Genomic DNA, 113,475 nt, shown 5'->3' with positions numbered 1-113,475 from the left:
CTTTCCATGCCATCACCAGGTGCATGACGTGGGGGTCGGCCTTGCTCATCTCGATCGAGAACACCCCATCTGCTTGGTGAATGAGCGATGCAGGCGCAATCGGCGTGAAAGGCATCGGGTGGAGTGACATGGCGTCATTCCTATACGTCCGTGTTGTTGTCTGAGTCAACGGGGATACTTGCGTGGGGCAGTGGGAGCGAGTCATGAGGCTGCGGTGTCTAGCCCGAGCTCCCACCTCAGCCTGACGTTCGCCGACAGCGTGACAGTCTTAATGGATGCGTGTGGTCTGCCAGTAAGCGCGCGGACGGCGTTCGATGCGCGGCTGCGGCAGTTGCAGCGCCATGGCGTACCTGTGAGGGACGACGCCACGAGCCGGATACGCTATGGCATCGCCGAACTCGCCGCGTTTGCGACGGCGACGAAGTTGATGGACGCGTTCATGGTCCCGGCCCTGGCGGCACGATACGTGGTCGAGCGCTGGCCCGAACTAGCGCCGTGCATGCTGGCTGGAGCGAAAAATGCGCTACCGGCGGGCTATCTGGCCCGACGGTCTATCCCCTCCGAGAGCTTTGCAGTGTTCGGATCGAACGCGCTTGCCCAGATGGGCAAGCGACATCGTCATGACGAACGCTATGTCGAACCACTCGGAACGGTGCGCGTGATCGACGAGAGGCGAGCCGCGGCTACGGCCGCTGCCGCAGGGGGCGCAGGGCTGGTGCTCGATAGCGCGATGTACATGCCAACGATCGTTCGCCAGTGGGCCGAGCGATTGTCAGCAACGGAAACCGAAGTGAGCGCAGAGCTCGATCGGCTCAGGTTCGTCGAGGAGTAGCGCGGGAGCGCGACAACCTTGTTTGCCAGACGAGGTCAATTGCAGCCCCCCGTTTTCGCACCATCTTACCTGCCGGCCCGCGTCGCAGCCGCCTCGATCCAGGCACTGATTCTGTTCCGACCGTCATCCGTCGCAAAATCGTGAGCCGAGCAATGCACTGACAGCGCCACGACGTGATTGTCCGGCGGCGCGGCAAACCACAGATCGGTTTCCGGCACAGCCGCGCTGTGATCGGCGTAACGAACCCACTTGCCGCCGCTCCACTCGGCAAAGAAAATGCCGTTTGCGGTCCGGTATAGCCCCATAGCTGTGAGCGGATCTGGCCCTTTCGCACACGTCCCATTGTTCATGTCGCGGACGCCATGAATATGCACGGTCAGCAGGCCATTTCCCTTCAACACACTTCGCGCGATTTCGTAGCGCACCCAGCGCCGGCTCCAAGTCTCCGTGCCCGCGAGCACACAGGTGACGGACGTGTTTTCAAGGCCCTTCCTGAGGAAGGTCTTCAGCGCCTGTTCGCCTTCGCGCTTCGACTTCTCGAACACGCTCGCGTCGAAGAAACCGCGGCTCTCCTCGTCCGCCGGTCTCACGACCCAGCTGTTACGAACATTCCATGCCCGCCTGCAGTCGGGCTGATAATGAAAGGAGAAGAAGGTCCGCCGCACGGTCAACGTATGCCTGTCCCTTTGACGTCATGATCGTCGCGCCCAAACATAACGACTCCCTTCACTTACGCGCCTTGATCGCGGCATCGACCCAGTCGTCGATATTGTCCTTGATATGATCATAGACATATTTGCTCGTCGAGTACGGCGTGTCGTGCACGACACCCACGATGGGGCCTCCGTCGACGGTCAGGCCGGCGAACGGATCACCACCGATCTTCGCCTGATTGCCCGCCGCATCTTTCAGCCCGTGAATGCGAATGCCCACGACGCCCTTACCATCTTTCCAAGCCTTCTTGATTTCGTATTTGACCCAGGGGCGCCCGGCGGTCTTCTCGCCAACCAGCACGACAAGACACTGCTTGTCCTTCATATGCTTCTCGATCCAGTCCTCGATCGCCTTGTCGCCCTTTTTTTCGATCTCCTCCCACTCGTTCGCGGCGAGCAGCGGCTGTTCCTCGATCGCGCCCATATTGCGCACCTGAGATACGCGCCAATTATCCGGCTTGTAGTGGAAACTCAGAAAGCATTTCTTGGCCATGTCTTCGATCCTATCGCCTTGTTGATGGTTGCTAACCTGTGGGTGCGCACGCGTTCAAAGCGGACGCGCTAGGAACGCCAATGTCGTTTTACGCCGCACCCGGTCGTCATCGCTGACCCGCCTTCAGCGTGCCAACCAACTCGACGATCGGCTTCACCAACGACTGCAAGTAATCGGTCGGCTCGGCCAGCTTCTTGATGGCAGCCGCACCCGCGTCACCGAGCAGCGCAACCACATCGTCGGGCGCGGCAAGTGTTTCGGCGGCGAGCGTTTCCGCCATCGAGCCCGTCGCTCCGACCGGGATCGTTACCGATCCTAACTCCTGCGCGATCTTGAACTCGGCACGCATCCCGTCGGCGGTCACCACCGACCCGCCGACATCCTTGTTGCCGAACAGGAAGATCGACACGCCAGACTGACCGATGATGCTGCGCCGATAAGCGTCCCACATCGCTTGCCGCTCGGCTTCAGGGATCGCCTGCGGAAAGGGCCGCGCCACGATCAAGTCTTCAATGTGCCCGAGCCTACGGCGGATGACCTCCTCGACCGCTCCGGTAAACAGGGCGTTGCCGACGCCCAAACCTAGCCCGGTCGCGATCCGTAGGCCTGCGGTCGCCAAAGCGGCGCCAAGCGATCGCATGAACTGTGTGACCTCCTCCTCACCCCAAGGTGAGAAATCGGCCGCGCTGGCGGATACGAATACCGTGCGGCGTCGGTATCGGCGTACGAGTTCTTCGAGGATCTCGGTGACCTCGTCATATTCGTCGACCAGGACAGCCTTGATATTTAGCGTTCGAGATCCTTGAGCACGAGTTCCTGGCGCACGCGAGCATGGGCGAAGGTCGCATCGTCATCGTCAGGCCCCCGCTTGCAGTTGCGGAAGATGGCGTAGTGGCGACGCTGATCCTGGCGGAATGTCAGCCTGATCCGCGATAGCACCTGTTCGAGGTTGGGATCGGTGAAGCTGAAGCCGAGGAACAAGAACGTTTTCGACACAAGATCACCGGCCAGCGCATTGATGAATGCGCCGCGCGTTGTCGAATAGCCTTCGTAGTCATCACGCGTTGCCACGGCCTGATTGGGGTGCTCGACATCGCCGTGCATCTTGTAGACGATGGCGTCGCGACGCGGGGCCGTGATGGCAAGCTGCGGCACCGTATATTTCACGTCGACGATCTTGCCGGCATCTCGAAGCGCTGTTTCGATCAGCTTGTCGTAATTCGTCGTCCACCACGTCGTGACCGGCAGTTGCGCGAGCAACCGATGATTGGCAGTCGGCGGCGCATCGCTCGAAAACGCTTCCACAACCGCCCGGTGCAACCGCGCGCGATTCATGCCGTTGGCGTTTACATGGAACTGCGCGATGGCCACCATGTCGGTTTCGCGCGCGATGTCGAGGTCGATCTCATTGGCAAGCGGGCGCAGCAGATCGCGCCAATCCACGAAACCGGCAGGTACAGACAGGCCGGCACCGGCAAAGATTCCGGCATCGCCGGTTTCAAGATCGCGGAAATAGTCGTCGATGAAGCGTATGACGTGCGGTTTCACAGATGTCCCCTTTCCGTCCGCAATAATGGCGCGACGTCATCGTTACCAGAATGACCGACGCCAATCCGGTTCAATATTAAACGCTTATCACGCTCCCGTGAGCCAAGCTCGGAGCGGTACCGCCTCATTGCGCTTTTCGTCCAGGACCATCCAGAGGTAGTCGGCCTTGCCTTCCATCTTGCCCCAGGCAATCCGACGATAGAGACCAAGATATTCCCAGTTCGCCCAGCCATCGCTCGAGTCCGAAGCCGGGAACAGCGCGATACGCTCTAGCCCTTTCTCGCCGTCCGCGATGCCCAGTTCCCATGGCACCCACTTACTCTCCTTGCTGTTGGGGCTGGCCAACAACACGAAGCGCTGCGTCTGCGCGATTCGTCGCTTGAGCAAGTTCGCAGTCTTCTCGCTTGTATAGGGCGGCATCGCCGGATCGATCTCGTCGACATAGACCGTGGCCCCATGGTTCTCGAGCACCTTAGTAGCGCCGATGACCAGATCCTCATCCTTGCTCGAATGCGACAAGAAGGTCGATCCGGCGAGACTACGCGATGCCATCGACTTTCGGAGGCTCGCTTGCTCGGAAATCGGCATGTTCGCCGCAAAACCGCGCAACTCTTCTCTGGTTACATACCTTGCCATCAAACATCCTTGTCCCTGGCTTGCTCGCCATCATAAGGCGCAAGATCGCCGAAATAGCATTTCAACATCGGGGTGCGTGCCTTCATTCTCCAAGCATTCTTCGCAGATTCGCGCGGATCATCCTGGCCATCTCGACTGGTGGAACATTCAAGAGCTCCGCCAACCCGAAAACCGCGTCGATGACGTTCACTGGCGCCGATGGGCGCTCGCCTTTCTTCGTGAAAGGGCCGTCGGTCTCAGTAAGCAACCGGTCGACCGGCAATGCCGCCACCAATGCCCGCCGTTTCTCGTCGGTCATCATCGCGGCGTTGACCGAGAAATAACATCCGAGCTCGGTCGCCCGGCGCGCCTCGGCCACCGTGCCGGTGAACCAGTGCAGGACCGGTGTGCCGGCCCCGCGCGGAAGATGCTCCTCGATCATGTCCAGCACCTGCCTCGCCGCCCGAACGCTATGGATGGTGAGAATCTTGTTCCCCGCGGCGGCGCACGCCAGCAGCACCCGCTCGAACACGCGCTGCTGAGCGTCGAAGGTTTTGTAGAAGCGCGGTCCCGCGTCCAGGCCGACCTCGCCGACATAACGAGTGGATGGTAGCAGCGCTTCCCACAACGCGATCTCCGATGCTCGCTCGCCGACCAACTGGGGGTGAAGTCCGAGCGCCGCGCGCACGTACTTGGTCTTCGACGTGACGGCGTGGTTGCGAGACCAAGCCTTCGGCGTCGTCGTCACAGTCAGCGTATAGACGCCCTCGCGTTCGCACGCGGCGACCGCCGCTTCGAAGTCGGGGTAGAGGTCGAGATGGCAATGGAAATCGACGAGGGCGGTGTCAGGCATGCCGCTTGTTAGCGCGGACCCGCCGTGACGCCAGCCAGCAATCGGCCGACCTCGGCCAACCCGCGGCCGTAGACGCCGGCGAGTGCGTCCACATTCGCCGCCACATCGCGCAAGCTACCGGACTTATGAATCAGGAGCGACGCGAGTTCCGGCCGCTTGGCGAGACGATCGATCGCGATCTGGAACGAGCGGACCTGTTGGCCTTCGGCCTGGCCGGTGTCGAGCTTGCGCGCGTTCAAGTCCAGCAAGCTGTAGGTGGTCTTGTCGCGGCCAAATAGCGACGCGCGGCGGATCAAGCAGGGCAGGCAATATCCGCAATGACCTTGCGGTAGACCCTGCCAGCGCGCCTTGGCCGGCGACGAGCAGGACAGCGAAGCGGCCGAGATCGAATCGAGCAGCGCCTGGTTGGCGCATCCGCCAACCATCTCGCCCTTGGTTTTGTCCCAATATGGATTGTGGAGTTTACCTGGCACGCCGATCGCGCCGAGCAATTCGTTCCACCGCGCGATGTGGAACGGATGCGTGGTGCGCGTGCTGAGCGCGCCGAGCCGGAGTGGATCGAGCGGCACGTTCAGCGCGATCAGGCCATTCTCGGGCACCTGCAGCGTGAACGGTTTGCCGAGCGCGGTGCCGGCACAGACGCCGAGCGCGAAGAACAGGAACGACCTCCCTCGCGTGGTGTGTTCGGCGGCGACACCGTCGACCAGGTTGCCGTCGAAGCTCATCCACACCCGAAGCCGTTCGAAGGGGTTGGCATTGTAAGCCTGTTTCAGCGCCTTGTAGCAATCGTCCTGCGACTTGCTCACCGCGCCTTCGGCGGCGTGGCTGACGAGCAGCGGCGTCTTGCTGTCTTCGAGGCGGTCGATCGCCCCGATGAGGCTGTCCAGACCGCCGGAGAACAGGCTGATGCCATCATAAGGGCTGTCGAGCAAAGCCGGTGGGAGCGGCAGCGCGATGTCTTGGAATGGTTTTGGCCGCGCCCTGAACCCAATCGTCCACCTGTCGCCGGTCAGGAAGTCGAGCGCGCGACGGACGATCTCGGCGGCGGCCGTCCAGCGCGCGGGGTCGCTGACGGGCACGACGAGCCTGATCTCGCGTGTCCAGCCGTCCTGGGATTCGGACGCACGCGACAGGCGGGTGTCGGCGGCGTGGACGTGGGCGGCCAGCACCATGAAATCGATGCCGATATCGCTCGGTACCAAACCGAGAGCCCGCAGATCGTTCAACGCGTGGCCGATCCCGTAACGGATCGTCTTGCCGGCCGCGAGTTGTAGGCTCGTTACGACCTCGTCCCTGGCTGACGGAACTCGCTGCCGATCTTCATCCCCGAACCGCCCTATGATCACATGCCGGTTCATCGTTCCGCCTCCGCCTCGCCGAGCGCTTCGAGAACCTCGAATGCGGATTGGTAGACGCCGCCGACGAAGTCGTTGACGCGATCCGGCGTCAGCGTACCGATGTCCGTTCCGATTGTCGCCAATGCGTCGCTCACGCCGCGCAGGATGAAGTCGTGCAGCTGCGCCTGCACCCGCTCGGCTGCCGCCGCGCTCGTCGGCAGAGTCACCATCTTCGTGCCGATGTCGTTGCAGATCCGGGCCTCGATCGTATGCGCGGCGTAGAGCTCGAACACCGTCTGCGTCTGCGCCGGCGTCAGCGTGTCGAGATCGTGGATACCGGCCGAGGCCAGTTCGGCGACGGTTTCGATGAACGCCTCGCGCGCGATGCCCTCGTCGATCGATCCGCCTTCCGGGCAGATATAGTCGGCGAGATCCGCGAAGACGCGCTCGATCGGCTGCCCGGCTAACGCGCCGAGATCGAGCGAGCGGAGCGCCTGCACGAGCCCGCCGCGGCGGACGTCGCCGAGGAAACCCGCGAGCCTGGCCGCCGACGCGCGGGACGATCCCATCTTGCGCGCGGCGTTTCCCGCTCCGCCCGAACTTCGCGAGACGTATTGCGATACCGCCCTGCCGAGGCTGCGTCGGTCCGACCCGCCGGAGCCGGTGAAGGACGAGAAGTTCCGGCGCGCGTCACTGAACCGTCGAGCGCCGCCCGGCGCCGCGGTCGGGGCCGGCCGAGCCGCCGGGGCGGCCGGGGTCTGAACCGGCGCCGGTGCCGGCGCGGTCGGAGCGGCTGGTGTGGACGCCGGCGTGGCCGGCGCGGCGCCGCCACCATCGACCCAGCTCGGGACGAGAGGCGTGCCCCCGCCGGCGCCGCCGAATGCGCTCGACGTTCCCATCAGCCGCCCCTCCGCGTGGGTGTGCGCAGCGCCGCCGTCGCCGTCGTCTTGAGACCGGACTTACCGTCCAACTGCGACCAAACCTTCACCAACGCGTCGAACCGCGTCTTCGCCTCGGTCGAGACGATCACGCCGGTCCAGCCCTGCGCCGGCCAGGGTCCGCAGCGCGCGGCGGGAAGCGCCTCCAGCATATCGACCAAGTTTCCTTGCAGGGTAGGATGCGCCCTGACCAGCACGCCCACGCCGTCGATCCCGGCCGGCGCGGTATCGAACGCATCGCTACCCATGATCCGCGACCGTAGTGCTTCGAAGACCTGCCCGGCCTCTGCGGGCGCGAGTTGTTTCAACTCGGGCTCGAGACCCTGGACGAGGATTTTCGGCCCCAACAGCTTGTCGACGACGGCAGTCAATCGGCCTAGCGCGGAGGTCGCGCCGAAATAGTCCTTCCGATCCTTGGCGACGAACAAGTAAGGCCGGAGATCGACGCCAGCTAGGCCGGGAGTCAGCTTCGCCCAATCTCGGATCGCCTCCGAGCCGCGCCATTCGATCACCTGCTCGCTGTCGGCCTTCGGCTTGTCGCGGGATGCCGGCTTGGGATCGACGACCCTGATCTTCGGACCGGCCTCGGCCACGGCGGACGGCGGCTCTTCCGGCGTCTTTTCCAGGGCCGCCAGATCCTCGCACTTGCCGTCGGGATCGCGGGCGGCGGCGCTTGCGATCTGGTCGAAGAACCGCGGGATGAAACGCTCGGCGAGCATCAGCTTGGCGAGCACCGGCAGCCCGATGTCCTTGCCGAACCCGCGCGTTCCCGCGATGTGCTGGCGCAGCAGCAGCGCGTTGAGGAACCGCTTGATCTGCCGTGGATTACCCTGCGTCCCGCTCGCCAGCAGCGGCCCGATCTGGTCGCTCAGCGTGATCGCGTTCTGCGCTGCACCGGCTTTATCGCCCAGCGCCTTCTTGACCGTCTCTGCATCCAGGCCCGCATTGGTCCACGGACGACGCAGCAGGTCGCGCGCCGCGTTGATCAGTTCCGTGAAACCTTCATCGTCCTCCCCGAGCTCGGTGCCGACCAACAGCAGGGTGACGTAGATGCGCGTTTCGGCCTCGCCCAAGGCCGGGATGCGGAACGGCACCTGGATGAGCTTCTCGAGGTAATTGCGCGCGTAATCGCGCGGCCCTGTCGTGTCCGGCAGATCGGGGAAGTGCTTGCGAACCGAATATTCGATCATCGCCTCGTCGGCCGCGACGACGAACGCGGTGTTGTCAGTGAACACGAACAGACGGATCGCCTCGAGCGTCTCGATGGCCGTGTCCGGCAGGCAGCGGTCCAGATCGTCGATCAGGACGACGAGCTGGTCGATCCCCGCCTTCTCCAGCAGGTCATCGAACGCCTTGCGGAATTCCTCGATTTCCTCGGGCACGTGTTTCGACTTCGCGGGCTTGAGCAGGCCTTCGACGCTGTCGATGACACCGTCGTAATTCTCCTTCGTCGCGAGTTTCATCGGGTCGCTCGCGAAGCCCTTCAAGGTAGAGACGATCGTGCCGATCTGATCGGGTGTCGGCAACCCTGTGACAGCGGTGACGGCGAGGCCGCCCGCGTGGCGCGCGACCTTCAACCAGTCGATCCGTTTGAAGACCTCCTTGACCGTCTCGCCGGCCTTGGCGAGCAGCGATCGGCTCTCGACGAGCGCGGTCACGATGCCCTCGATCAACGCGATCTTCGCGTCCTCGAACCCCTGGAACCGCCAGCCGTTGAACTTGATGCAGAGCGCGCGATCGTGGCTCACCATCCCGGCCTCGATCATTTCCAGGATGCTCGATTTGCCGGCGCCCCAGTCGCCGTGCACGCCGATCGTCACCGGACGACCGGGTCTCTCCCTCAGCAGGGCGATGATCGATTGAGCGATCGCCTCGTTGTTGAGGAGATCGATCTTGGTCTCGCTATCAGCTAGAAACATCCGCCCCCGTATCGTCGCTTTGCCTCCGACGTCTTCGCGCCAAACTAACCTGTTTACACCATGTTACATAGACGCGGCTTGGCGAGATTGCACCATCAGCGCCAAATCGGATGTATTCCGCGTGTCGAACGACGAAGATCGCGCGCATCATCTCTCAACGAACCGGCCGGTTACATCGTCGCCGAGATCGGGACGCGGCATCCTCGCGAGATGATCGTTGGAATCCACTCTTGCCCGGCAGATCGTTGCCTCAGGCCGACCTGCCCGCGTGCGTGGGAATTCGGCAAGGTCGCGCGACCGTCCGAAAGGATCTTTTTTGAGCCGGCCGTGGAAAAGGCGCTGGAGGGAGACGGTCAAGCGAACATTATCGGCGAAGACAGGCCGACGATCGTTTTCTTGAGTGGAAGGTTTTCAGATTTAGGGCGGGGGGCGCATTAAATGAATTCGCCTTCGTCGAATTCGGGCGCCTCCCGCAGTCCCGTCCTACCCCCGCCCCCGTATGAGTTCTTCCTCGTCCTGCCCGACGGCAGTTGCACCCCTGCAACGCCGAAATCGGTCAGGATCGTGCTGAAACAAGCGCGCGACGAAGCGCGCAAGCAGGCCCGGATCAGGCGACATGAGAAGGCGGTGGAGGTCCAGATGGCGATCGAGGATCGCGCCGCGGCGCGGCGGTTGATGCAGGAACTTGCCGAGCTTGATCGCGATCTCATCCGCTATGCCGCCCGATTCAAGGTACGGGTGCGGCCTGACAAGCCGAGCACGCATACGTCGCCGGTCGAGAAACGTGTCACGGCAACGCCGGTGAAGGAACAATCGCGGCGACCGGTTTCTATCACCACAGCGTCGTCGTGGGTCATCGACGACCACGGCATGCGCGGCATCATCTGGCAGCAGAGCTATCTCGGGCGCAAGTCGCCGGGCTTCTACCGCGGCGCCGCGCGCGACAACTGGGAATATGACGTGCGCGACGAGGCGGTGTTGCTCGACGCGAGCGGCGAGCCGATCATCATCACCAACATGGGCGATGACTGGGTGGAGGTCGGTGCCGGCTGGCAGGCGCTGGAGGATGCCAGCGTCCGGAAAAACGCCAAGATCCAGATCCGTGCGATCGCTCCGTTCGACGCCGATATGAGCATCGAGGAGATGGCCTTCGCGGTCCGGCATTTCTGCGAGACGGTCCTTGAGCCGCTCGGGCTGCCGTATTCCGCGGTCCTGCACAAACCGTCACCCGATGGCGACCAGCGCAATTTTCATCCGCACATCAGCTTCTCGCTACGGCCGATGCGGCGCGTCGCTATCTACGAATGGGAGATCGCCGACGAGGTTCGGGGCGAGCTCGACGGCAAGGACGGCGTGCAGCTGCTCAGACATCTTTGGGCGCACTCGATGACGGCAGCGGCCGAGCAGGCGCGCAGCAATCGCGCCTACACGGGTCTGGGCTACGGCGCGCGTGGCCTCAATCTCGAGGCAGGTGAACATCTCGGCGAAGCTCGGGCAGCTATGCTCAAGCGCGGCGAGTATGTCTGGGCGCACGAGCGCAACCGTATCAAGAGCGTGCGCAACGCCGCGCGCCGCGCGGTCCGCGATGCCGAAAAGAAGATCGAGGCATTGACCAAGGTCCGCGATGCCGCGCTGGCCGCAGTGGCGCGCTCGGCCAAGCGCAGCGTGCCAGCGCGAAGGTTGCTTGCGGCGCGACCGGTCCCTCTTAACGTCGAGAGACTCCTCGCACCTGCCGTGCCGCGCGACAGTTATCGCACGTCGCAGCGGCTGATCCTTGCAAACGTCGATGTTCGCGACAGGGCGGCTAACCGGATGGGGGTAAACGCGTCTGCGCTCTCAGCATCGGCCAAGCTGGTCGCCATCGCTGACCACCAAGCACGGGGGCACCTGGCTCCGTCTCGACTATCACCTCCGCCTGCGCCACTCTCGACGACACGCTCGCTCGATCCGGTCGTGGCGGCCACATCGAACTCGGAGCTTATTGCCGCCAAGCGCCTGTATGTCCCGTCCAGTCGTGTGGGGGCTGACGAGCCAATCCGACGTCTTGCGACACCTTCCGGCAGGGGGTCGCTGTCGCCAAAGGCGCTCGCCACGGCGGCGGACAACGTGCGTGTCGCAGAAACCCAAGTCCGCCTGGCGGTTTCGACGAGCATCCCGGTTGCACCGCGCCTCGCTCATTCGCAGACCCCCGGCTACCATGCGTTGCCTTCGCCAATGTCGCGCCTCACCGCATCAATACCGCTGGTCGTTTCCCAGGCTATCGCCGCGGTGCCGCAACTGGAGCGAGTCGGCGGCGCCATCATCACACCTGCCCGTCGGTCGCAAGCAGCGAAGGAAGACAAAGAATGGCCTCGCCTCGAACGTGCGCCGACCACGGCCGCGGCCGATCCATTCGGCGACCAGCTTGCGCGAATGCTCGACGCGCTGGCGGCCGCACACCGAGCGCGCGAGCGCGCCGCGGCGGATAAGGCGCGCGAGCGAAAGCGATTGCACAGGACCATCCTGCCGGCGGATCAAGCATGCGAAGGCATCCGCCCGACTGGCGGTCTCGCCAAGTCGCCTGCAAGTGCCCGGGGCGGTCGTCACGAGCGTCGCATCTTACCTCTGTCGATGACCGGCTGGTCCACGCGGAGAGCGCTTGAAACCCGGAGCTGGTACGAGGCCAACCCACGTTCCGTGCCATCCGAGCCGCGCGACGCGCCGCTCAACCCGGTTGATCGTCAGCGGCTCGACCGGATCCAGTCGCTCGATCTCTATGTCGCCGATTATGGCGGTGGCGTGCCGCTCGAGATCGACGGCGCCAAGGCCCATGCCTTGGGTCTGACCGACGGCTGGCTCGCCCGACCGGATATCCAGCGCGAGCTGGGCGGCATTCGCGGCTCACAGCAGCGAGCAATCGCGGCGCTGGCGGAGACGGCGATGAAGCGGCCGCTGGATTTCTCGCGTACTGGGTCGCGCTTCTGGCCAAGCGACCTTGAGACGGATTTGCTCAAACGTCTCGATCGTTGGGCCATGGACGACGGATTCAGACGCGACGTGTCCGTGATCGAGCAGCAGGTGCAGGCGTCACACGACGCCAATCGCCGGTCGCGGCCGACGCGGGACGCGGCGCGTCAAGACCGTCGCACCGAGTATTCCGAACCTGTCCCCGACGGGTTCGGTGGTCTGCGCGACACGCCGGCGCCGCTATTCAACGGCGAGTTGCCGGATGTGCGGATCGTCGCCTTCGATCGAGCGAGCGGCAAACCGACCGCCCAATTGCTCATGCTGCTGGACCTGGCCGCGCATCACCCGCGCGCGATCGAACTCGCCGCGGACGGCCGTTTGATGGCGAACGCCGGCGCTCCGGCGCTGATGGCACCGCTGCTGCACGGCTGGCGCGGTAACAACCGGGTCGCCGACCTGGTGACCGAGACGGTGAAACTCAGCCGCGAGCAGGGCAGGCCTACCTGGCCCGAGCCGATCGCCTCGTCGGTTCGAGACCACATCGCTCTTCGATCGCCGGCCAGCCGGGCGCCGATCGACTGGAGCACGGGACCGACGCGCTAAACAGGAGAAACGAATGATCCGGACCGGCTGCACCCGACCCCGCGGACCGGCCAGTTTGTGGCCGGCGCGGGAAAAGCGGCCCCGCAGGCGGGGTGGGCGGACGCGGCCAGGCCGCTCCGCAGAAGCAGAGGAGACAGGAACAGCAGAAGTGATCGGAAGGGAAGAGAGGAAAATGGAGACGCGGGTTCCCGCGCTCCTCGCTCTCGAACCTTTCGATTCGTGCGCACGCAGGTGCGCACGTCCTTCGGCAAAGGACTTTGCATGCGATCTTTCTACCCCAAACGTCCGAGCGACGATCATGCCACCGAGCATGTCGTCGCGTTCGACATCGAGACCGTCGTCGATGTCGAACCGGAGGACGGCAGCTTCCCACCGTGGCCACGGCACAAACCCGTGGCCGCATCATTCCTCCGTGCGGACTGGGCCAGCGGCGGGCATCACAGCTTCGCGCTGGAAACGCTGGTCTGCCGAGCGGGAGAAGAAGAGGACTTCTATGCAGCGGTCGATCGGCTGCTGCCCGATGGCGTGACCAGCGTCACATACAATGGCCGCGGGTTCGACCTTCCGGTCCTACAGATCGGTGCGCTCGCGGCGCAGCAGTTCGAACTCGCGGGGCTAGCGGCACACACGCATGCGCCGCGCTACGGCGCGCGGCACTGCGATCTCGCCGACCAGTTCAGCGGCTACGGCGGCACCCGCCGCGTGCCGCTGGCCGAACTGTGCGAGCGGCTTGGTATTCCGGTGAAGACTTCGGTCCACGGCTCGGACGTCGCGAGCCTGTGGCGTGCGGGCGACATCGATACGATCGTCCGCTATGTCGAGGAGGACGTGCTGGCCACCTACGTTCTGTGGCTGCACTGGGCGGCAGGGCGAGCAAGCGACGAACGCCTCATCGCTCGACCGCTCGCCGATCTCGCGACCTGGATCGAGACCACGCCGCATCTGGCTCACCTGATGCCGTTCGCTGTCTGCCGACCGTCGCTTTGGGCACGTCCGCGCGCGATTCATCTCGCCGTCAGCCACGCGCTCGCGGCAGCTGAGCGGCGCGTGCAAATCGCGGCCGACGAACGCGCTTTCGCTTGCGACCGTCCGATCTTCTGATCCGCTGACACGGCCGCCGCGCGGCCCACTCCAGACAACCTGGCGCGCTGTCGTCGCCGACTCCGGTCGGCGGCGCATTTCCGCGCGTCCATCGAAGGACCTGATCCATGACCAACGACATCTGCCGCTTCGTTACCCTTGCGGTCGCGAGCGTCACCGTTCCGGCCAGCCGCGCCGGCACCTGCCCGGCCGGCACGCACCTCGCCGCCATCGGGATGCTGATCGCCGAGCGTGGCCCCGACCACGAATGGCATTTTACGATCGAGACCGGCGCGATCGGCGCCGGCGACAGCGAGGATGTGCTGCTGCGCTGGGCGGCGACGGCGATGCCCGATACCGGCATCGTGATCGGCTGGCAGCTTGCCGATGCGGTCATCGCCCCGCTCCTCGACGCGGGGGCAAGCGGCGATCCCGAGCTCGGTCGCGTCTTCCTCGATCGGCTGACGAAGCTGACGACCGCGCTCAGCGTCGAACTCGCGGCACCGTATGGCGGCGCCGGAGCACCGCCGCTGGCGGAGATCCTTGGCGCTCGCGACATCGAGTGTGCCGCGATCGGCGATGCCGATGTCGAGAGTGCATGGGCGTTCGGCAACACGGCGTGGTTGCGCGACTACGTCAGCGCGCAGGTCATCGCCGCCTGGAAGCTGTGGCTCGCCGACGGCAACGGCACGACAGAGGCTGCAAGCGCGGCATTCGCGACGTGGCTGGCGAACCGTAGTTGATTTCCAAACCAAAGCACCGCCGGCCGATCCCGCCGACAGCAATGTTCAAGTTCTTAGGAGAAACCACCATGATCCACGAAGCAATCAAGCTGCCAAAGGCGACGCCGCTCGCCGCATTCGATGCGGTCGAGCCGCTCGGCATGGATATCACGCCGATCATTCATCCGTCGAATGGCGTCCATGCCGACGCCAGCCGTACATTCTGGTCCGCGACCGCGAACGCGCTCTACATCGTTCGCCGCAACGGCGAGGACATTTTTGGAGCTACACCCGATTTCGCCGGCAAGCTGGCGTCATGTCCCGACTTGGTCGAGCACGGAAGGCGGGGGCCGATCGGTTGCGAGGCGGACGCGCTCGCGGGGCTCCAGCTATGGCGGGCCGCCGATGCGGCTGCGGCCCGCGATCGTCCGACGGCACCGGTCGCGTTCCACGCGGTGGGATGGCTGCCGACCAACGTCCGCCGCGAAGTCTGGAACGAGACCGTGCTCGAATGGCTCGATCGGGCGATCGTCGCGAACGGCATGATCGCCGACTATGCGATCCACGCGCTTGCCGACGAGCGGGGCGGGTGGGTCAAGAAACCGCATGTGCACGCGGTCCTGACCGGTCGATTTTGGAAAGGATCGAGGATCGGGCAGCCGCAACCGGCTTGGCTGCAGAGCGTAAAGCAGCGCACGGTCGTGGAAGACTGTTGGATCCGGCTTACGATGTCGGGATAGTTGAACGGAGATCGGTGCGGGGCGACCACCTGCCAGCGGAAAACGTAACAATTCCAATGTGTCGCCCAATGGAAGTTATCAACTGGGCCTCAATTCTCTTTTCTTTAAACTTTCAAGAGGCCGGTCAGTAACAATCCACCGATCTCCCTAGCATTTTCCTCATGCAAGGCCCGATCGATGTTTTGTATGCCGAATACTGATCCAAGAATAAAACGTGAGCAATACAGCGCTTCCACGGCACCGAGGACAGCGAAATAGGTCAGCATTTTATCGACCGGTCGGAAAATTCCGGCTGCAACGCCTTCATCGATGATGGCGCTTTGCGCATCGACGAGCGGGCGGATCAGGCGGTTGGCAATTTCGCGGACCCGCTCCGGCGGGGTGTCGCGGGTCATCGCATTGAGCAGGCGGCTATAGTAAGGCGTGTGCAAGAAAGCTGTCGCCATCCCGGTCAAATGCCGCTTGAACTTTTCGTCCGGCGAGCAAGCCGTTCGAGCCAGCGCGTCTCCGCGCGACAGCGCCCATTGTACGTCACGCTCCAAGAGGGCGAGGAGCAGCCCTTCCTTGTTCCCGAAATGATAGCCGATCAGACCGGGGGGCAGCTTGGCCCGGCGCCCGATGTCGGCAAACGATACGTCCAGCGTGTCCCGCTCCCGCATCAGCGCGGCAGTCGCTTCCAGCAGCATCCGCGCGGCCTGCGGGTCGGCGTCTTTGGGTCGCCCGCGCCTCGAGCGGCTGGAACGGTCGGGAGCGTCGAGGTCTAGCGCGGCTTCAGTCATGCGCGCGGTTGTGGCGTGGCTGTCTAAGCCATGTCTAGAGGCGCAACACATTATTTGGCCGATTGACCAATAAATACTTGCAGATCGCATCAGAGAGGATAGGCTGGACGACAAAGAAAGTCGCTTGGGGAGGACATGGTATGCTGTGTCGTGTGATGATCGCTGGCGTTCTGCTGGCCGGCGTTTCCACCGCGACGATCGCGCGAGCGCAAACGGCGCCGCCCGGGCAAGTACCTTCGACAGCGAACGATTAGCCGGCCAGCGGGGAAGTCGTCGTCACCGCGCAGAAGCGTACCGAACGGTTGCAGGACGTGCCGGTGTCGGTGACCGTGCTGAGCAATTCGGCGCTGTCGGCTGCCAAGATTGAGACCGGCACGGAAATCGCCCGCCAGACGCCGAACCTGCGCGTGTCCAACCTGGGCGATGAGTCGCAACCCAAATTCTCGTTGCGCGGGATTTCGACGCCGGAATTCAACCTCAACGCGATCTCGCCGACCGGCGTGTTCGCTGACGAAGTCTACATCGGCGCATCGTACCTCGGTGGCGCGCAGCTGTACCGACGCTGAGCGGACCGAAACCATTGCCGCAGATGATGAGCATCAGGACAAACAGTCCCGCCATCCGGCCCCGCAGGGCGGGCGGCGAAACCAGCTGAACCATTGCCGCCGCGTAGCCATTGAACGAGAAGGCGAAAAAATGGGTCAGGGTGATCAGCGCGAGGAACACGTAGGGACTGGACACCAGGAACGCGGCGATCCCGCAGGGCGCGCCGATGATCAGGCAGGTCATGAACACACGCAGATGCGCGTCCTTGACCCCCCGCGCGAACAGGCGGTCCACCAGCCGCAGGTCGCGTGGCTACAGAGCGCCAAGCAACGCGGCATTGCCGCCGAATGCCGGGCTTGGCTTACGACGTCCGGCGGATAATCGCGATAAGCAGCGCTTTGATCCGACCCCGGCGCGACGGTTGGGGCACAGGGATGCGGGGGATCGACGCGATAATTCCAGAACTGATTTACCTTATCATACGCAATCTTCATCTTGCGGTGCGTGGGCTAGCTATACCTTACTGAGGCAGTCGCTCACAGGTCTTACAGCACATCGTTAATTTGCGCTGTCGCCTTCATTACCGACAATGCGGCCTTCGGAACCGCCTCGTCTGTGAGACGCTCGGAAGGAACGATTAAGGCCAAAGCACCTAAAGGGGGGGCATTTTCATTGCCGATAGGGCATGCGATGCTATTAATGCCACGAGTCCATCCGCTTCGGCTGAAAGCGAATCCTCGGTCGCGGATTGCGGCAAATTCGTCGAGCAGCGCCATCAAATCCAGATCGTGTGCCTCCGGTACATTTTTTATTATCCGTTCGAGCAATATCCTACGATCAGGGTGATATGCAAGAACGACTTTCCCAGCAGCGGTGAACGAAGCCGGCACACGCCATCCTTCCCGCAAGGATCCGCGTAGCGGATTTATCGTCAGCACCCGCTCGATATATACGACCCTCAGGCATAGGGCTGAGACGAAGCCGGTAGAGGCGCTGTACGACCGTCTCGCGCGCGCATGCCGGAAGGCGCAAAGCTGATGTCGTCCTACGATATTTCTTACAGCGCAGTTGCCACTCAGCGACTACGGGCTCGAACCAGCCAATTTGCCGCCAAGCCGGCCCCGGCAAACGCGAACATGGCCGTTGCCACTTGCGGGCTTCTCTCGGACATTATGGCGCCGGAAACGAGCAGACCCGCGACCAGGACGTCCGACACGGGGCGCCGCCGGCTGCTAGCCGAGCTTGGGAGATCCATCGATACCTGGACTGGTATCGCTCCAGACCGGGCTATCTTCTCAACCAGGTCCAGCAATTCGGGAGAAGCGGCTGCCAATCGTCCGAGACCTGCCGCAAGCCTGCGCCCGCTTCTGCCGAGTTCGGCCGGGCTCAACCTTTCACGAGCGAGTTCGCGAGCGATCGGCATCGCTCTGGCGGCAATGTCGAACTGAGGATCGAGACTGCGCACGAAGCCTTCCGCCGTGAGCAGGGTGCGGAGGAGGAGCGCCAGGTCTGGCGGCAAAGCAAGCCGGTATTGCCGCAACAGGGCGAAGACCCGGCTGAAAATGTCGGACAAGTCGATCTGTTCAAGCACCGCACCCCGGAACTGACCGATCAGGGCCTCTAGCTCACGCTCCAACGCGCCCGCATCGACGGAATAATCCCCGGACCAGCGCAGGAGAAGGCGTGCCACGGCTCGCGGATCGTCACCGGCAATCGCCAGGACCAAGGCGACGAGTTCCGATCGGCGAGCGGGTGTCAGCGTGCCGATTGCGCCGAAATCGATGAATGCGATCAGGTCGTCCTTCAGCACGAAAACGTTGCCGGGATGGGGGTCGGCATGAAACCGGCCGTTGAAGATAATCATCCGCAGCACCGCGTCGGCGTACTGGCGCGCCACCGCCGATGCCTGATCTTGCTCCATTTCATTGACAAGGCTCCGCACTGAGCCACCCTGCAGCCGTTCCTGCACATTCACGCGGCGACCGACATGACTCCAGAAGAACCGGGGCGTCCGCACACCCAACGCGCCAAGAAACGATCCCATGTCTTCGCACGCCGCCGCTTCCGCACTCAAGTCCAACTCCTGCGACAGACTTTCGGCGAAGAAGCGCAGCAAGTCGTCGATCTTAAGGCGACCCAGTTCGGGCGAGCTCCGTTCGGCCAATCGAGCGAGGCGGCGCAGCAGCCGTAGATCTGCGTCAATTCGGGCGGCGATCCCAGGGCGTCGGATCTTGACGACCACCTCGGTGCCGTCCGGCAGCGTCGCCGCATGAACCTGCGCGATGGACGCCGCAGCCAACGGTTCGCGGTCGAAACGCGCAAAAACGTCGTCGATTGGTGAACCGAGCGCCACGACCAGCTCCGGCTCGATCTGATCGAACGGCAGCGGCGCCGCCTGGTCCTGCAGGGTTGAAAGGGCCGCGACCCATTCCGGGCCGAGCAGATCTCCCCGCGTTGCCAGCAGCTGACCGAGCTTCACTGCGACCGGCCCCAGATCGCGGAGCAAGGCGACTACGCGCGTGGGCGCGTCGGGCGCCACGGGCGCGCCGACACGACCGGGTTCCAGTCCTATCCGAACGGCCAGGCCAACGAGCCCATGGCGAGCGAAGATGCGGGCGAGTTCGGCCAGCCTCGCCCGCTCGCCTAGCGGGATATCGTCGATCACGCGGCTCACCCGCCACTCGCCTCGCGAGCCCCCGGAGGCAGGCAGCCGCCGACGAACAGCCCGATCCCCCGGCGGATGCGGTCTCGTGCGCTGGCGTCGTAGCCGGCAGGTGCGAGTCCGAGCGCCGACCGGCGCATGGGTGCGACGACCACCAGATTGACGAACTGCTCGGCCGCGAACACCGGATCGGCCAGTGCGAGTTCTCCCTTTGCAGTGGCGTGCGCGAGGATGCTACCTACCCACTGGACGGCCCGTTGGAAGCCGAATTCGTGGATGTTGGCCGCAAGCGCCGGAAACCGGACTGCTTGGGCAGTCACGACACGCTCCATCGACACGATCCGCGGCGTCAACAGCCACTCCAGCAGAACGTCTGCGATTGACTGCAGCCGAGCGACCACGTCGAGACTGCTGTCGACGGCGGGCTCCAGCGCCCTTAGCTGCGTGTCGATCTCATCCAGGATGACGGCTTCGAACACCCGCGCCTTGCTGCCGAACCTCGCGTAGAGCGTACGCTTCGAGATGCGCGCGCGCGCGGCGATCATGTCGGCGCTTGCCTCGTCGAAGCCGTGTTCGAAGAAGACGTCCCGGGCGCATTTCAGAATATGACCTGTGAGCCGGACCGCATCGGCGGCGGTCGGCCTTCCGGTTCGCCGCGCGCGCGCCAACCCTATCCTCTCCGCCTGGCCCGCCAACCTCGCCTCCTCTAACTACCATAGCGCCAGGTCTATCGTTGACGATAGAAGAGTCGCACGATACGCTATTAATCGGAAATCCGCATCCGCCGAGGCGGTCACAAGCTGAAGATCCCAAGATCTACGCGCTGACGATAGTTGGCCGTGCTCAAAGCCGCTCAGAGGGGAATTATGAATCCACTGGTGTTTGGCGTGGTGGCCGGAATGGTCTTCGGAGCGATCGACGTGGCCCTCATGCTGCCCTTGGCATTCGCCGACAAGCGGGCCGCGCTAACCGGGGCCTTCGTAAGCAGATTTGCGATCGGCTTCCTCATCCCGTTGGTCAAGATGCCGCTGCCGACCTGGGCGGTCGGGGCAATCGTCGGAACCCTCGTAAGTCTGCCGGACGCCGTGATTACCAAGGCTTTCGTGCCCGTGCTTGGCACCGGCCTGATCGGCGGCTTGCTCATCGGTTGGGCTGCTGGACGCTGGGCCGGGTGATCGGACCGACGCGGGGACGATAATCGGGTAGGCGGGGTGACCCGAGCCTGACACCACCGCGATCGATGTCCTCCGCCTTCTCCCGCAGATTCCGCGCCGTCGAGCGGAACGAGCGAATGCGGTCGGTGATGGCGCGACGCCGATCATCGAACGCCCGGATCTTCGGCCGTGTCGCAGCAACATTGTCGCCGAACTTCTCAATGCCGCGCCGGGCGCCAACCAACCGGTCGTTCACCCCCGCGACCCCCTTCTCCCGCCCGGACGCAAGTCGTTTTCGCAAGCGCTCCGCGCCCAGACCGACACCAGCAGCCGCTTCGCCAAAACGCGCGACGCGTCCGTCCACGCCTGTCAGGCGATCAGTTACGCGCGCGGCTCGCCTCGGCCAATCGGCGGAACTGTCCGCGAGCGCCGCCAATCGGCGGCTCAGCCGTTCCTGCCCCTTCGGGTCGAGATTGCGCGACACGTCGTCCACCGTCCGGCTGATCTTGGCGACGAGTGCCATCGGGTCGCCGCCCGATCCGAGCAAACCTCCTTTCTTAGAGGGGATTTCAGGTAAGTCCTGGCCAGCGGCCTGGACGATCGGCGGGGCGCCCTTCGTTGCGCCGTCGAGAGTCACGGTCGCGTCGCCGCTGAAAAACGAGCGCGAGATCGACGCCCTGACGCCTTGCAGGACCGGAATGTTCCGGTCGAGGCGGACCGTCACGAGCACCATTGACGGCTCCCGCGCGTCTAGGCGGATCGACGTCACCGACCCGGCGGGCACTCCGGAATAGGTTACGGAGGATCCCTTCTTTATGCCAGCGACGCTCTGGTCGAACCGGATCAGGTAATCTCGTCCGTCGGGATTGCGGGCAGAGACGATCCAGAGCGTGAAGACCACCAGCGTGAACAGTAATACGCCCACCACGGCAAACACGAGCAGTCGGTTCGAGCTAGTCTCCATGGACTGGTTCGAACTACCGTGCGGATACAAATATGTAAACCGATTAGTTGCGTTTTCGATGGCTGATGTTGACCGAGTGTTCGTTCCGATGGAATGTGTCTGCTTCGCACTGGCAGGAGAATGCATTGGTCCCCGAAAACGCAATGCCCGCCATCCCCTGGAGCAAAGAGCTCGGCCTGGAGACCCTTTCCCTCGGTGACGGCCTCTGCTCGATGCGGCTCTCGTGCCGCCCGGACCTCACGGACGGCGGCGGCGCGATCGCCGCTGGCGTCGTTGCGAGCCTGATCGATCATGCCTGCGGTGGAGCGATCATGTCGCGATCACAAGGCCTGTCGATCTCCACCCTGAATCTGAAGATCGACCACGTGAGAGCTCCGTTCGCGACCTGCGCCGTGACGGCCTGGGCCCATTGCTACAAAGTGTCGGAGACGATGGCGTTCGTCCGGGCCGAGGCGTGGGACCGTGGGCCCGCAGACATTTTCGCCGCGGCGCAGGGGGTTTTCGCAATGAACAGGCCGGTTGCGAGATGACGCTGGACCCGCACAGCGCCGCCTGCATGACGACGTCGGGCTTCTCGGCCAAGCTCGGCGCGATGATCGACGTTGCCGAAGCGGGTGCGGCGTGGACACTATCCCCAACGCCAGAACTGATCGGCAACCCAATCGTCCCGGCGCTCCACGGCGGTGCCGTCACAGCCTTCCTTGAGCTCGCGAGCGGGATCGAGCTCGCTCGACGCCTCGAACGTGACGACCTTCCACGCCTGATTAGCGCGAACGTCCAATTTCTCGCGTCGATGCGCCTGGAGCGACTGATCGCCTTTCCGCGAGTTGTCAGGGTCGGGCGTCGCGTGGCGGTGGTCCATATCCAGGCCTCGCAGGGCCACCCCGCGACCGTCGTCTGCGCCGCACAGTTCGAATTCTTTGTCGCGCCGACATGACAGAGGACGGCGCCGCACACCGCCGCGCGGCACTTCAGAAGGTGTATGTTAATCCGGCTGCCGCGGCGAGCTGGTTCGCGTCGCCGATGTCGGATACGATCGGACTGCGCTTAAATCGGCCGAGCATCCTGCCATAGAGAACACCGACGCCAACGCCGAGGCCGCGTCGCAGATCGCCCGTGATGCTCTGGATCGCGAAGGCGGTCAGGTCATAGCGCTTCCAGCCCCCGTCGCCGACGGAGTAAGGCCGCAGTCCGCTGGCCACCGCTGCTGAGGGAGTGACCCCGAAGTAGGTCTGGCCATACCCCTTGCCGACATAGTCGGCGGACGCCCCGACATATACGAGCGTCCGGCGTGAAAGCGGTGTCGTGTAATTGACCTGCGGCGTAACGACGTAACTGTCATAGACACCAGAGAGATCATGCACATAGGCGACGCGCATCGTGAGTGTGTCGTACTCGCTGGTGACGACCCCGGTCCGGCTGACTCCGACGTAGCCGCCGGCTTCCCAGGCAGTTCCGATCTTGCCCAGCGCGCGGACCTGTGGATTGGCGACCCTGTTGGTACGATCGAGCCGCACCGCACCGATCACGCCAACTTCGAGATTGGTTCCCGGACCCGAGCCGCTGGAAACGAGATTGACGTAGAGCTGCGTTCCACGCGTGAAAAAGTCGTGGCCATCGAGGCGACCGACGATGACGGCTCCAGGCGTGACGCTGTTCCGATCCGCGCCCTCATAGTCGGGCAGCGTGGCTGCGCCTACGCCGATCGTGACCCGCGAGCGGTCGTCGTCTCCACGCTCGGCGGACTGCGCTGCCGCAGGTGTCTGCGCGAGGATGCACACGGTGCATGTCGCGTGAGCGACCGCGCGGTGGAGCGTTGCGAAAATACTTTCCGGCGGCATTGGCTAACTCCGAAAGATTGTGGGCTGGCGTCCTGCCGCCCGAACGGCTATGATACGGTTCGGTTTACATATCTCAAGAGCGATTAGTGGCTAATCCCGATGACATCGAAGCTGACGACCACGCGACCGACCGGAAAGACGGTGCGATAAGAGGCGAAGACGGTGGTGTCGGCGAACCCGCCGTGGAGAAGCCCGGCCTCCTGAAGCAGCAGCCGCTGATCCGATATATTCTCATTGCGGCGCTCATCGCGGGCGTTGTCGTGGCGGCGCTCTGGTATGCGGACTACCGCGAACGCGGCCAGTATCGCCAGTCGACGAACAACGCCTATGTGCGCGCCGACTTCGTTACCGTGGCTCCGAAACTCGGCGGCTACATCGAGCGGGTATTGGTCAGTGACAACCAGCCAGTGAGGCGAGGGCAGCTGCTCGCCGTGCTCGACTCGCGGGACTACCGCGCCAGCGTCGACCAGGCGCGGGCGCAGGTCGCCGCCGCCGATGCGGGCATCCGCACCGCCCGCAGCGCGCTGGATGAGCAGCGTGCCGCCATGGCGCAGTCGGACGCCCAGGTTACTGCCGCCAAGGTCGCCGTTGATGCCGCGGAGACAGAGGTCAGGCGCTACGAGCCGCTCGCCCGCTCCGGCGCGGAATCACGCGAGCGCTTGGCGGGTCTGGTGCTTGAGCGCGACCGGGCACTTGCGAACCTTCGCGCCCAGCGCGCGGCGTTGGTGGCTGCGAAACGGGCGCTTGACACGCAGGGCGCGCGGATTGGTCAAGCGGTCGCCCAACGCGAGACCGCGAGGGCACAGCTAGACCGCGCCTCGACCGACCTCGGCGCGGTGGAGATTCGCAGCAGCATCGACGGGGTTGTCGCCGACAAGTCGGTCCGAGTCGGCCAGTTCGTGCAACCGGCGACCAAGCTCATGTCGATCGTTCCCGAGAACCAGCTCTACGTCGAGGCGAATTTCAAGGAGACTCAAGTCGCGTTAATGCGAGTTGGCCAGCCTGTCACCATCAAGGTCGACGCGCTGGACGGTGCCGAACTGCGCGGCCGGATCGAGAGCTTTGCGCCCGGAACCGGCGCTCAGTTCTCCGTGCTGCCGCCAGAGAACGCGACCGGGAACTTCACGAAGATCGTGCAGCGCGTTCCCGTTCGCATTGGCATCGAGGCTGGACCAGAAGCGCGCAAGGTGCTGCGTCCCGGCCTATCAGTCGAAGTAACCGTAGACACCATCAGTGCGAAGGGCAGCCGCAAGCGCATCGAGGAGGAGGGGGAACGAATGAGGCGCGTCGGGGCGCAGGTCAGCCGACAATGACGCGCGAACGCGCGAGCGCGCGCGACTGGCTCGCGGTCGCAGCGGGCACGATCGGATCGTTCATGGCGCTGCTGGACATCTCGATCGTGAACGCGGCATTGCCGACAATTCAGGGCGAGATCGGCGCCAGCGGCACAGAAGGCACATGGGTGGCGACCTCCTATCTTGTCGCCGAGATCGTAATGATCCCGCTCAGTCCTTTCCTCGTTCGCCTGCTTGGCCTTAGGAACTTCCTCCTCGCGGCTGCTGTGTCGTTCACCGGCTTCTCGATCGTCTGCGGTCTGTCGATATCCCTGCCAATGATGATCGCCGGGCGCGTCGGCCAGGGGTTCACAGGCGGCGCCCTGATCCCCACCGCCATGACCATTATCGCCACCCGGTTGCCGCCATCGCAACAGCCGATCGGCACTGCCGCGTTCGGCGGGACTGCGATCCTCGGTCCGGTGCTGGGGCCAATCATCGGCGGCTGGCTTACCGACAATTACAGCTGGCATTACGCCTTCTTCCTGAATGTGCCCGTCTGCGCCGGCCTCGCGATCCTGCTCCTGTTCGGACTCGGCCACGAGCGGATGAGGCTCGACCAGCTGTGGAACGCTGATTGGCTCGGCATCGCCGGCCTAGCAATCGGCCTCGGCTCGCTCACTGTTATGCTCGAGGAGGGCCAGCGTGAGATGTGGTTCGAATCAGCCATGATCGTCAAGCTGGCCGTTGCTACTGCCTTTGGGTTCGCGCTGATCGCATTCGGTCAAGTAAGGGCTAGTCAGCCCGTTCTGAAACTGACGCTGATCTTCAGCCGCGCCTTTGGCAGTGTGTTCGTACTCAGCCTCGTCATTGGAGTGGTACTCTATGGCGTCACATTCCTTATTCCGCAGTTCTTAGCGGTGATGGCCGGCTATAGCGCTCTACAATCTGGCGAAGTTGTATTCTTCCTGGGGGTGCCCGCTCTCCTCCTGATGCCGTTTCTGCCATTGGCGTTCAAATATCTTGACGTCAGGCTCGCCGTAATCGTTGGCATGGTTCTGATCGCCATAAGCTGCGTCATGGATTGGAGCATGACTGCGGACACGTCTGGAGGCGATATGATCGCCTCCCAATTAGTCCGCGGGTTCGGTCAGATTTTTGCTATGATGTTTCTGAATCAGGCGGCGATCAGCGCTGTGTCCAAGGAAGATGCCGGCGACGCTTCGGCACTGTTCAACGCCGGCCGCAATCTCGGCGGTTCTATTGGACTTGCGCTGATGGCGACGCTGCAGGACCGGCAAACATTTCTCCACTTCAACCGCCTCGCGGAAACGATGTCGACGAACGCCGTCACGACGCAGGAGTGGTTCGCCCGCGCGATGGCGAGCTCGGGCGGCGAAGCCGGGGCATATCGGCAGCTGGCCGGCCAGATGCTTCGGCAGGCAACGGTGATGGCCTACAATGACCTCTACTTCGTGCTGGGTGTCGCAATCGCCATCACCACACCACTGGCGCTCTTCCTCCGGCCGATTCCTTCCGGCACCCAGATGGCGATGCACTGATGACCCGTTACCTGATCCTAGCTTCCCTCGCACTCACAGGCTGCACTGTCGGTCCCGATTATGCAGGTCCCAGACCCGTCGCGAGCGCCGAGCGTCCAGACGCGACATTTCGCCGCGCCGACCCTCTGCTGACCTCACCGCAGCCTCCCTTGGCCAAGTGGTGGGAGGCGATGTCCGACCCGCTGCTCACCACGCTGATCGAACGCGGCCTGGCTGCGAGCCCCGACGTCGCTGCCGCCGAGTCGCGCGTCCGAAAAGCACGCGCCGCCGTTCGGGAACAGCGCGCCAACCGGCTTCCCTCCGTCTCGGCGACGGGAACCGCCATCGTCGCCGACCTGCCGCCTGGATCGCTAGCACTTCCAACTCAAGGACAGCAGGATGACCGCATCAAAGCGGAATTCTACAACGTCGGACTAGACGCGTCCTGGGAGATAGACTTTTTCGGCGGCCGTCGCCGGGCCGCCCAGAGCGCGGCCGCGCAGGCAGACGCGGCCGAGGCGCAGCTCGCCGACGCCCAAGTGCGGCTTTCCGCCGAGATCGCCAGCAATTACGTGACACTCCGTGAACTGCAGCAACGGCTTGGCCTCGCCCGTCAATCCGCAGCGCTGCAGGCCAGCGCTCTTACACTGCTGGAGCAGCGTGAGAGCCGAGGTGCCTCGTCGGTCGACGACGTCGTCCGCTTGCGAACGGAACTGAACCGGACGCAGGGAAGCCTGCTGCCGCTCGAAGGTCAGATCGCGGTGACGCTGGACCAGTTGGCACTACTCACCGGCGACGAGCCTGGCGCGCATGATGCGGCGCTCGCTGCGCCTAGCGCAATCCCGACGATCCCCGCCAGCGTCACGATCGGCGACCCGGCGGCTATGCTGCGTCGTCGACCGGATGTCCGTGCCGCCGAAAGGCAGCTCGCCGCAGCCACAGCGCAAATCGGCGTCGACGTCGCCCGTCAGTTTCCATCGGTCAGTATCATGGGGATCATCGGGCTCGGCGGGCCCAACATTGGCGATGTGGTTGATACGGACAGCGTCTCCACGTTGCTCCTGCCGCGCATCAACTGGAGCTTCCTCGACTTCGGCCGTAACCGGGCGCGGGTCGATCAATCGCGGGCTGGGCGCGATGAAGCGGAATCTCAATACCGCAAGGCGGTCCTGGCCGCGCTGTCCGATGCCGAGACGAGCCTTTCTCGGTTCGGCAATCTGCGCGCAAATCTGCTATCGGCATATCGCAACGTCGAGGGCGCGCGGCGATCGGCACGGTTTGCAGCAGAACGATACGACCGCGGCGTCGTACCGATGACCTCCTCGATAGAAGCGCAACGCGCGGCTGTCGCGGCTGAGGGGACGCGCATAGAGGCCCAAGGGCAATTTGTGCGATCCTATGTGGCCCTTCAAAAAGCTCTGGGCCTCGGTTGGCGCGACCAGTAGGGTATGCGGGTGCGCATTCTGGGCTTGGGGCAAATCGCAATGGCCACCTAGCAATCCAACACTAGACGCTGACTTCTCGAGCCCGAGCAACATACGTACATTACATTATTCTTATTCCGTTCAGTAGAGCTCAATATCAGGTCGCGATGATCTGGAATTCCCTCAATTACCTTGGTTTTACACGAGCCGCATATACCTTCAGAGCAAGCAAATGGAATGTCGATGCCTGCTGAGGTAAGGGCGTTAAGTATCGTCTGGCCCGCTTTCACATGAACTGTAAGGTTGCTACGTGAGCATAATACATCGAAGTTGCCGTCTGTTGCTGCATCAACGTTGCCTTTAAAATACTCGTAATGTACTCTGCTGTCCGCGATCCCCTTGGCCGATACCTCCGACCGAAATGAATCAAGCATTGGCTCAGGGCCGCAGCAATATACGTGCTGCTCCGGCTGCAGCTCGGTTATGATTTTCGCGATATTCAACAGGACACCGCCGGGTTCTTCGTTGAAGTTCAACTCTACTTGGCCAACGCCGGCGGCCTCTAGCTGGGAAAGATCATTCAACAACGCCGCGCGGTGACGGGTACGCGCACTATATATTAGCCGCCATGGCCGCCTCAACTCGTTCAACGACGCAATCATCGGGACGAACGGCGTTATGCCTATGCCTCCGGCGATAAACAACGAACTGGGGGCATCAACATTCAACTTAAAATTATTCACCTGCGAGCTGGCTTGAACGACATCACCAACTCGCACTTTATCATGCATGTAAATTGAACCGCCACTACCTCCCCGGTCACGTGCCACCGTAAGTCTGTACAAGCCCCTATGATCTGGCATATTCGATAGTGAGTAACTCCGCAGTCTGCCATCTGGAAGAATCAGCTCGACATGCGCGCCAGGATCTACATCTGGTAGAGGTGCCGAAGCATTATTCCTTAAGTAGAATGATTTTACATCTTCCGCCTCTTGGCGGATGTCATCCACAACCAGCGAAAATACGTCACGCATTGTCACCGTACGGCACATCCTTTCGTCTCGATAGCCTAGTGCTACCCTGATTCGAGGTTATCTCTGTCAGCGCATGACTAAATGCGGCCGCGAATAAAGCACAAACGTCCGCAAGTAGATAACGCCAACCGACATCTTCAAAATTTGTGGGCGATCTGAAGGGCTATCACACGTCCGCGGATGACCGATCCTGCATAGGCTCCGCCAGACCCACTGATGCCTGTTGCAAAGGTCACGTATTTCGCGTCGGTCAGGTTCGTTCCAATCGCGCTGATCTCCAATCCATCGAAGAGGCGTAAGCCGAAGCTGGCATTGAGCGTCTGATGCGCTTTCATCACAGGTGCAATTGCTTGAGTGATCAAAGACTGCAATATTGCTTTGCTCGCGAAATCGAACTTTATCGAACCGAAGATATCCACCTTTTCAGAAGCCTTGCGATCATAAGTTAGTTCGACCTGTCCAGACCATTTTGGATTTCGCGTAAGCGGTTGCCCCTTTAGAGCCACCGAGCCATCTGCGGGGAAATTTTTCAAATAAGTACCGTCCGCGTAAACAAGACTGCCGTTTACGCGTAAACCCGTAACAATGCGCTTCGAACCGGAAATCTCGAAGCCGCGCGATCTGATATCCGCGTTGCCTATCAGCGCACGTGAAACGCCTCCGATGGTAGCAGTGTAGTTATTCTGGAAGTCCTTGACCTCAGTATTGAATAGCGCTGCAGCGAAGAAACCTCCATTGAACGACAGCTTCATGCCCACTTCCGTGGAAAGAGCTGTTTCAGGCGCATATGGAGCTAAACTTGGAAGCGCCGCTCCATCCTGATAGCCTCCGCTTTTGCTACCTCGCGAATAAGTCGCGTATAACAATAAATCATTGCTGGGCTTGTAGCGAACTCCAAAACTATAATCGACGTTATTCGTTTCCAGCCTCTGCAGTTCGGTCAACGGAAGAGACGGTAAGGATACTAACCCTAATACTCCGGTTGACTGCCTCGCCATGGTTCCGGACTTACGCTCATTAGTGTAGCGCACGCCCACATCGACCGTCAGCTGTGTAAGTATGTCGTAGCTGCCAGACGCGAACGCTGAGATTGCCTTCGTATTTTGCGTTAACTGCGTATTAGCAATACCGGTAATCGGAAAGCCAGCGGTATTACTATTAGAGCCGCCAGAAATAGGATTGTTGCCCCAATTATTCCAATAATAGAAAGCACCAGCTAAATAGCTAAACCTACCGCCAGACGGCGAGTTTAACCGAATTTCTTGTGTAAACGATTTTGTGTATTCATTCTCCTGAACACCAAAGAGGTTCGCCGCTGTCTGATCGAGGTCTGTATACCGAGGGTTCCTCCAAGCATGATAGCCTGACTGGAGAGTCAGCTTGAAGTCAGCAATATCGAATGTCGCAAGCAGATTAATTCTATTCGTGTGCTGCTTCTCGAATTCCTCGGGGCCAGCTGTTGTTCCCCCGAGGGCAGCCGAACCGGAATTACTAATGCGATCTGGTATTGTGTTCAGAATTTGTCCGAATGTAGCAGCCCAGCGAGAAACAGTCCCGCTAGGATCCTGCAGTAGCTCCCATTGAAAGCCTTTTTGATCGCGATCGTCGTGCTGGTATCTCAATAGTATGTCTACGCCATCGCTTGGCTGCCAGGCAATGGCCAGCCGCCCAGAAATGTCACGGAGCCTTGGTTCATTTTGGCGACGAAATAGATTGTACACCATCCCTTCTTCGTTATTTGCGAGAAAGGAAGCCCTCACCTGAACGCTGGAGCCAAGCGGAATATTGACGAACCCTTCAAGTCGATTGCCATTTATCTCAAAGCTATGCGTGTATTTTAGGGTGCTCGCGAAGTCCTTCGTTGGCCTATTTGTGACGATACTAATCGCGCCGACGCTAGTATTCTTGCCAAGAAGTGTCGATTGAGTTCCTTTTATAAGCTCGACTTGTTGAATATCATATACAGGAGAAGTGTAGTCGCGGAGATGACTGAAGTATATTCCGTCCACAAAATATGCGACTGAAGGCTCGGCGCTTGGTACAGACGAATTCGTCCCTAAGCCACGAAAAGTCGTCGCCGGCAGGCTGCCATTGCCATTGGTTTGTACTAATCCGGGAACGATGCCAGTCAGTTCATTTGCCTTAGAGATGTTACTAGAATTCAGATTGTCGGAAGTTAGTACGGTGATCGAAGCGGGCGCCCGCAGGACGGTTTCGCCTTGCTTTCGCGCCGTCACAACGATGTCCGCTTGGGAATCGTCTGGTTGCGCTTGAGGCAGCGGCGGGGCGTCCTGTGCGAATGCGGAGTTGCCTAGCGTTGCCGTCGAGCAAGTAGCTAGAAGAACCGTAGTTAGCAGAGCACCTTTCATCGTTCCTCTCCCCTTATTGATATTCCTGTTGTTAACGCTTCGTTTGGAGCGAGTGATAACCAAGATCTTTTCTCGCTTGTGCGAGTGTCAGGCCTTGACTCACCTTCTGCCTTATCATCGCCTCTACTTTTTCTATTTCCTCAGCGACTTGAACAATTTTTTCGACTTTTTTCGCGGGAATTACGACCACGCCGTCGGAATCTCCGACGATCCAATCGCCAGGACTGACCCTGACACCGGCAATCTGGACGGCGACATTGTAGGCGTCCGCAGTGACACGATCTTTGCCTGTTCGCATTGTGTTGGCGCGCGCGAACACAGGATAGCCCAGCTCGACGCAACGATCAGAATCGCGACACACACCGTCGATAACGGTTCCAGCGATTCCGCGCTCACTCGCAACCCAGGTGAGAATGTCGCCCCAAACCGTCGCTCCCATATTTCCATCATTATCGATTACGACCACATCGCCCGCTGCGACGTCGTCGATGTAATCACCGACGGAGCCGCCGCTGGTGCCAACTGGGAGCATCCGTATCGTGAATGCCCTGCCGGCAAACCGCATGGATCTAGCGACGGGAAGGATGCCGATAGCTTGGCCCGCAATACCGAACCGATCCAGTGCGTCGGACAAGGCGGTCGTCCCCGCATCACGCAATCTCTCGGCAATATTCTGCATGTCTATTTCAATCCCTTTTGAGCATGTCTTCGTAATTAGCTCCCAATACGTCGCCGATCGGTTCTCCCTGCTCGATCGACCGAGCCATCAATTGCTCCCGCTTGTAGATCGCCTCAGCTTCCGCGAGGATCGACGTGACGTTGTCGCGAGCTAGAAAGACGACACCGCTGCCATCAGCGAGCACGTAATCACCCGGACTAACGGCGATCCCGGCGAAGGTAATCGGCACGGAGAAGCCGTGCTCCGCAACTCGTCCGCGTGCTGTTATGGGAACCACAGCGCGAGCATAGATCGCCAAGCCAAGCGAGCGCGCCTCATCGACATCCCGAAAAGCGCCATCGATCAGGACGCCTGCGACGCCTTTAGCTAGGGCACCTCGCGACAGCAGCCCGCCCCACCCCGATACGTCAATACGGCCCCGATGCTCGACGACGATGATGTCGCCATCTTCCGCCGACATTATGGCGCCGGCACCAAGGTGCCGCTTGGGCAGATTTGCGAGCGGGGCGCCGAGCTTTACCGTTACGACCGGCCCAGCGATCGCTGATTGAACGGTCATGGGGCCGACACCGAAGATCGCTCCCGGCAGACCAAGCTTGTCGAGAGCATCAGATACACTCGGCGTATCAAGCGCCAAAAGTCGCGCGACGACTGCTTTCACGACCGTTAGTCCTCGACGTAAGCAGTGGCGCTGCACTGCACTTGCATCGGCTCAGGCAGGTGGTCATAGACCAGAGTATGTCGTGCAGGCCGCGAGTGGGCGTCAGGAAAAGCTTTGAGCCATTCCTCGCTGAGCGCCGCTCGTGTCGCGGGACTTCGGAGATAAATGGTCATGTGAACCACGGCGGCAAATGTTGCCCCACCCGCCGCGAGAATGCGCGCGAGGTTGTCGAACATTCGCCCAATCTGCCGTGCTGCGTCCCCGTGATCTCCGTTGTCTAAGTCAAGTCCGTGAACTCCACCGGTCATGATCATCGGGCCAACACGCGATGCCGCCGGAATAGGCAGTCCGCCGTGGCCAAAGCCCTCGACGTCGATGCTTTGCCTCACCATGTCATTTCTTCCAGGTAGCAAATGCAAGGCCGATCCCCGTTCCGGCTGGAGTGCGGCGAACTGGCGTGTAAGTTGCTGAGCGCAGGGGGAGGTGGGCGACGGCGCCTGCGGTTACCACCCAGTTGAGGATTTCCGAAGATCCTTGGAGTAGTGCTTCTCGGGGCAAAGCGCGCAGCGCCGCTCCGGTCGGATCCTTGAGCCCTTCCACCACGGAACGGTCCAGCTCTTCCTCAACAACAAAATGACTCAGGCCTCCGGACGCTATTATGGCAACGCGGAGGTCGAGCTTGCTCGCCTCGATCGCCTCGCGGAGCATGACGCCAATGTCGAAACAGCGATTGGCCGACAAAACGTTGGGCGGAAAATAGGTATTGAGCATAACAGGAATGATCGGGATTTTCTTTCCGCCGAACAGGCGCTGGACGGGAAAGCCGAATGCATGGCCAAAGCCAGCTTCATTGGTGTCCGGAACATCCTTACAGATCGCGAGGTCTGCACCACGGTCCATCATTCCCTTGATGATGTCGAGCGCCAATTCGGGGTGGCCAGCAAATTCGTGCCGCGCATCCATCGCGTAACCCTTGGCCATCGACTTCATCCAAGGCGGCAAGTCATCAGGCATTGCATGCATAATTACTTTCTGACCCCAAAAAATGGCCAGCGCAGGCATGTTACCCGGTGAGTACAGCTCGTCCTGATCGTCACCGACGATCACAACGACATCGGGCTGCGCCTCTGCAATCGCTTCACCAAGCTTGTCGAGCTCGGCCTGGCTAACCTGTGCGAGCTCCGAAAATTTCTCGGAGGTTGCAACAGCCGTGTACGGCTCACCCCTTTCTTGGACGAGTTGATCGTAAGATAGCATTCTGCCGTCTGCCAGGGTGAGGCTCCCGTTACGCCTATCGGCCTCGGCGCGCGCGTGCCAATCTCCGCCAGCAATCGTTAAGAGTGGGCTGTGAGATGTTCCTATTCCTAGTACGACCTTCGCCATTGCGGTGCTCCCGTTGTTCGTTGAACCACGTTTGCAGGTGAACCCTGCCGATAAATTGCTCTCGATAGAGCTACTCAAGCCGATATATTTCGAGCGTGCTTGCTCCTCCTCGAAGCTCGTCCATGATTAGGGCTTCCGTTAGGTCTCGCTCCTCAGATTTCGCGATCAAGTTGGCAGCGGTGGCCGCGTCGAAGCAGGCTACCCCGTCAGCATCACCGACTATTAAATCGCCTCGTTTGACGACCGTTTCGCCCATTCTGACAGGCTCGCCGACGGCACCAGCGCCGGTGGGATCTTTCTCGGTTCCTCGGATGGCCACACCGCTCGAGAACGTCGGCAAGCCTAGGGAAATCAACTGCTGTGTGTCGCGAACACCCCCCGAAATCACGATGCCTGCTAACCTTCGAGCAACGGCCATCGTCGCCATTATCTCTCCCCAATAGCCGAAGTCCGTGCCTCCACCGGCTTCGATCACCAAAACGTCCCAGGGCTCGGCAACTGCGAGAGCGCGGTGGATCCAAAGATTGTCGCCGAGCGGACACCGCACCGGCAGCGCAACACCAGCTAGGCGCATCGCGCGATCGATCGGGCGAATACTGGCTGGAAGCGCACCCCTCCGCCCCGACGCCTCATGCATCGTTGCCGACGAGAGCTTGCTCGCTCGCTCAATCAGTGCAGCGTCGATCATCGACTAACTCCGGCCGCTATGATCTCAGTGGTCGAGTTGCCCGAACGCCGGGCATACGTGCTTTGGATTTGTATTGAAGATCAAGACTTTCTGGTGCTCGCTTAGAAAGTCGAAGGCGCCAATGACGGGAACTAGGTCGTCGCCGGGCCTTCCCGTTTCTGGTCGAACAGATGCACCAGACCCGGGCGCTTCGGTGCCGAAACAAATTCGTTCAGGCGTTCGTTGCTTGATCGCTGCCTCGAGAAAGTTAAGTTCTGGCGCGTTAGTATCAAAAAATAAGTTCTTAGACAGATCTTTCTGGGCAAGATGATAGTCGGTCTTGATAAATCTATCGAGGGCACCGCCGCAGTGACAGATCAGAACTTTGAGCTCAGGAAATCGCTCAAATACATCACCATGACTGAATAACTGGGTAGCTAGATATTGCTCCCAAACGAATCCGATCTGATAGTTATGTGGAATAATGTCCAGCCGATGATCAAGACAGTTTGTTCCATGGACAATAATTGGCAGACCAAGTTCTTGGCACTTTTTGTACACGGGATGCCAGTATGGCTTGTCCATTCCAGGAGACCGGCGATCGCCGGTTGGGTCGGGGCTAAGGTAGACCGCCTTGAAACCTAGTTCGTGGACGCATCTTTCCAGTTCGGGAAGGCAATGGGCCAGATCGTCCGCGTCTGCATTTTGCGGTAATTGCGCGGCGCCAATAAATCTATCCGGCGCGAGGGACACCTGTTTCGCGATCGCGTTATTTACGTAGCGAGTCCATTGCGGTAGCAAGTGGCTGCTCATCCAGCCGAGCATCAGAAACGGTCGTGGACCGATGAGTTGTGCGTCTATTCTATATTCGTCTAGTAACGCTACATGCCGGCCAACCGACTCGGACCATGCCTCTTCGGTAAGATTCAGCCGTGGGTCCACCGCTTTGCGCGGGTCAATGCTCAATGGCGTATTCGAGGCCAACATCATCGCCAGCGCAGGTGTCCCGTGCATCGGCGCCGAAACATGGCCGTGTATATCGAACACTTTTACTTCACCGTACATTGCAATGTTCCTCTTTGAATAACTACTCGCGCCAGGTTCCCACGTCGGGAAGGCCTGCAGCCGCGGCGAGCAAAATGTTTGAGCACGCTCTGAGCGTTTCGCGTCCGAACGCACCGTCATGCATTGGGTGCTGACCATCGCGGACTGCCGCGCATAGTTCGTCGAGCACTTCGCTCCTACCGCCGCCAGCGCGCGGCGGATCGAGCTTGACGAACTCTGGACCTCCATCGCCATACACCATGGCACCGCCAGGAACGGGGCGGATATCGCCTCGCTCGCACGTGACTATCGCCATGCCAAAATGAGGATGATCGCTTCGATCACCTCGGAAGCCAAGTTGCTTCCAGAGAGACCCACCGTAGGAATATACTTTTCCGCGCATCGCAGCTTCGTCCGCGGGATCGGCGACAGATCGTAGTTGCGCTCGCGTCTTTCCGTGGCGCGGCTCTTTGGTCTGGCCTCCTTCGCCAATCCAGCCGTGTAGCTCATCGCTGTCGAAATGGTCGTAGCCGCTGTAAACTAGCGTGGCATAGATACCCCCTTCTAACTCAAGAAGGGACATCATGGCGCCCTCAGTTGGGCGCCCCGGATCGAACTGCCCGGTTACAGCAGAGACGCCCGTAACCCTTACACCACCGGCAACCGTGCGAACAAAATCGATCTGGTGTGGGATTTGATTAAAAATAATGCCACCGCCTAGACTGGTGTCCAATTCTTCTGGTCGGCGGAAGCGGTATACAAAATCCGTATAGTTGAAGGTGAGGATCATGCGCAGACGACCCAACCGGCCACTTGCCACGATTTCGCTGACTAGCTTCGTGGTCGAGTCGAAACCGTGTGAATGCCCAACCACCAATACCGTACCCGCCGCCTCGGCCGCTGCAATCATTGCGTCACAATCTGGAAGCGTCAGAGCCATTGGCTTTTCGACGATAACGTGCTTGCCATAACTCGCCGCCAATTTGACGTTCTCGCAATGGAACTGATGGGGCGTCGCAATGTAGACGGCGTCGATATCGCTTCTTGCAAACAGCTCTTCTGCAGACTCCGTAACTGGACACGAGAAATCTCGGGCAAAACTTTCTCTCAGATCGGCGCTAAGGTCACACGCACCGGCAAGTACAGTCGCTGGGTGCGCCAGGATCACGGGAATCATGATCGTACCGGCCATTCCAAGGCCAACCACCCCGATCCTCACGGGATCTTTTTTTTCTGCCGTCGTCATAAGCGCTCCCAAGTGCCGGAAATAAGACGAGCGGTTAGGGCGCGGGGCAAGTTGCCTTGTCCTCCGCCAGGTGTCCTACTAACTTACGTTCTCGAACCGTTTTGCTGGCCCAGCCGCCTTCGTCTGTTCGCCATGCTCGACCATCAGTTCGTCGAAATCTCCGATTTTCGAAATGATACTTACAGCCCGGACTCCAAGATTATTTCCGCCGAGAGATGGTTCGACCGGCTCGATGCCCTTTTCTAGATCGGTAGCCATTTTGATAAGACGCCGGCGCGCAACCATGATCGGATAATCCGATCGGACAAGCATCTCCCGCGTCGTGTCTACAACTCCCGGGTCCGCCTCATTTGCCCACGGCATAGACTCTATCAGGCCGCGATCCTGCTCATTAATTCCCCAGATCCCTGTATAGGTTTTGGTCTTTTGTATCTGCCGGTCAATTAGATAGTCGTTGCCCTTGTTTGCTACTGTATCGTAGGCGTCGATCATTCGACCTCCGGAAATCTCCACAGGTCGATACTCCGTCCTCGGCGGAAACGCTGCTCCGCTTTCCACAAACGCCCGCTCCTGAGGAGCGAACGGGCGATCTGCGCGGTACATGTATCCGAAAGCCATCGTCGTGTTGTCGTCAATCGGCACCCATCCGCGACCGTTGCCGACGAATTCTTCCAAGCCCCCGGGGATCGCACTCCACATAGGCAGCATCCACTGTGTGATGCGCCAGTAGTATTGGTCAGGAATATTTCGGCGCGAGCCGTAGACGTATCCATAGTCGGTTTCGTGCAACGTGATTTCCGGTGCGCCGTCCGTAGCATACTGTAGTGCGCTCGCGGGCCCGGTAGCGTCTGGGTCGGGCTTCGAACTGTGAAGGAAGGAAATGTGGGACGTATCGATCTCGCCTTCCATTGCCAAATGAAAGTTCGAATGGTGAATCCAGCTCGAGATCATAACCTGATCCGCCGGCACGTTCATCCATTCAAATCCGGGCACCGGAGGCTGCTTGTCAGCCGGCCCCATATATACCCAGACAAGCCCGTTCTTCTCGAAAGTCGGATAGCTCTTGATCCGAGCTTTCTCCTTGAGATCATCATAATTGTCGGGCGGCTGAATATTGGGAATGTCGACGCATTCACCTTTCCGATTCCATTTCCATCCGTGGTAGACGCAGCGTAGGCCGCATTCTTCATTTCGGCCGAAATAAAGTGGTGCCAGTCTATGACGGCAAAAAGCGTCGATGATGCCGACCTCCCCATCAGAATCACGAAAAGCCACCAGATCTTCGCATAAAATTCTCAATCGGACTGGCGTCCCGTCTGATTCTGGCAATTGCTTGGAAAGAACAGCCGGCAACCAGAAGCGCCTAAAGAGGTTTCCCATTGGCGTTCCGGGTCCAACCCGACTGAAAACTTTGTTGGGATTATCGACCATAACCATTCCCCAGTCACCTATTCTGACGAGAGTGTTCAAGATAAGACTTGCAAAAAGTAATGGCGCTACCCTTGGTATTTACCGCTATCTGCAAGTGTCCATAACACGCTTACGTTAAGCACGACTCCCGAGCCGTGTGGTATGTTGTTTTAGCGGCCGGCGGGTGGGGACTGTCAATCGACCCTGCCGGCAAGAAGCGAATATCACAGATGTGATTTTCCGCCGGAGGACAAATCAGATGTGGTTTGTCGCTGCCGCATGGATAAAATTCAGGTGCGTATATGGTGCGACGCGGAGAGTCTGATGGTCAAAATTGCACGTTCGAACATCGCCGTGTCGGATCTTTCCGCATCGGCAAATCAATGGCACTTTTTGATGGCGCTGCTCACTGCCATTTATGCGCTCGCGTTTGTTGATCGCCAAGTCGTTAATATTTTGGCTGAGAGGATCAAGGTTGATCTTGACCTGACAGACTGGCAGATCGGCGCACTCGCCGGTCCAGCATTCGCATTGTTTTATGTTCTAGCAGGCGTTCCTCTGGCAAGGCTCGCTGAACACAGGAACCGGGTTTACTTGTTGTCGGGTATACTCACGATATGGAGTGGATTTACCGCGCTGTCTGGTTTGGCGTTCAGTTTTGTCCACCTGTTGGTTGCGCGCATTCTTGTCGGTGCTAGCGAAGCAGGCTGTGTCCCGTGCGCACATTCGCTAATCTCCGACATGACGCCGCGGTCTAAGCGCGCTACGGCCCTCGCGGTGTTCTCTATGGGGCTGCCGCTCGGCTCGTTGATTGGTCTGGCTGCTGGTGGCTTTATTGCCGACCATTTCAGCTGGCGCGCAGCATTCTTCATTGTGGGCGCACCGGGCCTGATATTCGCAGCGCTTCTTTACGCTACTGTCGCAGACCCACGGGCAGATAACGCCCGAGGGCTGGCCAGAATCGATCGGCTGCCGCCGATCGACGATTTGGGGTCTAGTCAGCCGCCCACCGATGACTTGCGCGTGCCGCCGTTTCGTAACGCGATGAGATGCTTGCTCCAGACTCGAAGTTTTATCTGGATGACGGTGGCTGCTTCTTCCCTTTCCCTGGCAGGCTATGGACAAGCAACATTTTATGCGTCCTTTTTCCTGCGCAACCATGCAGAAGAGATAAGCAGCTTTGCTACGGCCACTCACTTGGGTGGCTCACTAGCCTTTCTCGGGCTCACGCTAGGTCTTGCTATTGGAATCACGGGCATGATCGGCACAGCGCTCGGGGGCCGCCTTGGCGACAAATGCGCAGCGGCCAGCTTCAAAGGCTATTTGCGAATACCGGTGGTGGCGACGGCGGTGGGCACGCCGCTAACCATTGCCGCGTTGTTGGTGCACGATGCTGCGCTTGCACTCATGCTACTTGCATCAGCTTCGCTTTTGAAAAGCATGTGGTACGGGCCCGTCTTTGCGACGATACAAGGTTTGGTGGGTTCGCGGTCACGCGCCACCGCGGTATCTGTCTTCCTGACCATAATGAATGGAATCGGAATGGGACTAGGGCCGCTCGCGTTAGGCGCTCTCAGCGACGCCCTCGGAGCTCACATGGGCAACGACGCAGGTCTACGGTGGGCGATGGTAATTACAACATTGCCCGTATTCTTCTCGGCGTTTTGTTTCTGGCGAGCGGAACGTTTGCTTCCCGACAAATCGATCAGCTAGTGCACGGATCATAGCTCCTGATGCTTCGACGGAGTGATCAGCGCGACGATCTGCAAATTGAAGGCGACCTACGGTGGCATGGCCCTGTCCTCGCCGTCGTCGATGACTTTACGTGCAAAAACCTCGCGCTGGTGGTCGACAAGTCGAAATCGGGTGCCGGCGTCGCACGGGAGTTGGACGCGATCATCGCGGTGCGCGGCAGGCCGACGATGATGGTAAGCGATAACGGGACCGAGTTGATGAGCCTGGCGATCCTGCGTTGGGCGCAGGACCGGCAGATCGAGTGGCATTACATCGCGCCGGGCAAGCCGCAACAGAACGGCTAAGTCGAGAGCTTCGATGGCCGCTTGCGTGACGATTCCTGAACGAGATGCTGTTTGCCTCGTTGAGCAATGCCCGCCCGATGCTGAGCAGCTGGCGCGACGGCTACAACCATATGCGACAGCAAAGCGGGATAGAGGGGCTGACTCCCGCCAACGCTGCCAGGTGGCTTGTGCAATCCCGCCCGCAAGGGCACCATGACAACCTCGGACTCCAGCTACTGCTGGAGGAGAAATGGGGAGCACGTCTCGTCGCACCCCCCTACCCAATATAAAAGTATGGAAAGCTTAAATGCCTTTGAAAGCTGGCAGCGACATGCTCCCGATGAATCCGGACCTCAATTTCCACGACACAATGATGAAATCAGCTTAGTTAACAAGCGATTGCGCCGGTGGTTTCAGGCTTCAACCGAAAATCGGAATGCAATGCTCGGTGACAAACCTACATTGCATGTACCGAATACGCACCGAAGTCCGACGTATTCCGATCGTGAAGATCATTGAGGGCCGATATTACCCGCTCACGCTTTGCTCCATCGCGCACGGTCGAAACCGCAACGCCAATCGCGCAAGGAGTTTCCTGCGATGATGCACCAAGCCACGTCGCATATCCGATCAGCCCCGGTGTAAACTGGGGACTGCTGCTCGCAATACCAGTCGACCTAACAGCATCCAATTCCGGTAGAAGCGAATTTGGTGAGATGCGGAATTCTCTGTCAAACTGGTTATTGCGGTTTACGATCCCAACGATTTCATCTTCACGCAAAAAGGACAGCAAAACTTTCCCCGAAGCAGCGTGAGCCAGAGGTCGTTCGAGTCCAGCCTTTGGTATAGCCCCATCTACCTCACCAAAATGTCGAAAAATCACGTATTGCAGATTTGGCCCATTGCGCTGAGCAATGAAACATAACTCTCCCGTAAAATCGCTGAGCTCATCAAGGTAATCCAGCATTGTCCTGAAATGCTTCGATTGAGCTACGGCTCCGTAGCCAAGGGCCCCAATCCGGAGCGTGGGCAAAAACCTCCGACCGACAGGATCATAACTCAGATAGCCCAGCTTGACGAGATTTTTAAGCAGTATCGAACAACTCGACTGTGGACAGTTTAACTCTCTACGGATATCCCTCGCCCGCACTCCAGTTGCCCCGATACTTGAGACATACTCAAGGAGCTCGAGCACTCTCTCGGCAGATTTGACGCTTCTCTCCAAGACGACACCGCGTTGAAAAAGGGTTATGGTCTTTTTTTGCTCTTAACAGGCTACAAAAACAGGGACTGGAGGGTTTGTCAACGTCAATGGACGGTATTAACGTCCAAGATCGATGTCGAATTTTGTCGTCCGCATCGGGGCCGGTTTTTTCGTTTGTCGATCGGGGATTGAGAGGAGCGCGATGACGGACGCGCAGAATCAAGGCGGATGGCAAGCGGTCAGCGTCGCTTAGCGTTGCGGAGTGTCGTTCACGCCAGCATGTTGCCAAAAAGGCGCGACTGCCAACGTGTATATGATGGATCGACCGAAGGGGCTTTTCGAGTAAGACGCTTGTCCAAGACCAGAGAAACTCATTCATTGCTGATAGATATCGCGATCGAGCAATTCGGCGTGAAGGGTCTGGACGGGACTAGCACGAGGGCCATTGCCGCAGGTGCAGGAACAGTGATTTCGTCGATCACCTATCACTTTGGCGGAAAGGAAGGCCTGTATTTGGCCGCCGCCGACCGGGTCGCATCTGGAGTAGCGCAAATGATCGCCTCGCTCGTCGAAGACGGCATGAAGGCCGAAGCTGACGGCTGCGGCGTTCCCACGGCTCGTGCCTCTCTCCACAATATGTTCCAGGCGATAACCGAGGTGTTTACGCGGCAAGATGCGGAGGCATATACTAGGTTCCTTATTCGCGAACAGGCTGAACCAACCGAAGCCTTTCAACGCATCTATCGCGGTGCGATGGCCGGTATATTGACACGGATCGCGCACCTTATCCAGGTGGTATCGAACGGCAAGCTCGACACCAAAGCCGCAAGATTGCAGGCGTTGATGCTAGTGGGTCAGGTCATCATATTCAGGGCAGCGCGCGCCACTGTTGTCACAACGACGGGCTGGACCGACATCGGCATAAACGAGAAAGTGTTGGTTCAATCTATGATTGTTGATAATTTAGACACTATTTTGGATCATTTGGAACACGTAAACGGTTTAACCTGAGCAAAGTGCTCGGCATCTGGTGCACTTTGCGCGCACGGCTATGACTGCCGGATCGTATTGATCGGCAACGCACGCTCGCCATCGTATTAGCGCCCGATGCTGCCTATGGACTATCTGGCGAGTTCCGAACCTCGGGTCCGGTTCTTCCTCCGCGACCTAGGCTGGTAAGAGGGCAATCGGAGCGAATTGATCCTCGTGGTCTCGACCCGAGGCCATCGACTGTTCGGCCAGTATCGTGTTGATGATGGCGGCCGTCTGGTGAACGCCGACGGATAACGAATGAATCGCTTCGCCGATCGCATCGCTAGCGTTCTAACTTGATTGAAATTTCCCATTGATCTGAGTGCCCCCTTGGGTGGTGCATGGGGCACCAAAGCAAGCACAGCGAAATAGTGGAACTATTGAGCGAATAGTGCTTGCCCGGCCGGCGAGCGGCAACGCCGCTCGGCCGACGGCGCGAATTCACTTCGCGCCGCTGCCTTCACCTTCCCCCTTTGCGAAAGTTACATGACACCCCTAAGGGAACCCGCATCACCGAAGGGGCCCGCGCGATGAAGTTGATGACCGGCAATTCCAACCTGCCGCTGGCGAAGGCAGTTGCCGACTATCTCGAAATCCCGCTGACCGACGCGCTCGTCCGCCGCTTCGCCGACGAGGAGATTTTCGTCGAGATCAACGAAAATGTCCGGGGCGAGGACGTATTCGTCCTGCAATCGACCAGCTACCCCGCCAACGACAATCTGATGGAATTGCTGATCTGCATCGACGCGCTGAAACGCGCATCGGCGCGGCGGATCACCGCAGTGGTGCCCTATTTCGGCTACGCGCGGCAGGATCGTAAGTCGGGGTCGCGCACCCCGATCTCCGCGAAACTCGTCGCCAACCTGATTACGCAGGCGGGGGCCAACCGCGTGCTGTCGGTCGATCTCCACGCCGGGCAGATCCAGGGTTTCTTCGACATCCCGACCGACAATCTGTTCGCCGCGCCCGTGATGTCGGCCGACATCCTCGCTCGCTACGCCACCCGGAACCTGATGGTCGTGTCCCCCGACGTGGGCGGCGTGGTCCGGGCGCGCGCGCTGGCGAAGCGGCTCAACAACGCGCCGCTGGCGATCGTCGACAAGCGCCGCGAGCGTGCGGGCGAATCTGAAGTGATGAACATCATCGGCGATGTCGAAGGGCGGTTCTGCGTGCTGATTGACGACATTGTCGATTCTGGCGGCACGCTCTGCAACGCCGCCGCCGCGCTGAAACAGGCGGGTGCCGAGGGTGTCGTCGCCTATATCACCCACGGAGTGCTATCGGGCGGCGCAATCGCCCGAGTCGAAGGGTCGGTGCTCGAGGAACTGGTAATCACCGATTCGATCGGCAATCACGCCGTCATCGGCCAGTCAGCGAACGTCCGCCACCTGACCATCGCGCCATTGCTCGCCGAAGCGATCCGCCGGACGGCGGAGGAAACGTCCGTCTCCAGCCTGTTCGACTAGTAACGCGCGCCGTTTGCGATGAGGTGATCGAGCACGGCCGGATGCAGCGGCTGGCGGAAATGCCCGCCGACAATTTCCTTGTGCCGCCAGGCGATATTCGCCTCCAGACCTTGCAGCCCCGGCAGTTTGATCCAGACGATGTCGCCGACGTTCAGCCCGTAATGCGCCTCCGCCCGGAATCCGGTTACGGACATATCGATGATACGTATGTCGAATTTAGCGGTGGCGCGGTTACGCAGACGGGCACGCAGCACCACCTCATGTCGCGGCTGACGACGATTATCGTCCCGCGTGGCGACAGGGGCATCGATACCGAAGACATGCGCGTTCATTGCGCTCAGTTAATGGTTATCAGACGTTAAATTTCCGCAAATTCGGACACTGGAGGCGCGATTTCTCGGACAATTTAGGCCAACGCGTCCCATACCAGTTTCGCACCGACGAGCACCATAAGGACGTAAATGGCGGTATAGAAACGCGTCGGCGACACCCGCCGCACCAGCCACACGCCCGCCAGCGTCGATGCGATCGCCACCGGGATCAGGCTGGCCGAGGCGACTAGATTGGCGTGCGTGAACTGGCCAAGCTTCCAATAAGCGGGTATTTTCAACCAGTTGGTTGCAGCGAAGAAGATCGCGGTGGTCCCGACCAACGTGTCGCGGTCGAGCCCGCGCGGCAACACCCAGACCTGATAGGGGGGCTGGCCGGCGTGCGCGATCTGGCTGGTGAACCCCGACACGACGCCGCAAAGAGTCCCGACCCATCCCGGCGAGCGCGCCGGTGCGGCGATCCGCCCGCCGCGTCCGGTCCACAGCCGATACAGTCCGAAAATCACGGAAATCGCGCCGACCAGCCCCAGCACCGCTGCTTCCGACACGCTCGCCGCGTACCACCAGCCGAGGGCGATACCAATGACCGCACCGGGCAGCATCCAGCCGACGACATAGCCGTCCCACGATCGCCGGAACGCCCACACGCCAACCACGTCCTGCACAATCAGCACGGGCAACAGGATCGCCGCCGCGCGCAACGGGGAGACCGCGAGCGCCATGATCGGCAGCGACAGCGCCCCCATCCCGACGAACCCGCCCTTCGACAGGCCGAGCAGGATCACCGCCGGAATCGCCAGCGCGAAAAAGAGCGCCGATTCGTTCAATCGACGGGCGTGACTCGGGGGCTGCGGATGCCGGCGAGGTCGCGGCGCTTGAGTTCGGCCTTGAGCGCCTCCGGCCGCAGCGCCCAGAGGAACCCGAAGCTCACCGTGCCGTGCTTCGTCTCGACCGCATGGTGCAGCCGGTGCGCCTGGACGATTCGCTTCATGTAAGCCGATTTGGGCAGGTATCGCGTGGCGATGCGGCGGTGGACGATGACGTCGTGGAACCCGAAATAGATCGCGCCATAGGCCGCAATTCCCGCGCCGATCCACGCCCATCCCGGCCACCAGCCGAGTTGCGCCCCGCCGAGTAGCAGCACGATCGAAGGCACCGCGAAGATCGCCGCATACAAGTCGTTGAGCTCCCAGTTGCCGGTGCGCGGGGTGTGGTGGCTGGCGTGCAGGAACCAGCCCGGCCCGTGCATCACCCAGCGGTGCATCACGTACGCGAACCCCTCCATGCCTAGCACGGTGGCGACAAACAGCAGGATACCCAGCGGCCAACTCATCGCGATGCCTATATCCATTGCGCGGCGGCAAGGCGAGCGGGGGTGGATTCGCCCGTCCCCTTGTGCTTAAGGCCATCGCGACCCCACCATCGAAAGGCCCGAGCCTTCCCATGAACATCCACGAATATCAGGCCAAGGAATTGCTGGCGAAGTTCGGCGCGCCGATCGCCGCGGGCTATCCTGCTTTCTCGATCGACGAAGCGGTCGAGGCTGCGAAGAAACTGCCCGGACCGCTTTACGTCGTAAAGGCGCAGATCCATGCTGGCGGCCGCGGCAAGGGCAAGTTCAAGGAACTCGGGCCGGACGCCAAGGGTGGTGTTCGCCTGGCGAAGACGCTTGACGAGGTGCGCGCAGCGGCAACCGACATGCTTGGCAATACGCTGGTGACGATCCAGACCGGCGAGCAGGGCAAGCAGGTCAACCGCCTCTACGTCACCGACGGCGCCGACATCGCCAAGGAATTCTACCTGGCGCTGCTGGTCGATCGCAAGACCGGCCGCGTTGCGTTCGTCGTCTCGACCGAAGGCGGCATGGACATCGAGGAAGTCGCGCACTCGACCCCTGAAAAGATCCACACCTTCGACGTGGATCCCGCGACCGGCTTCATGCCCCACCACGGCCGCGCCGTCGCAAATGCCCTCGCGCTGACCGGCGATCAGGGCAAGCAGGCGGCGAAGGTCGCGGAATCGCTCTACAACGCGTTCCTCGCGACCGACGCCTCGCAGATCGAGGTCAACCCGCTCGCGCTGACCGAGCAGGGCAATTTGCTGGTGCTCGACGCCAAGGTCGGCTTCGACGGCAACGCGATGTTCCGCCACAAGGACATCGCCGAACTGCGCGACGAGACCGAGGAGGATCCGGCCGAGCTCGAGGCGTCCAAGTACGACCTCGCCTATATCAAGCTCGACGGCGACATCGGCTGCATGGTCAACGGCGCCGGCCTCGCGATGGCGACGATGGACATCATCAAGCTGAACGGCATGTTCCCCGCGAACTTCCTCGACGTCGGCGGCGGCGCGTCGAAGGAGAAGGTGACGGCGGCGTTCAAGATCATCCTCGCCGATCCGAACGTGAAGGGCATCCTGGTCAACATCTTCGGCGGCATCATGAAGTGCGACATCATCGCGGAAGGCATCGTCGCCGCGGCGAAGGAAGTGAATTTGTCGGTACCGCTGGTGGTTCGCTTGGAAGGCACGAACGTTCAGCAGGGTAAGGACATCCTGGCCAATTCGGGCCTGGCGATCGTGCCCGCCAACGATCTGGGCGACGCGGCGCAGAAGATCGTGGCCGAGGTTAAGAAGGCCGCCTGACGCTCCCTCCCCAGGAAGCGTTTCGGATTGACGGAGAGAATGCGATGAAGGTGCTGGTGCCGGTCAAGCGCGTGCTTGACTACAACGTAAAGCCCCGCGTGAAGGCGGACGGGACGGGGGTCGATCTGGCCAACGTGAAGATGTCGATGAACCCGTTCGACGAGATCGCGGTCGAGGAAGCGATCCGCCTCAAGGACAAGGGCGTGACCGAGATCGTCGCGGTGTCGATCGGCGAGGCGAAGTCGCAGGAAACGCTGCGCACCGCGCTGGCGATGGGCGCCGACCGCGCGATCCTCGTGGTCAGCGACGAAAAGGTCGAGCCGCTGGGCGTCGCCAAGCTGTTGAAGGCGATCGTCGAGGCGGAGAAGCCCGACCTGATCATCCTGGGCAAGCAGGCGATCGACGACGACAACAACCAGACCGGCCAGATGCTCGCCGGGCTGCTCGGCGTCGGCCAGGCGACCTTCGCGTCGAAGGTCGAGCTCGCCGCCGACAGCGTGACGGTGACGCGCGAAGTCGACGGCGGGTCGGAAACCGACAGACTGACGCTCCCCGCGATCATCACCACCGACCTTCGCCTCAACGAGCCGCGCTACGCCTCGCTGCCCAACATCATGAAGGCGAAGTCGAAGCCCCTCGATCAGAAGACGCCCGCCGATTACGGCGTCGACGTGGCGCCGCGCCTCACCACGCTCAAGGTCGTCGAGCCGCCCAAGCGCACCGCGGGGGTCAAGGTCGCCGATACCGACGAACTGGTGGCCAAGCTGAAAGCCATGGGCGTCGCCAAGTAGCGATCACATAAATCCGTTCGCCCTGAGCTTGTCGAAGGGCGTGTTCCGGGCACGGGCTTCGACAAGCTCAGCCCGAACGGTAGAGGGGGCAGCCCCCGGGAAGGTTTGAGAATATGAAGACTCTGGTTTGGGTCGAACATGACGGCAAGGCCGTCAAGGATGCCACGCTCGCCGTGGTCACTGCCGCGTCGAAGCTCGGCGAAGTTCATTTGGTGGTCGCCGGGCAAGGCATGGACGGCGTCGCCGCCGAAGCCGCCAAGATCGCCGGCGTCGGCAAGGTCCATGTCGCCGACGATGCGGCTTATGCACACGCGCTCGCCGAAAACGTCGCGCCGCTCGTTGCGTCGCTGATGGACCACCACGACGCGTTCCTTGCGCCCGCGACGTCTAACGGCAAGAACATCGCGCCGCGCGTCGCCGCCTTGCTCGACGTCATGCAGATCAGCGACATCCTGTCGGTCGAAGGCGAGGACACGTTCACGCGCCCGATTTACGCCGGCAACGCGATCGCGACCGTCCAGACCAAGGACGCGAAAAAGGTCATCACCGTGCGCGGCACCGCGTTCGAGAAGGCGTCGCCCGAGGGCGGCTCGGGCAGTATCGAGAAGGTCGCCTCGACCGGCGACAAGGGCGTGTCGTCCTTCGTCAACGCCGAGATCGCCAAGCTCGAACGCCCCGAACTGACCAGCGCCAAGGTCATCGTGTCCGGCGGCCGGGCGTTGCAGAACAGCGAGAACTTCCACACGATCATCGAACCGCTCGCCGACAAGCTCGGCGCCGCGGTCGGCGCGAGCCGCGCGGCGGTCGATGCGGGTTACGTCCCCAACGACTATCAGGTCGGCCAGACCGGTAAGATCGTCGCCCCCGAAGTCTATATCGCGGTCGGCATTTCCGGCGCGATCCAGCACCTGGCGGGGATGAAGGACTCCAAGACGATCATCGCGATCAACAAGGACGAGGACGCCCCGATCTTCCAGGTCGCGGACATCGGCTTGGTCGGCGACCTGTTCAAAGTCGTGCCGGAATTGACCGAGAAGCTGTAGATCAAGATCGATTATTGGTTCGGCAAGGGCGGCGTCGCAAGGCGTCGCCCTTTTTCCACGACATAAATTGGCGTAGCACAAAACGAGTAAACCCCGTCGCGCATGGCGCGGCGGGGCTCCCTAGGTCGATCGTCCGCGCAAGGCTTCCGATCGTCCAAAACGCTCTCTCTTTCGTTCAAGCAGGGTAATAACGCCCTCGCGTCCGGCCGGTTCCAAAATCGACTCAGGAATCGCGCGCTGGCTTCGCGACCCATCGCAGCACCGCGAACCCGGCCATCCCCGACAGGATCGACCCGACCAGCACCCCGACCTTCACCTCGTCGATCAGTGCCGCATCGGTAAAAGCCAGACCGCCGATGAACAGGCTCATCGTGAAGCCGATCCCCGCCAGCAGCAGCACACCATAGACCTGCGTCCAAGACGCGCCGCCGGGGCGTTCCGCCCAGCCCATCTTCACCGCCAGCGCGACCGCGCCGAGCATCCCGCTTTGCTTGCCCACGAACAGCCCAGCGGCGACCGCGATCACCAGCGGCTCGGCAAGGACTTGAAGACCCTGGCCGCCGAGCGAGACTCCGGCATTGGCGAACCCGAACAACGGCACGATCGCAAAGGCGACCCAGGGACTGAGCGCATGTTCGAGCCGGTGAAGGGGCGACTCGGCATTATCGGGGGCGCCCCGGGATGTGCGGATGGGGATCAGCATCGCGGCGAGCACGCCGGCAACCGTCGCATGGACGCCCGACAGCAGCACCAACCACCACAAGCCCGCCGCCGCGACCAGGTACGGCCACAACATCGTCACGCCGCGCCGGTTCATCGCCATCATGATCAGCAGCACGCCAGCCGCCCCGCCCAGTGCGACGAAATCCAGCCCCGCGCTATAAGCGACCGCGATGATCGCCACGGCGCCCATGTCATCGACGATCGCGACCGTCGTCAGGAACAGCTTGAGTGCGGCGGGCACGCGCTTGCCGAGTAGCGCCATCACCCCGACCGCGAACGCGATGTCGGTCGCCGCCGGGATTGCCCAACCGCGGATCAGCGCGGGGTCACCGCCGGTCGCCGCAAGGTAGACGATCGCCGGCGCGACCATTCCCGCTGCGGCCGCGATCACCGGCAGTCTGCGGTCCGCGGGACGGGACAGCTCGCCATCGACCAGCTCGCGCTTGATCTCCAGCCCGACGAGCAGGAAGAATATCGCCATCAGACCGTCGTTGATCCACAGATGCACCGTCATCGGCCCCAACGCGGGCGCGAGCGTCGGACCGGTCTTCAGATGGAGCAGATGCTCGTAATCATGCGCGAGCGGCGAATTGGCCGCGACCATCGCGAGCAGGGCGGCGGCGATCAGGACGATGCCGCCCGCAGCCTCGTCGTGCAGGAAATCGCGCAGGGTCGATCGCACGCCGCGCGACTTCCCGCTCACTGCGCCAACGCCTCGGCGATCAGCTTGCGCGTGTTAGCGACACCGTAGAGCGCGATGAAGCTGCCCATGCGCGGCCCCTGGCTCGATCCGAGCAACGTCTCGTAGAGCGCCTTGAACCAGTCGCGCAGTTCGGCGAACCCGCCCGTCTTGCCGATCTCGTAGACGATGTTCTGGATGTCCTCCGCCGTCGCGCCCTCGGGCAACGCCGCAAGGTCGGCGTCGAGCCGCTCCAGCGCCGCGACCTCCACCCCTCCCGGCTTGCGCCGCACCAGCGTCGGCGCGACGAAATCGCGGGCATAAGCGAGCGCATAGCCGATCAATTTGTCGAGTTCGGGATAATCCGCCGCCGAAGCGCCGGGCAGGTAATTGCCGAGGTACCCCCACACCTGATCCTTGGTCGCGTCGCCGCCCATCACCCCGACCAGGTTGAGCAGCAGCCCGAACGTCACCGGCAAGGTATCGGCGGGCGGCGGGCCGTTATGGATGTGGTGGACCGGATTGCCGAGCCGCTGTTCAACCGGTTGCCCGGCATAATTGCCTCGGAACTGCCAGTAATCGTCGACCGCGCGAGGAATCAGCCCGAGGTGCAGCGACTTCGCCTTCTTGGGTTCACGATAGATGTAGAAGGCCAGGCTTTCGTCGGGACCATAAGTCAGCCACTGCTCGATCGACAGGCCATTGCCCTTCGACTTCGAAATCTTCTCGCCCTTTTCGTCGAGGAACATCTCGTAGTTGAAGCCCTCGGGCGGGCGACCGCCAAGCGCGCGCGCGATCTTGCCAGACTGGATCACCGAATCGATCAAGTCCTTGCCCGCCATTTCGTAATCTACGCCCAGCGCGACCCAGCGCATCGCCCAGTCGACCTTCCACTGCAGCTTCGCGTTCCCCGACAGGATCGACTGCTCGACCGTCTCGCCCTCGTCCACGAAGCGCACGATCCCGGCTTCGGCATCGACCACCTCGACCGGCACCTGCAGCACGATGCCCGACTTTCGACTGATCGGCAGGACCGGCGAATAGGTCGCGCGGCGTTCGGCGCGAAGAGTCGGCAGCATGATGTCCATCACCGCCTGATAATTGCGCAGCACGTTCCTGAGCGCGTCGTCGAACTTGCCCGAGGTGTAGTAATCGGTCGAGGACACGAACTCGTATTCGAACCCGTAACGGTCGAGAAAGTCGCGCAGCATCGCATTGTTGTGTGCGGCGAAGCTGTCGTGCGTGCCGAACGGATCGGGAATCTTGGTCAGCGGCTTGCCGAGATATTCGCTGAGCATCTCCTTGTTCGGCACGTTGTCGGGCACCTTGCGCAGCCCGTCCATGTCGTCCGAAAACGCGATCAACCGGGTCGGCGTGTCCGAGAGGGTCTCGAACGCATGGCGCACCATCGTCGTGCGCAGCACTTCGTTGAACGTGCCGATGTGCGGCAGGCCCGAGGGGCCATAGCCGGTCTCGAACAACACGGGCGCGCCGCCGGGCTTGCCGTCCGGATAGCGCTTGAGGAGCTTGCGCGCTTCCTCATACGGCCAGGCCTTCGATCCCATCGCCGCGTCGCGCAAGGCGTTTCCTGTCTGTTCCACATCGGCTACCATGATGGTGCCGAGTGCGCGAAGCGACCCGGTTTTGCAACCTGTCGAGGCTTCCGTACAAGAAATGCAGCCGATTCCGGAATTCCACCATGTCGATCGCGGGCGGTTCGAGGACGAGGTTGTGCCGGCCGGACGGCCCGCGGTGCTGCGCGGGCTGATCGCGGACTGGCCGGTGGTCGCGGCGGCAAAGGAATCGGCGGACGCCCTGGCCGGTTATCTGATCTCGCGCGCCACCGGGGAACCCGCCGAAGCTTGGTTCGGCCCGCCCGAGATCGCGGGGCGGTTCGATTTCACCGCCGATTTTTCGGGGTTCAACCATGAGCGCAAGCTGGCGAGCGTCGCGCAGATCCTGGACCTGATCCTGCGCCAGCGGGGAGCGGATGCGCCGTGGAGCGTCTATGCCGGGGCGCTGCCGGTGGCGAAGCACGTCCCCGGTTTTCGCGCCGACAATCCGATGCCGCTGCTCGACGCCGACCGCCACATGCTGGTGTCGCTATGGCTCGGCAATCGCACGCAAACTGCGGCGCATTGGGACTTACCACAGAACCTGGCATGCGTAGTCAGCGGGCGGCGCGCCTTCACGGTGTTCCCGCCGGATCAGGTCGCCAACCTCTATGTCGGCCCGATCGACTTCACGCCGGCGGGTCAGCCGTCGAGCCTGGTCGATCTCGAACATCCCGATCTCTCCCGCTTTCCGAAATTCGCGGAGGCGCAACAGGTCGCCCAGACTGCGACGCTCGAGCCGGGCGACGCGCTCTATCTGCCGAGCCTGTGGTGGCACGGCGTAGCGGGGCGCGACGAGGTCGGCGCGATGGTCAATTACTGGTGGCGCGATGGCCCGGCGCGGACCCTCACGCCGTTCCACTCGCTGCTCCACGCCGCGATGACGATGCACGAACTGCCGGAGAACGAGCGCGCGGCGTGGCGGGCGTTCTTCGAGCATTACGTGTTCCACGCGAACGGCGATCCCGTGCCGCATCTGCCGGAGGGCGCGCGCGGCGTGCTTGGCGACCGTAGCGACGAGATGATGAAAGCGTTGCGCGCGATGCTCGCCGGCCCGCTCAACCGGTGACAATCCCCTATCCCGCCCTCCACGCCAGCCACGCCGGGGCCTGGATCGCCGATGCGGCGGGGTGCCGCGCGGTCGGGCGGGGGGAGGCGATCCGGCGCGCCGCCGATACGCCAATGATCGTGCTCAACGCGCCGCTCGTCGGCCAGCGGCTAGGCTATGCCGAGCTGTCGGGCCTAGACCTGTTAGAACTGTTCGCTTTCCTGCGCCCCGCGAGCTTCCTGCCGCCTACACCGCGGGGTCTCGCCCGGATGCTGGGGCTGATCCCGCCTGAGGACGAGGCGAACATCGCCGTATTCCTGCGCGATGCGGCGGGCGCGTTGCTTGCTATCCCGGCCGGCGACTGGCCTGAGCGCGAAGGGGCGTGGACCGCAACGCAAAGCCTGGCGCGGCTGCGCTGGCCCTGGGCGCCGCTGCTCGCCGATCGCATCGCGAGACCTCAAGAGAACGAGCGCTGGCTGTTTTCCAAATTGCCTGAATGGGACGAGGTCGCCCCCCGTCCCGCGCCCAAGACCGTCACGCTTGACGACGCCGACATCGTCGACCGTCTCGCCTACATGACCGGCCACGGTGCTGAGCAACGCATCGGCCAGCGCGCCTTCGCCGAGGCCGCCGCCGCCGCGTTCGCGCCGCGCATGATGCGCGACAATCCCAATATGCTACTCGCCGAAGCTGGCACCGGCATCGGCAAGACACTCGGCTACCTCGCCCCCGCGTCGCTCTGGTCCGAACAGGCGAACGGCGCGGTGTGGATCTCGACCTTCACCAAGGCGCTCCAACGCCAGCTCAACCACGAAACGGCGCGGCTGATCCCCGACCCTGCCGAGCGCCGCCGCCGCGTCGTGACGCGCAAGGGGCGCGAGAACTACCTCTGCCTGCTCAACCTAGAGGATGCGCTGCAAGGCGGGTTCGCGGGGCGCGCCGCCGTCCTCGCTCACCTCGTCGCGCGCTGGGCAGCGTATAGCGCCGACGGCGACATGATCGGCGGCGACTTGCCGGGCTGGCTGCCCACCTTGTTCCGCCGCAACGGATCGACCGCGCTGACCGATCGGCGCGGCGAGTGCGTCTATGCCGGGTGCCCGCATTACCGGAAGTGCTTCATCGAACGCGCCGCCCGCGCCTCCGCCCAAGCCGACATCGTCATCGCCAATCACGCGCTGGTGATGGTCAACGCGGCGCGCGGGCGCGAAGCGAGCAGCCGCCCCACGCGCTACGTGTTCGATGAGGGCCATCACCTGTTCGACGCCGCCGACGCGATGTTCGGCGTGGCGCTGACCGGGCAGGAAACGATCGAACTGCGCCGCTGGATCGTCGGCCCCGAAAGCAATGCGCGCGGGCGGCGGCGCGGCTTGGCAGCGCGGCTGTCGGACGTCGCGAGCTATGACGAGGCGGGCGGCATCGCGATCCAGGACGCGGTCGAGGCGGCGCGCGCGCTTGCCTCGGACGGCTGGCTGCAGCGCGTGGCGGAGGGCGAGCCGTTCGGCGCGGTCGAGAAGCTGCTGAGCGCCGCACGCGGGATGGTCTACGCCCGCGCCGCACACGATGGCGACGCCGGGTACGGCCTGGAAACCGAACTCGCCGAACCGCTCCCCGCGCTGATCGAAGCTGCCGCCGTGGCCGCGCAGGCGCTGGAAGCATTGCTTCGCCCGCTGATGACCCTCGGCCAACGGCTCGAGGCGGTATTGGCGGAAGGTCCCGACTGGCTCGACGGCCAGGCCCGCGCCCGGGTCGAGGGCGCGGTCGCGTCGCTGGCGTGGCGCACCGATACGGTCGGCGCGTGGATCGGCCTGCTCGCGCGGATCGGCGGCCCGGCCGATCCCGATTTTGTCGACTGGCTCGGGGTCGACCGGATCGAGGGGCGCGAGTTCGACATCGGCCTCCACCGCCGCTGGCTCGACCCGACCCGCCCGCTGGCGGCAACGGTGCTCAAGCCCGCGCATGGCGTGCTCGTCACCTCCGCGACGCTGAAGGGCGGCGACCCCGACTGGCAGATCGCCGACGCGCGCGCCGGCGTGCCGCACCTCGACCGCGCCGCCGGACATTTCGAGGTCGCCAGCCCGTTCGACTACGCCAGCCAGGCCGAGGTGTTGATCGTCACCGATATCAAGCGCGGCGACCTGGCCGCGCTCGCCAACGCCTATGCTAGGCTGATCGCGGCAGCCGGAGGCGGGACGCTCGGCCTGTTCACCGCGATCCGGCGGCTGCGCGGCGTCCATGCCCGGATCGCCGACCGCCTCGCGCGCGAGGGCCTGCCGCTCTACGCCCAGCACGTCGACCCGATCGACCCGGGCACGCTGGTCGACATGTTCCGCGACGAGCCGCGCGCATCGCTGATCGGCACCGATGCCTTGCGCGACGGCGTCGACGTTCCCGGCGAGAGCCTGCGCCAGGTCATTCTGGAGGGCGTACCCTGGGCCAAGCCGACCGTGCTCCACGCCGCGCGCCGCCTCGCGGGGGGCGGCAGCGCGTTCGACGACCGCCTCGTCCGCGCCAAGCTCGCGCAGGCATTCGGGCGCCTGATCCGCCGCGCCGACGATCGCGGCGCGTTCGTCCTGCTGTCCGCCGCGATGCCGAGCCGCTTACTCGCCGCCTTCCCGCCGGGTGTCCCCGTGGCGCGCGTGCCACTCGACGAAGCGGTCGCGCGGGTGCAATCGCGTCTTTCTTCCGTCACGCGGGTCGTGCAAGAGGCGGTCGATCCCTGACGACCAAAAGGCCGCGATGAAGACCCTGATCCTCCTCCGACACGCCAAATCCGGCTGGGACGATCATGGCACGCGCGATTTCGACCGCCGCTTGAATGCGAAGGGCGAACGCGCCGCCCGCCTGATGGGCCAGCTCATGCGCGACCGCGGCCTTAGTTGGGACCACGCCATCGCCAGCCCCGCCGCGCGCGTGGTCGAGACGCTCGAACAGGTTTCGGTGGGCTATGGCCGCACGATCGAACCTGAATGGGACCGCCGCGCTTATTTGGCGTCCGCCAGCATGTTGCTCGACCTGATCCATGCCGCCCCTGCCGAGGCCGAAACGCTGCTGATGTCGGGGCACAATCCCGGGTTGGAGGAACTGGTGCTGATGCTCGTCCCCGACCGAACGGGTGATCCGCTACGCGACGAGGTGGAAGCGAAATTCCCCACCGCCAGCCTCGCCGTGATGACATGCAACGGCGATAATTGGGGCGCGATCACGGCCGGCAAATGCACGCTCACCTTGTTCACGCGCCCGCGCGATCTTGATCCGGGACTCGGGCCGGACGCCGACTGACCGGATGGCGGGAGTCCACGCCGGTTTCTCGGCTCGCCGCGCATTAGCCTCCAATTATCCGGCAACGGCCCGTCGCAAGCGGAACGTTAATGCCTCCGCAAGGTTGGCCCCAACACCGAGTTTTCCGGTGTTCGAGTACGGCTGCGGGCCGCCCTTCCTGGCGCGGCGCAGCGAGTTGAATCTGCCGTTTCACGGCAATGCGAGAAGACCGCCCGATGATGTGCTGTGACCCCCGCAGCGCCGGCGGTCGCCATTGAGAGGAGAACGCAATGCGTTTGATGTCCACGAGTTCAAAATTCATCCTGGCCCTGGCCGCAGTTTCGGTGTCGGGCGGCCTATACGCCCAGGACGCGCAGCCCACACCGCAGGCCCGCGACATCACCGTCACCGATACGATGCCGGTGCCTACGGACCTGTCCGGCATGCCGGCCGGACCGGTGGTCGAAGGGTTCATTTCGGCACGCAAGGGCAACAAGGTTCAGGTCACTACGCCAGCCGGCAAGACGATCGTGTTCGTCAGCGACGCGACACAGATCCGCTCCAGCGGCGGCTTCCTTGGCGCCAGCACGCAGAAGCTCGGCGCGGACCAGTTGCTCAACGGTCTGCCGGTAAGCATCAAGACGGTGCAGTGGGATAATGGCAATCTGGTCGCGAGCAAGGTTACGCTGAAGACCAAGGATCTGCGCACCGCGTCGATGATCCGCAACGGCACCGACCAGCGCTTCGACGAACAGACCGCCGCGACCGAGGCGTTGCGCGGCCGCGTCGCCGACATCGACAATTACATCGTCAAGGCGACGACCAACGTGAACTTCGACACCGGCAAGGCCGATCTGTCGCCGCAGGCGAAGGCCGATCTCTGCGCCGCCGCAGCGTCAGCACAGGCGACCAACAACTCGTTGTTGCTGGTTCTGGGCTACACCGATTCGACCGGCAGTGAGGAAACAAACCAGGCGCTCAGCGAGAAGCGCGCCGCGAAGGTGGTCAACTACCTGCAGCAGAAGTGCGGTTGGAAGCCGTATCGCATGCTGACGCCAACCGGCATGGCGACCGCCGATCCGGCGGCGGACAATTCGACGCCGGAGGGCAAGGCGCAGAATCGACGCGTCGCCGTGAACGTCATGGTCAGCAAGGCCGTCGACGGGATGTAAGACGACCTCGGGGCGGGTCTCGGCCCGCCCCGGCGTCTGAAACGGTTTTTTGAGCGCCCCGCGCAAGTCTCCTTCTGTCGCTAGATCGACGTGCGATCCTCGGGCGAAACATCGGCGTCGCGAGCAGCCCTGCGGCGAAACAGCGCATCCTCGACGCTTGCGCCTAGCAACGCGATACCGAACAGCGTCATTGCCGCGGAGACGAACGTCGCGAAGTTTGCGCTGAAGAAGTCTTCCATGTCCCACCCATCCTTTCGGAAGGGCGGTGTAGGGTTCGACGGCACAGCGGCGACATTGGGAATTATGCGTAGCTGACGGCCAAATACCTCCGACTAAGCGTGTTCCATTGCGCTGAACGACACACCAGATCGGCTAACTAGGCTCCGATCGTCCACCAAGCTTCGCCTTCAGCCCCGCCAGCGCACCGAACGGTCCTGCTTCTTCCTCGCTGATGACGCCCGCGGCTTTGAGCGCCGCCGCAGCTCCCGGCCCGCGCGGGAAGGGATCGAGCGCCAGCGCCATCGTTTCCGCTCCGGTTTCGCCCAGGTCGATTGCACCGCCTTCGTAGGGAACCACGTCGATGTCACCGGCGTCGAGTTCTACTTCGTCCGCTCCGGCGCCAGTCGCCGCCACGAACAGCAACGCGACAGGCTCGTCCACCGTCGCGGGGAGCGGATCGCCAGTCACGCTGCAGGCCTGAATCAGCGCGGCGGTGACGCGGCCCTCGACCGCGATCCCGGCGGCTTCGCTGCGGATTGTGAAGCTGGCCGCGAGCCGGTCGATTCCGATCAGATCGAAGCGCTTGGCGAGCGCGGCGCGCTCGGCTTCATTCGCCTCGATCGATACTGTCCGCGGCTCGCCGATCGTGTCGATCCGTTCGGGTCGCGAGAATTCTGGCACGCTCATGCAAGGTCGCCGGCGATCAACCGATCGATCGCGAGGCTCGCCACCGCCGCGCGCAACGCCAGCAGTTCGCGCTCGACATGGGCCAGCGCCGAATCGGCAGGCGCTTCGCCCCGGTACAGGTTGCGGATCAGCGCCGGCTTCAGTTCGCCCGCCGCGATTCCCTCGCGATACGCGCCCAGCCGCCCGCCGAGCATTCCCATCATCCGTCCGACATGCTTGCCCACCATCAGGTCGCCGATACCGATCTCGCGCAATTGCGGGTCGATGTCGTCGACGAACGCCTCCGCCAGATGAGTCGCCGCCGCGTTGCCCGCGGGATCGCTCTCCAACCGCAGCATTACCATTGCCAGCACAGCCGCTATCATATCGAACCGGCCGTCGATCGTGTCGGGCACCCCGCCCTCGACATACCAATACGGCGCGCGCGCGCGCTCCACCACGGCCCTATAGAGCGCCGCCGTTTCGTCGCGCTTCGCCTTAAATCGGTCGAAAAAACCCATCATTCGCCCTTGATCGCAGCGGCCTTGTGCCACCGGCATGGTCCGCATATTGAGGCGATCGGCGCGCGATGCAATCGCGAGCGCCGGGTGACGAGCGCGTGCGCGGGAGAATCGAATTGACCAAAGCCGGCCGGATCATGGCCCTCACCGCGATAGGATCGGCGCTGACGCTGACCGGGGCCTGCGTGCCGCTGCGCTCGCACCAGGGCTATATCATCGACGCCGACCTCGTTAATTCGGTTCAGCCGGGCGTCGATAATCGCAATTCGGTGCTTAAGGTGCTCGGCAAGCCCAGCCTCGCCAGCCAGTTCAACCAGGGCGATTGGTATTACATTGCGCGCGACAGCCGCAACTTCGCCTACTTGAACCCCAAAGCGGCGAGCCAGTTCACGTTGAAGGTCAGCTTCACGGATACCGGCGTCGTTTCCAGCATGACCCGGACTGGCGTCGATCGAGTCGCGACGATCAAGCCCTATGGCAAGACGACCCCGACGCTCGGCCGCAAGCGCAGCTTCTTTGAGGAACTGTTCGGCAATATCGGCGCGGTCGGCGCCGCTGGCGCCGGCAGGGGCGGCGGGGACGACTCGCAACCCTGAAGCCTTGCTCTAGCCTGACTATTGCATTCGCGGGCCGTTCAGTCCGACCCACCTAAATCGTTCTTCATGGCGGCGCAGTCTTTCCGTGTCGCCGAAGCAATGGAGAACGATCATGCGTAAACTGATCCTCACTGCGCTCGTGGCCGCGACCGTCATGCCAGTTGCCGCCGAAGCGCAATCGCGCGACGATATGCGCCGCGACCGCCGCGAGATCCGTGACGATCGCCGCGACCTGCGCGAGGATCGTCGCGACTATCGCGACGACCGCAACCGCCGCTGGGGCGACAATGACTGGCGCGACTGGCGCAATCGCAACCGCGGCGTCTATGCCCGCGGCGAGTGGCGTGCGCCGTTTCGTTACTATGCTTTCCGCCCGGGCGTGCGGATCGCACCCACCTATTACGGGTCGCGTTACTGGCTCGCCGATCCGTGGCGCTATCGCTTGCCACCCGCCGGCTATAACCAGCGCTGGGTGCGTCACTATGACGATCTGCTGCTCGTCGATACGCGCCGCGGCGTCGTGATCCGCGTGATCAACAACTTCTACTGGTAACCCCAGTAGTGGCAGGCGCCCGGGCGTTTTCAATGCCCGCCCGGGCGCCTTTGCGCGTTTGCTCGCCTCTGGGCGAGGAGCGGGCCGGTGCCGCAGCGATTGGGCGGAGGCCCAATCGCCCCACGAAGACTCAGCGCATCGTAAACACCACCTGATCGACCACCTTCCCCGATAGGTCGAGCAGTGCCAAGCGATGCCGCCCCGGTCCGGGCAGGATCAGCGGCGCGGTGCTGGCATCCCCCAGATCCTGCTTGTCGAGCACTAGCCGGTGAGTCATCGCATCGCCCGCCACCGCCACCGCGAGCCGTTGGCGATCCATCGGAATGTCGGGATCGATTGCATAGACGCTGCCCGATACCGGATTGGTGATGCGCGGGCGGCGCGATTCGGGTGGCGCGTTGGCGATCAGCGTCATGCCCGTGCCCTTCAGGAAATATTCGCGCCGCGGCTGCTCGATATTGCCGGTATAGGCGATCGTCCGCATCTCGATGCCCGATGGCATCGCCGGTGCCCGGCCGGGCCGGTCGGCGTGCAGGGCGAGCATGACGTCGCGCCACACCGGCGCCGCGCCGCTGGTTCCCGAAACAGCGCGCATCGCATCCCCCTCGACGTTCCCGACCCAGACGGCGACCGTGTAACGATCCGAAAAGCCGACACACCAATTGTCGCGCATCGCCTTCGACGTTCCGGTCTTCACCGCCGCCCAAAATGGCAGCCGGAGCGACGAATCGAGCCCGAACGTGACGGCGCGCGCATTGGGATCGGCCATCATGTTGGCAACGATCCACGCGGATTGCGGTGTCGTGACGGGGCGCGCGTCCTCACGCGGATCGGTCGCGGTCAGCCGCCACGGCGCCCAGCGCCCGCCATTGGCGAGGCTGCGATAGGCGTCGGCCTGCTCAAGCAACGTGACCTCGGCGGAACCCAGCGCCAAGCTGTAGCCGTAATAATCGCCGTCCTCGACCAGGCCCTTGTACCCCGTGTCCCAAAGCCGGTCGCGAAACGCGTCGACCCCGACCAGCAACAGCGTTCGAACCGCCGGGACATTGAGCGACCCGGCCAACGCCGAGCGCACCGACACCGGCCCCTTGAACCCCTTGTCGTAATTCTGCGGCACGTAGAGTCCCGACGCGGTGTCCAGCTGGACCGGCGAATCGTCGAGGATCGAGGCGGCGGTCAGATACCCCTTCTCGATCGCCTGGGCGTACAGGAACGGTTTTAGCGTCGAACCCGCCTGGCGATAGGCGCTGGCACCATCGACGGCGGGAGCGGTCGAATTGCCGCCGATCCCGCCGACGTACGCCAATACGTCGCCGCTCGCATTGTCGAGCACGACCACCGCGCCGTCACGCGCGCGGCTGCCGCCGAGTCCCTCCAGCTGGCGCTTAAGCGCGGCGATGGCGGTGCGCTGAATGTCGATATCGAGCGTGGTGGTGACCCGGAGACCCGGCTTGGTAAGTAGTCGCTGGGCCAAGTGCGGTGCGAGACCGGGGTCGAGTTGCAGGCTGCGCGCCGGGCCGAACATCGAATAAGCGGCTGACTCGAACGGCGCGCAGTCCTTGCCGTGCGCCATCGTGCACGCACGCCGCGCGACCGTGGGGGCATTGGCCTGCGGATCGGGCAGCAGCGCGACGAGCAGCAGCGCATCGTCGCGGCTCAATGCATCGGGCGTCTTGCCGAACAGCGCGAGTGCCGCCGCTGCGATCCCCTGCGCTTCTCCACGATAGCCGGCGAGGTTGAGATAGGCTTCGAGTATCTGGGGCTTGCTCCACGCCCCGTCGATCGCGAGACCGGCGCGCATCTGGCGGATCTTGTCGAGCCACCCGCGCGCGCCGGGCCGCGCGAGATCGGGCGCGAGGAACCCCGCGACTTGCATCGACAGGGTCGAAGCGCCGCGCGACGGCTTGCCCTCCAGCCGCTCGCGCAACGCCGCCAGCGTCGCCAGCCAGTCGACCCCGCCATGCGTATAGAAACGATGGTCCTCCGCCGCGACCAGCGCCTCGGCGACCGGCGGCGCGACCTTGTCGAGCGGCGTCCAGCCCAACCGCCGCCGCGCGAAATCGACCCGCGACGAATCGATCAGCACGCCATTGCGATCGTAGAGCCACGCCTCGGACGGCCGCCACGCCGCGCGGACCGACGCGTAATCGGGCATCGGCGGCGGCATCGTCAGGAAGTTCAGCGTCAGGACAGCGACGAATAGCCCGCCGAACCCGGTCCATATCCAGTGCCGCCGAGTGCGCGGGCGATGCTCGATCAGCCAGCGCCCCGCCCGCGCCATCCCCATATCGACACGCGCCTCGACCCGTCTCGCCCACGCCCAGGCGGCTTTGAGCAGGGCCAAGACCCTCTCCATTATGCCACCCCGGCGCAGGCCGGGGTCCAGCCGCGATGAAGGAGTAGGGAAGCGACGGGCATCATAACTCAGCTCATGGCAACTGGACCCCGGCCTGCGCCGGGGTGGCGCCTAACGTAACCCGCAACCTCACTTGTCCCGGATCGTGAAGGCCGCGTTGGGCAACTGGGCGTTGATCGACGGCGAATACATGGCCTCGACCCGGCTCGACGGCAGGTTGTATGTCCCCGGCGCGTTCAGCCGCATGACATAAGCGATCGTGAAGCTCCCGCGCGGCACCCAGCCGAAATAGCCGCGCCACGAATCGTTGCGCCGTTCGATGTACGAGGGCTGCACCCCGACCTGGACGTCCCACAACTTGCCGTCGGCATCTGTCGCCTGGAAGTTGGTCCCGCCGCCGCCATTTTCCTGCGACCCCAGCATCTGCGACTGGTTGGCGAAATTGCCGATGATCGTCGCGCCCGCCGGGATCGGATCATTGACGACCACCCAGTTGCGTTCCGCGGTCGCCTCCACGGTGATCGTCACGCGGGCGACGTCGCCACGCGTCCATTGGCCCTTCACACGCTGGCTGACGGGTTCGATCTTCTTGGCCATGCGATAGCCGAAGAACGCCGCCTGCTTGAGCGGGACGGCCGCCGACACCTGCACCGTCGCCCACGGCGCCGCACCGCCGTTTTGGCCAAGGGTCAGCGGCATCGGTCCCGCAGGGAGCGGGAAGCTGACCTGACGCTGGTCGTTCGCCAACGGCCACGCCTTGCTGATCGTCTGGCCGCCGAGCATCATCGTCGTCGTTCCAGTGATCGCGCTGGCCGGATAAAGCGTGCCGAACTTCTTCGCCGCGATTGTGCCCCAGGCGTTGGCGGTGGTCGTATCCCAGCGTCCGCGCACCTGACGGAACGAAACGCCGACCATCATCTTCGCCGCCTCGTCGTTCCAGCCCGGCCGGCCGAGCGTGGCGATCACCGCCTTGATCGATCCCTCGTCCGCCGACGACATCAGCCACCACGGCGCCTTGTCCTGATCGGACAGGTCGAGCCGCGTACCTTCGTAGACCAACCGCGTGCGCAGCACCGCCTCGACCTTGGCCTTCAGCGCGTTGGCGTTGGCGAGGCCGGGGACCTTGTCGAGCGCGACGAGATAGTCGGCCAGGTTCGAGGTCGGCATTTCCTGCGGCGTCATGCTGATCTGGCCGAGCATCGCAGGCGTCGCCGCCCCCGCCCGCGCGATCGCGTTGAACGCTGCGAGCCGCATCAGCCGGACATCGCCATAATCCTCATGCCGCAAGCGCCCGTCGAGCACCGCCTTCAGCCCCTCGACCATCTTGGTCTTGGCGGCTTCGGGGATCGGGAGGCCGGCGTCCGCCGTGACCGACAGGACATAGGACGTCAGCGCTTCCGACCCCGCCATCTTCGAATCGGGCCAGTAGCGCAGCAGGCCGTCACTGGCTTGGTAGGTCGGCAGATCGCCGACCAGCGACTGCCACATGCCCATATCGCCGAGCGCGATGGCGCGGCTCAGCCGCTGCTCGAAGCAGTCGTATGGATAGAGCGCCATGAACCGACGCACGCCCACCAGGGGCGGCGCGAGCGTGTCGGTCAGCTGGATGTCGACCACCCCGCGTCCGGGTATAGCGCCCGCCGGCGGCGCGACCTGGATCATGCCGTTATTGGCGCCGACACGTGTCAGCGTCGCCGCCCACACGTCGGTGGGGTAGGTGTCGATGACCTGCTGCGTCGTCGTCAATTTGTCGACCGCCTTGCCGTCCGCCGATCTGGCGCTGACAGTCCATTTCAGCTGACCCGACGCCATCGGCGCGGTGAGGTTCCACGCGACCGGCGCCGCACCGCCCGCCGGGATCGTCACGGTCAGTGGCTTGCCGGTTGCGATGCGGGGCTCGAGATCGACGTTAGCGGTGACCGTCATCGGCTTGTCGGAGCCGTTGCGCAGCGTGAAGCCCGCCGCGAACTGGTCGCCCGTCCGCACCAGTTGCGGGATACCGGCATAGACGCTCAGATCCTGCGCGGTGCGGATGTCCGCACTGCCGGTGCCGAACAATTGCGCGCCGTCCGTGGCGATCGCGACCAGCTTGAAGCTGGTTAGCGCATCGTTGAGCGGCACGCGGACAGCGGCATGGCCATTGCCGTCGAGCGGGACCTTGCCTTGCCACAGCAGCACCGGCTGGAAATTCTCACGATTGAGGCCCGACAGATCGCCGCCCCCGCCGCCGCCCGCCTCGACTGCCTTCTTGCCATAGTGCCGTTTACCGACGACTTGCGTCTGCGCGGTCGAGGTTACAACCGACAGCGGCCGATCGCCCATCATCGCGGTCAGCACGTCCCAGCTGTCGTTGGGCGCGAGCTGGAGCAATGCCTGATCGACCGCAACGAAAGTGACATCGGCGGTCTTGGCCGGTTTGCCGTCGGGGGTCTTGACCGTGATGTCGGCCATCGCGGTGTCGCGCGCGGCATAGCGCTGCTTGTCGGCCTTGACGTTGACCGCGAGCTGATGCCCTTCCCAGCCGACCTTCACCTTCGCGATACCAAGCCGGTAGCTCGGCTTGGCGAGGTCGACCAAGGCGGTCGGTTCCTGCGCCTCGACCGGCGCGCTGCTCAGACCCAGCGATCGGCCGATGCTCTGCAGCCAGCTCCACCCGCCCGACTTGGCGCGACCACGGACGGCCATCACCGAGACATAGACGTCGGGCGCGTAGCTGCTCGGCATCGCCACTTCGACCACCGGGTTCGACCCCGACAGCTTGGCGACGAAGCTCGACAATACGCCTTCGCGCTCGACCGTCACCAGCGCCTCGGCCTCGCGGAAAGGCATACGCACCTGGAACCGCGCGATCTCGCCCGCCTTGTACGATGTCTTTTCGGGGACGACGTCCATGCGGTCGCCATTGTCGCCGCCGAACCACCAGTCGTTGTCGCCCGCCAGCCAGACCGATCGCACCGCGCGGCTGACATTGCCGTTCGCGTCGGTCGTCGTCGCGACGATATAGACTTCGCCCGACACGCCAGGATTGATGCTGCACTTGGCGAGGCCTAGTTCGTCCGTCGTCGCCGAGCACGTGCCCGGGATTTTCGCGGTCTTCATTTGGTTGTCGTACGCGTAGAAACCGCCGATCAGCCGGCGCCGCGCCGTCAGCACCTGACGGCTGTAGAGCGCGACCGAGACGTTCTGGCCCTTCTTCGGCTTGCCGTCGGTATCGAGCGCGACGAAGTTCAGGCGCAGGTCGTCCTGCTTCATCAGCCAGCCATCGGTCTTGACGCCGAGCTGGACCGCGGACGGGAAGATCGGGATGCGTTTCGATGCGGTCAGCACTTCGCCGTTCGCGTCCTGATAATCCATCTCGACCAGCATGTCGGTCGGGCTGTCGAGCGTCGGAATATCGACCGATGTCTGCGCCGTGCCGTCTGCGCGGAGCGTCGCGGGGATCGTCTGGGTCGGGGGCAGCGGGGTTTCCTCTTTCTCGCCGTCGCCGTTGAGGGGCTTGGTGCCCTCCTTCACCTCGGTCCCGCCAAAGGTATAGCCGTCATAACCCTCGGGCGTCGCCGATCGGCCGAAATAGCCGACGCGCATTTCGACGGGCAGGTTCGACGCGCCGCCGCCCGACAGATAGCCGACGAACAGATCGAGCGGCAGCGTCGTCGGGCGCACCGCGGCTTCCTTCGGCCCGGTCACCGTCGCGCGCATCGTCGGGAGCTTGTACTCATCGACCTTGAAAGACTGATCGGTATAGGTCGTCCCGCCATCCTTGCCGATCACCTGAATGTCGTAGTCGCCCATCGGCGCGCCCTTCGGCGCCACCCATTCAGTTTCGCCGATCCCGTTGGCGTCGATCGTCAGCGGAATGTCGAATGTCGTGTCCGAACCGCGATGCGACAGGCGCAGCGTCCCGGTGAACCCCGCGCCGATCGAGAAGCCCGCGCCCATCGGCTGGCGGACGATATGCTTCATGTGGATCGTTTCGCCCTGACGCACGAGCGCTCGGTCGAACACGGTGTGGAACACCTCGCCGGCCTTCGAATAACCATAGGGCAGATCGAAGTCATAGGGCCGGATGCCCTGACCCCAGCCGGTCAGCGTGAAGCTGTAATCGTCGCCCGCGCGCGCCGAGATCATCAGCGGCTGATCGGACGATCCGGGATAGCATGATCCGCCATAGGCCTGGGGTTCGGGCAATCCTTCCGGGATGAATACCGCGCCCGATTTGTCGGTCTTGCCGGTGGCGAGCACTTGCCCCGAACAACTGTCGGTCACCGTCACCGCGGCGTTCGCGACCGGCTGGCCGCTGTCGAGGCTGGTCACCCAGGCCAGGCTGCGCTCCCGCCCCCATTTGAAATGCACCGCCATGTTGGTGACGAGCGCCGCTGTCGCGACATAGCGCGGGGCTTTGCGGCCGAGCAGCGCCTGTCCCAACACCGGGCTCGCCAGTTCGACGACATAGAAGCCGGGCTTGGTAAGCGGGATGCCGACGACTTCGAAATCCTTGCCCTTGCCGGGCAGGCCGATTTTCATCGGCGACGCGCCGTTATCGCCGGTCAGGATCGGTTTCGACCCGGTATTCTGGACGTGCCCGGTGACGTTGCCATCCTTGTCGGTGATGTCCTCCACGTCATAGTCGTCGGCCTTGCCGACCGTGCGGAGCCATTCGGCGATCTGGCCGTCGGTGCCCTCGATGCGCAGCGACTTGCCGCCGATGCCGAGATTCTGGCCCTGCAGCGACGGTTCAACGTTGCGCACCGTCACCGGCAGCACACCGCCTTCCTTCAGCTCGAGAATGCCGAACGACGCGGCGAACTTCACCAGCGGCGGCGCGGCGTCGATGCGGATGTCGAGCGGGAAGCGCTCGGCATTGGTCAGCGCCCGGCCGCTTTCGTCCTTCACGCCCGCCGGGATCGTGACCTTGGCGGTGGTCGAATAGGGCATTGGCGCGGCGAAAGTAATGTCGCTGATCGTCGCCGATTTCTGTTCGTCCTTGTCGAACACCGGCTTGATGACCGTGCCGTCGGCGGTGGTGATCCGCATCTGTTGCGCCAGGCTCATCGCGATCGGCGCGGTGAAGCGCAGATATGCCTTCTCGACCGGGTTGCAGCCCGCCTGCGCATTGGTGCGGCTGCACTCGAATTTCACTGCAAACGGCTTGCGCACCGTATAGTCGAAGCGCTGGTCGGTACCCGCGGGCTTGCCGCTCGCGCTGACGATCTTGCCCGACCAGACCAGCGCCATGTCATGTCCGGGCGGGAGCGGGCGGCGGCATTTGAGCGCGGTGACGCTCGCCAGCATCTTCTGCCGGTCGGTCATGCTTGCGGGAAGCGTGTTGGGCATGCCGCCGCTGTCGAGGAAGCTCGAGACCTGGTAATTGTTTTCGGTCCCCATCTCGCCCAGGATCTTCGCGGCAGTATCTGCGGGAAGGACGTCGACCGGAATCTTCTCGCCCAGCCCCTCGACCGAACAATAAGCGTTGGCGGCAACCGATTGCGCAGTCGCGGGCAGGTTGGCGGCGACGAGGAAGACCTGATCCTCCTCGATCTCGTCGCTATACTCGCCGGGCAGGATCGCGCGGACCATCGGGCCGCCGGAATCGACCGTGAATACCTGCGACTGCATCAGCGCATAGCCGGAAACGCTCTTGACCCCGGCCTTGGTGGTAAATGTGCATTTGGTGCCGCCGGGCAGCGGGCTGGCGAACTCGTAGACGAAGGTCTGCTGGTCAGCCCAGCGGCCCGTGCCCGACACCGGGCATTCGACATCGAAGGGCGAGGCGGCGCGCGGATCGCCCAGCGCCACCATCGGCTGGTCGAAGCGGACCGTGAACCGCTCGATCGACCCGTCACCCACCCCCGGCGTGGCGACCACGACATGCGGGGAATTGTCGCCGAACGCGGCGATCGGCGCGAACGCCAGGGCCAGCAACGCGACACGGACCGCGAGCTTCATTCCATCCCCCTCCACAAGGCTCGGTAAGCAGAATGACACGCTATCCCAACGACAGACGAAGTCCAACGCGATTTCGCCGCCAAACGGATACTTGATCGAAAATCATTACACGGCCAAGCTAAGTCATTGGCGAATCGGGGGATCGCTTTTGGGGGGAATTATAGCGGCGATCGACGCGATCGCGCGCGAGACCGTTATCCTTGCCTGTATCGGCTTCCTGATCGGGGGGATCGACGACCTCGCGCTCGACGCGGTGTATTGGCTCGGCCGACTGACGGGCCGGCGACCGGATATGCGGATCGAAGACCTGCCCGCGCCAACCGCCGGTCGCATCGCCATCTTCGTGCCCGCATGGGACGAAGCCGGGGTGATCGGACGGATGCTGGCGACAACGCTAGCGCGGTTCGGCGACGACGATTTTAGACTCTATGTCGGCGTTTATCCCAATGATCGCGCGACGATCGACGCGGTTTCCGTCGTCGCCGAAACCGATCCTCGCGTTCGCTTGGTGATCAACATACGATCAGGGCCGACGACCAAGGCCGATTGCCTCAACCAATTGTGGGATGCGTTGCTTCGGGAAGAGGGGGCGGAGGGCTGGTCGGCAAAGGCGGTCGCGTTCCACGACGCGGAGGACGTCGTCCATCGCGACGAATTGCGCGTCTATCGCGCGTTGCTCGGCAAGCACCAGGTCATTCAGTTGCCGGTCATGCCGCTGGTCGATCGCGGATCGCCGCTCGTCGCCGGGCACTATATCGACGAGTTCGCCGAGGCCCACGGTCTGCGCCTTGTAGCGCGCGGCTGGCTCGGCGCACCCATGCCTCTCGCCGGCGTGGGGTGCGCGATCGATCGCGCGCTGCTCGAACGGGTAGCGGAAGCGCGCGGCGGCCTGCCGTTCGACGCCGACAGCCTGACCGAGGATTACGAGCTTGGCCTGCGCACCGCGATGCTCGGTGGGCGGCAGATCTTCGCGCGGGTTCGCGATGCCGATGGGCGGGTGATCGCCGTCGCCGAATATTTCCCGAACACGGTCCGGGAGGCAGTGGCGCAGAAGGCGCGCTGGATGATCGGCATCGCGCTCGACGGCTGGGACCGGCTCGGCTGGGGACGGGCAAGCGACTGGCGCGATCATTGGATGCGCTTGCGCGACCGCCGCGCGCCACTGTCCCTATTGGTGCTGTTCACGGCCTATGTCGCGCTGATGGCATGGGGGGCGTCGCTCGCGTTGCATTGGCTGGCGGGCGATCGAGCCCCGCAACCGAGCGAACCGATGATGGTGCTGCTCACGATAAACGCAGCGATGTTGGCATGGCGGCTGGTAATGCGGGCGTGGTTCACCGGACGCGCCTATGGCTGGTGGCAAGCCTTCCTGTCGCTGCCCCGCGTGCTGGTCGGCAATTTCATCGCGCTGATGGCGGCGCGCGCGGCGATGTCACGCTATGTGGCCGCGCTACGCGGACGGCGGCCGGTCTGGGACAAGACCCGCCACCGCTTTCCCGAAGCGATCGAGCCATGAGCGGCCGCCCGATCCGTTTCCTCGGCGCGACCCTGGTCGGCTGGGTCGCCATTCGCGCGTTCATGTTGTGGCCAACGACCGCAGTCCCCGCAGCGATCCCGCGCGCAATCGCGCCCATCGCTTTCGACCGAAAGTCATTCGTCGCCCCGACCGTCGCACCCTCGCAGCCGCTGACAATCGCGTCGGAACCTCCGCAGTCGCAATCAGTCTCGACAGTTCCACTACGTTCAATTGCCGGACCCGGCACCCTGCTCATCCTGAATTCGCGAGTGGAGAGTGTAGCGCCAACCACCCCGGTCCGGGCCGCCGACCCCGCGCCCCCGCCGCAATCCCTTCTCATGCCACCACCCGCCATCGCGCGCCCGGCGAACAAGGCCGAGAGCCGCTGGTCTGCAAGCGCGTGGTTCGTCCTGCGCGACGGCCGCGGCATCGCGCCGGGACTGAGCGGCGGACAACTGGGCGGGAGCCAGGCCGGACTGCGTATCGCCTATGCGATCGGCGACGCGCGCCGCGTCGCGATCGTCGGACGCGTCGCGACGCCGCTCAAAGGACAGGGTCGCGAAGCGGCGGTCGGCATCGAATGGCGGCCGACCGCCCTTCCCGTGCGGATCGTGGCCGAATATCGCGTCGCGCTCGATGGCGGCGCAAGCGGCCCGGCGGCCGGGATCATCGCGGGGACTGGACCCGCGCCCGTCGCCTTCGGCTTCGACCTCGAAACCTACGCCAGGCAGGGCTTATCCGGCGACGGCGCGCCGAACCCTATGCCGAAGGCGCGGCACGGCTCTCCCGCCGCTTCCTGTCGGTCGGCAATGCCACAGTCGATCTCGGGCTCGGCGGTTGGGGCGGCGCACAGCGCGGCGCCGAGCGGCTCGACGTCGGCCCGTCGCTCGGCGTCCGGTTACCCGTTCTCGGCACGGCGATCCGCGCCTCGCTCGACTGGAGGCAGCGTGTGGCGGGCGGCGCGCGGCCCGGATCGGGACCCGTGCTGGTCATCGGCGGCGATTTCTAGCCTCCACGTCCTTCCGCAAATCGCATCCACGCGATAAGCGGGGTCGTGGACCTCTACCTCCCCATCGCCAACCTGTCGGTCAACGCGCTGGTCATCGTACTGCTCGGCGGGTTCGTCGGGTTACTGTCGGGGATGTTCGGGGTCGGCGGCGGGTTTCTGACGACGCCGCTTTTGATCATCTACGGAATCCCGCCGACCGTCGCCGCCGCGTCCGCCGCGAGCCAGGTGACGGGCGCGAGCGTGTCCGGCGTGTTCGCGCATCTCCAGCGGCGCGGAGTCGATTTCCAGATGGGCGGGATCATGGTCGCGGGCGGCTTCGCCGGCTCGGCTGCGGGCGCGTGGATCTTCAAGGCGCTCCAGGCGAGCGGCCAGCTCGATACGGTGATCGCGATCGTCTATGTCGTCATGCTCGGGTGGATCGGCTCGATGATGGCGAAGGAATCGATCCAGTTCATCCGCGCGACCCGCGCCGGCCAGGCGCCGCGCGCCGCCAAGCGCCGCCACCATCCGTTGGTTTCCAGCCTGCCCTTCCGGATGCGCTTCTACCGCTCCGGCCTCTACATTTCGCCGCTCGCGCCGTTGCTGCTAGGGTTCTTCGTCGGCATCCTGACGATCCTGCTCGGGGTCGGCGGCGGGTTCATCCTGGTGCCGGCGATGATCTATCTGCTCGGCATGGCGACGCAGGTCGTCGTCGGGACCAGCCTGTTCCAGACATTGTTCGTCACCGCCTGGGCGACGATGGTCCATGCGACAACGACCAAAGCGGTCGACATCGTACTCGCGGCGCTGCTGCTGGTCGGGTCGGTGACGGGCGCGCAACTCGGCGCGCGGTTCGCGACCAAGGTGAAGCCGGAATATCTCCGCCTCGCGCTCGCGGCGCTGGTGCTGCTGGTCGGATTGCGCATCTTCATCGGCCTGACCTGGCGGCCCGACGAGATATTCTCGGTTGAGTTGTCGTGAGGGCGACGCCGCTCATCCTGCTGGCGCCGCTACTGATGGGACAAGCCAGGCCGGCACCCAAACCCGTCCTCGTCCCCGACGTGTCGCAACGCCAGATCGACATCGCTTATTCGTTCGCCGGGGCCGAATTGCTGCTGTTCGGGGCGATACTCTATCCCGGCGGACGGCTGCCCGATGACGACAAGCCGACCGACATCGTCGTCGTCGTCAGGGGGCCGACCCAGTCGATCCTGGTGCGCGAGAAGGAGAAGATCGCGGGCATCTGGGTCAATGCCGCGCGGCTGCGCTACCGCTCCGCCCCGAGTTTCTACGGCATGGTGTCGTCGCGCCCGATCGACCAGATCGTCGACGAACGCAGCCGGGCGATCTACGAACTTGGCCTCGACAGCCTGCAACTATCGCCTGCGTCGAACGCGCCCGCCGACGAACAGGAACGCTTTGCGCGCGGGCTGTCCGATCTCAAGGAGCGAACCGGCCTCTATTACCAGAAGCCAAATGCGGTCGAGATCAGCGACGGCGTGCTGTATCGCGCGCGCGTCGATATTCCGGCGCGTGTGCCGGTCGGGCGGTTCACGGCGGAGACCTTCCTGATCCGCGACGGCCATGTCCTCGCCGTCGCGACCAAGGAAATCGAGATCCGCAAGTCGGGGTTCGAGCGCTTCGTCGCGCGATCGGCGCAACGATGGTCGATCACCTACGGCCTTGTCACGGTGGCACTGTCGGTGCTGCTCGGCTGGGCGGCGGGCTATATCGCGCGCCGCGTCTAGATCGCGGTTAATCACCTATTCTTTACCCCTGCGCGCGTAAGGCGTGGCCCGATGAGCAGGGGATTTATTCGATGACTGAGATGCCGGGCGGCAGCGCGTTCGCCAATGCGACACCCACAATGGGGTCCGTGGCGCCCACGGAGCAAAGTCATCTGCGCCTGATCGGCGGGCTGATCGATATTGCCGGGTCGGGCGGTACCGTGCTGCTCGATCGTGAGGCGATAGACAGCTATGCAGGCGATCCCGACCCCGTGCTGGCCAACGCCGGATCGGTTGGCGCGCAGATCAAGATTCGCGTGGGAGCGACGTGGATGATCGCCAACATCCGTTCGCTCCGTCTCGCCGACGCAGGCGTCCTGGCGCAGATCGACTTTCTCGGCGAAGGCGACGAGGAGCGGCTGACCGGCAAGCTCTACAATTTCCGCCGCGGCGTGACTCGTTATCCAAGCCCCGGCGCCGAATCCTTCCCCGTCTCGACCGCCGATCTCAAGCAAATCTACGCCGCCGACAATCGCGCCAACGTGGAAATCGGCACGGTCTATCCGACCAAGGACATCCGAGCCTCTCTCTATATCGACGCGATGCTGGGCAAGCATTTCGCGCTGCTCGGTTCGACCGGCACCGGCAAGTCGACCAGCGCCGCCCTGATCCTCCACCGCATCTGCGAACTCGCGCCGCAGGGCCATATCGTGATGATCGACCCGCACGGCGAATATTCGGCGGCGTTCGACACGACGGGCGCGATCTTCGACGTGTCGAACCTGCAGATGCCGTACTGGCTGATGAACTTCGAGGAACATTGCGAAGTGTTCCTGACGACCAGCGGCAACGAAGCGCAGATCGACCGCGACATTCTGGCCAAGTGCCTGTTGATGGCGCGCAGCAAGAGCCGGCTGGGCCAGGAAATCACCAAGCTGACGGTCGATGCGCCGGTCCCCTACCTGCTGAGCGACCTGACGAACCTGATCCAACTCGAAATGGGCAAGATGGATCGCGCCGGCGATACCGCGCCGTACCTGCGCCTCAAGACCAAGATCGACGAGATCAAGGCCGATCCGCGCTACAGCTTCATGTTTTCGGGCATGCTGGTCGCCGACACGATGAGCGACTTTATCAGCCGCGTCTTCCGCCTGCCGGGCGACGGCAAGCCGATCTCGATCATCGACGTGTCCGGCGTGCCGAACGAAATCACCAGCGTCGTGGTCGCCATGCTGAGCCGCATGGTGTTCGACTTTGCGATCTGGAGCCGCCACGAACCGCAGCGTCCGATCCTGCTGATCTGCGAAGAAGCGCACCGCTATATACCCAACGAGCGCAACGCCGACGGATCGTCGGTCGGCAAGATCCTCAGCCGCATCGCGAAGGAAGGCCGCAAGTACGGCGTGTCGCTGGGCCTGATCACGCAGCGTCCGTCCGACCTCGCCGAAGGCGTGCTGTCGCAGTGCGGCACGATCATTTCGATGCGCCTCAACAACGATCGCGACCAGGCGTTCGTCCGGGCCGCCATGCCCGAGGGCGCACGCGGCTTCCTCGATTCGATTCCCGCCTTGCGCAATCGCGAGTGCATCATCTGCGGCGAGGGTGTCGCGATCCCGATCCGCGTCGCGTTCGACGGGCTCGAAGAGAGCAAGCGTCCGGCCTCGGCCGACCCGATCTTCTCCGACTTGTGGCGCGAAACAGGCGGCGAGGACCAGATCATCGGGCGCACCATCCGCCGGTGGCGATCGCAGGGGCGGTAAGCCACACCCCAGCCGGTCTCGCCTTTGCGAGGTCCGAATCCGAACTAATTGATCGCCACGCGATTTTGCGTGGCCCCCTTTTTATCGCGCTCCCGCCTTCTGTTGCATTGGACCAATCAACGGGAGGGTAAACGTGACTATCAGAACTCTGCTTGCCGCCGCCGTCGCGGGCACAGCCTTTATCGCCGCCATGCCGGCGTCGGCCCAGAGCGGCCCGACCGCTCCTCCGGCCTATAACAGCTGCGTCGGCTCGGCGAATGGCAACATCGTTGCCGTCAATCCGCGCTCCTGCGTGGCGTCGTCGGTCAGCGGTTTCCCGGGGGGCGGTGGCCAAATCACTGGCGCCCGCGCGTCCATTATCAACGGCCGGGAGGACGTTCCCAATACCGGCGTTTCCGAGGCGGGTACGGCATCCACAAGCTGGTCCGACAACGGCTGGACCAACGGCACGATTACAACATCGAACGCCAGCTCCGTCGCGCGCGGAACCGCCAGCCTCGCAGATGGGACCGTCAAGGCATTCGCATCCAATCCCACGCCGAACACCGGCCAAGGCTTCGTACTGTCGACGATCAGCGACATCGTGACCTTCAACAACACGACGGGGTCGGCGATCAATCTGCGGATCGGCTATTCGTTCGACGGCCAGTTCACGAACGGCCAGAACAACAATTTCGACAACGCAAACGTCTATCTGGCGCTCAACTCTCCATCGTCGAACATAACCTTCGCCAATAGCGGTTTTGGGGTTGGCGGCTACGGCCTCAGCCGGGGCTGGGCCGACGGATTTTTCGACCAGCAGTGGTTCTTTGCCGGCAATTCTTCGGACTTCGACATCACCAGCTTCGGCAATCCGGTGAGCGGCCCGTTCGGCGGCGGAATCAGCACGCTCATATCCATTCCCGTCGGCCAATCGAGCCTGGGCTTTACGCTCTCGCTCGATCTTACCTGCCGCGTGAGCGGCTCGACCTGCGACTTCGGCAACACCAGCGCCTTCAATTTCGACCCGCTGCCGACGGGGCTGAGCTTCACGTCAGCGTCGGGGACGCTGTTTTCGGGACGTAATCAGCAGCCGGTTGCCGGCGTTCCCGAACCGGCGACCTGGGCGATGATGCTGATGGGCTTCGGCTTCGTGGGTGGTGCGCTGCGCCGTCGTTCCGGGGCCGCCACGCGCATCCGCTTCGCCTGACGCTCCCGCCGGCACTATTGAGGGCGCTGGTTCGCAAACCGGCGCCCCTTTTTTTGCCGATTGCAGTCATATGCCTCGGGTCGGCTTCGACCCTTAGCCGACTTGCGACTACCGCGTCGTCCCCACCTTCACCGCCAGCAATTCCGCGACCTTCGCCTTGAACGCGCGCAGCGCGCTGCCGCTGAGTGCCGCCATCGACGAGAAGGAGAAGCCGCGCGGGTTGACCGTGGCGCCGTAGCGGTAGGTCTCGAAGTGCAGGTGCGGACCGGTCGACAGGCCCGAATTGCCCGAATAGCCTACAATCTGGCCGCGCGACACGTGGGTGCCCGAACGCACCGCGATGCGGCTGAGATGGCCGTAGCCGGTGCCGACCCCGCCGGGGCCATTGATGCCGATATACTGGCCGTAGCCGCCCTTGTAGCCGGCATAATCGACGGTGCCGTCGATGACGGCATAGACCGGCGAGCCGTACGCACAGGCGACGTCGATACCCTTGTGCATGCGGTAATAGCCGAGGATCGGGTGAAGCCGCATGCCGAACGACGAGCTGACGCGCCCGCCGCAGGGCAGTCCGGCGAACCCTTCGCGCCGCGTCTGGCCGTTGGCGTCGTACCAGCTGCCGCTGTCCGCGTCGCCGCTGTCCTGCCCCGCCCATTTGACGAGCTGGATCTTGCGGTTACCCATATCGAGTCCGGCGAACAGGATGTCGCCCACTTCGACCTCGCCGGTCGCGGCGCGACGTTGCTTCAGGATGATGTCGAACGGGTCGCCCGCAGTGACTTCGCCGCCGACCGAGATGCGCGTCGCGATCGCCTTCAGGTAATCCGCGGCGGCCTTGGACGGCACGCCCGCGGCGCGCAGCGATTTGTAGAGGCTCGCACCCGCCAGTCCCTGGATGCGGAGCGGCGTGTCGTCGACCGCGATCGACTGGCGCTGCATCGACAGGCCGTTGGCGGTGCGCGTGATGGTCAGGCGGAAATCGAACGCCGGCTGGAAGCTGAGGCTTTCGATCGGACGCGGGTCGGACTTCTTGGCGCGCGGGCCGAGCACGCCTTCGAAGCGGGTGCCGGGACGGATGTCGTCCAGCCCCATCGTGCCGCCGACCAGATCGGCAATCGCCGCAATGTCGGCCTTCGCCGTCCCCGCGCGACGCAGCAACGCGGCGAGGCTGTCGCCGTCGCTCATCGCCGAGGAAAAGGGCAGATGCGGGCGGTCGGGCGTTTCGCCCAGCGGACGTACGAGGTCGTTCGCTGCCATCCGCTGGCCGGTATCGGCACCCCAGGCGAGCGGCGCGATGCCTTGCGCGCGGGCATTGTCCCAGGCCTGCCCCTTCAGCGCCGCGGGCGTGTCACCGACGATCGGACGCGCGAAACCGGGCGACAGCGCCCAGGTCGCGCCCAGCAAGGCGGCGCAGGTCGCGGCCCCGCGGAACCAATCGCGCGATCCGATCCGCGCGCCGAGATCGGGCGTCCAGTCGATGCTTTCGATGGCGTGGCGGATGCGGTCGAGCCGGGCCGGTTGGGGCAGCAAGACCAACTCGGTCGCGCGCGCGGCGCTGCCGCCCGCGGAATCGAACTGGTCGTTGCGCAAATACACGGCGAAAAACGTCCTCGAACCGTATCGCCGATCCACCCCCGGCGCAGGCGGCCAGCACTGTGGGGCCGGCTGGTTAATGTCAATTTAAAGGCCGCCATATGCGCACCTCCCTGCGGCAAACCGTGCAGCGCGAGGGACAGGTGAATGGGACAGGCGAGACCCGTTTAAAGGTACGTGAATCGAGGCGGAGTTTTCTATCGCACGGCGGGTTGCTTACCGGTCCGTCCGCGCCGATGTTACCCCGCGTAATGAGCGCGTACAGTAACCCGGTCACCGCTGTGCTCGGGCCCACCAACACCGGCAAGACGCACTTGGCCATCGAGCGGATGTGCGGGCATTCGAGCGGGATGATCGGCTTTCCGCTGCGCTTGCTGGCGCGCGAGGTCTATGACCGGGTGGTCGCGATCAAGGGCAAGGACAGCGTCGCGCTGATGACCGGCGAGGAGCGCATCGTCCCGCCCGATGCACGCTGGTTCCTGTGCACGGCGGAAAGCATGCCGACCGATCGGGATGTGTCGTTCGTGGCGTTGGACGAGGCGCAACTCGGTGCCGATCCGGAGCGGGGGCATGTCTTCACCGACCGGCTGCTCCGCGCGCGGGGCCGGGCCGAGACGATGATCCTCGGCTCCGAAACGCTGAAGCCGATGATCAAGGCGCTGGTCCCCGACGCGGAGATCGTCAACCGCCCGCGCTTCTCGACGCTGAGCTATGCAGGGGCGAAAAAGCTGTCGCGGCTGCCCAAGCGATCCGCGATCGTCGCGTTCAGCGCCGAGGAAGTCTATGCCGTCGCGGAGATGATCCGGCGGCTGCGGGGCGGCGCGGCGGTGGTGATGGGCGCGCTGAGCCCTCGCACGCGCAACGCGCAGGTTGCGATGTTCCAGGCGGGCGAGGTCGATTATCTGGTCGCGACCGACGCGATCGGGATGGGGCTGAACATGGACGTCAGCCACGTCGCGTTCGCCAGCCTGTCCAAGTTCGACGGTCAGCGCCAGCGACGCCTGACGGTGAGCGAAATGGCGCAGATCGCCGGGCGCGCCGGGCGGCACCAGAAGGACGGGACGTTCGGGTCGCTGAGCGAGGAAGGCCCCGGCGCGTTCACCCCGGAGGAAGTGTACGCGATCGAGGAGCATCGCTTTCCCGCGCTAGATTTCCTCTATTGGCGCGAGGGTGAGCCGGATCTCGGTTCGATCGACGCGCTGATCGCGAGCCTGGAGACCCGGCCCGCCCACCCCGCGCTCCGCGCCGCGCCGCCTGCGGTCGATCTCGGCGTACTCAAGCGGTTGACCGAGGAGAATTGGGTGCGCGACCGCGCGCGATCGCCCGCGATGGCCGCACGATTATGGGCGGCATGCGGCGTGCCCGATTTCCGCAAGCTCGGCGCGGAGCCGCATACGCGGCTGGTATCGCGTGTGTTCCAGCACCTGAGCGAGGGCAACGGGCGGATCCCCGCGCCATGGTTCGCGAGCGAAGTCGCGCGGCTCGACGACGTGACGGGCGATGTCGAGACGATCGCGGGCCGCATCGCGGCGATCCGCACCTGGGCCTATATCGCGCACCGCAGCGACTGGCTGGCCGATCCGGCGCACTGGGCGGCGCGCGCCGGCGAGGTCGAGGAGCGGCTGTCGGATGCGCTCCACACCAGCCTGACGCAGCGCTTCGTCGACAAGCGCACCACGGTGCTGATGCGCCAGATCGGCAAGGACGCCGGCGCGTTGCCCGTCGTGATCGGCGAGCAGGGCGAGGTGCTGGTCGAGGATCACCCGATCGGGACGCTGGCGGGATTTAGCTTTACCGTCGCACCGAATGCGCGCGCGGCTGACAAGCGCCTGTTGCTGGCGGCGGCCGATAAGCGGCTGGGCGCGGAACTGGCGCGGCGAGCGGGGGAATTGGCGGGGTCGGGGGATGACGCCTTCTCCATTGCCGTTCGCCCTGAGCCTGTCGAAGGGCGTGTTGCGGGTGAACCTCGCTCCCCACGTGCTTGGACAGGCTCAGGACGAACGGAGGTGGTGTGGCGCGGGTATCCCGTAGCGCACATCGCGCCCGGCCCCAGCCTTGCCCAGCCCCGCGTGGTGCTCGACCGCTCCGTCGCGGCGCTCGACCCGGCGGTGCGCAAGCCGGTTCAGGCGCGTCTCGACGCTTGGCTGACGGGCCAGATCGCACGACAGCTCCCGGTGTTCGTGCAACTCGACGCAATCCTGCGCGATCCCGCCGCGGGCGCGCCGCTCCGGGCGATCGCTGGCACGTTGCTCGAAGCGGGCGGCCTCCTCCCCCGCCGCGCGATCGGGCGGCAAGTCGAGGCGCTCGATCCGCCCGCGCGCAAGCGGCTCGCGAAGATCGGCGTGACGATCGGCACGCTCGACCTGTTCGCGCCCGGCTTGCTCAAGCCGCAGGCGGCGGGGTGGCGGCGGATGCTGATGGGGCTCGGCGACGGTCCGCGCGAGGGCGCGACGGTGCTACCTAGGGGGGCGCCCGGCGGCGACCTGTCGCACGGCTTCCGCCCGCTCGGCCAACAGGCGGTGCGCGTCGATCTCGCCGAACGCATCGCCCGCGCCGCGCACGACGCGCGGCTCCAACAGTCGAAGACCGGCCGCGCGCCCTTCCCGCTCGATCCCGCGCTCGCGACCTCGATCGGGTTGCAACCCGACACGCTGGCGCGGCTGATGGCGCAACTCGGCTTCCGCACCGCGCGGCCCGATGCCGAGGGACGGCCGCAATGGCTGTGGCAGGGCCTCACCCCCAACGCCAAACCGGCCGCACCGCGCAAGGACAACGCCTTCGCGGTGCTGGCGGACATGCTGAATGGATGACGTTTTTGTCTTGCGCGGTGCCGGCCCGCTCCCCCTCCCGGCCACCCAGAGGATACCCTAGATGGGCGGTCGGGACGGGGAGCGGGCCGGTACCGCCTATGGCACCATGCGCCTCGACAAGTTCCTGTGGTTCGCGCGGTTCGCGAAGACGCGCAGCCTGGCGCAGGACCTGGTCGAACGGGGCCGCTTCCGCATCGACGGCCGCCCGGTGGATCGCGCCGCCGCCGCCGTCCGTATCGGCAATATCCTGACCTTCGTCGCGCACCACGGCGAAGTCCGCACCATCCGGGTCGAGATACTCCCAATCCGGCGCGGCCCGCCGAGCGAGGCGCAGGCGTGTTACCAAGAACTTCTAGTCGGTGAATAGCGGTGCCGCCCCGCGACAGACCAGGCACAACTTAAGAACGTCTCGCATCAAGCCCGGATCGATTGACCTGTGCGAATCACAGGCATAGCACGGCCCGAAATCGTCCGTTGGGGAGCCCGAAATGACTTACGTCGTCACCGACGCCTGCATCCGCTGCAAGTATATGGATTGCGTCGAGGTGTGCCCGGTCGACTGCTTCTACGAAGGCGAGAACATGCTCGTCATCAACCCCAGCGAATGCATCGATTGCGGCGTGTGCGAGCCGGAATGCCCGGCCGAGGCGATCCTGCCCGACACCGAGAGCGGGCTGGAAAAGTGGCTGGAACTCAACAATACGTTCAGCGCGCAATGGCCCAACGTCACGCGCAAGAACGACCAGACCCCCGCCGATGCCGACGAGCACAAGGGCGAAGAGGGCAAGTACGACAAGTACTTTTCTGCGGAACCCGGCCAAGGCGATTAAGCTCGGCCGTGACGATTAGCGTTAGCTAATCGGCACCGTACGGCAGAGCACGGCCGGCGGACGGCGTTGAGCCGATCCGGCCGACGGCTTTGCCGGCGGCAATTCTCAACATCATCAGGCCGCGCCGGCGGCAAAGCCGCCGTCGGATGGGTTCGCTTCGCGACCCACCGGCCGTGGCGCGTCGCTAAGCGGCGATTAGCGCCGCTAATCGCCTCGACCCGCCAATTGGGAAGCATACCGGTCCTAATTTGCAACGCAGCACTGGTAATTTTATTACGACTCTGTTAAATAGGCGCAGACGAGAGCCATTCCTTGAGTCTCTCGTGTGGAGACACACGCATCATAACAGCCCACGTTCGGCGCCATGTTGGGCGCTGCGGCGTTATTAGGGCGCTTCCCAATGAAAGGTTGAAGTTACATGGCTGCCAAGGCGCTGTCCTTCGACGTCGGTGATTACGTTGTTTACCCCAAGCACGGCGTTGGTCGTGTCGTTGAGCTTCTGAAGCAGGAAATCGCGGGCATGACGCTGGAGCTGTACGTGCTCCGGTTCGAAAAGGAGCGCATGACGCTCCGCGTGCCGACCAACAAGGCCGAGAGCGTCGGCATGCGCAAGCTTTCGTCGGACAAGACGATGAAGGAAGCGATGGAGACGCTGAAGGGCAAGCCCAAGGTCAAGCGCACCATGTGGTCGCGCCGCGCGCAGGAATATGAAGCGAAGATCAATTCGGGCGACCTGGTGTCGATCGCCGAAGTGGTCCGCGACCTGTTCCGCGCCGAGGACCAGCCCGAGCAGAGCTATTCCGAACGCCAGATCTTCGAAGCGGCCGCCAGCCGCCTCGCCCGCGAACTCGCGGCGATGGAAGAGACCGACGAAAAGGGCGCGCTGGAGAAGATCCTCGACATCCTGCGCAAGGCCGCCGCGATCTGGAACAAGGACAAGGTGCCGGCTTGAGGCAAGCTTCGGATTGCGCAGCAATCCGAAGACTCGCCAAGCCCGGCCAGCGGTCGCGCGTAGCGTGACCGTCTGACGGCTTGGCGTAAGAGGGCGGTCCTGCGGGGCCGCCCTTTTTCGTCTGGTTGATCGAGATCACCACGATTTCGCGGAACTACGGGGCCGTCGGAAACGGTTGTTCCCTCTCATCAGAGGGAGCCGGAAAATGACCGACAAGACATTGAACGACCTGTTCTACGATACGCTGCGTGACATTTACTACGCGGAGAAAAAGATCCTCAAGGGCCTGACCAAGATGAGCAAGGCCGCCGAATTGCCGGAACTCAAGGCGGCGTTCGACAAGCATTATGACGAGACCGAGGGTCAGATCGACCGGCTCGAGCGAGTGTTCGATCTGATCGGCAAGGCGGCACGCGGCAAGAAATGCGATGCCATCGAGGGGATCCTTGAGGAAGGCGACGAGATCGCGTCCGACTATAAGGGCACGGCTGCGCTGGACGCCGGTCTGGTCGCGGCCGCGCAGGCGGTCGAGCATTATGAGATCGCACGATATGGGACGCTCAAGCGTTGGGCGACGATGCTCGGATTGGACGATGCAGCGACGCTCCTCGACCAGACGCTGACCGAGGAAAGCAACACCGACGAATCGCTCACCGCCCTCGCCGAGCAACTGGCCAACGACAAGGCGCTCGAACCCGCCGAATGAACGCTGCGACAACGGGGCCGGCTCGAAAGGAGGCGCCCCGTTTGTCCGACGTAACGCCGCGAGTGCGGTGATTGCTTGCTGAGCGACGGTGCTTGCGGGCTTGCCGGACCCTCCCCTGTGTGTTATTAGAGCAATACACAACGGAGGCTTTTCCATGCGCCCGCTCGCTCTGCTCGTTTTGATCCCCCTCGCCGCCTGTTCCGGTAACGTCGACGCCAAGACGACCACCAGTGGCGTCAACGGTAGCAAGACCTTCGCGCTCGACGGTTTCAGCGCGGTCGATTCGACCGGGCCGGACGACGTAGACGTTCGCGTCGGGTCGGGCTTTTCGGTTCGCGCCGAGGGCGACACCGGGATCATGGCGCGACTGGAGATCGTCAGGAACGGCGACACGCTCGAAATCCGGCGCAAGTCGAATTCCGGGTTCAGTTGGGGGAAGAGCGATCGCGGGCACCTGAAAATCTATGTCACGATGCCGCGCATCACCGCCGCCAGGTCGACCGGATCGGGCGATGTGGCGATCGACCATGTCGAGGGTGACGGCTTCAAGGTCGAGGCGACCGGATCGGGCGATCTCTCTATCGCGTCGATCAACGTCCAGCGCGCGGACTTCTCGCTGACCGGGTCAGGCAGTGTCAGCACCAGCGGCAGCGCCAAGGCCGGCAGCTTTTCCGTCCTGGGATCGGGCAGCATCGACGCGGCCAAGCTGACGCTGAGCCAGGCCGAGATCAGCGTGACGGGATCGGGCGACGTGTCCGCCGCCGTCGCGGGTCCGGCCAAGGTCGACGTCATGGGATCGGGCGACGTAACGCTGACCGGCGGCGCCAAGTGCACGACCAGCAAGCTGGGGTCCGGGCGCGTCACCTGTAGCTGAGCCGACCGCTAACCACCGATTGCGCTTGCGCCCGCCGCCCCGGCGATGCGATGCTCGCCGCTATGGTCCGCTTCATCCTCGGTCTGGCGCTGACCGCGCTGGCGCTTCCCGCGAACGCCGCCGATCGTGGCTTCACGGTCACCAGCTTCGACCGCATCCGGGTCGAAGGACCGTTCGACGTGCAAGTGACGGTCGGCAATGCCGGGCAGTCGGCCAAAGCGAGCGGCAGTTCGGACGTGCTCGCCAACCTCGACATCGAGGTGCAGGGGACGACGCTGATCGTCCGCAAGGGATCGGCCGGCTGGGGCGAGCGCGGCGCGACGAGCGGTCCCGCGCCGGTCATCACCCTGGTTACGTCCAACCTTCGCGCCGTCACGGTGATCGGCGGCGGCAAGGTGGCGGCGAGCGGCAGCATGCGCGGCCAGAAGCTCGATTTCCAGATTACTGGTGCCGGGTCGATCGACGCGCGGGGAATCGGCAGCGACGAATTGTCGGTCGCGGTGATCGGCACCGGCACGGTGGCGCTTGCCGGCAAGAGCAACCGTGCGCGATTGCTGACCAACGGGTCCGGCACGATCATGGCGACGCCGCTGACGGTCAGCGACCTGGTGGTGCGGCTCGACGGGCCGGGCGAGACGCGCGCGACGGCGCGCTACACCGCCGACCTGACCTCGACCGGGCTTGGGCGGATCGTCGTCGCGGGCACCGCCAAGTGCACCACCAAGGCACAGGCCGGCGGGCCGATCCTGTGCGGACCCGACGCGAAACCCTAGATCAACGCCAGTTCGGCGAGACGGCCGACCAGATCGGCAGGGAGCGATCCGACGCCCTCACCGCCAGCGCCCAGATCGGCGGGCGCGTCACCGTCCTCCAGATACCGCCAGCCCTGATGCGCGCGCTTGGGCCGCGCCTGGACCAGCACCAGGTGCGGATCGAGCCGGATCGACACGCGCCCGCCCGGCAGCTCGCCGAACCCGACGATCGGCGACCGCGCGACGAGCTGATGCTTGAGGATCCAGTAGAGCGACCCCTGCCCCGCAATCTCCTCCCAGCGTTTGGGCAGGTAGCGCGTACCGAGTTCGTAGGGCGGCTCACTCTCCCGTGCCTTCCAGCGCGCGGCGAACTGGTCCAGATTGCTGATCCCGAACGCGACCTTGGTGAGATGGAGCGGCATCGCGCCGATGTGGGTTTGGTGTTTTGCGTCGGCAAGGGCGGCACCGGCCCGCTCCCCCACCCGACCGCCCAATCAGTTCATTCTATGGGCGGTCGGGTGGGGGAGCGGGCCGGTGCCGTGCGCTTCAACGCGCTAACCGCCCAGGCCCCACAAGGTCGCAAGGCCGAGAAACGAAAAGAACCCCATGACGTCGGTCATCGTCGTCACGAAGACGGCGGACGAAACCGCCGGGTCGATATTCGCCTTGTCGAGCGCCACCGGCACGATCACACCGACCAGCCCCGCGACCAGGCTGTTGATCACCATCGCCAGCGCGAACACGGTCGATAGCTGCATGTTGCCAAGGATCAGATAGCTGCCCACCGCGCCGACGATCCCGAGCGACAAACCGTTGAAGATCGCAATGCGGAACTCGCGAAACAGCATCCATCCCGTGTTCGAACTCGTCAGCTGATTGGTCGCGAGCGCGCGCACCACCACCGCCAGCGTCTGCGTGCCGGCATTGCCGCCCAGCGCCGAAACGATCGGCATCAGCGCGGCGAGCAACGCAAATCGCGCAATCTCGCCCTGGAACAGCCCGACCACCGACGCCGAGCAGATCGTGGCGCCCAGATTGACCACCAGCCAGATGACGCGCGTCCGCACCGTCATGCGGATCGGTTCGTTGATGTCGCCCTCGCCCGCGCCGGACAGCAGGGTGATGTCCTCGCCCGCTTCCTGCTGGATGATGTGGACGATGTCGTCGACGGTGATCATGCCGACCAGCCGCCCGTTCGCGTCGACCACCGCGGCTGAGATCAGCGCGTATTTCTGGAAGCGCAGCGCCACCTCTTCCTGGTCCATATCGACCGGGATCAGCGTTTGTTCGCGCTTCATCACGTCGCCGATCGCGATGCCGCGCGGGGTGCGCAGGATCCACGACAGCGCGCAGGTTCCGATCGGCTTATGCCCTGGATCGACGACGAAGATTTCCCAGAAATCGGTCGTCAGCTCGTCATGCCCGCGCAGGTAATCGAGGACGTCGCCGACGGTCCAATGCTCCGGCACCGCGACCAGGTCGCGCTGCATCAGGCGGCCGGCGGATTCCTCGGGGAAGGAAAGCGCTTCCTCGATCGCAGCGCGATCGTCGGGCTGCATCGCCTCCAGGACCTCGCGCTGGTCCGCCGGCTCCATGTCCTCGATGATCGCGACGGCGTCGTCGGTATCGAGTTCGGACGCGATGTCCGCTACTTCCTGCGGCTCGAGCGCGTCGATCAGGTCCTCGCGGACATAATCGTTCATTTCCGCGAACACGTCGGCGTCGAGCAAGTCGCTGAGCGCCTTGGCAAGCGGGGCGCGATCCTCGTGCGGGGTCAGCTCGAACAGGTCGGCGATGTCGGCGGGATGCAGCGGCTCGACCAGCGCGCGCGCCGCATCATTGTCCCCGGCCTCGACCGCGTCGAGCACGGCGGACACGAATTCTGGCTTCAGCCGGTCGTCCTCGTCCAGCTGATCCGCGACGTTATCGAGTTCGGCTTCGCCTTCCGCAGGCGCCAGATCGGTCTCGCTCATCGTCTGACCTTGGTTCGGGCGCGGGAATGTCCATATCGGGGGCCGTTAGCCCCATTTTCCGCGGTTTGCCAGCGCCGAACGACGTCGCTACGGGCCGCTCAACGCATTTATTTCACGGAGCAAGAATCATGACCGACGCCCCCGAAAAACTGACCCTGACACTCGACGGCGGCGACGTCGTGATCAAGCTGCGCCCCGACCTCGCGCCAAAGCACGTCGAGCAGATCGCGGCGCTGGCCAACGAAGGCTTCTACGACGGCGTACCGTTCCACCGCGTGATCCCCGGCTTCATGGCGCAGGGCGGCGACGGCGGGAATCACAACGGCACCGGCGGGTCGAGCAAGCCCAACATCCCGCAGGAATTCAGCCGCGAGCCGCACGTGCGTGGCACCGCGTCGATGGCCCGGACCAACGACCCCAATTCGGCCAACAGCCAGTTCTTCATCTGCTTCGACGACGCGCGCTTCCTCGACGGGCAATACACCGTCTGGGGTCAGGTCGAGAGCGGCATGGAGCATATCGACGCGCTGCCCAAGGGCGAGCCGCCGCGCGAGCCGGGCAAGATCGTGAAGGCGCGCGCGGAATAACCGCTGCGCCCAAGCGCGTCAGAACATTCCGAGTTCGCTGACGATCCGCGCCAATTCGGCCAGGCCGCGGCGGTGTTCGTCAAGGTGCAGGGCTGCCAGCTGTTCGATCATCAGCGCTCCCAGCGCCGTCAGCGCCAGTTCGATGCGGCGATGGTCGCGCGATGAACGCTTGCGTTCGACCATGCCGGCGGTTTCGAGCCGCTGGGCCAGTTCGACCGCGCTGTTGAGCTTGATGAACAAGCGGTCGGCGAGCACCGACACGCTCATCGGCCGCGCTTCGTCATGGGCGCGGATCGCGAGCATCGCCTGATATTGCGCGGGCGCGACGCCGGCTTTCTTGGTCGTTTCCTCGCTGAACGCGAAAAAACGGCGGACGTGGTAGCGGAAATCGGCCAACCCCCGATAATCGGCGGCTTCCATCGCAGGCGTCTCGGCAGGGGCAGGTGCGGTCATCGAACGTCCACCACGGCGGTGCGAAGGCCGGCGGCGAACCGCCGGCCCGCGACTTACGAAGCCTTCATGTTCGACGACACGTTGGTGAAGGTCGTCTTCAGCTTGTTGCCGAGACCCTGCATTGCGGCGATCGCGGCGACGGCGATCAACGCGGCGATCAAGCCATACTCGATCGCGGTGGCGGCACGCGTCTCACGAAGACGCTTCAACAAATTCATCATTTCATTCCCCCGACTTTTGACCGGATCGTTCGTATGGCGAACCAATTTAAATGGGGTTAATAAGGCAGAGATTTTACCCTAACTTACATCAAGGTTTCGACGAGCCAATCGTGGAAGATTTTAACCGGCTTTTGTTGCATCGCGCGGGGCCGGCAGACGAACCAATAGCTGTACGGACTGTCCACTTTAATATCGAACAGCTTTACCAATCGCGGGTCGTGCGCTTCGTCGAAATGGCTGGCATGCATGAAGGCGACGCCCAGTCCCTGCGCCGCCGCTTCGAGCATCAGCGCGCCCGAATCGAAATGGTCGACCGCCAGCGGCTCGAGATCGTCGAGTCCCGCCGCGTGCCGCCAGGCGCTGAACGTGTCGGGCATGTCGCGATGGATCAGTGCGGTCAGCCCGGCGAGCTGTTCGGGCCGCGTGACCGGATCGGCTCCCTCGACCAACGACCGCGCGGCGATGAGATAGACCTGATTGCGATCGAGCCGTTTCGAATAGAGGCTGGGATCGGGTTCCCGCGCCAGCGCGATCGCGACATCGAGCCCGTCGCCGACCCGCGCCATGTTATGTCCGGCCGTGTCGATGTCGAGGTGAAGCTGCGGATGCCTGGCGCGCAACTCGGCCAGATGCGGAAAGATACGCTGTGACGCGAACAGCGGCAGCACGCCGAGCCGAAGCCGCATCACCTCGATCCCGCTGGTCATGAACTCGACCGCATCGGTCAGCCGATCGAGCACCGGCGCGATCTGTTGCAGCAACCGCTCGCCATCCTCGTTGAGCGCGACCGCCTGGTGCCGCCGCTCGAACAGCGGCTTGCCGAGAAAACCCTCGAGCGACTGGATTCGCCGGCTGAGCGCGGGCGCGGACAAGGACAGTTCCTGCGCGGCGGCTTTTACCGACCCTGTGCGGGCAACTTGAACAAAGGCCTCGATCGCGGTCAATGGCGGCAGGCGGCGCATTCGCTTTCCCTTACGTCATCCTCGCGGTTGTGCATTGCCGCACATACCGATTCCAGGAATGTCGCCATTCCTCCTCTTACGGAAATCAACTTACGATTGCATTTCGTGCATGCAACCGATTTCTTTTCGCACTTGCACAATGCCGTGCTGCACCGCACATAGAGCAGGCCTTTCAGGCATCCTCTCCTAAAAACTTTTCCGGCCGGGCCCTTGGGTCCGGCCTTTTTTTATCCGCGATTCGCTCGCGTTGAACCGCGCCCCTCGCACATCGGGAACCGCGTCGCTATCTCGTTCGCTCCCATTTCCCCGGAACGGACAGGTTTTTCGATGGCTGACGGCGACGACGCTCCCCCGCGCAAACTACAGGTCGCCAACGCGCGGCCGGAGGATAGCGGCCGTGGCCTGGCGCATGTCCCGCGTGCCCTGATGGCGGCGCTGGGCATCGGCGAAGGCGACGTGATCGAGATTGTCGGCAAGACCACGACGCCCGCCCGCGCCGTGGCCCCCTATCCCGAGGACGAGGGGCTCGAACTGATTCGCATCGACGGCCTCCAGCGCGCCAATGCCGGGGTCGGATCGGGCGACTATGTCGACATTCGCAAGGCCGAGGTGAAGGCCGCGACTCGCGTGGTATTCGCCCCCGCGCAACAGAATCTGCGATTGCAGGGATCGACGGGCGCGTTGCACCGCACCTTCATCGGCCGCCCGATCTGCCAGGGGGATATTGTCGCCACCGCCGGCCAGCAGCGCGTCGATCCCGAAGGCATGCCGCCCAACGTCGCGCAATATCTCCGCGCGCCGGCCTATGCGCTCCAGGAAGTGCGCCTCGCGGTGATTTCGACCGTTCCCAAGGGCGTCGTCCAGATCGACGCCAACACCGAGATCGAACTGCGCCCTGAATATGAGGAACCGAAGGACGCGCGCCGCGCCGATGTCACGTATGACGACATCGGCGGGATGGCGGCGACGATCGACCAGCTGCGCGAGATGGTCGAACTGCCGCTGCGCTATCCCGAACTGTTCCAGCGGCTCGGCGTCGATCCGCCCAAGGGGGTACTGCTCCACGGCCCGCCCGGCACCGGCAAGACGCGGCTCGCGCGCGCCGTCGCCAACGAATCGGACGCGCAATTCTTCCTGATCAACGGCCCGGAGATCATGGGGTCGGCCTATGGCGAGAGCGAATCGAAGCTGCGCCAGGTGTTCGAGGAAGCGAGCAAGAACGCGCCGTCGATCGTGTTCATCGATGAGATCGATTCGATCGCGCCCAAGCGCGGCCAGGTCACCGGAGAGGCGGAAAAGCGCCTCGTCGCCCAGCTTCTCACGCTGATGGACGGGCTGGAAGCGCGCGCCAACCTGGTGGTGATCGCCGCGACCAACCGTCCGGAAGCGATCGACGAAGCGCTGCGGCGGCCCGGCCGTTTCGACCGCGAGATCGTGGTCGGCGTGCCCGACGAGCGCGGTCGCCGCGAGATTCTGGCGATCCACACGCGCGGCATGCCGCTGGGCGACCGGGTCGACCTCGACGAGCTGGCGCGCACGACTTACGGCTTTGTCGGTGCGGACCTGGCGGCGCTGGCGCGCGAGGCGGCGATCGAGGCGGTACGGCGGATCATGCCCCAGCTCAACCTTGAGGAACGCACGATCCCGCCCGACGTGCTCGATACGCTCGCAGTGACGCGCGAGGATTTTCTGGGCGCGCTCAAGCGAGTCCAGCCCTCGGCGATGCGCGAAGTGATGGTCGAGGCGCCGCGTGTCCGCTGGGACGATGTCGGCGGCCTCGACGACGCTCAGATGCGGCTGAAGGAAGGCGTCGAACTCCCGCTCAAGGACCCCGACGCGTTCCGTCGCCTCGGCATCCGCCCGGCCAAGGGCTTCCTGCTCTACGGCCCGCCGGGGACCGGCAAGACACTGCTGGCGAAGGCGGTAGCGCGCGAGGCGGAGGCGAACTTCATCTCGACCAAATCGTCCGACCTGCTCAGCAAATGGTATGGGGAAAGCGAACAGCAGATCGCCAAACTGTTCGCGCGCGCCCGCCAGGTCGCGCCGACCGTGATCTTCATCGACGAGATCGACAGCCTGGTACCGGCGCGCGGCGGCGGCATGGGCGAGCCGCAAGTCACCGAACGCGTGGTCAACACCATCCTGTCGGAGATGGACGGGCTGGAGGAGCTGCAGTCGGTCGTGGTGATCGGCGCGACCAACCGGCCCAACCTGGTCGATCCCGCGTTGCTTCGCCCCGGACGCTTCGACGAGTTGATCTATGTCGGAGTTCCCGACCAGAACGGGCGGCGGCGCATCCTGGCGATCCAGACCGCGAAGATGCCGCTCGCCGACGATGTCGACCTCGATACGCTGGCGGCGCGGACAGAACGCTTCACCGGCGCCGATCTGGAGGACCTGACCCGCCGCGCCGGGTTGATCGCGCTGCGCCGGAACATCGACGCCAGATCGGTGACGATGGCCGATTTCGAGGAAGGGCTGGCCGATGCCCGCGCCAGCGTCACCCAGGAGATGGAGCGCGACTACGAGCGGATCGCCGCGACGATCAAGCAGGATGCCGCCGCCCTCCAGCCGATCGGTTTCATCGCGCCCGGGCAATTGCGTCCGCACGGGCCGAAGGGGAGCGACTAAAAGTCTGGTCAGGCGAGGGATAGTAAGGCAGTAGCCGCCGGATGACCGCCGCTACCGAAGCGCGAAGGCCGACGATCAGCCTCGTTATCCCCGCCTACAACGAGGAAGCCTATCTGCCCGCGTGCCTCGATGCCGTGATGGCGAACGTCGCGCCGTACGCAACGGAGATCGTCGTTGTGGACAATAATAGCACCGACGGCACGAAGGCGGTGGTCGAACGCTATCCGGCGGTAAAATACGTGTTCGAGCCAGCCAAGGGCATCACGCGCGCGCGCCAGCGCGGCTTCGTGGTGTCGACTGGCGACATCCTCGCTTATGTCGACGCGGATACGCACCCGCCTGCGGGCTGGATCGACCAGATCTGGGACCAGTTCGGCAAGGACCCCGGGCTCGCCTGCCTGTCCGGCCCCTACAGCTTTTATGACCTGAGCGGCATCCGTAACAGGATTTCGACCGGATGGTTCGTCGCTGCTCGCCCGCTATACGGCGTCACCGGGCACATGATGGTCGGCGGGAATTTCGCGATCCGCCGCGACGTGCTGGAGAAGATGGGCGGGTTTGACGAGAAGATCGAATTCTATGGCGAGGACGTCGATATCGGCAAACGCGCCAAGAAGTTCGGCAAGGTCCTGTTCTGCCCCGGCTTCGTGATGCCCACCTCCGCACGGCGGATGCAGAAGCAGGGGTTCGTCAAGATGGCGAGCATCTACTTCATCAACTATTTCTCGATCCTGTTCAGCGGCAAGCCCGTGACGAAGGGCTATAAGGACATCCGCTGAGGGTCAGCCCCGCGCGGGTTTCAACGCGACCGCGCAATAGCCGACCAGCACCAGGCACGCCGCACCCGCAGTCAGATAGGGCAGCGAATGCTGCGCCTCGTACAGCCCGACGCCGATCGACGGGCCGAGCACGAAGCTCGCGCCGTTGACGCTCGTGACCTTGCCCGCCACCGATCCCTGCGCCTCCGACCCGACCGCCAGACTCGATCCCGCGGTGAAGGCGGGACGCGTAAAGCCGAACCCGATGCTGGCGAGCGCGTAGGCTGTGGCGATGCCGTAAAGCGATGTCGCGATACCGGTCAGCGCACATCCGGCCGCACCGATCGCCAGCCCGACCAGCATCATCGCCCGCGGTTGCATGTTGAGGATCGGGATCAGGCCCCATTGCACTAATAACGCCGCGCCAGCGCCCATCATCAGCACGATGCCGGTCGGCTCCAGCGCCTCCGTCGGGGGCAGCGCCAGGCGGTCGATCACCAGGAAGCCGATCGCCTGACCGGTCATCGCCTGGGCATGGCCGAACACCAGACCCGCGATCATCCAGGGTCGCACGCGCGGGTCGAACATCGCGATGTGTTCGCTGCGCGGGGCCGTGGCGGCGGTGATGCTCGCCCCCGAAGACTGACCACCGATCGACGGATATGCGTTGGCCGCCCCGTGGCTGCCGGGTTCGTCCAGCAACGCTTCGGTCCGATCGTCGGGCAGCATTCGTCGCACCACGACGAACATGGCCAGCCCGAACAGTGCGAACAGGAACGCCGGCCCCGACAGCCCGATCGTCACCGCGCCGATACTGCCCAACAACAGGTAGGGCGCAACCGCCGGGCCGAGGATCGTGCCGAGGCCGAACGCCGAGCCAAGCAACGTCAGCGCCTTGGTGCGTTCATCGCGCGTGGTGCGGCCCGCGACGATCGCCTGAATCGCAGGCGGCGCCGCCGCGCCGAGGCTGCCGTAGATCAGCCGCCCCAGGATAAAGAGCAGGAAGGCCGCCGTCCCGCCGATCCAGCCGTTGATTCCGGCGAGCAGGAACGCGCCGCATAGCGACAGCGATACCGCGAAGCCGCCGAGACCGAGCAGGATCATCGTCCGGCGCCCCTGCCGGTCCGATCGATTGGCCCAGAACGGCGCGGCCAGCACCCAGAGCAGCGCCGACACCGAGAACGCCGCCGCGACCGCATTGTCGCGGACGTGGAGCGAACGCCCGATCGCGGGGAGCACCGATTGCAGCGCGGTATTGCCCGCCGCGATCGTCAGCATGACGATGAACAGGATCGTGAAATCGCGATCGAAGCGCCGGCTCATGGCCTGGTCCAGTCGTAGCTGCGGACGATTTCGGCGACGTGGACCGAATAGGATTCGTACCAGACGCCCCGCCCTCGCTCGCGGATTTCGGTGTGCTCCGCGTGCCCGCGCCACGCGACTGCCGCCGCCTCGTCCGCCCAATAGGAGATGGTAATGCCCAGCCCGTCCCCGCCCCTTGCGCTGTCGATGCCGCGATAGCCGGGCTGCCCGGCGGCGAGCACTTCCATCGCCGCCGCCGCGGCCGCATAGCCGTCGGGATCGGCGCCGGTGATCCGCGACACGAAGATCACCGCGATTTCGCCTGCCGCTCGCTTGGTCATCGCCTGCGGATGGACGCGCATTCGCCTCCGCGCAACCCGCCGATGCGCCCTAAAGGCTTGATCGAACCTTTCAGCTTTGCGAGAGGGGGATCGGCGTGCGCCCGGTCGCACCTCGACAATTGCTAAGGAAGACCATGGCCCAACACCGCTTCGCCCTCGACCATGCGGAGACGCGCGCGCGCAAGCTCCCCAGCCCATGGGCGATGTTTCTCGGTGGCTTCCTCAAGCGCCCGGTGATGGTCGGGTCGGTGATCGCATCGACCAAGACGCTGCAGAACACCATGCTCAAGCGCGTCGATTGGGCGAACACCAAGCTGTTCGTCGAATACGGCCCCGGCGTCGGCACCTATACGCAGAACATCCTCGATCGCCTGCCCGCCGACGGCACTTATATCGCGATCGACACCAATCCCGACTTCATCGACTATCTCAGCATCAAGTTCACCGATTCGCGGTTCATTCCGGTGCTCGGTTCGGCCGAAGACGTCGAAAAGATCGTCGCCGACCACGGTTTCGAGAACGCCGATTACGTCCTGTCTGGCCTCCCCTTCTCGACGCTGCCCAAGGGCGTGGCGCCCGCCATCGCCGCCGCGACGCATCGCGTGCTGAGGCCGGGCGGCGCGTTCCTGGTCTATCAGTTCCGCCCCAAGGTACGCGACTTCCTGGAGCCGCACTGGTCGAACATCGACTATTCGATCGAATGGATCGCCATCCCGCCCAGCCACAATTTCTGGGCGTGGAAGGACAAGGAAGAGGCTAAGGCCGCTTGAGCCGCTCGCGGCCGAAATTGAGCCGCCTAGTCACGTTATAGTCCAGCACTGTCATCACGAAGAACGCCGCGGCTTGCTTGACGCGCATCCATAGGCTGGTGCGCGCCTTGTAGATCGCCGGGGTGATCCGTTCGGAGTTGGCGATTTCGCCCTCGATATAGCCGCGGACATGTGCCGCGAACGCCTCGTCCTCGATCCGGAGCATCAGCTCCAGATTCAGGTAGAGGCTACGAATGTCGTAATTCGCGGATCCGATATAGACGATGTCGTCGATCAGGAAGAGCTTGGTGTGGAGCTTGGTGGGCTGATATTCGAATATCTCCACGCCTTTCCTGAGTAGTCCGGCATAAGTGAAGCGCGATGCCCAGATCGCGGCGCCATGGTCGTTCTTCGACGCCAGCACGATCCGCGCCCGCCCGCGTTCGCCGATCCGGTCGAGCCGGCGCAGCATCCCGGGACTCGGCGCGAAATAGGCGCTGATCAGGTCGGCGCGCCGCGCCTTCTTCAAATCCTTGCGGATCGCCCGCGCCCAGGGCGACAGCCTGCGCGTCGGGCCGCCGAACAGCCAGCGCCGCGTGCCCGTCGGTTCGCTCCATTTCGACAGCAGGACGCGAAGCGAACGAAGCGGCGGGTGCTCGTCCTGCGCCCACACGGCGAGCGCATCGAAATAGCCGGTCAGATGTGCCGCCGCCGGACCCTCGACATAAAATCCCAGGTCGCGCCACGCCTGATCCTCGGCGGTGCCGAAATACGAATCCTGGATGTTGAACCCGCCGATGATAACGCGGCTTTCATCGGCCAAGGCAAGCTTCTGGTGGTTGCGCAACAGGTAGCGGCGTCCCCAGCGCGGCACGAAGCGGCAGACGTCGACCCCGGCGTCCTTCAGCGGATCGAAAAAGCGGTGGTTCTCGGCATGCTCGCTGCCCAGCCCGTCGACGATCAGCTTGACCTGAACGCCGCGCCGCACCGCCGCGATCAGGCTGCTGCGCACCTTTGCCCCGGCATCGTCGTCGACATAGATGTAATAGAGGATGCGCAACGACCGCGTCGCGCCGTCGATCAGATCGAGCAAGGCCGTCAGGCGCTCGGGCCCCTCGGTAATCAGCCGGAGCGTGTCGTCGCCAATCGTGAAACTGGGTTCGCCCGGCATCCCCTCTCTATCGCGGGACGGAGGCGGCGGGGCAAGCGGCGCGATTTTCTTGGCGATTGGGTATTTGACAAACCCGCTAAGGCTGATCGTTCCTTTTCGCCGATCCGGTCGTGATAATTCGCCACAGTTTGCGAAGCGCGACGACCAAGCTGTATTCGAAGGCAACGTAGGCCAACAGGACAAGCAGGACGATTGCGCCGCCTATGATTTCCGACGTGTAATCTCGCGGCGCTCCGAGCTGCGATACGATTATCTGTGTGAAGCTTTCGCCGTCCTTCACTCCGGCTTCTCCACCGGCTTATGATCCGCGCACTCGGCTTCAACCTCGTCCATTATCTTGCGGGCACGGCTGTAGGTTCCGCCCCCGGTTAGGGCCTCGAACTTTTCTGAACCTGTCAGCCCGTTATAGCCGTCTGGCCATTCGCCGCGCTCTGACCCACGCAGCCAATCCGCGATGCGCGCGAGTATCGTCATTCGGGCTGCTCCACCGGCTTATGCTTCACGATCTTACACAGCCTGTCATCGAACCGGGCTTCGTCGTCGTCCGTTCCAAGGTCAAACTTGTCGATCTGGCTTTTGAGTTCGGCCATGCGGCTACCTCCGCGATTTTCTTGACTCGGACAGGCCCGTTGCCTTAGGGCGCGCTCCTTCCCATATTCCGGTTTTTCACGAAGGAAAGCGTTTCATGGCGCGCGTCACCGTCGAAGATTGCGTCGACAAGGTTTCCAACCGTTTCGATCTGGTGCTGCTCGCGGCGCAGCGCGCCCGTCAGATCTCGGGCGGCGCCGAACTGACGATCGATCGCGATCGCGACAAAAACCCGGTCGTTGCCCTCCGCGAGATCGCCGACGAGACGGTCCGTCCCGAAGACCTGCACGATGCGGTCGTCAGCGGCATGCAGAAGGTCCAGATGGACGACGACGACACACCGGACGAAGTCGGTTCGCTGTCGCAGTCGGCCGAGGCGCTGCGCCTGACCGCCGCCGCGCCGCCGCGCAACCAGAACCTGGGCGGGGACTACGACGGCTAAGGCAGCGGATTAGCGTGAGCTAATCCGTGTCCCGGCCTTAGCCCGGACGGCGGGCCGCAAGGCCCGACCGACGACCACGACGCGGCTTAGCCGCGTCGTTTTTCTATCTACCGATCGTAATAATCGCGCCACTGCGGCCGCGACACGCGGTTCCGGATCCCGAACGACCATAACACCAGGGCCAGTCCGGCCGCCGCCAGCGCCACGAGCGCACCCATCGGCGCCACATGATCGGCGATCCCCTGCAACGCGAACGCCAGCGCGCCGCCGATCAGCCCGACATAGACGACACACGCAGCCAGGACGCGTTTGCGGGCGGGCGGCTCGCGCGCTTCGAACGGGACGATAATCGCCAGGCATCCCGCCGCGATCGCCGTGCAAAGGACGGTTTCGACGCTGACATCGGGAAGAAACCAGAACAGGATCGCAATCAGCACGGTCAGAAGTGCGAGCATCGCTGCCGTCAATCGCACTTGCCGCATAAACACTCCCCAAACGCCCACCGATCGCGAAAGCGACGCCACTGCCGAAGCACGATACACGGCACCGCCGAGCGCATAAACGCGAAAACAGCTAACAAGGCCTTACGCGGTTTTGGGCGCATTGCGAAAGACCCACTTTGGGATCGGCGGCAATTTGACGGCTATAGTGTTGTTTCGGGGCGACGCTTTGGCGGTAACTGCGTCGCCGGGCGCGAACGTGGTTCATTATTCTACGGCTCGGCCCTTGAATCCTTGCGCCACGACGAACCATTCCACGCTCCCCTTGCGGCTGGCGGGGGGCTTGGCGTGCTTCACGGTCGCGAAGTTGCGCTTCATTTCGGCGACCAGCGCCGAATCCGCGCCCCCGGCGAACACCTTCGACACGAAAGTCCCGCCCGGCTGCAGCACGTCGATCGCGAACGCCAGCGCGGTTTCGACCAGCGCCATCGTGCGAAGCGCATCGGTCTGCGGATGGCCGACCGTGTTGGCCGCCATGTCCGACATGACGAGGTCGGGCGCGCCGCCCAGTTCCGCCATCAGCCGGTCGGGCGCGGCGTCGTCCATGAAATCCATCTGCAGGATCGTGACGCCGTCGATCGGGTCGACCGGCAACAGGTCGATCCCCACGATCGCCGCCTTGGGCGATACCTTGCGCACGACCTGGCTCCACCCGCCGGGCGCGAGGCCGAGATCGACCACGCGCTTGACGCCTTTCAGGAACGCGAATTTCTCGTCCAGCTCGATCAGCTTGTAGGCGGCGCGGCTGCGATAGCCTTCCGCTTTCGCGCGCTTCACATAGGGGTCGTTGAGCTGGCGTTCGAGCCAGCGCGTCGATTGCGCCGTCCGCTTGCGCGCGGTCTTGACGCGCGTCCGCCCGCCGCCGGTTCCCCTCATGGCCGGTTCGCCCCCATCAGGCGGCGCAGGATGCCCTCGCGAATGCCGCGATCGGCGACGCCCAGGCGCTCGGCCGGCCACACGTCCATGATCGATTCGAGGATCGCGCAGCCCGCCACGACCAGATCGGCGCGCTCGGCGCCGATGCACGGCAGTCGCGCGCGCTCCGCGAGCGACATGCCCGACAAGTCCCTGCTGATCCGCCGCATCGATTCCGCCGGCACGATCAGGCCATCGACCTGCGCGCGGTCATAGTGATCGAGTTCGAGATAGACGCTGGCCAGCGTCGTCACCGTCCCGCTGGTGCCGAGCAGCCGCGGCGAGGCGGGCGATGCGGGCAGCCGCGCGGCGAACGTGGCGAAACTCTCGGTCGCGACTTGCCGCATCCGTGCATAAGCGGCGAGCCGCGCGGACTCTTCCGACGCCTTGCTGTCGCCGGCATGTTCGGTCAGCGACACCACGCCCCACGGCGCCGAATGCCAATCGAGCACGCGCGGCTCGGGCCCGCTCGAATCGATCAGCACCAATTCGGTCGATCCGCCGCCAATGTCGAAGATCAACGCCGGCCCGTCCCCCGCTTCCATCAGCACATGGCAACCCAGCACCGCCAACCGCGCCTCTTCCTCCGCGCTGATGACATCGAGCCGTATACCGGTCTCGCGATAGGCGCGTTCGATGAAATCGGCGCCGTTCGCCGCCTGACGGCACGCCTCGGTAGCTACCGAGCGGGCGACGAGGACATTGCGGCGCTTGAGCTTGTCCGCGCAGACCTTCAGCGCGGCGATCGTGCGGTCGATCGCCGCGTCGGACAGCCGCCCGCTCGATGCCAACCCTTCGCCCAGCCGCACGATTCGCGAAAAGGCGTCGACCACCGCAAAGCCGTTGCCTTGCGGCCGCGCGATCAACAGGCGGCAGTTGTTGGTGCCAAGATCGAGCGCAGCGTAATGCGGCGCATCGTGCCAGCGCTTCTTCTGCTGGCCGGCCGGACGGGCAAGCACCGGACCCGTGGGCGCGGCGGCGTGCCGGTGCGGCATATTGGCGGGATGATCCCCCATGCCGTCGCTCTTTATGTTCTTGCGGCCCGGCCCAAAGCCCTCCGCTGCTTGACCGCCAAGCTAGCGCAATCGCGAGGCGGCGACAAGGCGCAGCCCCTTGACCCGTGGGACGCCCTTCCCTAGAGGCCGCCCCCTGTTGCCCGATCCTCTAATGGTAAGAGAGCGGACTCTGACTCCGTCAATCAAGGTTCGAATCCTTGTCGGGCATCCAGCTATTCCGCCGATCCGCCATCATCACGCGAATATGTCGCTGAGCGTGTCGGCGATCGGTCCCTCCTTCCATTCCCGCAGCTCGACATAGAGCGCCGTTGGGATGGCGGACGCGAACACCGTCACCAGGGTCGTGACCACGGCATCCGCGGCCAGCGCGGCGAATTGCAGCCAGTCGCGCATCGCCGGGGTTGCGACCTCCAACCCGGTGATCGCGGTCCCGACCATGCCGGAAATCAGGCCGGCCCCGATCGTCAACACCCAGATGATCAGCATCAACGCAAAGATGATGCCCCGCGCCCCGCTGGTGAGGTCGCTGCTACGGCTCATCGAATCGATCACGCTGCGACGCTCGACCACGGTTACTGGAATGGAAACCGACCACATGAGATAGAAAATGACCCCGGGCACGATCAGCAGCAGGAAGCCAACGCCCACACCCAGCGCCACCAAAATACCGATCCCCAGCATGGGTAAGGCGCGCGAGAATCCGCTGACGACGCATTGGCTGAATGTCGCACGCTCGCCCTCGATTTCGGTCATCGTGGCACGGACCAACCCACCCTGTACGATCATCGCGAGCACGATGCCGATCAATGCTGCAAGGATGGCGATCACGACCGTTGCGCCGGTATCGATCGGGGCAAGCTGACCGGTGCTGGCGAGAGTCTGAAGATAACCCAACGCCGTCTGGGGCAGCGCTCCGAACAGGAACGCGATGCCCAGCATGACGCCGGGATTGCCCGTGATCGCACCGAGCGTCCGCGACAGGATGCGCCCGATCGACACGCTCCCGCCGGACAGGTTGTATACCGCCGCCATAACCCCCTCTATTTTCTCCGTTAAGCTGCGGCTCTGGAAGGGCTTTGTCCAGCGCAACTTAGCGGTTGCGCGCCCCCGGCCATCGGGTAAGCATCCCTGCCGTGTCGGGGGTTGAACAGGCGAACAGGCATGGCGAGGCCGTCGTCTCGGCGACGGTGCAGCGCTTCGCCGAGGCGCATCGTGCGCTGCGCGACGATCCGACGATCCAGTTCGGCATGGGACGAGCCGAAATTCCCAAGCCGCCCGAGCCGCCCGCGTGGCTCAAATGGCTGATCGAACATCTCAAACCCATCGGTCGCTTCTTCGATTGGCTCAACAGCCTGATGCCCGCGGCGCCCTATGTCCGCATCTTCCTGTGGGCGGTCATCGCGGGGCTTGCGTTGATGCTGCTGTGGATGATCGTCACGCGGCTGCGCGCGGGCGAGTGGCGCGTGCCGTTGCGCAAGCGCCGTGCTCGGCAAGTCGCGGTCGATGCGGGGGAGGAGGATTGGACGCCCGATGCCGCCCCGGCACGTGAATGGCTGGCGGAGGCGGACGCGCTGGCCGCACGCGGGCTGTATGCCGAGGCAGTGCACCATCTGCTGTTCCGATCGGTCGAGGACATCAAGGCGAAGCGCCCGCAACTCGTGCGGCCCTCGCTCACCAGCCGTGAACTGGCGGCGGCCGGCGGCATTCCCGCGGTCGCCCGCACGCTGTTCGCCGGGATCGCGGCGCAGGTCGAACGCAGCCTGTTCGGCGGACGCGACGTCACCTCCGACGACTGGCTGACGGCGCGCGCGGCTTATGCCGATTTCGCGCTGCCGGGACGGTGGCGAGCGACATGAGCGACGTCGCCTTCGCGCGCGCCGGTCCAGAGGCGCCCGGCCTTTTCCGCCTTCGCACGATCGTCATCCTGATCGTGGTCGGGGTCGCCGCGTTCGCCGCGATGGTGGTCGGGGCGGCCTATGCGCCCGGCAGCGCGCCCAAGGGCGGCGGCGCGGCGCACGCCGTTTCCAACTCGGCGGTCGGCTATAGCGGAATCATCCGGCTGGCGCAGGCGGCGGGATACGAGACGCGCGTGGTCCGCGACGAGGAAATGCTCGATTCGCGCGGGCTGATGGTGCTGACGCCGCAGACCGCCGACACGCCGATGAGCGACGTGATCGTGCGGCGACGGGGTCTGCCGACGTTGATCGTGCTGCCCAAATGGGCGACCGTGACCGACCCCAAGCATCCGGGGTGGGTCGTGCATTTCGGGCTGTTGCCCGCGAGCGAACCCTATGGCGTACTCGCCCCGGCAAACAAGCTGACGATCACGCGGACCAAGAGTGGCGGCGCTCCCCTGCTTGCCGACGGATGGCTGAGCGATAGTGGGGTGCAGATCAAAGCCCCACGGCCGCTCCAGACGATCAGTGGCGCGAACCTTAAGCCGCTGCTGACCGGCAAGGACGGTCGTATCGTGTTGGCGCAGCTCGGCGAGGGACCGCTCTACGTGCTGGCGGATGGCGACTTGCTCGCCAATATCGGCATGCGCGACGCCGACAGCGCCGCCGCCGCGATCGACCTGCTCGATCAACTCAACGTTTCGAACGAGCCGATTTCGTTCGACGTGACGCTCGTCGGCCTCGGCCGCTCGCCCAATCCGTTGCGGCTGGCGTTCGATCCGCCGTTCCTAGCGATGACGCTGACCTTGGTGGCGGCGATGCTGCTCGCGGGGTGGCAAGCGTTCGCGCGGTTCGGCCCGGCGGTGCGGCGCGAGCGCGCGATCGCGTTCGGCAAGGCGGCTTTGGTCGATAATTCGGCGATGCTGATCCGCAAGGCGCGGCGCCAGGCGCGGCTCGGCGGGCGCTATGCCGAGGTGATCCGCGAGCGCGCGGTGATCGCGTTCGGCGTGCCGGCGAAACTGCGCGACAAGGCGATCGACGACTATCTCGACAGGATGGGCGGGCGGGCGAAGTTCAGCGAGCTTGCCGCTGCGGCCGACGATGCGGCCGACAGGCAGGAGCTGGTCGCCGCCGCTCAGGCACTACACGATTGGCAGAAGGAGAAGGGCAAGTGACGGTCGAAGAGGTCCGCAATCTGGCGCAGGCCATCCGGCAGGAGGTCGGCAAGGCCGTCGTCGGGCAGGAGGCGACCGTCGAACTGATGCTCGTCGCGCTGTTCGCGGGCGGGCACATCCTGCTCGAAGGACCGCCCGGCACGGCGAAGACCCTGCTCGCAAACAGTTTCGCGCAAGCGATCGGGCTCAAGTTTGGGCGCATCCAGTTCACGCCCGATCTGATGCCGGGCGACATCATCGGCGCGAACCTGTTCAACTTCCAGACCAGCCAGTTCACCCTGACCCGCGGCCCGATCTTCACCGACCTGTTGCTCGCCGACGAAATCAACCGCACCCCTCCCAAGACCCAGGCCGCGTTGCTGGAAGCGATGCAGGAGCGCACCGTCACGATCGACGGCGAGAGCCTGCCGCTCGGCGATCGCTTCATGGTGGTCGCGACGCAGAACCCGATCGAACAGCAGGGCGTCTATCCGCTGCCCGAGGCGCAGCTCGACCGCTTCCTCTTCAAGCAGACGGTCGACTATCCCTCTGCCGCCGAGGAGCGCCGGATCATCGCGACGCACGGCGCGAAGGCGGGCGCGATGGAACCCGAGGGTTGGGGCGTGACGGCGCGCACCGACGCCGCCCAGATCGGCGCGGCGGTGGAGGCGGTCGCGGGCGTGCGGCTGGTCGATGAGGTGGTCGATTACATCGCCGCGTTGATCCGCGGCACGCGCGGCGTCGCCGACCTCGAGAGCGGCGCAAGCCCGCGCGCCGGGGCGATGCTGGCCGGCGCGGCGCGAGCGCGGGCGGCGATTGACGGGCGCGACTTCGTGATACCCGACGACGTCAAACAACTCGCCCCTGCTCTCCTCCGCCACCGCCTGATCCTGTCCCCCGCCGCCGAAATCGACGGCCGCGTGGTCGAGGAAGTCGTGACCGGCATCATCGAACAGATCGAGGCGCCGCGCTGATCGTGCAGGCGGGGACGCGGCCTTGATCTACCCTACGCGCCTTGCCGTGCTGGCGGCCGCCGCCGGAGCGCCGGTGGCGATGCTGGTCGCGTTGCAGATGGCGGACCGGTGGTATGTGGCGCTGGGCTGGCCGGTTTTGGTGTTGGTCGGGACGTTGATCGACGCCGTGCTCGCGATCAGCACGCGGGATCTCGACGCGTTGCTGACATTGCCCAGGGCGGCAAGCATCGGCGCGGAAGTTGAGGCTTTGGTCAGCGTCACCGCGACCGCTCGCGGAGCGCCGCGCCGCGCCGAGGTGGCGATCGCGAGCGACGCTTTGGTGTCGATCCTCGACGACGGCCGCGCCACGGTCGAACTGAGCGGCGGGCGCGGCGCGGTCGCGCTGCCGGTCGACACGGTGCGCCGTGGCACCGCGCGGTTCGCACATGTGTGGGTGCGCTGGCGCGGGCCGCTCGGTCTGATCTGGAAGGGCAAGCGCATCGATAGCGACGCCAGCCTCGCCATCCTCCCCGACATTCGCCCGGTCCACGAAAAGGGTGCACGGATCTTCCAGCGCCACGCGCTGCAGGGGCTGATGGTCCAGCTCGACCGCGGCGACGGGACCGATTTCGACGCTTTGATCGAATATCGCAGCGGCATGGACCGCCGTGCGATCGACTGGAAGCAGTCGGCGCGCCACCTCAAGCTCCACGCCAAGGAATATCGCACCGAACGCAACAACCAGATCGTCTTCGCGGTCGATTCGGGGCGGCAGATGTCGGAACCGGTCGCGGGCATGCCGCGGATCGACCGCGCGGTGGGCGCAATGCTGCTGACCGGCTGGGTCGCGCTCAAGCTCGGCGATCGCGTCGCGCTCCATTCGTTCGATTCGCGACCGCGCATCGCCAGCGGGCTGATTTCCGGGGTCGGCGCGTTTTCCGAGCTGCAGCGACTGGCGGCGAAGATCGACTATTCGGGCGACGAGACCAACTACACCTATGCGCTGACGACGCTGGCGGCGCGGCTGACGCGGCGGTCGATGATCGTGCTGTTCACCGAATTCACCGACCTGACCAGCGCCGACTTCATGATCCGCGCTGCCGCGAAGCTGGCCGAAAAGCACTTGCTGATGATCGTGGTGCTGCGTGACGAGGAGCTCGAGGCGATCATCGACAAGGCGCCCCAAACCCCCGATGACATCACCCGCGCCGTGACCGCGGCAGCGTTGCTCAAGGACCGGCTGCTCGCGCTGACCCGGCTGCGGCATTTGGGCGCGCACGTCATCGAAAGCGAATATGACAAGGTCAGCGACCGGCTGGTCCAGGGCTATATCGACCTGAAGCGGAGGAACCTGCTGTGACCGCTTTCGTCCAGGCCCAGGTGCCGATGGTCAACGCGACTCGCTTCCGCGCGGCGCACGAGGCCGATTGGGAGGAACTCGACCGGATCGTGACCGCGATCGAGAAGCGCGGGGTGCGCGGCGTGTCGGAACAGGCGCTATTGGTGCTGCCGGTACTCTATCGGTCAGCGCTGTCGTCGCTGTCGGTCGCGCGCGAGACGTCGCTCGACAAGAGCCTGGTCGCGTATCTCGAACAGCTCTGCACCCGCGCTTATTTCCAGATCTACGGCGTGCCGACCTCACCGATGCGCCAGCTCGGCCATTTCTTCGCGCGAAGCTGGCCGAGAGCGGTGCAAGCGCTGTGGAAGGAGACTTTGGTCGCGTTCCTGCTGACTGCGGCAGGTGCGATCGTCGCCTATCTGTTGGTGAAGAACAATCCGAGCTGGTATTATATCCTGCTGCCCGAGGGATCGGCGCAGGGCCGCGATCCGACCGCGAGCGTCCAGTTCCTCAAGAGCACGATCTATGGCGGCGGTGCCGACAAGGACCAGGGCACGCTGGCGTTCTTCGCGACCTTCCTGTTCACGCACAACGCGCAGATCGCGATCTTCTCGTTCGCTTTGGGCTTCGCCTTCTGCCTGCCGACGATCGGGCTGATCGTCTATAACGGGTTGATGCTCGGCGCGATGGTCGAGGTGTTCGCCGCGAAGGGACTCGGCTTCGGGTTCATCGGCTGGCTGATGATCCACGGCACGACCGAATTGTTCGCGATCATGATCTCAGGCGCGGCGGGGTTCCGCATCGGGCTGGCGCTCGCCTTTCCGGGGCGGCAATCGCGGGCCGACGCAGCGGTCGCGGCGGGACGATCGGCGGCGACCGCGATGGGCGGGACGGTGGTGATGCTGGCGGTCGCGGGGCTGCTCGAAGGAATCGGGCGACAGACGATCACGTCCGATGCGCCGCGTTACGCGATCGGCACCGCGATGCTGCTCGGCTGGCTGCTCTATTTCTACTGGCCGCGGAGGGACCATGGCGCGGTCGTCTAAGCCTCTTCTCGCCAATGCGACGTTGCGGCGCAGCTTCGTCACGCCCGAAGGCGTCGATCTCAGGATCGAACTCGGCTCCGCCGGCGCGCGAGCGGGGGCGTTCGTGCTCGACCTGCTGATTATGCTGGCGGTGCTGATCGTCGGCACGATCACGATCGGCATGGCGGCGGTCGCCAACGAATCGGTGCTGCTGAGCGGGCTTTGGCTGATCGGGTTCTTCTTCCTGCGCAACGGCTGGTTCACGTTGTTCGAGATGGGCGGGCGCGGCGCGACGCCGGGCAAGCGCATCGTAGGCCTGCGCGTCGTCGCGCGCGACGGATCGCGGCTGACCGGCGGCGCCGTGATCGCGCGCAACGCGATGCGCGAGATCGAATTCTTCATGCCGATTTCGTTCTTCTTCGCGACGATCTTTCAGAGCGGAACCGACAAGATGATTTCGTTCATCGCGCTGATCTGGAGCGCGGTGTTCCTGTTCTTTCCCCTGTTCAACCGCGACCGGCTGCGCGTGGGCGATCTGCTCGCCGGCACCTGGGTGGTGCAGCGCGCCAAGGCACGACTGGGCCAGGACATCGTCGCCTCATTGGCGCAGAGCGACCGCGCTCGCCGCACGTTCAGCGACCATGCGCTGAGCCTTTACGGCGAATACGAGCTGCAGACGCTGGAGGAAGTGCTGCGCCAGGGCGACAGCGACGCGATCGTCACCGTCGCGGCGGCGATCCGGCGCAAGGCCGGGCTGCCCGACGATCACGACGATTACGGGTTCCTGTCCGACTATTACGCGGCGTTGTGCGCGCGGCTGGAGCGGCAGATGATGGTGGGCGTCCGTCGCGCCGACAAATTCGCCGAGGCGACGCGCGACCGCGCGGCCTAATTCGCTTCCGCTAGCAATTCGCGCGCGGTCGGGCTGGTCCAGTCCATCCCGCCGGTCATCCGCCACACCTCCTTGCCCGACGCGTCGTAGAGGATCGTCGTCGGCAAGCTCGGATTGCCGAATGCGGCGGACAGGCCGAGCGCCTTGTCGGTATAGGCCTTCAACGCCTTGAACTTCGCCGCCGCGAAATAGGGGGCTGCCGCCGCCGCGCCGTCTAAATCCTGGCTGACCGTCACTACGCGTAGCTTCCCCTCGGCGGCGATCTTGTCGAGCGCGGGCATCTCGACCTTGCACGGCGCGCACCAGGTCGCCCACAGGTTGAGCACGAACGGCTTGCCGGAGAAGCTGGCGAGCGTGGTCTTCACGCCGTTCGGATCGTCGAACATGGCGGTGGGCGCAGCCTCCCCCTTGTGGGTACGGTCCAGCTTGCCGATCACATCGACGCCCCCGTCACTGGCGTTGTCGGCGGGCACCGTCGCTTCGTCGGGCGTCGGAGCGCTAGCATCCGTCGCATTGGCCGCGACGGCGCTCGCTTGCTCGTTCGCGGGGGATTGCCTATCGCAGCCCGCGATTAGAAGGACGGGCAAGAGCAAAGTGAGCGAGCGCAAGACCACGAACTCCATGTGGGGGGGCCGGTTCGCCGACGGACCGGCCGCGGTAATGCGCGAGATAAATGCGTCGATCCCATTCGACAAGCGCATGTGGCGGCAGGACATTGCCGGGTCGCAAGCGCACGCCGCGATGCTGGCGGCGCGCGGCATATTGAGCGCGGCGGACGCGCAGACGATCGCCGACGGTCTCGACGCGGTCGCCGCGGATTACGACCGCGACGGCGTGCCGGAGGACCTGGCGCTCGAAGACATCCACATGCTGACCGAGGCGCGGCTGGCCGAGAAGATCGGTGCGGTCGCGGGGCGGCTCCACACCGCACGGTCGCGCAACGACCAGGTCGCGACCGATTTCCGGCTCTGGGTGCGCGACGCGATCGATCAGGTCGACGCGGCGCTGGGCGCGCTGCAGGATGCGCTGATCGTGCGCGCCGACGAGCATGTCGATGCGGTGATGCCGGGCTTCACCCACCTGCAATCCGCGCAGCCGGTGACCCTCGGCCATCACCTGATGGCGTATCACGAGATGTTCGCGCGCGACCGCAGCCGCTTTGCCGACAATCGCGCGCGGATGAACCGTTGTCCGCTGGGTGCCGCCGCGCTGGCCGGTACCAGCTTCCCGCTCGATCGCGACGCGACGGCGAAGGCGCTGGGTTTCGACGGCCCGACCACCAACAGCCTCGATTCGGTCAGCGACCGCGACTTTGCGCTCGATTACCTGATGGCGACGACGCAATGCGCGCTGCACCTGTCGCGCCTGGCCGAGGAGTTCGTGATCTGGGCGTCGCAGCCGTTCGGGTTCGTCGCGATGTCGGACCAATGGTCGACCGGCAGCTCGATCATGCCGCAGAAGCGCAACCCCGACGCCGCCGAACTGGTGCGGGGTCATGCCGGACGCATCATGGGGTGCATGACCGCGCTGTCGGTGACGATGAAGGGCCTGCCGCTCGCTTATTCGAAGGATATGCAAGACGACAAACCGCCGGTGTTCGAAGCGCACGATCTGCTCGGCATTTCGATCGCGGCGATGACGGGCATGATCGAGACCGCGACGTTCCGCACCGACCGGATGCGCGCGCTGGCGGAGAGCGGCTTTGCGACCGCCACCGACCTGGCCGACTGGCTGGTGCGCGAAGCTGCGGTGCCCTTCCGTGAGGCGCACCACATCACCGGGCGCGCGGTTAAGGCGGCGGAGGAAGCCGGGGTCGGCCTCGACGCGTTGCCGATCGACACCCTGAAAGCAATCGATGACCGGATCGATGAACGCGTCTATGACGTGTTGAGCGTCGATGCGTCGGTCGCGAGCCGCACCAGTTTCGGCGGCACGTCGCCGGTCCGGGTGCGTGAGGCGATCGCCGCCGCCAAGGCGGCGCGCGCGGGAGAAACGAAGTGAAGCGTCTGGTCGTCATCGGTCTGGTTTTAGCGCTTGCCGCGTGCGGGGCCGCGCGCGACCTCAAGCCCGGTACTGGCGAGGCCTTGCCGGTCGCCCCTTATGGCGCCGCCGCGACGCCGTCGCCGAACCAGTTGCTCACCGCGTCCAGCCAAGCCCGTCCCTCGCGATCCGACGAGTTGCTCACCAGCTCTCAGGAGCGCCAGGGTAACGAATTCGATCTGCCGCCCGCGAACTGATGGATCATTTTCAGCTCAGGAACGGCGAACTCTTCGCCGAGGATGTCCCCATGGCGCGCATCGCCGCCGAGGTGGGGACGCCGGTCTACATATATTCGCGCGCGACGTTCGATCGCCATGCGGCGGCGTTTCGCGACGGGTTGAAGGATGTGCCGCGCAAGCATCTGGCCTATGCGATCAAGGCCAACCCGAACCTCGCGGTGCTGCGACTGATGGCCAATGCCGGTTACGGCGCGGACGTCGTGTCGGGCGGCGAGCTGGAGCGCGCGCTGGCGGGCGGGATGGCGCCAAAGGACATCGTCTTTTCCGGCGTCGGGAAGACGCGTGCCGAACTGGCCCAGGGACTTGATCGCGGGATCGGCCAGTTCAACCTGGAGCTCGAGGCAGAGGGCGTGGCCCTGTCGGAAATCGCCGCTGCGCGGGGCCAGCGCGCGCCGTGCGTTTTGCGCGTCAATCCCGATGTCGATGCCGGCACGCACGCCAAGATCTCGACTGGCAAGGCGGAGAACAAGTTCGGCGTCGCGATCGCCGACGCACCGGCCATATACGCGCGCCTCGCAGCACTGCCCGGCCTCGACCTGCGCGGCGTCGCATCGCACATCGGCAGCCAGTTGCTCAGCACCGCGCCGATGGAAGCGACCTATAATCGCATCGGCCGGCTCGTCACCGATCTTCGCGCCGCCGGACACAGAGTCACGCACGTTGATCTCGGTGGCGGGCTGGGCGTCGCCTATAAGGCCGAGGACCAGCCGGTCTGGCCCGACGAATATGGCGCGATGGTCGCGCGCGTGACGCGTGACTGGGATGTCGAACTGATGTTCGAGCCCGGCCGCGTGATCGCGGGCAATGCCGGCGTGCTGCTGACCAAGGTGATCTGGGTGAAGCCGTCGCCGGCCAATCCCTGGGTGATCGTCGATGCCGCGATGAACGACCTCGCGCGGCCCGCGCTCTACGACGCGTGGCACGATTTCGTCGCGGTCCGGCCAACCGGCGAGCGCTTCGTCGCGAATATCGCCGGGCCGGTCTGCGAAAGCGGCGACACCTTCGCCAAGGCGCGCGACATCGATCTGGTCAAGGAAGGCGACCTCGCGATCTTCCGCACCGCCGGTGCGTATGGCGCTACCATGGCCTCGACCTATAACAGCCGCGCGCTGGTGCCCGAGGTGATGGTCGACGGCGACCGTTACGCCGTCGTCGCCGAACGCATTTCGCCCAAGACGATCATGGATGAGGAACGCGTTCCCGAATGGCTGTAGCGCTGCACAGCCTACCGGTCTTCATCCGGCTGGAGGGGCGGCCGGTGATGCTGATCGGCGAGGGCGAGGCGGCGGACGCGAAGCGGCGGTTGCTAGAGCGCGCGGGGGCAATGATTGTTAGCGAGGACGCCGAAGCAGCGCTGGCGATCGTGGCGATGGATGAACCCGACGCGACGGTCGCGCGGCTCAAGGCACGCGGCGTGCTGGTCAATACGGTGGACCGAGCCGATTTGTGCGATTTCACCCTGCCGGCGATCGTCGATCGCTCGCCGGTGATCGTGGCGGTGGGGACTGGCGGCGTGTCGGCGGGACTGGCCGCAGCGCTCCGGCAGCGGCTTGAAGCGATATTACCCGCTGGTTTGGGCAGATTTGCGGAAACTCTACGCGGCTTACGGGAAAAAATTCCCGATAACCGCGAAAGGCGTCGCGCCATCGGCCGGGCGCTGGATGCCGAATTCGGATCGTTTTCCAGCGATCACGGGCGCACTTTGGAGACGATCGCCCTCGCCTCCCCAGACCCAGACGACCTCACCCTCCGCCAGGCCCGCTTACTCGCCCAGGCCGACCGAGTGTTCCACGCGCCCGATGTGCCGACCGCCATCCTCGACCGCGCGCGCGCCGATGCGCCGCGGATCGTTTCGGCTGCCCCACCGGTTAATGCGTCCGAGGGGCTGACCGTGTATCTGGAGATGGCGCGATGAGCGGCTTTGCGTTTCATGTCAGCCGCGACGGCAAGCCGACCAAATACGACATCAAGGACGCGCTCAAGCCGCGCAGCGGTTTCGTTTGGGTGCACCTCAGCACCAACAACGACCATGCGCAGGACTGGCTGACCAACGCCGCCAAGCTCGACGACTACCTGGTCGAGGCGTTGACCGCGACCGAAACACGGCCGCGCTGCGAGCAGTTCGGCGAGGGCGCCCTCCTCAATCTGCGTGGCCGCTCCGAGGATCAGCTCGCTTCCTCCGACCCGCTGGCGTCGGTCCGTATCTGGGCGATGGGCGGCCGCGTCATCTCGATCACGCGCAAGAAGCTGACCGCGATCGATCATGTCGAAAAGTGCCTGAAGGAAGGCCGGGTGCGGGATCCCGGCGACCTGATCACCGAATTCGCCACCGCGATCACCGCCGATCTCGATCCCGATGTCGCCGATCTGGGCGACGACCTCGACGAATGCGAGACTCAGCTCGATCAGGACCGGATTTTCGAGCTTCGCCACACCGTCACTCGCGTGCGCGCGCAATCGATCGGCTACCGCCGTTTCCTGGCGCCCCAGCGAACCGCGCTCGAAAAGCTGGCGACGCTACCGGTCGCGTGGCTGGGCGACGACGACCGCACGCACCTGTCAGCCGCCGCCGACCGCGCGGCCCGCATGGCCGAGGAACTGGAAAGCATCCGCGAGCGATCGGCGCTGATGCACGAAGCCCTGACCGACCTGCGCGCCGAACAGATCGACCAGCGCGCGCTGATCATTTCGATCGTCGCCATGATCTTCCTGCCACTCACGTTCCTGACCGGTCTCTACGGCATGAACGTGCGTGGACTGTGGCTGGCGGACCAGCCCTGGGCGTTCGATGCGATCGTCGGAATTTGCGTGCTGACCGCCGTCGGCGTCACCACCTACTTCGTCCGCCGGCACTGGCTGAGAGGCTAGGCGGCGCGCAATCGGGCCATTTCGGCGGCAAGCCGCTGGCGGTCGGCGCGGACGTCGGCGAGTTCGGCGCGCGCTTCCCCCAATTCCATCGCCCGCGCGGCGATCCTTGCGTCGAGCGAGGCGTTGGACCGCTTAAGGTCGGCGATCCGCCGCCCGCGCGCCAGCGTGCGCTCGATCCGAGCGACCAGCACGTCGAAATCGACCGGCTTGGCGAGATGATCGTCGGCCCCCGCCGCAAGCGCCTCTATCGCCGTCCCCGCGTCGTCGCGTGCGGTCACCACGATGACCGGCAGATCGCTGGTCTCGGTCCGCGACCGCAATTCGGCGAGCACCTGGATGCCTTTCATTACGGGCATCATCAAGTCGAGCAGCACCAGATCGAATCCGCGCGCGGTGATCAGGTCGAGCGCTTCGGGACCATTATCGGCGAGCGCCGTGAGATACCCCAGCGCGGTCAACCGCTCACCAATCGTATTCAGCGTGGTGCGGCTGTCATCGACCACCAGGATCGTGCGCATCGGCTGGTTCGGGTCGCCCATCGCCATCACGCCGCCGCCCGTATCTGCGCCCAGGCGGCCGCGATCTCTTCCAGATTGTCGGCAACCTCGCGGAACGGGCGCGGGTCGTCACCGATGCTGGCGTTGACGATCGTCGCGCGAGCGCCGCCGTAGAGCCGCGACAATGTGTGCGACACTTCTCCGCCGGTGTCGAAATCGAGCCCGGATTCGAGCGCGAACAGGATCGCGGTCGCACGCGTCACCTTTTCGCTCTTGCGGCCGAAGTCGCGTTTTTCGGTGGCCCAGGCCGCGACGCGCAACGCGCCGATCAGTTCCTCGTAGAGAAGCTGCACCAGCGCGGCGCCATCGGCCGCCGCCGTGCGCCCCACCAGATCGATCTGGCGATAGGTCGTGTAGGGGTCGGCCCCCAATGCCGTCGCGTACGTCGCCATCAGCCGTTCTTGTTCCAGGCGGCGATCTGGTTCTGGAGGAACGCCTGAGTCGATTTGTATGCAGCGACCTTGGCGTTCATGCTCGCGAATTGCTGCGTCAGCCGCGTGGTCATCGCGTCAGATTGCGTGGACAGCGTGTCCTGATCCTTCGCCACGCTCGCCGCCAGCGCATTGTAGCGCGCGGTCGATGCACCCAGCCCGAACAGCGTGCTGCTGGTGTTGAGCGAGATCGAGTTGAGCGCCGCGGTCAGCCCGTCGGTGCTGTTTGACGAGAAGGAGAACATCGCTTCGACCGCATCGGGCGCGGTGGACAAAGCGTGGGTCAGCGCATTGGTATCGACCGACAGCGTGCCGTCGCGGTTGGTCTTGACCCCGACCTCGCCCAACGTCGTCGGCGTCCCCGTGGCGAACCCGGTCAGGATTGGCGTCGTGGTGAGAGCGCGTAGCGACCGCAACAATGTCTGCGCCGCGGCGTCACCGCGCAGCGGACCCGTCTGCGGATCGAGCTGAGCAGTCAGCGTCTTGAGCATCTCGTTATAGGTATCGACGAAATCGCCTACCGCATTCTTGAGCGCATCAGTCGGCGTCGTGGCCGTAAGCGAGACCGGGCTGGCACTCGTGCCGGTGAGTTGCAGCTTCACGCCGGTGACAAGGTCGTCGATCGTGTTCGAAGCGCGTTCGACGGTAACGCCGTCGACGGTCAGCCGCGCATTCTGCGCGCCGGAGGTCAGCGCCGTGCCGGTCGCGCCGACCCCGACGTTAAGCTGCGAAAGGTTGCCCGACGGATCGTCGGTCGCGGTCAGCGTGAACGCCTGCGCTGCACCGCTCGCTCCCTTCATCGACAGATAGGCGGTGCCGTCGGCGTCGGTCACGACCGATGCGGTGACGCCCGCGCCCGCCGCGTTGATCGCCGCCGCGATACCATCAAGGTTTTCCGACCCCGCCACGATGTCGATCGTCACCGGCGTGCCGGCGCCGGCGGTGAAGCCGGTCATTGCGCCGTCGCCGCTGTCGTAGGTCGCGGTGCCGAGCGTCAGCGTCAGCTGGCCGGTGCCGAGCGCGGTGGTACGCGTGGCGACTGGCGTGGTGGTGCGGGCGACCTGGCCGCTCGCGAGTTGCGCGACGCTGATCGACGACGACAGAGTGGACAATTTGGCGCCCGGCAGTGCGGTCGCGGTGACGACGGCGGCGTTGGACGAAACCGGTTGAGTCTGGAGCGTGCCGCCGGTCGCCAGCGACTTCAGCGCCGCGGCGAACTGGCTGACGTTGCTCATCAGCGTCGACGCGCCCGAAATCTGCGCGGTGATGGCATCGGATTTCTTGGTCAGCGCGTCGGTCTTGGCGGCGAACTGCGCCTGGACCAGCGAGGTCACGAGCGACGCGGTATCGACCCCCGATCCGGTCGACAGCGAAGTGAACAGAGCCTGCGCGGCGGAGGCCGTCGCACTGCTGGTGGTCGTGGTGGTCGTGGTGGTCGTGGTCACTTCGAAATCTCCGCGCGCGTTACCCTATGGAACGGCCGGAAACCCTCAGATTTTAGCGGATTCGTCACTGCCGGACGCCGTTTTCGTCGAAGCGCGCGGTGGCCGGGACGTCGACCGTCGGCTGCGCCGCCGCCGCGCGCTTGTCGAGGTTGAAGACGAACGCCAGCACGGTCGCGATCGCGGCGTAGAGATCGTCGCGGACCTCCTGCCCTTCGCGGCTGGTGTAATAGACCGCGCGGGCCAGCGCCGGATATTCGAGGATCGGCACTTGCTCGTCGCCCGCCACGTCGCGGATCGCGAGCGCGGTGACGCCGCGGCCCTTGGCGACGACCACCGGCGCGGCATCGCTGTCGCGATCGTAGCGCAGCGCGACCGAGAAGTGGGTCGGGTTGGTCAGCACGACATGCGCGGAGGCGACGGCCTTGCGGACCGAACGCC

The 113,475-nt window shown here is 64.1% G+C and carries 111 protein-coding genes, 1 tRNA gene and 2 pseudogenes (2 of these 114 cut by a window edge); 55 read left to right on the top strand and 59 right to left on the bottom strand.

All coding sequences use genetic code 11. The features are described 5' to 3' along the window. On the bottom strand, window positions 1-115 hold the 5' end (the start) of the coding sequence (locus tag J0J06_RS14000; protein WP_294043062.1) for a hypothetical protein. It extends 527 nt beyond the left edge of the window; the window shows 115 of its 642 coding nt (coding positions 1-115); the start codon lies at window positions 113-115; the stop codon falls past the left edge of the window. Window positions 116-214: 99 nt separating this feature from the next. Here J0J06_RS14000 and J0J06_RS13995 point away from each other — a divergent pair, with 99 nt between their 5' ends. Next, on the top strand, window positions 215-832 hold the full coding sequence (locus J0J06_RS13995; RefSeq protein ID WP_294043060.1) for a hypothetical protein: 618 nt from the start codon (window positions 215-217) through the stop codon (window positions 830-832). Window positions 833-897: 65 nt separating this feature from the next. Here the strand turns inward: J0J06_RS13995 and J0J06_RS13990 are convergent, their stop codons facing one another. The 9 genes from J0J06_RS13990 to qatA all read right to left on the bottom strand — a co-directional run bounded on the left by J0J06_RS13990 (window position 898) and on the right by qatA (window position 9,248). Continuing rightward, entirely contained in the window at window positions 898-1,497 is a 600-nt protein-coding gene (locus J0J06_RS13990; RefSeq protein WP_294043058.1) for a TIR domain-containing protein, read from the bottom strand. Between the two features lie 61 nt (window positions 1,498-1,558). Next, the gene (locus J0J06_RS13985; protein ID WP_294043056.1) at window positions 1,559-2,038 is read right to left on the bottom strand and encodes a TIR domain-containing protein; all 480 of its coding nucleotides are present in this window, start codon (window positions 2,036-2,038) and stop codon (window positions 1,559-1,561) included. A gap of 106 nt (window positions 2,039-2,144) precedes the next feature. After that, entirely contained in the window at window positions 2,145-2,822 is a 678-nt protein-coding gene (locus J0J06_RS13980) for a hypothetical protein (protein ID WP_294043385.1), read from the bottom strand. Window positions 2,823-2,824: 2 nt separating this feature from the next. After that, window positions 2,825-3,586 (bottom strand): SIR2 family protein, encoded by a 762-nt coding sequence (locus J0J06_RS13975; protein WP_294043054.1) that lies wholly within the window; start codon window positions 3,584-3,586, stop codon window positions 2,825-2,827. Between the two features lie 87 nt (window positions 3,587-3,673). After that, complete coding sequence (locus J0J06_RS13970) at window positions 3,674-4,222, bottom strand: toll/interleukin-1 receptor domain-containing protein (RefSeq protein ID WP_294043052.1); 549 nt, start codon at window positions 4,220-4,222, stop codon at window positions 3,674-3,676. Between the two features lie 82 nt (window positions 4,223-4,304). After that, window positions 4,305-5,054, bottom strand: a complete 750-nt coding sequence (qatD, locus tag J0J06_RS13965; protein ID WP_294043050.1) for a Qat anti-phage system TatD family nuclease QatD — start codon at window positions 5,052-5,054, stop codon at window positions 4,305-4,307. 8 nt (window positions 5,055-5,062) lie between these two features. Next, window positions 5,063-6,412, bottom strand: coding sequence for a Qat anti-phage system QueC-like protein QatC (gene qatC, locus J0J06_RS13960; protein WP_294043048.1), 1,350 nt, complete (start codon window positions 6,410-6,412; stop codon window positions 5,063-5,065). Then, the gene (qatB, locus tag J0J06_RS13955; protein ID WP_294043046.1) at window positions 6,409-7,290 is read right to left on the bottom strand and encodes a Qat anti-phage system associated protein QatB; all 882 of its coding nucleotides are present in this window, start codon (window positions 7,288-7,290) and stop codon (window positions 6,409-6,411) included. The genes qatC and qatB overlap by 4 nt, the downstream gene beginning before the upstream one ends. Then, window positions 7,290-9,248, bottom strand: a complete 1,959-nt coding sequence (qatA, locus tag J0J06_RS13950) for a Qat anti-phage system ATPase QatA (protein ID WP_294043044.1) — start codon at window positions 9,246-9,248, stop codon at window positions 7,290-7,292. The genes qatB and qatA overlap by 1 nt, the downstream gene beginning before the upstream one ends. A 564-nt stretch (window positions 9,249-9,812) precedes the next feature. Between qatA and J0J06_RS13945 the strand changes: the two genes are divergently transcribed. The 4 genes from J0J06_RS13945 (at window position 9,813) to J0J06_RS13930 (ending at window position 15,339) form a co-directional block, all read left to right on the top strand. Then, entirely contained in the window at window positions 9,813-12,797 is a 2,985-nt protein-coding gene (locus J0J06_RS13945; RefSeq protein WP_294043042.1) for a hypothetical protein, read from the top strand. A 261-nt stretch (window positions 12,798-13,058) separates the two neighbouring features. After that, entirely contained in the window at window positions 13,059-13,898 is an 840-nt protein-coding gene (locus J0J06_RS13940; protein ID WP_294043040.1) for a ribonuclease H-like domain-containing protein, read from the top strand. 107 nt (window positions 13,899-14,005) lie between these two features. Then, on the top strand, window positions 14,006-14,620 hold the full coding sequence (locus J0J06_RS13935; protein WP_294043038.1) for a hypothetical protein: 615 nt from the start codon (window positions 14,006-14,008) through the stop codon (window positions 14,618-14,620). A gap of 68 nt (window positions 14,621-14,688) precedes the next feature. Continuing rightward, window positions 14,689-15,339, top strand: a complete 651-nt coding sequence (locus J0J06_RS13930; protein ID WP_294043036.1) for a MobA/MobL family protein — start codon at window positions 14,689-14,691, stop codon at window positions 15,337-15,339. 104 nt (window positions 15,340-15,443) lie between these two features. On the opposite strand, the gene J0J06_RS13925 is transcribed toward J0J06_RS13930, so the two are convergent. Both J0J06_RS13925 and J0J06_RS13920 read right to left on the bottom strand, forming a co-directional pair. Then, window positions 15,444-16,118, bottom strand: coding sequence for a TetR family transcriptional regulator (locus tag J0J06_RS13925; RefSeq protein WP_294043034.1), 675 nt, complete (start codon window positions 16,116-16,118; stop codon window positions 15,444-15,446). A 250-nt stretch (window positions 16,119-16,368) separates the two neighbouring features. Next, the gene (locus J0J06_RS13920) at window positions 16,369-16,494 is read right to left on the bottom strand and encodes a hypothetical protein (protein ID WP_294043404.1); all 126 of its coding nucleotides are present in this window, start codon (window positions 16,492-16,494) and stop codon (window positions 16,369-16,371) included. Between J0J06_RS13920 and J0J06_RS13915 the strand changes: the two genes are divergently transcribed. Continuing rightward, window positions 16,436-16,684, top strand: coding sequence for a TonB-dependent receptor plug domain-containing protein (locus tag J0J06_RS13915; protein WP_366931226.1), 249 nt, complete (start codon window positions 16,436-16,438; stop codon window positions 16,682-16,684). The genes J0J06_RS13920 and J0J06_RS13915 overlap by 59 nt on opposite strands. Here the strand turns inward: J0J06_RS13915 and J0J06_RS13910 are convergent. The 4 genes from J0J06_RS13910 to J0J06_RS13895 form a co-directional block, all read right to left on the bottom strand. Next, the gene (locus J0J06_RS13910) at window positions 16,596-16,958 is read right to left on the bottom strand and encodes a hypothetical protein (RefSeq protein ID WP_294043402.1); all 363 of its coding nucleotides are present in this window, start codon (window positions 16,956-16,958) and stop codon (window positions 16,596-16,598) included. The genes J0J06_RS13915 and J0J06_RS13910 overlap by 89 nt on opposite strands. Before the next feature lie 251 nt (window positions 16,959-17,209). Next, on the bottom strand, window positions 17,210-17,602 hold the full coding sequence (locus tag J0J06_RS13905; protein ID WP_294043032.1) for an IclR family transcriptional regulator C-terminal domain-containing protein: 393 nt from the start codon (window positions 17,600-17,602) through the stop codon (window positions 17,210-17,212). 137 nt (window positions 17,603-17,739) lie between these two features. After that, window positions 17,740-19,329, bottom strand: a complete 1,590-nt coding sequence (locus tag J0J06_RS13900) for an AarF/UbiB family protein (protein WP_294043030.1) — start codon at window positions 19,327-19,329, stop codon at window positions 17,740-17,742. A 5-nt stretch (window positions 19,330-19,334) separates the two neighbouring features. Then, window positions 19,335-20,021, bottom strand: coding sequence for a TetR/AcrR family transcriptional regulator (locus J0J06_RS13895; protein WP_294043028.1), 687 nt, complete (start codon window positions 20,019-20,021; stop codon window positions 19,335-19,337). 171 nt (window positions 20,022-20,192) lie between these two features. On the opposite strand from J0J06_RS13895, the gene J0J06_RS13890 reads away from it, so the two are divergent. After that, window positions 20,193-20,501, top strand: coding sequence for a hypothetical protein (locus J0J06_RS13890; protein ID WP_294043026.1), 309 nt, complete (start codon window positions 20,193-20,195; stop codon window positions 20,499-20,501). Here the strand turns inward: J0J06_RS13890 and J0J06_RS13885 are convergent. Continuing rightward, window positions 20,467-21,570 carry an MlaD family protein gene (locus J0J06_RS13885; RefSeq protein ID WP_294043024.1) on the bottom strand — a complete coding sequence of 368 codons (1,104 nt, stop codon included), beginning with the start codon at window positions 21,568-21,570 and terminating at the stop codon, window positions 20,467-20,469. The two genes, J0J06_RS13890 and J0J06_RS13885, sit on opposite strands and share 35 nt — an antisense overlap. Between J0J06_RS13885 and J0J06_RS13880 the strand changes: the two genes are divergently transcribed. Together J0J06_RS13880 and J0J06_RS13875 are read left to right on the top strand one after the other, a co-directional pair. Next, window positions 21,570-21,974, top strand: a complete 405-nt coding sequence (locus tag J0J06_RS13880; protein ID WP_294043022.1) for a PaaI family thioesterase — start codon at window positions 21,570-21,572, stop codon at window positions 21,972-21,974. The two genes, J0J06_RS13885 and J0J06_RS13880, sit on opposite strands and share 1 nt — an antisense overlap. Further along, a complete protein-coding gene (locus J0J06_RS13875) occupies window positions 21,971-22,381 on the top strand; it encodes a hotdog domain-containing protein (protein ID WP_294043020.1) in 411 nt (136 codons plus the stop codon). The genes J0J06_RS13880 and J0J06_RS13875 overlap by 4 nt, the downstream gene beginning before the upstream one ends. A gap of 34 nt (window positions 22,382-22,415) precedes the next feature. On the opposite strand, the gene J0J06_RS13870 is transcribed toward J0J06_RS13875, so the two are convergent. Further along, the gene (locus tag J0J06_RS13870; protein ID WP_294043018.1) at window positions 22,416-23,285 is read right to left on the bottom strand and encodes a MipA/OmpV family protein; all 870 of its coding nucleotides are present in this window, start codon (window positions 23,283-23,285) and stop codon (window positions 22,416-22,418) included. 86 nt (window positions 23,286-23,371) lie between these two features. Between J0J06_RS13870 and J0J06_RS13865 the strand changes: the two genes are divergently transcribed. From J0J06_RS13865 to J0J06_RS13855, 3 genes are read left to right on the top strand one after another with little or no spacing between them, the layout of a single operon-like run. Next, the gene (locus J0J06_RS13865; RefSeq protein WP_294043016.1) at window positions 23,372-24,598 is read left to right on the top strand and encodes an HlyD family secretion protein; all 1,227 of its coding nucleotides are present in this window, start codon (window positions 23,372-23,374) and stop codon (window positions 24,596-24,598) included. After that, window positions 24,595-26,121 carry a DHA2 family efflux MFS transporter permease subunit gene (locus tag J0J06_RS13860; protein ID WP_294043014.1) on the top strand — a complete coding sequence of 509 codons (1,527 nt, stop codon included), beginning with the start codon at window positions 24,595-24,597 and terminating at the stop codon, window positions 26,119-26,121. The genes J0J06_RS13865 and J0J06_RS13860 overlap by 4 nt, the downstream gene beginning before the upstream one ends. Further along, complete coding sequence (locus J0J06_RS13855; protein WP_294043012.1) at window positions 26,121-27,545, top strand: efflux transporter outer membrane subunit; 1,425 nt, start codon at window positions 26,121-26,123, stop codon at window positions 27,543-27,545. Before J0J06_RS13860 ends, J0J06_RS13855 begins: the two co-directional genes overlap by 1 nt. A 47-nt stretch (window positions 27,546-27,592) precedes the next feature. On the opposite strand, the gene J0J06_RS13850 is transcribed toward J0J06_RS13855, so the two are convergent. The 10 genes from J0J06_RS13850 to J0J06_RS13805 all read right to left on the bottom strand — a co-directional run bounded on the left by J0J06_RS13850 (window position 27,593) and on the right by J0J06_RS13805 (window position 38,044). Next, window positions 27,593-28,558, bottom strand: a complete 966-nt coding sequence (locus tag J0J06_RS13850; protein WP_294043010.1) for a PDR/VanB family oxidoreductase — start codon at window positions 28,556-28,558, stop codon at window positions 27,593-27,595. A 137-nt stretch (window positions 28,559-28,695) separates the two neighbouring features. Continuing rightward, window positions 28,696-30,927 carry a TonB-dependent receptor gene (locus J0J06_RS13845; protein WP_294043008.1) on the bottom strand — a complete coding sequence of 744 codons (2,232 nt, stop codon included), beginning with the start codon at window positions 30,925-30,927 and terminating at the stop codon, window positions 28,696-28,698. Window positions 30,928-30,958: 31 nt separating this feature from the next. Then, complete coding sequence (locus tag J0J06_RS13840) at window positions 30,959-31,606, bottom strand: RraA family protein (RefSeq protein WP_294043006.1); 648 nt, start codon at window positions 31,604-31,606, stop codon at window positions 30,959-30,961. A 7-nt stretch (window positions 31,607-31,613) separates the two neighbouring features. Next, window positions 31,614-32,267: an RraA family protein gene (locus J0J06_RS13835; protein ID WP_294043004.1), complete on the bottom strand. Its 654-nt coding sequence runs from the start codon at window positions 32,265-32,267 to the stop codon at window positions 31,614-31,616. A gap of 5 nt (window positions 32,268-32,272) precedes the next feature. After that, window positions 32,273-32,659 (bottom strand): RidA family protein, encoded by a 387-nt coding sequence (locus J0J06_RS13830; protein ID WP_294043001.1) that lies wholly within the window; start codon window positions 32,657-32,659, stop codon window positions 32,273-32,275. Between the two features lies 1 nt (window position 32,660). Beyond that, entirely contained in the window at window positions 32,661-33,650 is a 990-nt protein-coding gene (locus J0J06_RS13825) for a hypothetical protein (RefSeq protein WP_294042999.1), read from the bottom strand. Window positions 33,651-33,720: 70 nt separating this feature from the next. Then, window positions 33,721-34,338 (bottom strand): RraA family protein, encoded by a 618-nt coding sequence (locus J0J06_RS13820; RefSeq protein ID WP_294042997.1) that lies wholly within the window; start codon window positions 34,336-34,338, stop codon window positions 33,721-33,723. Window positions 34,339-34,362: 24 nt separating this feature from the next. Continuing rightward, on the bottom strand, window positions 34,363-35,382 hold the full coding sequence (locus J0J06_RS13815) for an amidohydrolase family protein (RefSeq protein WP_294042995.1): 1,020 nt from the start codon (window positions 35,380-35,382) through the stop codon (window positions 34,363-34,365). 22 nt (window positions 35,383-35,404) lie between these two features. Beyond that, window positions 35,405-36,607, bottom strand: a complete 1,203-nt coding sequence (locus J0J06_RS13810; protein ID WP_294042993.1) for a Gfo/Idh/MocA family oxidoreductase — start codon at window positions 36,605-36,607, stop codon at window positions 35,405-35,407. A gap of 78 nt (window positions 36,608-36,685) precedes the next feature. Continuing rightward, entirely contained in the window at window positions 36,686-38,044 is a 1,359-nt protein-coding gene (locus J0J06_RS13805) for a Rieske 2Fe-2S domain-containing protein (RefSeq protein WP_294042991.1), read from the bottom strand. 252 nt (window positions 38,045-38,296) lie between these two features. Here J0J06_RS13805 and J0J06_RS13800 point away from each other — a divergent pair, with 252 nt between their 5' ends. Together J0J06_RS13800 and J0J06_RS13795 are read left to right on the top strand one after the other, a co-directional pair. Further along, window positions 38,297-39,730: an MFS transporter gene (locus J0J06_RS13800; protein ID WP_294042989.1), complete on the top strand. Its 1,434-nt coding sequence runs from the start codon at window positions 38,297-38,299 to the stop codon at window positions 39,728-39,730. A gap of 86 nt (window positions 39,731-39,816) precedes the next feature. Beyond that, window positions 39,817-40,325 (top strand): annotated as a pseudogene (locus J0J06_RS13795) (integrase core domain-containing protein); the annotation flags it as partial. A 167-nt stretch (window positions 40,326-40,492) separates the two neighbouring features. Here J0J06_RS13795 and J0J06_RS13790 read toward each other — a convergent pair. Further along, window positions 40,493-41,002: an IclR family transcriptional regulator C-terminal domain-containing protein gene (locus tag J0J06_RS13790; RefSeq protein WP_294042986.1), complete on the bottom strand. Its 510-nt coding sequence runs from the start codon at window positions 41,000-41,002 to the stop codon at window positions 40,493-40,495. A 93-nt stretch (window positions 41,003-41,095) separates the two neighbouring features. Continuing rightward, window positions 41,096-41,230 (bottom strand): annotated as a pseudogene (locus J0J06_RS16875) (hypothetical protein); the annotation flags it as partial. A gap of 387 nt (window positions 41,231-41,617) precedes the next feature. On the opposite strand from J0J06_RS16875, the gene J0J06_RS13785 reads away from it, so the two are divergent. Both J0J06_RS13785 and J0J06_RS13780 read left to right on the top strand, forming a co-directional pair. Next, entirely contained in the window at window positions 41,618-42,250 is a 633-nt protein-coding gene (locus tag J0J06_RS13785) for a CerR family C-terminal domain-containing protein (RefSeq protein WP_294042984.1), read from the top strand. Between the two features lie 551 nt (window positions 42,251-42,801). Next, window positions 42,802-43,737 carry a ribose-phosphate pyrophosphokinase gene (locus J0J06_RS13780; RefSeq protein WP_294042982.1) on the top strand — a complete coding sequence of 312 codons (936 nt, stop codon included), beginning with the start codon at window positions 42,802-42,804 and terminating at the stop codon, window positions 43,735-43,737. Here J0J06_RS13780 and J0J06_RS13775 read toward each other — a convergent pair. From J0J06_RS13775 to J0J06_RS13765, 3 genes are all read right to left on the bottom strand, one after another. Beyond that, a complete protein-coding gene (locus J0J06_RS13775) occupies window positions 43,734-44,069 on the bottom strand; it encodes a PilZ domain-containing protein (protein ID WP_294042980.1) in 336 nt (111 codons plus the stop codon). The genes J0J06_RS13780 and J0J06_RS13775 overlap by 4 nt on opposite strands. Before the next feature lie 74 nt (window positions 44,070-44,143). Further along, window positions 44,144-44,893 (bottom strand): sulfite exporter TauE/SafE family protein, encoded by a 750-nt coding sequence (locus tag J0J06_RS13770; RefSeq protein WP_294042978.1) that lies wholly within the window; start codon window positions 44,891-44,893, stop codon window positions 44,144-44,146. Continuing rightward, window positions 44,890-45,399: a sterol desaturase family protein gene (locus J0J06_RS13765; RefSeq protein ID WP_294042976.1), complete on the bottom strand. Its 510-nt coding sequence runs from the start codon at window positions 45,397-45,399 to the stop codon at window positions 44,890-44,892. The genes J0J06_RS13770 and J0J06_RS13765 overlap by 4 nt, the downstream gene beginning before the upstream one ends. 110 nt (window positions 45,400-45,509) lie before the next feature. On the opposite strand from J0J06_RS13765, the gene sucC reads away from it, so the two are divergent. The 3 genes from sucC to J0J06_RS13750 all read left to right on the top strand — a co-directional run bounded on the left by sucC (window position 45,510) and on the right by J0J06_RS13750 (window position 48,543). Beyond that, window positions 45,510-46,709: an ADP-forming succinate--CoA ligase subunit beta gene (gene sucC, locus J0J06_RS13760; protein WP_294042974.1), complete on the top strand. Its 1,200-nt coding sequence runs from the start codon at window positions 45,510-45,512 to the stop codon at window positions 46,707-46,709. 44 nt (window positions 46,710-46,753) lie between these two features. Continuing rightward, window positions 46,754-47,500, top strand: coding sequence for an electron transfer flavoprotein subunit beta/FixA family protein (locus J0J06_RS13755; RefSeq protein WP_294042972.1), 747 nt, complete (start codon window positions 46,754-46,756; stop codon window positions 47,498-47,500). Between the two features lie 113 nt (window positions 47,501-47,613). Then, complete coding sequence (locus J0J06_RS13750) at window positions 47,614-48,543, top strand: electron transfer flavoprotein subunit alpha/FixB family protein (RefSeq protein ID WP_294042970.1); 930 nt, start codon at window positions 47,614-47,616, stop codon at window positions 48,541-48,543. 223 nt (window positions 48,544-48,766) lie between these two features. On the opposite strand, the gene nhaA is transcribed toward J0J06_RS13750, so the two are convergent. Further along, on the bottom strand, window positions 48,767-49,969 hold the full coding sequence (gene nhaA, locus J0J06_RS13745) for a Na+/H+ antiporter NhaA (RefSeq protein WP_294042968.1): 1,203 nt from the start codon (window positions 49,967-49,969) through the stop codon (window positions 48,767-48,769). Further along, window positions 49,966-51,546 carry a lysine--tRNA ligase gene (locus J0J06_RS13740; RefSeq protein ID WP_294042966.1) on the bottom strand — a complete coding sequence of 527 codons (1,581 nt, stop codon included), beginning with the start codon at window positions 51,544-51,546 and terminating at the stop codon, window positions 49,966-49,968. The genes nhaA and J0J06_RS13740 overlap by 4 nt, the downstream gene beginning before the upstream one ends. Before the next feature lie 73 nt (window positions 51,547-51,619). Between J0J06_RS13740 and J0J06_RS13735 the strand changes: the two genes are divergently transcribed. The 4 genes from J0J06_RS13735 to J0J06_RS13720 all read left to right on the top strand — a co-directional run bounded on the left by J0J06_RS13735 (window position 51,620) and on the right by J0J06_RS13720 (window position 57,036). Beyond that, a complete protein-coding gene (locus J0J06_RS13735) occupies window positions 51,620-52,627 on the top strand; it encodes a cupin-like domain-containing protein (RefSeq protein ID WP_294042964.1) in 1,008 nt (335 codons plus the stop codon). After that, window positions 52,624-55,326 (top strand): ATP-dependent DNA helicase, encoded by a 2,703-nt coding sequence (locus J0J06_RS13730; RefSeq protein ID WP_294042962.1) that lies wholly within the window; start codon window positions 52,624-52,626, stop codon window positions 55,324-55,326. Before J0J06_RS13735 ends, J0J06_RS13730 begins: the two co-directional genes overlap by 4 nt. 16 nt (window positions 55,327-55,342) lie before the next feature. Beyond that, entirely contained in the window at window positions 55,343-55,885 is a 543-nt protein-coding gene (locus tag J0J06_RS13725) for a histidine phosphatase family protein (RefSeq protein ID WP_294042960.1), read from the top strand. A gap of 269 nt (window positions 55,886-56,154) precedes the next feature. Beyond that, window positions 56,155-57,036 carry an OmpA family protein gene (locus J0J06_RS13720; protein ID WP_294042958.1) on the top strand — a complete coding sequence of 294 codons (882 nt, stop codon included), beginning with the start codon at window positions 56,155-56,157 and terminating at the stop codon, window positions 57,034-57,036. Between the two features lie 80 nt (window positions 57,037-57,116). Here J0J06_RS13720 and J0J06_RS13715 read toward each other — a convergent pair whose 3' ends face one another. The 3 genes from J0J06_RS13715 to J0J06_RS13705 form a co-directional block, all read right to left on the bottom strand. After that, the gene (locus tag J0J06_RS13715; protein ID WP_294042956.1) at window positions 57,117-57,275 is read right to left on the bottom strand and encodes a hypothetical protein; all 159 of its coding nucleotides are present in this window, start codon (window positions 57,273-57,275) and stop codon (window positions 57,117-57,119) included. Between the two features lie 133 nt (window positions 57,276-57,408). Then, complete coding sequence (locus J0J06_RS13710; RefSeq protein WP_294042954.1) at window positions 57,409-57,942, bottom strand: DUF177 domain-containing protein; 534 nt, start codon at window positions 57,940-57,942, stop codon at window positions 57,409-57,411. Further along, window positions 57,939-58,442, bottom strand: coding sequence for a ubiquinol-cytochrome C chaperone family protein (locus J0J06_RS13705; RefSeq protein ID WP_294043381.1), 504 nt, complete (start codon window positions 58,440-58,442; stop codon window positions 57,939-57,941). Before J0J06_RS13705 ends, J0J06_RS13710 begins: the two co-directional genes overlap by 4 nt. A gap of 137 nt (window positions 58,443-58,579) precedes the next feature. On the opposite strand from J0J06_RS13705, the gene bamE reads away from it, so the two are divergent. Both bamE and J0J06_RS13695 read left to right on the top strand, forming a co-directional pair. Then, window positions 58,580-59,038, top strand: a complete 459-nt coding sequence (gene bamE / locus J0J06_RS13700) for an outer membrane protein assembly factor BamE (RefSeq protein WP_294043379.1) — start codon at window positions 58,580-58,582, stop codon at window positions 59,036-59,038. Between the two features lie 112 nt (window positions 59,039-59,150). After that, window positions 59,151-59,591, top strand: a complete 441-nt coding sequence (locus J0J06_RS13695) for an RcnB family protein (protein ID WP_294042952.1) — start codon at window positions 59,151-59,153, stop codon at window positions 59,589-59,591. Between the two features lie 130 nt (window positions 59,592-59,721). Here the strand turns inward: J0J06_RS13695 and pbpC are convergent, their stop codons facing one another. Both pbpC and J0J06_RS13685 read right to left on the bottom strand, forming a co-directional pair. Beyond that, a complete protein-coding gene (gene pbpC / locus J0J06_RS13690; protein WP_294043377.1) occupies window positions 59,722-61,758 on the bottom strand; it encodes a penicillin-binding protein 1C in 2,037 nt (678 codons plus the stop codon). Window positions 61,759-62,076: 318 nt separating this feature from the next. Further along, a complete protein-coding gene (locus J0J06_RS13685) occupies window positions 62,077-67,893 on the bottom strand; it encodes an MG2 domain-containing protein (RefSeq protein WP_294042951.1) in 5,817 nt (1,938 codons plus the stop codon). 148 nt (window positions 67,894-68,041) lie between these two features. Between J0J06_RS13685 and J0J06_RS13680 the strand changes: the two genes are divergently transcribed. The 6 genes from J0J06_RS13680 to J0J06_RS13655 all read left to right on the top strand — a co-directional run bounded on the left by J0J06_RS13680 (window position 68,042) and on the right by J0J06_RS13655 (window position 75,073). Beyond that, window positions 68,042-69,409, top strand: coding sequence for a glycosyl transferase family protein (locus J0J06_RS13680; RefSeq protein WP_294042949.1), 1,368 nt, complete (start codon window positions 68,042-68,044; stop codon window positions 69,407-69,409). 338 nt (window positions 69,410-69,747) lie between these two features. Continuing rightward, window positions 69,748-70,455 (top strand): hypothetical protein, encoded by a 708-nt coding sequence (locus J0J06_RS13675; RefSeq protein WP_294042947.1) that lies wholly within the window; start codon window positions 69,748-69,750, stop codon window positions 70,453-70,455. Window positions 70,456-70,463: 8 nt separating this feature from the next. After that, a complete protein-coding gene (locus tag J0J06_RS13670; RefSeq protein WP_294042945.1) occupies window positions 70,464-71,378 on the top strand; it encodes a sulfite exporter TauE/SafE family protein in 915 nt (304 codons plus the stop codon). 35 nt (window positions 71,379-71,413) lie between these two features. Continuing rightward, window positions 71,414-72,145 carry a TIGR02186 family protein gene (locus J0J06_RS13665; protein WP_294043375.1) on the top strand — a complete coding sequence of 244 codons (732 nt, stop codon included), beginning with the start codon at window positions 71,414-71,416 and terminating at the stop codon, window positions 72,143-72,145. A 119-nt stretch (window positions 72,146-72,264) separates the two neighbouring features. After that, complete coding sequence (locus J0J06_RS13660; protein WP_294043373.1) at window positions 72,265-73,884, top strand: DUF87 domain-containing protein; 1,620 nt, start codon at window positions 72,265-72,267, stop codon at window positions 73,882-73,884. A 133-nt stretch (window positions 73,885-74,017) separates the two neighbouring features. Continuing rightward, window positions 74,018-75,073 (top strand): PEPxxWA-CTERM sorting domain-containing protein, encoded by a 1,056-nt coding sequence (locus J0J06_RS13655; protein ID WP_294042943.1) that lies wholly within the window; start codon window positions 74,018-74,020, stop codon window positions 75,071-75,073. Window positions 75,074-75,181: 108 nt separating this feature from the next. On the opposite strand, the gene J0J06_RS13650 is transcribed toward J0J06_RS13655, so the two are convergent. Then, the gene (locus J0J06_RS13650; protein ID WP_294042941.1) at window positions 75,182-76,669 is read right to left on the bottom strand and encodes a M23 family metallopeptidase; all 1,488 of its coding nucleotides are present in this window, start codon (window positions 76,667-76,669) and stop codon (window positions 75,182-75,184) included. A 248-nt stretch (window positions 76,670-76,917) separates the two neighbouring features. Here J0J06_RS13650 and J0J06_RS13645 point away from each other — a divergent pair, with 248 nt between their 5' ends. The 7 genes from J0J06_RS13645 to J0J06_RS13615 all read left to right on the top strand — a co-directional run bounded on the left by J0J06_RS13645 (window position 76,918) and on the right by J0J06_RS13615 (window position 83,611). Continuing rightward, the gene (locus tag J0J06_RS13645) at window positions 76,918-79,476 is read left to right on the top strand and encodes a helicase-related protein (RefSeq protein WP_294042939.1); all 2,559 of its coding nucleotides are present in this window, start codon (window positions 76,918-76,920) and stop codon (window positions 79,474-79,476) included. Between the two features lie 61 nt (window positions 79,477-79,537). Next, the gene (locus tag J0J06_RS13640; protein ID WP_294042937.1) at window positions 79,538-79,843 is read left to right on the top strand and encodes an RNA-binding S4 domain-containing protein; all 306 of its coding nucleotides are present in this window, start codon (window positions 79,538-79,540) and stop codon (window positions 79,841-79,843) included. Window positions 79,844-79,964: 121 nt separating this feature from the next. Next, the gene (fdxA, locus tag J0J06_RS13635) at window positions 79,965-80,306 is read left to right on the top strand and encodes a ferredoxin FdxA (protein ID WP_294042910.1); all 342 of its coding nucleotides are present in this window, start codon (window positions 79,965-79,967) and stop codon (window positions 80,304-80,306) included. A 418-nt stretch (window positions 80,307-80,724) separates the two neighbouring features. Continuing rightward, window positions 80,725-81,258: a CarD family transcriptional regulator gene (locus J0J06_RS13630; RefSeq protein WP_294042908.1), complete on the top strand. Its 534-nt coding sequence runs from the start codon at window positions 80,725-80,727 to the stop codon at window positions 81,256-81,258. A gap of 205 nt (window positions 81,259-81,463) precedes the next feature. Beyond that, window positions 81,464-81,964 carry a ferritin-like domain-containing protein gene (locus J0J06_RS13625; RefSeq protein ID WP_294042906.1) on the top strand — a complete coding sequence of 167 codons (501 nt, stop codon included), beginning with the start codon at window positions 81,464-81,466 and terminating at the stop codon, window positions 81,962-81,964. 154 nt (window positions 81,965-82,118) lie between these two features. Beyond that, window positions 82,119-82,838 carry a head GIN domain-containing protein gene (locus tag J0J06_RS13620; protein WP_294042904.1) on the top strand — a complete coding sequence of 240 codons (720 nt, stop codon included), beginning with the start codon at window positions 82,119-82,121 and terminating at the stop codon, window positions 82,836-82,838. A 50-nt stretch (window positions 82,839-82,888) separates the two neighbouring features. After that, window positions 82,889-83,611 (top strand): DUF2807 domain-containing protein, encoded by a 723-nt coding sequence (locus tag J0J06_RS13615; protein ID WP_294042902.1) that lies wholly within the window; start codon window positions 82,889-82,891, stop codon window positions 83,609-83,611. On the opposite strand, the gene J0J06_RS13610 is transcribed toward J0J06_RS13615, so the two are convergent. Together J0J06_RS13610 and mgtE are read right to left on the bottom strand one after the other, a co-directional pair. After that, entirely contained in the window at window positions 83,608-84,012 is a 405-nt protein-coding gene (locus J0J06_RS13610; protein WP_294042900.1) for a DUF1489 domain-containing protein, read from the bottom strand. The genes J0J06_RS13615 and J0J06_RS13610 overlap by 4 nt on opposite strands. Before the next feature lie 132 nt (window positions 84,013-84,144). Next, window positions 84,145-85,563: a magnesium transporter gene (gene mgtE / locus J0J06_RS13605; RefSeq protein WP_294042898.1), complete on the bottom strand. Its 1,419-nt coding sequence runs from the start codon at window positions 85,561-85,563 to the stop codon at window positions 84,145-84,147. Between the two features lie 128 nt (window positions 85,564-85,691). Between mgtE and J0J06_RS13600 the strand changes: the two genes are divergently transcribed. Next, complete coding sequence (locus tag J0J06_RS13600; RefSeq protein ID WP_294042897.1) at window positions 85,692-86,150, top strand: peptidylprolyl isomerase; 459 nt, start codon at window positions 85,692-85,694, stop codon at window positions 86,148-86,150. An 18-nt stretch (window positions 86,151-86,168) separates the two neighbouring features. Here the strand turns inward: J0J06_RS13600 and J0J06_RS13595 are convergent, their stop codons facing one another. The 3 genes from J0J06_RS13595 to J0J06_RS13585 form a co-directional block, all read right to left on the bottom strand. Continuing rightward, window positions 86,169-86,603: a MarR family transcriptional regulator gene (locus J0J06_RS13595; protein WP_294042895.1), complete on the bottom strand. Its 435-nt coding sequence runs from the start codon at window positions 86,601-86,603 to the stop codon at window positions 86,169-86,171. 53 nt (window positions 86,604-86,656) lie between these two features. Then, window positions 86,657-86,824, bottom strand: a complete 168-nt coding sequence (locus J0J06_RS13590) for a Flp family type IVb pilin (protein ID WP_294042893.1) — start codon at window positions 86,822-86,824, stop codon at window positions 86,657-86,659. Window positions 86,825-86,907: 83 nt separating this feature from the next. Next, window positions 86,908-87,786 carry a LysR substrate-binding domain-containing protein gene (locus tag J0J06_RS13585; RefSeq protein WP_294042890.1) on the bottom strand — a complete coding sequence of 293 codons (879 nt, stop codon included), beginning with the start codon at window positions 87,784-87,786 and terminating at the stop codon, window positions 86,908-86,910. Window positions 87,787-88,113: 327 nt separating this feature from the next. Here J0J06_RS13585 and J0J06_RS13580 point away from each other — a divergent pair, with 327 nt between their 5' ends. Both J0J06_RS13580 and J0J06_RS13575 read left to right on the top strand, forming a co-directional pair. After that, window positions 88,114-90,417: a CDC48 family AAA ATPase gene (locus tag J0J06_RS13580; RefSeq protein ID WP_294042888.1), complete on the top strand. Its 2,304-nt coding sequence runs from the start codon at window positions 88,114-88,116 to the stop codon at window positions 90,415-90,417. Window positions 90,418-90,458: 41 nt separating this feature from the next. Beyond that, window positions 90,459-91,196, top strand: coding sequence for a glycosyltransferase (locus J0J06_RS13575; RefSeq protein WP_294042886.1), 738 nt, complete (start codon window positions 90,459-90,461; stop codon window positions 91,194-91,196). 3 nt (window positions 91,197-91,199) lie between these two features. Here J0J06_RS13575 and J0J06_RS13570 read toward each other — a convergent pair whose 3' ends face one another. Both J0J06_RS13570 and J0J06_RS13565 read right to left on the bottom strand, forming a co-directional pair. Continuing rightward, window positions 91,200-92,498: an MFS transporter gene (locus tag J0J06_RS13570; protein WP_294042884.1), complete on the bottom strand. Its 1,299-nt coding sequence runs from the start codon at window positions 92,496-92,498 to the stop codon at window positions 91,200-91,202. After that, window positions 92,495-92,839 carry an antibiotic biosynthesis monooxygenase gene (locus J0J06_RS13565; protein WP_294042882.1) on the bottom strand — a complete coding sequence of 115 codons (345 nt, stop codon included), beginning with the start codon at window positions 92,837-92,839 and terminating at the stop codon, window positions 92,495-92,497. Before J0J06_RS13565 ends, J0J06_RS13570 begins: the two co-directional genes overlap by 4 nt. 113 nt (window positions 92,840-92,952) lie before the next feature. Between J0J06_RS13565 and J0J06_RS13560 the strand changes: the two genes are divergently transcribed. Beyond that, entirely contained in the window at window positions 92,953-93,588 is a 636-nt protein-coding gene (locus J0J06_RS13560) for a methyltransferase domain-containing protein (RefSeq protein ID WP_294042880.1), read from the top strand. Here J0J06_RS13560 and J0J06_RS13555 read toward each other — a convergent pair. Together J0J06_RS13555 and J0J06_RS13550 are read right to left on the bottom strand one after the other, a co-directional pair. Beyond that, on the bottom strand, window positions 93,575-94,738 hold the full coding sequence (locus tag J0J06_RS13555) for a phosphatidylserine/phosphatidylglycerophosphate/cardiolipin synthase family protein (RefSeq protein ID WP_294042878.1): 1,164 nt from the start codon (window positions 94,736-94,738) through the stop codon (window positions 93,575-93,577). The genes J0J06_RS13560 and J0J06_RS13555 overlap by 14 nt on opposite strands. A gap of 276 nt (window positions 94,739-95,014) precedes the next feature. After that, window positions 95,015-95,212: a hypothetical protein gene (locus J0J06_RS13550; RefSeq protein WP_294042876.1), complete on the bottom strand. Its 198-nt coding sequence runs from the start codon at window positions 95,210-95,212 to the stop codon at window positions 95,015-95,017. A gap of 211 nt (window positions 95,213-95,423) precedes the next feature. Here J0J06_RS13550 and rpoZ point away from each other — a divergent pair, with 211 nt between their 5' ends. Continuing rightward, window positions 95,424-95,768 carry a DNA-directed RNA polymerase subunit omega gene (gene rpoZ, locus J0J06_RS13545; RefSeq protein WP_294042874.1) on the top strand — a complete coding sequence of 115 codons (345 nt, stop codon included), beginning with the start codon at window positions 95,424-95,426 and terminating at the stop codon, window positions 95,766-95,768. A gap of 107 nt (window positions 95,769-95,875) precedes the next feature. On the opposite strand, the gene J0J06_RS13540 is transcribed toward rpoZ, so the two are convergent. The 3 genes from J0J06_RS13540 to J0J06_RS13530 all read right to left on the bottom strand — a co-directional run bounded on the left by J0J06_RS13540 (window position 95,876) and on the right by J0J06_RS13530 (window position 98,199). Beyond that, window positions 95,876-96,223, bottom strand: a complete 348-nt coding sequence (locus J0J06_RS13540) for a hypothetical protein (RefSeq protein WP_294042872.1) — start codon at window positions 96,221-96,223, stop codon at window positions 95,876-95,878. A 252-nt stretch (window positions 96,224-96,475) separates the two neighbouring features. After that, window positions 96,476-97,144 carry an RlmE family RNA methyltransferase gene (locus J0J06_RS13535; protein WP_294042870.1) on the bottom strand — a complete coding sequence of 223 codons (669 nt, stop codon included), beginning with the start codon at window positions 97,142-97,144 and terminating at the stop codon, window positions 96,476-96,478. Next, window positions 97,141-98,199: a Ppx/GppA phosphatase family protein gene (locus J0J06_RS13530; protein WP_294042868.1), complete on the bottom strand. Its 1,059-nt coding sequence runs from the start codon at window positions 98,197-98,199 to the stop codon at window positions 97,141-97,143. Before J0J06_RS13530 ends, J0J06_RS13535 begins: the two co-directional genes overlap by 4 nt. A gap of 137 nt (window positions 98,200-98,336) precedes the next feature. Between J0J06_RS13530 and J0J06_RS13525 the strand changes: the two genes are divergently transcribed. Then, a tRNA-Gln gene (locus J0J06_RS13525) sits at window positions 98,337-98,410 on the top strand. Window positions 98,411-98,433: 23 nt separating this feature from the next. Here the strand turns inward: J0J06_RS13525 and J0J06_RS13520 are convergent. After that, window positions 98,434-99,231: a hypothetical protein gene (locus J0J06_RS13520; protein WP_294042866.1), complete on the bottom strand. Its 798-nt coding sequence runs from the start codon at window positions 99,229-99,231 to the stop codon at window positions 98,434-98,436. A gap of 101 nt (window positions 99,232-99,332) precedes the next feature. On the opposite strand from J0J06_RS13520, the gene J0J06_RS13515 reads away from it, so the two are divergent. The 6 genes from J0J06_RS13515 to J0J06_RS13490 are packed head-to-tail and all read left to right on the top strand — an operon-like array spanning window position 99,333 to window position 105,457. Further along, on the top strand, window positions 99,333-100,055 hold the full coding sequence (locus tag J0J06_RS13515; protein WP_294042864.1) for a DUF4129 domain-containing protein: 723 nt from the start codon (window positions 99,333-99,335) through the stop codon (window positions 100,053-100,055). Next, window positions 100,052-101,269, top strand: a complete 1,218-nt coding sequence (locus tag J0J06_RS13510; RefSeq protein WP_294042862.1) for a hypothetical protein — start codon at window positions 100,052-100,054, stop codon at window positions 101,267-101,269. Before J0J06_RS13515 ends, J0J06_RS13510 begins: the two co-directional genes overlap by 4 nt. Next, a complete protein-coding gene (locus J0J06_RS13505; protein WP_294042860.1) occupies window positions 101,266-102,222 on the top strand; it encodes a MoxR family ATPase in 957 nt (318 codons plus the stop codon). Before J0J06_RS13510 ends, J0J06_RS13505 begins: the two co-directional genes overlap by 4 nt. Window positions 102,223-102,244: 22 nt before the next feature. Then, window positions 102,245-103,561, top strand: a complete 1,317-nt coding sequence (locus J0J06_RS13500; RefSeq protein ID WP_294042858.1) for a DUF58 domain-containing protein — start codon at window positions 102,245-102,247, stop codon at window positions 103,559-103,561. 26 nt (window positions 103,562-103,587) lie between these two features. Continuing rightward, window positions 103,588-104,586: a stage II sporulation protein M gene (locus tag J0J06_RS13495; RefSeq protein WP_294043372.1), complete on the top strand. Its 999-nt coding sequence runs from the start codon at window positions 103,588-103,590 to the stop codon at window positions 104,584-104,586. After that, window positions 104,570-105,457 carry an RDD family protein gene (locus J0J06_RS13490; protein ID WP_294042856.1) on the top strand — a complete coding sequence of 296 codons (888 nt, stop codon included), beginning with the start codon at window positions 104,570-104,572 and terminating at the stop codon, window positions 105,455-105,457. Before J0J06_RS13495 ends, J0J06_RS13490 begins: the two co-directional genes overlap by 17 nt. Here the strand turns inward: J0J06_RS13490 and J0J06_RS13485 are convergent. Then, entirely contained in the window at window positions 105,454-105,930 is a 477-nt protein-coding gene (locus tag J0J06_RS13485; protein WP_366931225.1) for a TlpA disulfide reductase family protein, read from the bottom strand. The two genes, J0J06_RS13490 and J0J06_RS13485, sit on opposite strands and share 4 nt — an antisense overlap. A 148-nt stretch (window positions 105,931-106,078) precedes the next feature. Between J0J06_RS13485 and argH the strand changes: the two genes are divergently transcribed. The 5 genes from argH to J0J06_RS13460 are packed head-to-tail and all read left to right on the top strand — an operon-like array spanning window position 106,079 to window position 110,604. Beyond that, window positions 106,079-107,458, top strand: a complete 1,380-nt coding sequence (gene argH, locus J0J06_RS13480) for an argininosuccinate lyase (protein ID WP_294043370.1) — start codon at window positions 106,079-106,081, stop codon at window positions 107,456-107,458. Further along, window positions 107,455-107,694 (top strand): hypothetical protein, encoded by a 240-nt coding sequence (locus tag J0J06_RS13475; protein WP_294042852.1) that lies wholly within the window; start codon window positions 107,455-107,457, stop codon window positions 107,692-107,694. The genes argH and J0J06_RS13475 overlap by 4 nt, the downstream gene beginning before the upstream one ends. Then, a complete protein-coding gene (lysA, locus tag J0J06_RS13470) occupies window positions 107,694-108,950 on the top strand; it encodes a diaminopimelate decarboxylase (RefSeq protein ID WP_294042850.1) in 1,257 nt (418 codons plus the stop codon). Before J0J06_RS13475 ends, lysA begins: the two co-directional genes overlap by 1 nt. After that, on the top strand, window positions 108,941-109,651 hold the full coding sequence (locus J0J06_RS13465) for a siroheme synthase (protein ID WP_294042847.1): 711 nt from the start codon (window positions 108,941-108,943) through the stop codon (window positions 109,649-109,651). Before lysA ends, J0J06_RS13465 begins: the two co-directional genes overlap by 10 nt. After that, window positions 109,648-110,604: a zinc transporter ZntB gene (locus tag J0J06_RS13460; protein ID WP_294042845.1), complete on the top strand. Its 957-nt coding sequence runs from the start codon at window positions 109,648-109,650 to the stop codon at window positions 110,602-110,604. Before J0J06_RS13465 ends, J0J06_RS13460 begins: the two co-directional genes overlap by 4 nt. Here J0J06_RS13460 and J0J06_RS13455 read toward each other — a convergent pair. From J0J06_RS13455 to J0J06_RS13440, 4 genes are all read right to left on the bottom strand, one after another. Next, entirely contained in the window at window positions 110,601-111,149 is a 549-nt protein-coding gene (locus tag J0J06_RS13455; RefSeq protein WP_294042844.1) for a response regulator, read from the bottom strand. The two genes, J0J06_RS13460 and J0J06_RS13455, sit on opposite strands and share 4 nt — an antisense overlap. Further along, window positions 111,149-111,553 carry a flagellar export chaperone FliS gene (gene fliS / locus J0J06_RS13450; RefSeq protein WP_294042842.1) on the bottom strand — a complete coding sequence of 135 codons (405 nt, stop codon included), beginning with the start codon at window positions 111,551-111,553 and terminating at the stop codon, window positions 111,149-111,151. Before fliS ends, J0J06_RS13455 begins: the two co-directional genes overlap by 1 nt. Continuing rightward, on the bottom strand, window positions 111,553-113,037 hold the full coding sequence (gene fliD, locus J0J06_RS13445; RefSeq protein ID WP_294042840.1) for a flagellar filament capping protein FliD: 1,485 nt from the start codon (window positions 113,035-113,037) through the stop codon (window positions 111,553-111,555). Before fliD ends, fliS begins: the two co-directional genes overlap by 1 nt. A gap of 64 nt (window positions 113,038-113,101) precedes the next feature. Next, window positions 113,102-113,475, bottom strand: partial view of a flagellar biosynthesis protein FlhB gene (locus tag J0J06_RS13440; RefSeq protein ID WP_294042837.1) — the end only. 754 nt of this gene lie beyond the right edge of the window; 374 of the gene's 1,128 nt are visible here — the last part of the coding sequence; the start codon falls outside the window, past its right edge; its stop codon occupies window positions 113,102-113,104.

The sequence above is a fragment of the Sphingomonas sp. genome (assembly GCF_017304615.1).
Taxonomy (GTDB): Bacteria; Pseudomonadota; Alphaproteobacteria; order Sphingomonadales; family Sphingomonadaceae; genus Sphingomonas.
The sequence above is the reverse complement of the archived record's forward strand: the minus strand, read 5'-3'. Positions and strand labels throughout refer to the sequence as shown.

Bases quoted from the DNA above. Each gene is read 5' to 3' on its own strand.
- J0J06_RS13560 (WP_294042880.1), top strand. From the start codon at position 92,953: ATGGCCCAACACCGCTTCGCCCTCGACCATGCGGAGACGCGCGCGCGC.
- J0J06_RS13695 (WP_294042952.1), top strand. From the start codon at position 59,151: ATGCGTAAACTGATCCTCACTGCGCTCGTGGCCGCGACCGTCATGCCA.
- J0J06_RS13555 (WP_294042878.1), bottom strand. From the start codon at position 94,738: ATGCCGGGCGAACCCAGTTTCACGATTGGCGACGACACGCTCCGGCTG.
- J0J06_RS13755 (WP_294042972.1), top strand. From the start codon at position 46,754: ATGAAGGTGCTGGTGCCGGTCAAGCGCGTGCTTGACTACAACGTAAAG.
- J0J06_RS13495 (WP_294043372.1), top strand. From the start codon at position 103,588: ATGGTCAACGCGACTCGCTTCCGCGCGGCGCACGAGGCCGATTGGGAG.
- J0J06_RS13590 (WP_294042893.1), bottom strand. From the start codon at position 86,824: ATGATGAATTTGTTGAAGCGTCTTCGTGAGACGCGTGCCGCCACCGCG.
- J0J06_RS13645 (WP_294042939.1), top strand. From the start codon at position 76,918: ATGAGCGCGTACAGTAACCCGGTCACCGCTGTGCTCGGGCCCACCAAC.
- J0J06_RS13570 (WP_294042884.1), bottom strand. From the start codon at position 92,498: ATGAGCCGGCGCTTCGATCGCGATTTCACGATCCTGTTCATCGTCATG.
- J0J06_RS13550 (WP_294042876.1), bottom strand. From the start codon at position 95,212: ATGACGATACTCGCGCGCATCGCGGATTGGCTGCGTGGGTCAGAGCGC.
- J0J06_RS13665 (WP_294043375.1), top strand. From the start codon at position 71,414: ATGGGACAAGCCAGGCCGGCACCCAAACCCGTCCTCGTCCCCGACGTG.
- J0J06_RS13855 (WP_294043012.1), top strand. From the start codon at position 26,121: ATGACCCGTTACCTGATCCTAGCTTCCCTCGCACTCACAGGCTGCACT.
- J0J06_RS13790 (WP_294042986.1), bottom strand. From the start codon at position 41,002: ATGCTGGATTACCTTGATGAGCTCAGCGATTTTACGGGAGAGTTATGT.
- J0J06_RS13625 (WP_294042906.1), top strand. From the start codon at position 81,464: ATGACCGACAAGACATTGAACGACCTGTTCTACGATACGCTGCGTGAC.
- J0J06_RS13720 (WP_294042958.1), top strand. From the start codon at position 56,155: ATGCGTTTGATGTCCACGAGTTCAAAATTCATCCTGGCCCTGGCCGCA.
- J0J06_RS13800 (WP_294042989.1), top strand. From the start codon at position 38,297: ATGGATAAAATTCAGGTGCGTATATGGTGCGACGCGGAGAGTCTGATG.
- J0J06_RS13580 (WP_294042888.1), top strand. From the start codon at position 88,114: ATGGCTGACGGCGACGACGCTCCCCCGCGCAAACTACAGGTCGCCAAC.
- J0J06_RS13530 (WP_294042868.1), bottom strand. From the start codon at position 98,199: ATGGGGGATCATCCCGCCAATATGCCGCACCGGCACGCCGCCGCGCCC.
- J0J06_RS13750 (WP_294042970.1), top strand. From the start codon at position 47,614: ATGAAGACTCTGGTTTGGGTCGAACATGACGGCAAGGCCGTCAAGGAT.
- J0J06_RS13630 (WP_294042908.1), top strand. From the start codon at position 80,725: ATGGCTGCCAAGGCGCTGTCCTTCGACGTCGGTGATTACGTTGTTTAC.
- J0J06_RS13575 (WP_294042886.1), top strand. From the start codon at position 90,459: ATGACCGCCGCTACCGAAGCGCGAAGGCCGACGATCAGCCTCGTTATC.
- J0J06_RS13455 (WP_294042844.1), bottom strand. From the start codon at position 111,149: ATGGCGATGGGCGACCCGAACCAGCCGATGCGCACGATCCTGGTGGTC.
- qatA (WP_294043044.1), bottom strand. From the start codon at position 9,248: ATGTTTCTAGCTGATAGCGAGACCAAGATCGATCTCCTCAACAACGAG.
- J0J06_RS13805 (WP_294042991.1), bottom strand. From the start codon at position 38,044: ATGGTTATGGTCGATAATCCCAACAAAGTTTTCAGTCGGGTTGGACCC.
- J0J06_RS13595 (WP_294042895.1), bottom strand. From the start codon at position 86,603: ATGACCGCACCTGCCCCTGCCGAGACGCCTGCGATGGAAGCCGCCGAT.
- qatD (WP_294043050.1), bottom strand. From the start codon at position 5,054: ATGCCTGACACCGCCCTCGTCGATTTCCATTGCCATCTCGACCTCTAC.
- mgtE (WP_294042898.1), bottom strand. From the start codon at position 85,563: ATGAGCGAGACCGATCTGGCGCCTGCGGAAGGCGAAGCCGAACTCGAT.
- J0J06_RS13685 (WP_294042951.1), bottom strand. From the start codon at position 67,893: ATGAAGCTCGCGGTCCGTGTCGCGTTGCTGGCCCTGGCGTTCGCGCCG.
- lysA (WP_294042850.1), top strand. From the start codon at position 107,694: ATGGATCATTTTCAGCTCAGGAACGGCGAACTCTTCGCCGAGGATGTC.
- qatC (WP_294043048.1), bottom strand. From the start codon at position 6,412: ATGAACCGGCATGTGATCATAGGGCGGTTCGGGGATGAAGATCGGCAG.
- bamE (WP_294043379.1), top strand. From the start codon at position 58,580: ATGGCCCTCACCGCGATAGGATCGGCGCTGACGCTGACCGGGGCCTGC.
- J0J06_RS13510 (WP_294042862.1), top strand. From the start codon at position 100,052: ATGAGCGACGTCGCCTTCGCGCGCGCCGGTCCAGAGGCGCCCGGCCTT.
- J0J06_RS13660 (WP_294043373.1), top strand. From the start codon at position 72,265: ATGGGGTCCGTGGCGCCCACGGAGCAAAGTCATCTGCGCCTGATCGGC.
- J0J06_RS13565 (WP_294042882.1), bottom strand. From the start codon at position 92,839: ATGCGCGTCCATCCGCAGGCGATGACCAAGCGAGCGGCAGGCGAAATC.
- J0J06_RS13620 (WP_294042904.1), top strand. From the start codon at position 82,119: ATGCGCCCGCTCGCTCTGCTCGTTTTGATCCCCCTCGCCGCCTGTTCC.
- J0J06_RS13715 (WP_294042956.1), bottom strand. From the start codon at position 57,275: ATGGAAGACTTCTTCAGCGCAAACTTCGCGACGTTCGTCTCCGCGGCA.
- J0J06_RS13780 (WP_294042982.1), top strand. From the start codon at position 42,802: ATGAAGTTGATGACCGGCAATTCCAACCTGCCGCTGGCGAAGGCAGTT.
- J0J06_RS13610 (WP_294042900.1), bottom strand. From the start codon at position 84,012: ATGCCGCTCCATCTCACCAAGGTCGCGTTCGGGATCAGCAATCTGGAC.
- J0J06_RS13870 (WP_294043018.1), bottom strand. From the start codon at position 23,285: ATGCCGCCGGAAAGTATTTTCGCAACGCTCCACCGCGCGGTCGCTCAC.
- J0J06_RS13815 (WP_294042995.1), bottom strand. From the start codon at position 35,382: ATGTACGGTGAAGTAAAAGTGTTCGATATACACGGCCATGTTTCGGCG.
- fliS (WP_294042842.1), bottom strand. From the start codon at position 111,553: ATGGCGACGTACGCGACGGCATTGGGGGCCGACCCCTACACGACCTAT.
- J0J06_RS13860 (WP_294043014.1), top strand. From the start codon at position 24,595: ATGACGCGCGAACGCGCGAGCGCGCGCGACTGGCTCGCGGTCGCAGCG.
- J0J06_RS13460 (WP_294042845.1), top strand. From the start codon at position 109,648: ATGAGCGGCTTTGCGTTTCATGTCAGCCGCGACGGCAAGCCGACCAAA.
- J0J06_RS13585 (WP_294042890.1), bottom strand. From the start codon at position 87,786: ATGCGCCGCCTGCCGCCATTGACCGCGATCGAGGCCTTTGTTCAAGTT.
- J0J06_RS13600 (WP_294042897.1), top strand. From the start codon at position 85,692: ATGACCGACGCCCCCGAAAAACTGACCCTGACACTCGACGGCGGCGAC.
- J0J06_RS13830 (WP_294043001.1), bottom strand. From the start codon at position 32,659: ATGGTGAGGCAAAGCATCGACGTCGAGGGCTTTGGCCACGGCGGACTG.
- sucC (WP_294042974.1), top strand. From the start codon at position 45,510: ATGAACATCCACGAATATCAGGCCAAGGAATTGCTGGCGAAGTTCGGC.
- J0J06_RS13810 (WP_294042993.1), bottom strand. From the start codon at position 36,607: ATGACGACGGCAGAAAAAAAAGATCCCGTGAGGATCGGGGTGGTTGGC.
- J0J06_RS13765 (WP_294042976.1), bottom strand. From the start codon at position 45,399: ATGAGTTGGCCGCTGGGTATCCTGCTGTTTGTCGCCACCGTGCTAGGC.
- J0J06_RS13825 (WP_294042999.1), bottom strand. From the start codon at position 33,650: ATGGCGAAGGTCGTACTAGGAATAGGAACATCTCACAGCCCACTCTTA.
- pbpC (WP_294043377.1), bottom strand. From the start codon at position 61,758: ATGCCGCCGCCGATGCCCGATTACGCGTCGGTCCGCGCGGCGTGGCGG.
- J0J06_RS13725 (WP_294042960.1), top strand. From the start codon at position 55,343: ATGAAGACCCTGATCCTCCTCCGACACGCCAAATCCGGCTGGGACGAT.
- J0J06_RS13885 (WP_294043024.1), bottom strand. From the start codon at position 21,570: ATGCATTCTCCTGCCAGTGCGAAGCAGACACATTCCATCGGAACGAAC.
- J0J06_RS13615 (WP_294042902.1), top strand. From the start codon at position 82,889: ATGCTCGCCGCTATGGTCCGCTTCATCCTCGGTCTGGCGCTGACCGCG.
- J0J06_RS13465 (WP_294042847.1), top strand. From the start codon at position 108,941: ATGGCTGTAGCGCTGCACAGCCTACCGGTCTTCATCCGGCTGGAGGGG.
- J0J06_RS13520 (WP_294042866.1), bottom strand. From the start codon at position 99,231: ATGGCGGCGGTATACAACCTGTCCGGCGGGAGCGTGTCGATCGGGCGC.
- J0J06_RS13940 (WP_294043040.1), top strand. From the start codon at position 13,059: ATGCGATCTTTCTACCCCAAACGTCCGAGCGACGATCATGCCACCGAG.
- J0J06_RS13640 (WP_294042937.1), top strand. From the start codon at position 79,538: ATGGGCGGTCGGGACGGGGAGCGGGCCGGTACCGCCTATGGCACCATG.
- J0J06_RS13925 (WP_294043034.1), bottom strand. From the start codon at position 16,118: ATGACTGAAGCCGCGCTAGACCTCGACGCTCCCGACCGTTCCAGCCGC.
- argH (WP_294043370.1), top strand. From the start codon at position 106,079: ATGTGGGGGGGCCGGTTCGCCGACGGACCGGCCGCGGTAATGCGCGAG.
- J0J06_RS13930 (WP_294043036.1), top strand. From the start codon at position 14,689: ATGATCCACGAAGCAATCAAGCTGCCAAAGGCGACGCCGCTCGCCGCA.
- J0J06_RS13875 (WP_294043020.1), top strand. From the start codon at position 21,971: ATGACGCTGGACCCGCACAGCGCCGCCTGCATGACGACGTCGGGCTTC.
- J0J06_RS13710 (WP_294042954.1), bottom strand. From the start codon at position 57,942: ATGAGCGTGCCAGAATTCTCGCGACCCGAACGGATCGACACGATCGGC.
- J0J06_RS13535 (WP_294042870.1), bottom strand. From the start codon at position 97,144: ATGAGGGGAACCGGCGGCGGGCGGACGCGCGTCAAGACCGCGCGCAAG.
- J0J06_RS13970 (WP_294043052.1), bottom strand. From the start codon at position 4,222: ATGGCAAGGTATGTAACCAGAGAAGAGTTGCGCGGTTTTGCGGCGAAC.
- rpoZ (WP_294042874.1), top strand. From the start codon at position 95,424: ATGGCGCGCGTCACCGTCGAAGATTGCGTCGACAAGGTTTCCAACCGT.
- J0J06_RS13840 (WP_294043006.1), bottom strand. From the start codon at position 31,606: ATGCAGAATATTGCCGAGAGATTGCGTGATGCGGGGACGACCGCCTTG.
- J0J06_RS13490 (WP_294042856.1), top strand. From the start codon at position 104,570: ATGGCGCGGTCGTCTAAGCCTCTTCTCGCCAATGCGACGTTGCGGCGC.
- J0J06_RS13890 (WP_294043026.1), top strand. From the start codon at position 20,193: ATGAATCCACTGGTGTTTGGCGTGGTGGCCGGAATGGTCTTCGGAGCG.
- J0J06_RS13705 (WP_294043381.1), bottom strand. From the start codon at position 58,442: ATGGGTTTTTTCGACCGATTTAAGGCGAAGCGCGACGAAACGGCGGCG.
- J0J06_RS13850 (WP_294043010.1), bottom strand. From the start codon at position 28,558: ATGCGTGACGTATTTTCGCTGGTTGTGGATGACATCCGCCAAGAGGCG.
- J0J06_RS13540 (WP_294042872.1), bottom strand. From the start codon at position 96,223: ATGCTCGCACTTCTGACCGTGCTGATTGCGATCCTGTTCTGGTTTCTT.
- J0J06_RS13935 (WP_294043038.1), top strand. From the start codon at position 14,006: ATGACCAACGACATCTGCCGCTTCGTTACCCTTGCGGTCGCGAGCGTC.
- J0J06_RS13675 (WP_294042947.1), top strand. From the start codon at position 69,748: ATGCCACCACCCGCCATCGCGCGCCCGGCGAACAAGGCCGAGAGCCGC.
- fdxA (WP_294042910.1), top strand. From the start codon at position 79,965: ATGACTTACGTCGTCACCGACGCCTGCATCCGCTGCAAGTATATGGAT.
- J0J06_RS13735 (WP_294042964.1), top strand. From the start codon at position 51,620: ATGCAGCCGATTCCGGAATTCCACCATGTCGATCGCGGGCGGTTCGAG.
- J0J06_RS13845 (WP_294043008.1), bottom strand. From the start codon at position 30,927: ATGAAAGGTGCTCTGCTAACTACGGTTCTTCTAGCTACTTGCTCGACG.
- J0J06_RS13985 (WP_294043056.1), bottom strand. From the start codon at position 2,038: ATGGCCAAGAAATGCTTTCTGAGTTTCCACTACAAGCCGGATAATTGG.
- J0J06_RS13820 (WP_294042997.1), bottom strand. From the start codon at position 34,338: ATGATCGACGCTGCACTGATTGAGCGAGCGAGCAAGCTCTCGTCGGCA.
- qatB (WP_294043046.1), bottom strand. From the start codon at position 7,290: ATGGGAACGTCGAGCGCATTCGGCGGCGCCGGCGGGGGCACGCCTCTC.
- J0J06_RS13775 (WP_294042980.1), bottom strand. From the start codon at position 44,069: ATGAACGCGCATGTCTTCGGTATCGATGCCCCTGTCGCCACGCGGGAC.